Here is an 82,479-nt window from a genome sequence, read left to right on the forward strand (position 1 = left end):
GGGAAGCCATAGAGGCAGCACCCAGCTGCATTTCACGTCGGTTTACCTGCTCAAATGTATCGATCTCAGTATGATGGTAGTCAAAATAACGCTGAGAATCCGGACGGAAGCCGATAAGCGCAACACTGCCTTGTCCTTTCAATGGACCGATGTCAGCACCGCCACCACCACGGGTCAGGTCGTGCAGACCGTAAGGCGCCAGGAGAGGTTTCCAGGTAAGCACTTTAGCATACTGAGCATCAGTGCCATCAATACCAAAGCCGCGAGGCGTAAAGCCACCTGCATCCGATTCAATGGCAGCTATGTGGTTTTCATTGTTCTTCTTAGCTAATTCTGCATACTTGCGGCCACCGCGCAAACCATTCTCTTCGTTCATGAACATCACAGCACGAATGGTTCTTTCCGGTTTGATTCCAAGCTCATTGAAGAGACGCAGCACTTCAATCGACTGGACAATGCCTGTACCATCATCGTGTGCTCCTTCGCCAATATCCCATGAATCCAGGTGACCGCCCACTGCGATGATCTCATCCGGATACTTGCTTCCTTTTATTTCACCAATCACATTATAAGAAAGCACATCAGGCAGCGTTTCACTGGTCATGCGCATGTAAAACTTCAGATTCGGGTCGTTTGCCAGCAGTTTACTTAGAGTTTCAGCTCCTCTCGTACTGATTGCTGCAGCCGGTATTTTCTCAACTCCTTCTTCGTAGCGCGTACCTCCTGTATGCGGCACATCCTGAATATCGTTTGTCATGGACCGAACAACAACACCTACAGCGCCTAATTTTGCCGCAGCCGAAGGACCACCGCCACGCTGGTCTACTGCGCCTCCGTAAGCTGCTCCGGTAATAACATGGGTGTTATCAAAAGGCCGGTTAAAGAATACAATTTTACCCTTCACCTTCTTCTTGCCCAGTTTCTCAAGCTCCTCAAAGCTCTTCACCTCTACCACTTCTGCACTCAGGCCATTCTCACCTGTGCCCACTGAGCCTCCTAAAGCCGCAATGTTTACATCATGTGTGCCTACAAGTTTAGAATTGAGGATGCGGCCTACTTCTTTATCGCCACGGACCCAGTATGGCACCATTACTTCCTGCAGGTAAACTGTATCCAGGTCCATCGCCTCCATTACCTGCTTGCTCCACTCTACAGCGGCAGCGGCCTGGGGAGATCCGCTCAGGCGGGCACCAATCTTCTTAGTCAGATACCGCAGGTTCTCATAACTTTCGTAGCTGGTAAGGGCATTATCATAGAACTTTTTAATAGTAGCAGAGTCGGTAGCATAATTTTGCTGTGCTACTGCGGGCATGGCAATTACTGTTGCCGCCGCCAAGACAAAGCCTCTTAGTCTTTTTGTGGTTAGCATATAAGCAATTTGAATAGTAAAGTGTTTAGTAGTTTTTTAGGTGCATGAATATAATAAAAAATGTTCAGCACATAGAATTTTCAACACAGAAACCTCCTCTTCGGTGCCACACATGCTATTTACTTACTTCACCTTCATTAGCTTCTCCATGCTCTGCTTACTCACGTTCAGCAGCCCTACTTCTGGCAAGCGGCTTGTAAGTTCACGCCAGTTATCATCCTTGCGGTATACTTCGCGCAGGATCTTAGTCGCTTCCTCTATTTGTCCGCTGTTGGCAAGACCGATGGCATGCCAGTACTTCATCTCCAGGTTATTGGGGAACATAGCTTCTGCTTTACCATACTCCTCCATTGCTTTCTGCATCTGCCCTTTTTCGATTGCTATGTCACCCTGGTTCATGTGTTCGTAGGCACGATGTACTTTCAGAAGCCTGGCCAGTTCATCCAAAGGCTGCTCATGATCGTCTACTCGCAGATCAATTATTTTATCATCCCAGGGCTGGTCTGTTTTGTTACCTCTCACCACCACCAGTGCTGCTGATTGCTTACCGCGGATGTCACCACCAGCCTGCTCTCCTGCCTGCATAGCTAAAAGCACACGCTCTGCCAGAGGTTGCCCTTCACTTCTTTCAAAAGCCTTAGCCATAGCTGGCCACACTTTATCATTCAGCATCATGTTTGCCTGAACCGAAAAATTATTACCTGTAATGTGGCCTGCATAGCGAATACACTGCTTGCCCGTATGTGTCGCAACACGTCCCTGCGTATCAAGTATGGAAACCTGGCGCACCTCACGGGCTTCGTCATCTGCCAAGAGAATAGCCAACGCCTCTTCAGGAGTTTTACCTTCTTTAAGTAGGGCCAACCCTCTAGGACCGAAAGATTTATTTACAAAGGACTGCGTGGCTACTACGCCAACACCGGGCTCCACCCAAGGCACAGCAGTACCTACCGAAAACCAGTGGCTTTGTACCCCTACTGCCATCTCTCCTGTTTTAGCATCGCGGGCTACGATAGAATAAGTGTGAGCCAACGGCTCCTCAGCTTTAAATACCTGTGCTTTAGCGGCGCCCATCGAGGCCATCAGAGATATTCCCATAGCTATTAGTGTGCGTTTAAAGTTGCTCATATGAGTTAATCGTTATAAATAATTTACTACTGCCACACCTGCTTTACAGGTTTTTGAGGCATGATGAAGAGTTAAATACGTAGGTAAAACAAATATAGCTTTTTGTACTAAGGTATGATAGCAGGCACCTTCTATAACCTCTTCTAAGAATAGCAGTATAACTATGTAATAAACCTCTACCTAAATTGGCTACCAATGCTGTAGCCTTCATAACCCTTAATACATGAAAAACATATCGCGTGACAAAAAGCCATCGCGCATGGCTATGCTCATAGACGGAGATAATGCTCAACCAAGCCTCATCGTAAAATTGTTAGCCGAGGCTGGCAAATATGGCCCACCTACCATCAGGCGCATTTACGGCGACTGGACCACTCCTCAAATGAATGGCTGGAAAGAATGCCTGAACAACCATGCCATACAACCCATACAGCAGTTCCGTTACACTGTTGGTAAAAATGCTACTGACAGCGCCCTGATTATTGATGCCATGGATCTGCTGCACAGTGAGCTGGTGGATGGCTTTTGCATTGTGTCTTCAGACAGTGATTACACCCGTCTGGCTACAAGAATAAGAGAAGCGGGCATATTTGTAATGGGAATCGGACAGCGGAAAACGCCAAAGCCATTCGTGAATGCCTGCAATGTGTTTATTTTCACAGAGAACCTGACGGATGATATTGATGAGCGTAAGATTGAAGAAGCTGGAAAAGGTGCAGAGAATGGCAAAGGAGGTCAGAAGCCCAACCCACTTCCAATCCTGAAAGAAGCCTTTGTGATGGCGGCAGATGAAGATGGATGGGCGCACTTAGGTGCTATAGGAGCCAACCTGAGGCAACTGGATCCAAGCTTCGACTCCAGAACCTTTGGGTACGGACAGCTACTTCAGTTGATCAAAGCGTACAAAGACGTATTTACTATCCGGAAGGAAGATGAAAAAGGGCCTTCGGCCGTCTATGTCAAGCTCAAGGATAAACGCCGCAGCAGCAGGTCTCGGAAAAAAGCCCCGGAGCCGATGGTAAACAAAGTTTAAACCTGCAGGTTTAGTATAAGTTATGGAAACTAACTTCTGTTCATACTATGAAAACACTACTTTTTTCTCTGGCACTTTGCCTGCTGACTGTCATGAGTTCAAGTGCACAAAATAAAATGTCGTGTTGCTCAAAGCCAGCTAAAGATGCTGTTGAATCAACTGAAGCAACTGCCAAATTTGCCTCCCTTAGTAGTGATGCTGCCTTTCGTGAAAAGCATGAGAATCCGCTGCCTTTTAGTCTCCAGGACCAGACCGGCAGTATGATTAACTACAGCACCCCGGATGGCAAAACAGCTAACGCCTACTTTATAAAAGCAAAGGAAAAAACAGACGATTATGTATTTGTAATCCATGAATGGTGGGGACTTAACGACTATATCAAAAAAGAAGCGCAGCGCCTCTCTCAGGAGCTTGGCAATGTTAATGTGATTGCCCTTGATCTATACGATGGCAAGGTGGCCACTACACAGGAACAAGCGAGCCAGTACATGCAATCTGTTTCTGAAGACAGGGCGAAAGCTATCATCAATGGTGCCCTTGCGTATGCTGGAGATGATGCAGACATAGCCACTATCGGCTGGTGCTTTGGCGGTGGGTGGTCACTGCAAACCGCTATTATGGCCGGAGACAGAGCCGAAGCAGCAGTGATGTACTACGGCATGCCGGAGCAGAACGTGGAGCGTCTCAAGAAACTGGATGCACCGGTGCTGGGAATATTTGCCAGTCAGGATAAATGGATAACACCAAAAGTAGTAGAGGAATTTAAGCAAAACATGGACAAAGCAGACGAAAAGCTAACCGTAAAAATGTATGATGCTGACCATGCCTTTGCTAACCCAAGTAACCCAAAGTATAAGGCTGAATTTGCTGAGGAAGCGCATAAAATTGCTGTGGACTTTATTAGAGAGCACTTGGATTAGAAACAAAACAAAGCCAAGTAAGAAATCAGAACAAGACACAGAAAAGCCTGTCTTTCAAATTATGAAAGACAGGCTTTTCTGTGCAAGAGACCTTGACATAGCAGATTAGATGCGGAACCATTTCGCCTCTATCTTGTGTAATAACCACAATAAACAGGACAAAACACCATCAATGTTATTTCTGAACGTATGGAGTCTAGGCTTTCACCTGATCCTGTTTGCTTTTTTCACAAAACTTTTCTAACTAATTATCCTCAAACTAACCCCATATCACCTTATCATGAACAAAACCCTACGCAGAACCGGCTCTGTTGCCTGCTTGCTGTTGGCTATGGCTGTGGCCTCGCCGGAAAGTATGGCACAAAAGCAGAAGCCGCGCAGCAGCAGGCAAAAAGAAGCAGCTGCACCTTTCGATGCGAAACTATACAATGGCCTTACCTGGCGCTCTATTGGCCCGTACCGTGGAGGTCGCTCAGCTACGGCAACAGGCGTGCCTGGCAAACCTAATTTATATTATTTCGGCTCAGTGGGTGGCGGTGTCTGGCGAACCACTGACGGCGGTTCTACCTGGGAGAATATTTCTGATGGCTATTTCGGAGGTTCTATTGGTGCTGTGGCCGTAAGTGAGGCAGATCCAAATGTAATTTATGTAGGTGAAGGTGAGAAAACAGTACGTGGCAATGTTTCGTCTGGCCATGGCGTCTGGAAATCGGTAGATGCCGGAAAAACCTGGACCCACATGGGGCTGAAAGACTCTAAGCATATAGGCCGTATCCGCATCCACCCTCAGAACCCTGATATTGTGTATGTGGCTGCCATGGGTGACCTGTATAAGTCAAACGAAGAGCGAGGGGTTTTCAAAAGCATGGATGGCGGTAAAACATGGAAAAAGGTATTATTTGCTAACAAAGATGCCGGAGCCGTTGATCTTATCATTGATCCGTCTAACCCTAGAAACCTGTATGCCACCACCTGGAATATCCGTCGTACTCCTCATAGCCTGCTTTCTGGTGGTCCGGGTTCAGGAATCTGGAAGAGCACTGACAGCGGGGAAACATGGAAGGAGATCTCAAAAAATGAAGGGTTGCCTAAAGGTACTTTAGGTATAATTGGAGTGGCCGTTTCTCCGGTAAAGCCAGAGCGTGTGTATGCCATGGTTGAGGCTGAAGAAGGAGGGCTTTTCCGCTCCGACGATAGCGGCCTTACCTGGAAGCGGGTAAATGACGATCGTAACCTGCGCCAGCGTGCCTGGTACTACACCCGCGTATATGCCGATCCGAAAGATGAGGACGTGGTATATGTACTGAATGTAGCCTACCACAGAAGCAAGGATGGCGGCAAAACATTCGAAAGTGCTTACGCTCAGCACAGCGATAACCATGATTTGTGGATTGATCCTGCCAATCCGACACGCATGATCATCGCCAACGATGGTGGTGCACAGATAACCAATGACCAGGGCATGAACTGGAGCACGTATGAGAATCAGCCGACAGGTCAGTTCTACCGCGTTACGACAGACAATCATTTTCCTTACCGGATTTACGGGGCACAGCAGGACAACTCAACTGTACGTATCTCACACCGCTCCGGAGGCTATGCCATTACCGAGGATGACTGGGAGTCAACAGCAGGTTCAGAGAGTGCGCACCTGGCAGTAAACCCACTAAATCCTGAAATAGTGTATGGTGGTAACTATGGTGGCTTCTTATCAAGAGTAGATCATACCAATGGCCAGGAGCGTGTCATTAATGTTTGGCCGGACAACCCGATGGGACACGGTGCAGAAGGGATGAAGTACCGCTTCCAATGGAACTTCCCGATTCTGTTCTCACCAAACGATCCTAAAAAGCTTTATACCACCTCTAACCACGTTCATGTTACTTATAACGAAGGGCAGTCGTGGGAGACGATCAGCCCGGATTTAACCCGTAATGATTCTACCAAACTTGGCCCGTCGGGTGGACCGATCACAAAAGATAATACCAGCGTAGAATACTACGGCACTATCTTCGCCATTAATGAGTCTCCTCTGGAGCCAGGCGTGATCTGGACGGGTTCTGATGATGGCTTGCTGCACATTACACGTGACGGTGGGAAAAACTGGACAAACGTAACTCCGAAGAACATGCCGGAGTGGATCATGATCAACAGCATTGATCCGCACCCAACCATCAAAGGAGGAGCCTACGTAGCCGCTACGATGTATAAATCAGGAGATTTCAGACCATACCTGTACAAGACAACAGATTACGGTAAGACATGGACGAAGATCACCAGTGGCATTCCTGATCATCATTTTACCCGTGTGGTGCGTGCCGATCAGAAGCGCCCGGGATTGTTATATGCCGGTACAGAATATGGTATGTATATTTCGTTTAACGACGGGCAAAGCTGGCAACCATTCCAGTTAAACCTGCCGATCGTACCAATTACGGACCTGACCATTAAAAACGATAACCTGATCGCTGCCACACAAGGCCGTAGCTTCTGGTTGATAGATGATATTACGCCACTACACCAACTGAATGCTGACGTTGCAAAGAGCACGTTCCATCTTTATAAACCAATGGAAACTTATAAGATGGATGGAGGCAGCAGCCGGGAATTACCTAAAACAGCTGGCCAGAACCACCCGGGGGGTGTGATGGTGCATTATTACCTGCCACAAAAACCAGACTCTGCCACTGTGGTAAAACTGGAGATCATGGATCAGAATGGGAAGCTTATCCGCACCTATGCCAGCAATGCTAAAGAGCGCAACGAGAAGCTGGATGTAAAGGAAGGATTGAATCGTTTTGTATGGGACATGCGCTATCCGGAGGCAACACGCTTCGATGGAATGATACTTTGGGGTGGTGGCATGCAAGGTCCAAAAGCCATACCAGGCAACTACAAGGCTAAGCTGACGGTGAACAAGGAGAGCCAGGAAAAAGATTTCACCATCCTGCAGGATCCACGCACAAAAGCGAATCCGGAAGACCTAAAGGCGCAGTTTACATTCCTGATAGAAGTACGTGACAAGCTTACAGAAACGCACGATGCTATTAAGGATATTCGTACAATGCGAAATCAGTTAAAGACCCTAACAGGTAACCTGAAAGGCAACGAAGATTACAAGCCTTTAATAGAGCAAGCGAATGCTATCGAGAAGAAGATCACAAAAATAGAGGAAACGCTGTACCAGACGAAGAACCGTAGTGGACAGGACCCGCTCAACTTCCCGATCCGCCTGAACAACAAACTGGCTAACCTTGTGGGCCAGGTAAGTACCGGCGATTTCCGACCTACTGATCAGGCTTACGCTTTCAAGAAGGCAATTACAGCACAGATAGATGAGCAGCTTAACCTGTTAAAGCAGGTAAAAGAGCAGGAAATACCAGCGCTTAACAAGCAGATTCAACAGAAAGGTGTTGACTTTATCAGTATTAAGAAGAAAGAAGAGAAGAAGACAGATGCTTCTCCGACTTCATCTGTAGAATAACTCCTCCAAATCATAAACTAAAAAGCCCCTGCTAAATGTAGGGGCTTTTTAGTTTATGATTTATTTATTGTCGTGCTGTTAAATAACCCGTTAGGCTTGCACCAGCAAATGTTTCCCAAGCACCTAGACTTGCCTCCCGGGAGTAAACCCTTCCACCAAGTTTTCCGCCAAGCATTATTGCCAAGCGATCAGCTCCTTTGGCGGGTAGATACTCAATTCCAAAGAAGAAGTCCTCCGTCAGGTAGATGTCATATTTATTAAGGTCTATACTAACCCATCCGTTCTTTGCAGGCAGCTTTTGCATAATGCTTTTCTCTACTATCCTATCACCCGGCAAACCACTTTCATTCTTATAAAAATTAATCCGGAAGAGCGCTGAATCTAACTTAGTACTAGCTACAAAAAAGTGAACTGAAAGTACTTCCGTGGGTCTTTCCTTAACGTTTACGAAATTAGCAAACTCGTAAACGTCCTTCCCCTCCCGACCGTCAGGATTTCCCCACACAACAGGTAGACGACCAGTTACGCCAAGTTTCTTTACTTTCATCTTTCTACTTTTCACAACTACCTCCTGCAGTGCCGTTACCTTTTCTTTCAGTACTACTTTTAGTGGCTGCGACTCTACTAATTCGCGCACCGGCACAGATAGTTCTTCGTAGCCAATGGCTGAGAAGGTAAGGACATCTTGCAGATGCTCTTTTGAAAGTTTAAAAACGAATTTTCCTTTTTCGTCAGAAGCAGTTCCAACATTCTTATTTCGGATTCCGATATTCACAAACGACAAAGGCTCTCCATCACCTCCCTTGGTAACTGTTCCAGCTAAAGTTAGGTCCTGTGCTTCTGCAAAGGTGAAAGAGCAAAAGCTGATTAGAGCAATAAGTAATAATTTCATAGCCTGTAAGTTAGGTAAAAAAGGGTGATGGTATTGTCACTAAACTGCTACTCCTTGCGAAGTATTATCATGATCTGGTAAAAAAGCTGCATTACCCGCTGCATAGCTTTAAACATCACTGGGAATCCCTTTCTACAACCAGCTTTACCTGTTTAACCTGATTTGACTCTTTCAAAGCAGGATAAGGAGAGACTTCCTTCAATGTTATTTTATAATCTACACCACCTACTATGGCAGAAAGGATGTGTTTAGTACGTGCTGGTTCCGGGCGGCAATCGCCAATGCACATTTGCAGTTCTTTCTCTTTTTCCTGGGTGTTTGATGCTTTTAAAATAACTGTGGCATTACCTAACCAGACGCAAATCGCATCGGTAGGGCACCGGGAGTCATTAATGGAGTATAGTTGCAGCAGCAAATCTTCTCCCTCTCCGACTATTACTACCTCTTCACCTTGCTTAAAGGTGAAGGTTTCTCCAAAGTTTACCTGCTTATTATGTGGCTCGATGTCTTTATCATTGCACTGCCAGAGCAAAAGCACTAGCAGCATAGGGTACAAATAGTTAATCATAGTTTTAGGTTGTACTAATGGCTCTCTTTTCCTGTAAGAGACCTAAAATGGCAAAACGGTTGCATGGCCTTACTAAAAAACCTGTTGTTCTATGTTATACCTACTGATTGCCTACTTATTTTGCCTCGAATTGGAATTATGGCCTTATTGTAAGAAATTGTACAGCTAATCCAATCCAGATAAATAAACCGAATCCAGTTAGTAGCTTTGAACACCAGCAAAAGAATAAAGAATAAGGTCAGTGGCCTTGCCAGTACACTACGTAATTACCGTACGTACCACCGCTATACAGGCTTGGTGATTGGTTTGTTTGTGCTGATCAGTAGCATGACCGGCATCTTGCTTGGCTGGAAAAAGGATGTGGAGCTACTGCAACCGCCGGTAGTAAAAGGTAAAACAACCAATCTCAAAGAATGGGTTTCTGTGGCCGACCTGGCTGAGGCCGCTTATGCTGGCCTGGATTCTGCGGAGAACATAACAAACAACCCCATAGACCGGATTGAAGCCCGCCCCGACAAAGGAATGGTTAAAGTTCTGTTTACTGAAGGTTATTGGGAGGTACAGGTAGATGGCAGCACAGGCAAAGTACTTTCCGTTGCCCGCCGACATTCCGACTGGATTGAGCAGATACACGATGGCTCCATCATCAGCGATTTATTCAAGTTGGTGAGCATGAATGTCCTTGGTATTGGGCTCCTTATACTTTCCTTTACCGGTTTCACACTCTGGTTCTTCCCAAGGAGAATCAGAAAGCTTAAAAATCAATAGCAGAGGTAAATATGCTTAAGTTACTGGGGCTGCTCTTCCCGCTCCTACTCCTTTTCCAGCTCCTGCAGGCACAGAGTATAAAAGTAGTTGATAAAACTACGCTACAGCCTTTGCCAGGAGTACTTATTACCTCTTTACCGGGTAAAAATTCTGTGCAAACTAATGCCAAAGGAGAAGCAGACATAAGTCAGTTAATCATTAACGCACAGCAGTTTAAGTTTAATTATGTTGGCTACCAGTCCCGCACTATTTCAACAAAACAACTTCCGGACCTTAATTTTGAGGTTGCCCTTTCGCAGCAAAGTCACAACCTAAATGAAGTGGTTGTCTCGGTAGGGAGGTTCACCGAGCAGGAAAAGCTGGTGCCACAGCAAGTAGAGGTTCTTACCAGAAAAGAGCTGAGCTTTATGAGCCAACCTACTACTGCCGACGTGGTACAGCAAAGCGGAAAAGTACTTGTACAGAAAAGTCAGTTGGGTGGCGGTAGCCCTATCATACGTGGCTTCGAAGCCAACAAAGTGCTGTTAGTAGTGGATGGGGTACGCATGAATAACGCTATTTACAGAGGTGGGCATTTGCAGAATGTCATCACCCTAGACAATAGTATGCTGGAGCGTGCTGAGATAGTGTTTGGTCCGGGCTCTGTTATTTATGGTTCTGATGCCCTGGGGGGTGTGTTGCATTTCCATACCTTAAAGCCGGCATTAGCTACCACTGACAATGAGCAACTCGTTCAAGGCAGCGCCTTTACCCGTTATGCCTCTGCCCCTGACGAGAAAACTATACATGCTCAACTATGGCCGCCGGAAGTGGGGGAGTCTGACAGGGATTACGGTTTCTGATTTTGGCAATTTACGCCAGGGTGACAACCGGCACAGCACCTATGGAGATCTAGGGCTTCGTAATTATTATGCAGCCAGAATCGCAGGGAAAGACACAATGCTTCTCAACCCGAAACCTGTTATTCAACGCCCCACAGGCTATACCCAATATGATTTGCTACAGAAGGTGCTTTTTAAGCCCAACGAGTACACGAGCCATACACTAAACCTGCAGTTAAGCACCAGCTCTGATATTCCACGTTACGATCGCCTGACAGAATTCTCTGGAAATAAGCTCAAATTTGCTAAGTGGCACTATGGGCCGCAGGAGCGATTGATGGCCGCTTATACTTGGGAAAACTCCAGGAGAAGATCATTTTACGATGAAAGCCGTTTGACTTCCGCTTATCAGAGACTGAAAGAAAGCAGACATAACCGTCGCTTCGGCAAAAGTTTCTTGTCTCATCAGACAGAATTGGTGCAGGTGTACAGCGTAAATGCAGATCTTACGAAAAGCCTGAAGTTGCACCGCCTACAGTATGGTGTGGAGGCAAACTTTAATATAGTAGATTCAGAGGCTGAAGAAGTTAATATTCTTACTGGCTCCGTAAGACCCCGGAGCACCCGCTATCCCGATGCGGGTTCAAGTATGCACAGTGCTGCTGCTTACCTTACCCATACCTGGGAACTTAAAACCTGGTTAGTTCTGAATCAGGGGGTACGGTATACCTTTACAGGGCTCGATGCACAATTCAGTGATAAAACTTTTTTTCCTTTTCTACAGGATGAAGTGAAACAACGAAACCATGCTTTATCAGGCAATGTTGGCCTTGTTGCTTTACCCGGCAATGGCTGGCGATTTACCTTTCTCGGTTCCACCGGCTTCCGGGCTCCGAACATAGATGATTTGGGCAAAGTATTCGACTCATCACCGGGAAACGTTATAGTACCCAACCCGGAACTGCAACCTGAATATACTTACAACCTGGAGGTTAGCGCCTCTAAAAGCATAAAAGAGCGACTACACCTGGAACTGGTTGGGTACCGCACCTGGTACCGCGATGCCATCACAACGCAACCCTTCACACTTAATGGGAAGGATTCAATTGTGCATGAAGGGCAGCTAAGCCAGGTAACAGCCAATGTAAACGCAGGCAAAGCCTACCTTTACGGCTACAGCGCCAGCCTGAAAGCCGACATAACCAACAGCCTTAGCCTGAGTTCATCCCTTAATTACACCTATGGCAGGATAAAGGCTGGTGAGGGTGACATACCATTAGATCATGTGCCCCCACTGTTTGGTCGTACAAGTTTAAACCTGCAGCTAAAACGTATTCGGGCAGAGTTCTTTACCCTTTACAATGGAGCAAAGGCGCTGAAGGATTATAACCCGAATGGGGAAGATAACTTACAATATGCTACACCCCAGGGCATGCCATCCTGGTACACACTGAATTTCCGTGCTGCTTTTCAGTTTACTCCCCATCTGCAGCTCCAAGCAGGCCTGGAAAATTTTACAGACAGGTACTACCGCGTATTTGCATCCGGCATCAGTGCACCTGGTCGGAATCTGACCTTAACCCTGAGGGGCAGTTTTTAGGAAGTCAGTGTAATAAAAGAGACAGCTGTCGAGAACCTCTCATTTAGCAAACTTTATTTAATAGCACCTTTACCCCTTAAAAATAACAGTTTACACTTCAAACTGAACCTTAAAGGTACAACATTTCATACATAATGTAAAATTTGCTTTACAATTGTAAAAAATTCTTTACATTTGTATCGAACATACAACAAAATAAAACCATGAAAAACCGTTTCCTTTTTCCGCACCGTTTTAAGCTGATCGGGTGGATTCTTTTCGTACCGGCCGTTATACTTGGTCTGCTTGTAACACTCTTCGACTACACTCCCTTTGAATGGAATGCTACCGTTTTTGCTATTTATGATGGCGGAATATTTGAAGCTAGCAAAGTAATGACTCTGGTAGAAAATAATGTCTTTGATGAGATTATAGGAGTTGCTGCCATAGTTGGCGGAGTGCTGGCTGCTTTTTCCAAAGAGAAGGACGAAGATGAGTACATCGCGCAGATCAGGCTGGAGTCTTTGCTGTGGGCCACTTACATTAATTATGGATTCCTGCTCTTCTCCATCCTCTTCATCTATGGGCTTGGGTTCTACCAAATCATGGTCTTCAACATGTTCACGCTGCTCTTCATCTTCCTCGTGCGCTTCAATTTTATACTTTACAAAACCTCAAGAGCCGTAGCATGAAGAACAGTATAAAAGTAGAACGTGCTATCCACAGCCTCACCCAGGAGGATCTTGCCAAGAAGATTGGGGTAAGCAGGCAAACTATCAACGCCATGGAGGCCAACAAATATGTACCCTCTACAGTGCTGGCCCTAAAAATTGCACGGGTATTCGGTAAGCCTGTAGAGGATATATTTTCTCTGGATGGTGAAGATTAAAACAATGTAAAAAAGACTGCCTGTAAAGATGGCTTTAAGTTTCAGCTTTACAGGCAGTCTTACTTTTGCCTAACTCTGCATCAAAGGAAGGAAAAGCTATTACTGTATAGATTTTTTAGCTTGCGCAAGTGCGAGCTTTGCCCATTCAAGGTGCATCTTACCAGAATAGTGAAGTCCATCATTAGCCACATAGGAAGGATCATTTAAAGCTTCCCGAGACAGTGGTGTAATGTTAATGAAAGTAACTCCTGCTTTCTGTGCTTCGTCTTTTGCAACAGCATTGAAAGCTTCTATTTCTGTGGAGATACGCTCCTGATCACGGCTTTGCCCATAAGGTGTTGCTCCCCAATCAGGGATAGACAAAACAATAACGTTACCAGGGTCGTCCTTGGCTAAGCGAATAGATGTCTGTAACAGGTCACGGAATTCTGTTCGGAAGGTACTGATGCTTTGCCCTCTATATTGATTGTTTACTCCTACCAATAGCGAAACCAAATCAAAATCTGGCTTTGGGTTAGCATCTTTAATGGCTTTAGCTAATTCGGAGGTAGTCCAGCCGGTACGGGCAATTGTTGCCGGATCGCCTACATCGATGCCTTCCTCACGGAGTAGACCAGCAAGCTGCCCCCCCCAACGATCTGCTGCTGGTACACTTTCACCGATGGTATATGAATCCCCGAGCGCAAGGTAACTGTACTTATGATCCGAATCACCCATAAGGCTTGCATCCGGAGATGGGCCTTCATCTTTACAACTACTTAAAGCAACAGAAAAAAGTAAAAGTATAAGAAATAAGTATCGCTGCATATGGTCTGTTTTAGTTACTTACTCTTTGCAGAGTTAATGGAATCTTGTGCACTATCCTATGCAGGAATCGGACCAGAAAGCACTTCTTTTAACACAAACACTCACTTCTTTTAATATGGCTTTTAAGTCCAGCTACCTGGAAAAGTTGGCACCGGTTAAAAGCTACTGTTGATCTTCAATTGTCAACAAATTTGTGCCACTTCCGAAATCCCGCACAAATCATTAGCTTTATAGTGTTAAACAAAACTGATCTACAAACAAAACTGATCTACTTTTCTCATTCATACTATGCAAAAACGATTACTCTCAGTAGCCATGCTGGTTGCCCTGACAGGATGTGCCGTACAAGCTCAGAAATCAACTAAACAACCGCCCTTCACGCCTGCTAAAGAACGACTGCAGGCTTATGACAAAAGGCAGCAGTTGGAACAAAGCTCCATTGCCGGCAATGTTGCATTCCGCAACACAGGTCCTACGGTTATGAGCGGCCGTATCACAGACATTGAGGTGTCGCCCAAAGACCCTAACACTTTTTATGCAGCCTTTGCTTCAGGCGGGCTTTGGAAAACGACGAATAACGGGCTTTCATTTGAGCCGCTTTTCGACAACCAGGCCGTTATGACCATCGGTGACATTGCCGTTGACTGGGATAACAACGAAACTATCTGGATAGGAACGGGAGAAAGCAACTCCAGTCGTTCTTCTTATTCTGGCGTGGGTGTTTATAAAAGCACAGACGGAGGAAAGAACTGGCAGCACCTTGGGCTCGATGACACGCATCATATCGGTAAAGTTATTGTGCACCCAACAGATCCGAGTACAGCTTGGGTAGCAGCCGTTGGTCACCTGTATTCCCCTAACCAGGAGCGCGGGGTTTATAAAACTACAGATGGCGGAAAAACCTGGAAAAAAACGCTATACATCGATAACAACACAGGCGCCATAGACCTGCAGGTGGACCCTAAAAATCCAGACAACGTGTATGCAGCCATGTGGCACCGCGAGCGCCGCGCCTGGAACTTTGTAGAGGGTGGTAAAACTTCTGGTGTCTATAAATCAACCGACGGCGGTAACACCTGGTCTGACATCAGTACATCGGGCAGTGGCTTTCCGGACACAGATGGCGTAGGCCGTATTGGTCTGAGCCTGTACCCAGGCAACCCCAACGTAATCTATGCTTTGGTGGATAACCAGGAGCGGCGTGCGCTGGAGAAGAAAGAGCCCAAGCCAGGCCAGTTAGACAAGGACATCTTCAGGGGTATGACCACAGAAGACTTCCTGAAGCTGGACGATAAATTCCTGAATGAGTTTCTGGATGAGAATCGTTTCCCGAAAGCGTACACTGCCAAAAGTATCAAAGAGATGGTACGTAAAGGAGAAATAAAGCCTGCTGCCATTACAGAATACCTGGAAGATCCCTTTGCAGAAACAGAAGGAGCTGAAGCACCAGTAAGAGGAGCAGAAGTGTACCGTACAAATGATGGTGGTAAAACCTGGACCAAAACCCACGACAGCTACATTGATGACATGTACTCCAGCTACGGATACTATTTTGGCGTTATTCGTGTATCGCCCCTCAACCCTGACAAGATATACATTCTTGGCGTACCTATCCTGACATCAGACGATGGTGGCAAAACCTTCCGCAGCATTGAAGGAGACAATGTACACGCAGATCACCAGGCACTTTGGGTGAGCCCTGATAAACCGGGCTATTTGATCGATGGTAACGACGGTGGTATAAACATTACCTACGACGATGGCAAGAACTGGGCTAAAGTTAATCCTATACCTGTGGGGCAGTTTTATGCCGTAGCCGTGGACATGGCAAAGCCTTACAATGTGTATGGTGGTCTGCAGGACAACGGCACCTGGTACGGCCCTAATACTTACGAGCCCAGCAATGCCTGGACCGCGGAAGGCAAATACCCTTACCAGCGCTTAGGTGGTGGCGATGGCATGCAGGTACAGGTAGACTGGCGTGACAATAACATCGTTTACCTGGGCTCTCAGTATGGAGTATACTTCCGCCTGAACAAAGCAACGGGTGAGCGTACTTCTATCCGTCCGAATCATGAGTTAGGTGAGCGGCCATTGCGTTTCAACTGGGAAGCGCCTATTCACCTTAGCCGTCACAACCAGGATGTGGTATACTTTGGATCTAACAAATTCCACCGTTCCCTGAATCGTGGCGAAGACATGAAAACTTTATCTGGTGACCTGACACAGGGTGGCCGCAAAGGTGACGTTGGCTATGGCACCCTTACCAGCATTGATGAGTCGCCGGTGCGATTTGGCTACCTGTATGTTGGTTCTGATGATGGCGTTATCCAGACTTCAAATGACGGTGGCTATACCTGGACTAAGATCTCCGAGAAGTTGCCACAGAACATGTGGGTGTCTACTGTAGTAGCTTCTGCTCATAAACTTGACAGAGTTTATACTTCACTGAACGGTTACCGCTGGGATGATTTCACACCATACCTGTACGTGTCGGAGAACAATGGCAAGAAGTGGGAGCGCATTGGTATGAACCTGCCTCAGGAGGCAATTAATGTGGTAAAGGAAGACCCGAAGAACGAGAATCTGCTTTATGTAGGCACAGACCACGGACTTTACATTTCCCTAGACAGAGGCAAGACCTTTACAGCCATGAGCAAAGGAATGCCGGCAGTGGCGGTACATGACGTAGTGGTTCATCCACGCGAGAACGACCTGGTAGTAGGTACACATGGCCGCTCCATCTACATAGCAAACGTAGATCACCTGCAGCAACTAACACCAGAGCTAATGAACCAGCAGTTACATATTTTTGCGTTAGGCCAGGTAAACTATAATCCGCGCTGGGGTGAGAAATGGTATGCCTGGGGAGACACAATGCAGGCTGAGCTCTCGATCCCATACTATACTTCAACAGCAGGCGCTACTACTATTCGCATTAAAACAGAGAAAGGGCAGGTTGTAAAGGAGTTAAAAGACCAGAGTGAGCGCGGCTTAAATTATGTAACCTACAACCTTTCTGTGGATGAGGCCAATGCCAGGGCTTACGAGACTGCCTTGAACAGCACAAAGAAAGAAGGTGAAGAGCCTGTAAAAGTAACGCCTGCCGAGGACAAGATCATTTACCTGCAGCCAGGTAAATATACTGTAGAAATTGAAACTGCAGGCGGTACAAAGAAAGTGCAGGAGTTTACAATCAAAGCTCCTGAAAAAAGAACAAGAGGATAATTACTCCTCCTGATTCATCAAAGAGGCGACCTGTTAGGCCGCCTCTTTTTATTTATGGCTCACCCCATAAAACTCTTCATAACACAGCATTAATATATCTGTATATTTATTATTTTGCCTGTAGTTTAAACCTACCAATCTAATATGAAACACTTTTACAAAAACTTACGCGCGCAGGAACTGCACGTGCTTCTGATGCTTTGCCTCATACTTTTCACTCAGTGCACAAGCAACAGGCTTTCGATGCGGGAAGGGCAGAAGATTGAGGAGCTTGGTGTTTGCCTGACATTTGCTCCAAACGTTCCGGCAGAATTCCAGGAGCAGTTCGAAGAGTCGCTGGACCAGTATATCGTAAAGTATAACAGTGAAGCGCACGCCTTCAAACTTACTGAATGCCAGGACAACAGCTCGCTGCAGCTCAGAATTGAAGATGTAAAATACACCACTTCCACTGATCGGGCCACTGGAATTGTTGTGAGTGCGCTGGGGTTAGTAGCCTTGCCTGCCGTACTTGTTTCTTCGGGAGCCCAGTTTATAGCTGCTTTCTATTACTTCCCCAATAACTTCACCTTAGCTACCACTGCTTTCAGCAACGATATTGCCCATCCTTCACTTGGGGTAATGCAGAAAGTGTATAAAACAGGTGGTATGTTTGGCAACGATGAAAAGCAAAGAATAAGGCACGCAAAGAAATTTGAATTGCACTTGAATACGCTGTTTACTGAGATAGAATCAACGTACAGAAAAACATCTGGAAGAAGAGCAAAGGGGATGGCCAACTCAGGTCCAGTTGAGCTGGATAACTCGGCCTCTAACTAACTGCTCTGCCCTACAGGTGCTTCTTATAGTATTTATCCTGTAGCGTTCCCTCATATTTCCACAAAAAGCCTTGGCAGCCAAATCTTTGCAGAGCGGACACCAAGGCTTTTTCACTTTCCTTACCAGCTTATAACAACTGTATAATAATTATTCTAATGCCTCTGCAGGCATTTTAAAACTCTGCTTCAATTCCCGAAGTAACTCCTACAGGTTCAATAAGTAATTCTGTCGCATACAGCAGCAGGTAGCATAACTAAATCAGACAAAAGCGAAATCCTGTTTGATAAAAATGACATATTGACAGACAAAAACAGCGATTTCCCCCTTGGCACAAGGGTTGATATAATAGAGGAAAATAGAAATCAAGTATAGGAACGATATAATAAAACTATAGAATGGGAAAAATAATTGGTATTGACTTAGGTACAACCAACTCTTGCGTTGCCGTAATGGAAGGTAACGAGCCAGTTGTTATACCTAACAGCGAAGGCCGCAGAACTACTCCATCTATCGTTGCTTTTCTGGATAACGGAAACGGCGAGCGTAAAGTAGGTGATCCGGCTAAACGTCAGGCGATCACAAATCCTCAGAACACAATTGCTTCTATCAAGCGCTTCATGGGCCACAGCTATAATGAAGTTACTGAAGAAGCAAAGCAGGTATCTTATAAGGTACAGCAGGGTAGCAACAATACGGTACGTGTTCAGATCGGCGACAGAGAGTATACACCACAGGAAATCTCTGCTATGGTCCTTCAGAAAATGAAGGCTACCGCAGAAGATTACCTGGGCACAACAGTAACGGAGGCGGTAATTACCGTGCCGGCTTACTTTAACGATGCGCAGCGCCAGGCTACAAAAGAGGCTGGTCAGATTGCGGGTCTTGAAGTAAAGCGTATTATTAACGAGCCTACAGCAGCAGCGCTTGCTTACGGTTTGGACAAGAAGCACAAAGATCAGAAGATCGCGGTGTTCGACCTTGGTGGTGGTACGTTCGATATTTCGATACTGGAATTGGGTGATGGCGTGTTTGAAGTATTATCTACAAACGGTGACACGCACCTGGGTGGTGACGACTTTGATGCAGTGATCATCAATTGGCTTGCAGAGGAGTTTAAGAAAGACGAAGGCATAGACCTGCGTAAAGATCCAATGGCACTGCAGCGTCTGAAAGAAGCTGCTGAAAAAGCTAAGATTGAGCTTTCTTCTTCTAACGAAACAGAAATCAACTTGCCATACATCATGCCGGTTGACGGTGTGCCAAAGCACCTGGTGCGCAAGTTAACACGCGCTAAGTTTGAGCAGCTTTCTGATGACCTGATCCGTCGTTCAATGGAGCCTTGTAAGAAAGCCCTTCAGGATGCCGGTCTGTCAACTTCTGACATTGATGAGGTGATTCTTGTAGGTGGTTCTACACGTATCCCTAAGGTGCAGGAAGAAGTTGAGAAGTTCTTCGGCAAGAAGCCTTCGAAAGGTGTGAACCCGGATGAGGTAGTAGCGATTGGTGCTGCGATTCAGGGTGGTGTTTTAACAGGTGAAGTAAAAGATGTACTTCTACTGGACGTAACGCCTCTTTCACTGGGTATTGAAACAATGGGTGGTGTGATGACTAAACTGATTGAGTCGAACACTACGATTCCGACGAAGAAGGCTGAGACATTCTCTACTGCTTCGGATAACCAGCCGTCTGTTGAGATCCACGTGCTACAGGGTGAGCGCCCAATGGCGAAGGATAACCGCACCATCGGTAGATTCCACCTGGATGGTATTCCACCAGCTCCACGTGGTGTTCCTCAGATCGAAGTAATATTTGACATCGATGCTAACGGTATTCTGCACGTAACTGCGAAGGATAAAGCCACAGGCAAAGAGCAGAAGATCCGTATTGAAGCTTCTTCTGGTCTGAGTGAGCAGGAGATCGAGAAGATGCGTCAGGAGGCAGAGGCCAATGCTGAAGCCGATAAGAAAGCGAAGGAAGAGATCGAGAAGCTGAACGCAGCCGACTCTATGATTTTCCAGACGGAGAAGCAGCTGAAGGAGTATGGCGATAAGCTGTCTGCTGGCAATAAGTCTAACATCGAGAACGCTCTTGCTGAGTTGAAGAAAGCACACGAGTCTAAAGACGTGGCAGGCATCGACAAAGCAATTGAAAACCTGAACAATGCATGGAGTGCAGCCTCTCAGGAGATGTACAATGCAACGCAAGGTGGTGCTCCAGGGGGCGATGGCCAGCCGGGAGGTCAGCCGGGCGCTGAACAGGGCGCAGCCAATGATGGCGGCGTAACTGATGTAGATTACGAAGAAGTAGACGGGAACAAGTAATCCGTAGACATACAAAACAAAAAATCCCCTGCCGGTTTCGGCAGGGGATTTTTTGTTTTGTAGTATAAACCATCGTATATAGCGGCTTCAAAGAAATATCTATGAAGCGACTTATACTTTTAGCCTGCTGCATGTTTGCTTTACTGCAGGCCTCTGCACAGATTCAACCAAAATCCTACTTTATAACAACTGATGTTGGCTTGAATACACAGAAAGATGGCAGAGGCAATGATTTCCACTTTTATCAGGTAAGCACTTCTGTAAGTAGTATGGTTTCTGAAAAATGGGCCGCAGGAGTTTTTGCAGAATATGGCAGAGGTATTTCTGAAGTTGAAACCACAAACGATAACAACTCATTTAACATGAGCTTCTACGAATATTATAAGCAAAAAAGAAGCTCATGGCACTTTGGTTCGCAGGCACGTTTTTACTATCCTGTTAAACTCAGGCTCTATGTTTTTGGCGAAGGTCGGGTTGGCGTTAAGTACGAATCCGCTGACAGCGAGTATCTTTCCTCTAGTTTTGTAAAAAGCGATCCGGAGCGTACAACAGCTAAGTCTGGCGGTTCAGAACAAACCTCTGCTCTCTCTGTGCAAGGTGTTGTTTCACCTGGTATTGCTTACTTCCTGACACCCAAAATTGGTCTGGAGTTAAAGCTTAACCTACTGCACTACAATCATATTCTTGATGACAGTACCTCTCCTGATGGCGCAGAGCATCCTCATGACTTTAGTGCCGATTTTGGTTTATCCAGTACCAGAATCGGAGCAAGCTTTTACTTCTAGAGGTTAGTCATATAAAAGGCCACTAGTGAATAGTGGCCTTTTTATTTATACTTTAATGCTTAATCTAAATCCCTATCCCCTCTTTTCAGCTCCTCCACAGAGCGCATCACTTTATCCTTTAGTCCTGTTTTGTACTTCTCCAGCTTATCAGCTACAGCAGCGCTACTGGTACCAATAATTTGCGCTGCAAGTATTCCGGCATTCAAGGCACCATCTAAAGCAACAGTAGCCACGGGCACGCCACCCGGCATCTGAAGTATAGACAGCACAGAATCCCATCCATCGATAGAGTTACTTGATTTTACCGGCACGCCAATAACTGGTAGTGTTGTAATAGAAGCTACCATACCTGGCAAATGCGCTGCCCCTCCTGCTCCTGCGATGATTACTTTCAAGCCTCTCTTGCGGGCGTTCTCCGCATACTCAAACATGCGGTGCGGCGTACGATGAGCCGACACAATGGTCAGTTCATAAGGTACTCCAAGGGTTTCCAGTATTTCAGCGGCAGCATCCATCACTCTAAGGTCGGATTGGCTACCCATGATAATTCCTACTAAGGGTTGTTTTGTAGTTTCGTCGGCCATGGTTTATGCTTTTACTTTGATCACATTTTTAACAGAATCAGCACGATGCTGCGCTTCTTCTATGTTTTTACCCAGCACCGTGATGTGTCCCATTTTACGGGCAGGGCGGGTATACTTTTTGCCGTACAAATGAATGTAAACACCTGGCACAGCTAAAGCCTCCTGCAGACCTTCATATTTTGCCTCCCCATCAAAACCAGGCTCGCCCAGCAGGTTTAGCATAACGGCAGCACTCTGTATCTCTGTAGAACCCAGCGGAAGGTTAAGGATAGCACGCAGGTGCTGTTCGTACTGCGATGTGTAATTTGCTTTGATCGTATGGTGCCCACTGTTGTGCGGCCGAGGAGCGACCTCATTTACTAATATCTGGCCATCCTTTGTCAGGAACATTTCTACAGCAAGTATGCCTACCATATTAAAACTTTCTATTACGCGCGTAGCAATTTCAATGGCAAGGCGCTGCAGTTTGTAAGGCACATTGGCAGGCGCAAAAAGAGAATCCACCAGGTTGTGTTCCGGATGAAAACTAAGCTCTACCACCGGGAATGCCGTTATTTCGCCACTTTCATTTCGGGCGACGATCACAGAGATCTCCTTCTCGAAATCTACCAGTTTCTCCAGTACCGATGGTTCTTCAAATGCCTTTGCTGTATCAGCAGCAGCTCCCAGCCTTGTCACTCCACGCCCATCATACCCTTCACGGCGCAACTTCTGAAAAGCTGGCAAAAAATGCAGGTTGTCTTCCAGCTCTGCTTTATTCTTTAAGATCAGAAAATCTGAGGTAGGGATGTTATGCTTTCTATAGAACTCCTTTTGCAGTCCTTTATCCTGAATAGTGCGTACTGTTTTGGCATCCGGATAAACCTTTACACCCTCCTGTTCCAGTTTTTCAAGCGCATCAGCATTTACGTGCTCAATCTCAATGGTGAGGATATCACAGTTCCTGCCAAACTCATAAACGGTGTCGAAGTCCCGGAAGCTTCCCACGAAGAACTCATTACAAACATCTTTGCAGGGAGCGTTCTCGTCAGGGTCTAGTACTAAGGTATACAGGTTAAAATCTAACCCGGCCTGCATCAGCATGCGCCCCAACTGCCCGCCGCCAAGAATGCCTAGCTTTACTTCTCCTTTCATTTGTGATTTTGGTTTTAAAATGATCGTTTCTCAAAAATACAGAATATACTTTAATCACCCTCCTCTTATCGGGCATAACCGCCAAAGCTTTGTTTTACATGTATAAAGACCTATATTTAAGGCTATACTTTTTCGCACCTTTAGCTATTCATGGAAATCATACTTGCCACTTTCTCTGCTTTATTCTCTGTTGTTAACCCTTTTGGCGCCATGCCCGTCTTCCTTACCCTTACCCAGGATGACACCCCTGTTAGCCGGAATCAGCAGGCACTGAAGGCTTGTTTATACATGGTAGGAATATTGGCAGTGTTCTTTCTGGCCGGGCAATATGTGCTTAACTTTTTCGGCATCCGAATTCATGACTTACGCATCGCCGGAGGACTGATGATCATGAAGGCAGGATTTGACTTACTTACTCCAGGAGCAAACAAGAAGAAAATATCTCCGGAAGTTGTGGAAGAAGGGCAGCAGAAAGAAGATATTTCCTTCACTCCACTTGCCATGCCCATGCTTTCCGGACCAGGTGCAATTGCTATTAGTATAGGCTTGTTCACTACCTCCCTGTCTTACCTGGACATGATAATGATCCTGATTGGCATCATCTTATTGGCTGCAGTAAGCTATATTATCCTGCGTTTCTCTTACCAGCTGACGCGGTACATGGGCAAGTCCGGTCTGGCAGCCCTTTCCCGCATCATGGGCTTTATTGTGCTCTCTATCGGAGTAAACTTCATTGTATCTGCTCTTACAGCCCTTTTCTTTACAGAAAGGTAAAATACAGATAGTCAAATATCCGAGTCTTACCGAAAAAGAGTCGGAAAACTGTCTCTGCATAAATCCGGAAGGCCTGAAAAGCGTAGGTGTACGAACATACCCTCAGATTGATGATAACAATCACTTTCTGACAATCGGCATTTTTAACTTATCTTTGCGCCATGCAATTGAAAAACGATCTGCTTATCAGAGCCGCCAAAGGTGAGGCGGTAGAACGTACTCCGGTTTGGCTGATGCGCCAGGCTGGCCGAATCTTACCAGAATACAGAGCTGTGCGTAACAGCCTCAGTGGTTTTAAAGAACTGGTAGAAACACCTGAACTTGCCGCAGAGGTAACCATCCAGCCAGTGGACATATTGGATGTAGATGCTGCCATCATTTTCTCCGACATTTTAGTAGTACCCGAGGCCATGGGCTGTACTTATGAAATGATTGAGAAGCGTGGTCCCATTTTCCCGAGGACGATACGTACCGAAGAAGACATGAAGCGCTTAAGAGTAGCTGATCCACACGAGCACCTGCAATATGTACTGGATGCAATAAAGGTGACGAAAAGGGCTCTTAACGGGCGCGTGCCACTAATCGGATTTGCAGGGGCTCCCTGGACTATCCTTGCTTATATGGTGGAAGGAAGCGGCTCAAAGACTTTCTCGCATGCACGCGGAATGCTTTATACTAATCCTAAACTGGCGCACCAGTTACTGCGCATGATCACTGATACCACTACAGCTTACCTGAAGGCTCAGGTTGAGGCCGGCGCAAACCTGATCCAGATTTTTGATTCATGGGCTGGCATTCTTTCTCCGGCTCATTATCGTGAATTCGCTTTGCCATATATTTCAGAAATTTGCAATGCTATTCGTAATGTTCCGGTTACAGTCTTCGCCAAAGGTGCATTCTTCGCCCTGGAGGATTTCAGCAAACTAAACTGTGAAACCATAGGACTGGACTGGCATATGGAAATTGCCAGGGCACGCCAGGAAGTAGGACCTAATAAAACATTGCAAGGCAACATGGACCCCTGCCTTCTTTATAGCTCTTTTGATACAATACAGAAGGAGACAATAAAGATGCTGAAGGAATTTGGTCCGCAGCGCCACATTGCTAATTTAGGGCATGGCGTTTACCCTGATACGGATCCTGAGAAAGTAAAATGCTTCATTCAGACAGTAAAAGAATATGGTAGCGCAGTAAGTCAGAGCTAACTATACTACTCCGCAAAAAATAAGGCCTGCTGTTTTCATAGCAGGCCTTATTTTTTGAAAGTCACTTGGGTTAACCAACCGCCAGGTGAGTTTCCGGGTATTTGTGGTTTGTTGAAGTTGTACGTGTGCTTAATGCGAGGGCCAGTGTCAGCGTTCCTACCCTGCCAATATACATAGACATGATGATAACTACTTTACCAAAATCAGAAAGGCCAGCCGTTATTCCGGTACTTAAGCCTACCGTAGCAAAAGCTGATACCTGCTCAAAAGCCAGCTTCATAATATCATACTGCGCATCTGTGATAGAAAGAATAAAGATGAACAGGATGTTGAGCATGGCAGCGAAGGTGAAAATTGAAAAAGCTTTGTAAGAAACAGAATGCGGTATGGTACGATGTCCTATCTCCATGTTACGTTTATTTCTGATAGTTGCTAAAACAGAGATCAGAATTACAGTGAACGTTGTAGTCTTTATACCACCAGCCGTTGATCCTGGAGACCCTCCGATAAACATTAGAAAAATAAACATCATCAGAGTAGGTACGTTCAGCGCAGAAATATCTACAGTGTTAAACCCTGCAGTACGGGTGGTTACCGATTGGAAGAATGAAGCTATTAAAGCCTCCACAAAGTTCTTTTCTGCCAACGTATTGTAGTACTCCAGCAGAAAGAAACCGACTGTACCCATTAAAAGCAGCAAAGCGGAAGTATAAATTGTTACCCTCGACAGCATCTTCCAATTTTTCCAGGGAGCGCGTAACCTTGCACGCATTGCGCTTGGTGACAGCACGTCGAGAATTGTTGGAAAGCCTATTCCCCCAAAAATGATCAGCATAGCTACCACCAGATGCAGCACGTAAGCAAACCTGACAGGCTGGGTGTATAGTCCTTCAGGATACAAAGAAAAACCAGCGTTACAGAAGGCCGAAACGGAATGAAAAATAGAGAAGAATATTTTGGTGCCAAGGTTGGTAAATTCAGCAGCTGGCCCCCAGGACATAAAAATAATAAGAGCACCAATAGCCTCTATAGAAAACGTCAGGACAATCAGCTTTTGTAAAAGTCCCTTAGTAGAGTATAGCGTCTCGCTTTCCAGCAACTCGTGCATAGCAACGTGCTGCTTTATCCCTACCCCCTGCCGCATAAGGGAGGCAAAGAAAGTGGCAAATGTAAGAATACCTAAACCACCCATCTGAATCAGCGTGAGCAGCACTACCTGCCCTGCAAAGGTAAAATAGGTACCAGGGTCAACTACGGCCAGTCCTGTAACGCAGGAGGCACTTGTAGCCATAAACAAAGCATCCACGAAACGCATCCCTTCCGGTGCATTCGTCATTTTAGGAAGCATGAATAAGCCTGCTCCCACAAAAACAAGGAAGACAAAGCTCATGATGAAGGTAATGGAAGGCTTGAGCTGAACTGTTTTCAGGTGGACCCTCGTTTCCAGCAGTTCCACAACTAAGAGCACCAGCATGTAGAAAGATACCAACACCCGATACAGCTCCACAGAAAGCGGAATTCCTACTCCCTCGAATACGTTATAAACTACCGGAAAATCCAGCATGTATGTTCCTACCTGGTTCACAAGCACAATGGCCATCAAAATACCTTCAAACCAGGTCCGCTGGAGAAACTTTACACGCTCAAAAGCATATAGAATACGCAGGAAATAGATTATAACAAAGATGGCAAAGATTATGTCTATGGCATAATAGAGCATCCGAAGTCTTTCGGGACTCTCTACTACTCCATGCGCGTACACCAGAAGCCCGACTGCCAATATCGACAGCACATAAGTAGTGCGCCGCATGGTGGCATAGACTCTGAGCTTACTACCGTAAAGTACCCTGTTAAGCGTTTCTGTATTCATGTGTTTCGAATAACCTGATTTGCTTTGCCTCTTCCAGGAGGCGCTGTTTATTTACAGGCACTACGCCTACCTGCTCACACACCAATCCTCCTCCCAGGTTACTTAAACCAGCCAGGAACGGTGCTGATGCATTTAGGGCCATACAAAGTGCGGCAATGCTGATCACCGTATCTCCGGCTCCCGATACATCAGAGATAGAGCGGCGGTGAGCCTGAATATAGGTCTTCTCATGGCCATCAGCTACAAAAACCCCTCTTTCCGATAAGGTTACCAGCACTTGCTGTACCTGGAGCTGTGCCTGCAAGGCAGCAACAGCCTCCTCAAAAGCATGCAGGTTTTCATCTGCAAAATCAACTTTAAGGCCTTCACGCAGCTCCTTGAGGTTAGGTTTAAAAAGCGTACACCCTGTATAGCTCAGGAAATTCTTCTTTTTAGGATCTACTACAGTAGGTATGTTATGTTCTTTAGCCAGGTTGATAAAGCGCTGGATGTTATTCTCTGAAAAAACACCCTTGTCGTAATCTTCAAAGATAACTACATCAACCTTCTCTAGAAGCTGAAGGTATCGCTCTTCCAGGTGGCGCTCCTCATAAGCCGTCAGGTTATGCTCAATTTCTGAATCAACGCGCAGAAGTTGCTGTGCTCCTGCAATAATGCGATGCTTAATAGTGGTTACTCTTTCCGCGCTCTGCACAATCCCCTGCGTTGACAGGTCTTTTTCCTCCATCAACCGCAGGTAATCTGCTCCGTCCTGGTCATCGCCAATAACAGAGCATAATAACGGAGTTGCCCCTAATGCCTGCACGTTCAGTGCCACGTTGGCAGCCCCACCCAAACGCTTCTCACGCTTCACTACATTTACTATGGGCACAGGAGCTTCCGGGGAAATACGGTTTGATTTGCCCCACAGGTAAGAGTCAATCATCACATCGCCCACAATAAGCACATGCAGCTTATCGAAGGCTGAAAAAAGTTCTTCTATGCTGTTGATCTGATCCATTACTGAAGTTTAGCAAGGCTCTTCTTAATTCGGCTGAGCGCTTCTGTCAGCTTTTCATCAGATGTGGCATATGAAAAACGCATGCATTGCGGAGCACCAAAGGCCTCGCCACTTACCACTGCTACATGTGCATCTGTTAACAGGAACATGCTCAGGTCAAGGGCAGACTCAATGGTCTTGCCTTCATGGCTCTTGCCAAAGTAGGCGCTTACATCAGGAAAAATATAAAATGCACCAGCCGGCACATATGTTTTAAAGCCAGGGATGTCCTGCATCAGGTCCAACAACAGGTTCCGGCGGCGGCGATATGCCTCAGTCATCTCAAGGGAGGCAGCATTCCCACCTTGAAGAGCGGTAGTAGCTGCCTTTTGTGCTATGGAGCATGTACCAGAGGTGATCTGGCTCTGCATCTTGTCACATGCTGCGGCAATATCTTTGTGTGCCGCCAGGTATCCTACACGCCATCCGGTCATGGCATAGCCCTTCGAGAAGCCGTTAACTGTAATTACACGGTCACGGATAAAATCGATATTAGCCATGCTGGCATGTTTGCCTTCAAAATTTATGTACTCGTAAATTTCATCAGCTATTACAATGATCTGAGGATGCTTCTCCAGCACTTTAGCAATTGCCATCAACTCCTCCTCGGTAAACACAGCACCTGTCGGGTTACAAGGAGAGGAGTACATCACCACTTTGGTATCAGAGGTGATAGCTTTTTCAAGCTGCTCAGCAGTCACTTTATAGTCATTCTCCATTCTGCCCACTAGCGGAACAGGCACCCCCTCGGCTAATTTTACGATCTCCTCGTAGGATACCCAGTAGGGTGAAAAAATGATCACTTCATCCCCGGGGTTAGTGAGGCAAAGCACCGCATTGGCTATACTCTGCTTGGCACCCGTAGAGACTACAATATTTTCCGGCTTATAATCCAGGTTGTTATCGCGCTTGAACTTATTGGCAATTTCCTGGCGCAGCTCTGGATAACCTGCCACAGGCGTATAGAAGGTAAAACCATCATCTATCGCCTTCTTCGCTGCGTCTTTTATATACTGAGGAGTTTGAAAATCGGGCTCACCAAAACTCAGATTGATCACATCGTAGCCCTGAGCGGCTAATTCACGGGCCCTTTTGGCCATGGCAATGGTCTGTGACTCCGATAAGGCAGAGATTCTATCTGAAAGTATGGCTTTCACCTCTTCTAATTCGTGCATAGGGTATTTGTATTTAGCTGGCAATTTACTCATAATGCAACAGACTTTCCAGCCGAAGTCCTGCCAGCTTTATTATTGATGCCTATTTTGACAATAATTTTGGGTGAGCTGAGAATGAATTTAAGTAAAATAAAAAAGATACAGCTATTCAACTGTATCTTTCCCATGTTACTTTAAGATTATGTTAAACTTTACCGTAGGCAGTGCGTTCCACAATGCTTCGGCCAAGGGTTATCTCATCCGTATATTCTAGTTCTCCTCCTACAGGCACACCACGGGCAATGGTGGTAATCCGTACATCATGATCCCGCAATTTTCGGGTAAGGTAGAAAGCCGTTGTGTCACCTTCCATAGTGGGGCTAATTGCGAAAAGCAGTTCCTTAACTTCAGATTTAGGCAGGCGTTCCAGCAACGAATCAATATTTAAATCCGAAGGACCGATGCCTTCAATTGGAGAAATTACACCACCCAACACATGGTACAGGCCTTTGTATTGTGACGTATTCTCTATTGCAATCACATCTCGAATATCACTTACCACACACAACAAACTCTTGTCGCGCAGCGGATTGGAGCAGATGCTGCAAATTTCAGTATCAGAAATATTGTGGCAATTCTTACAATGCTTCACATCTGTACGCATTTTCACCAGGGCCTCTGCCAACGAAAAGGTACCTTCTGTTTCTTCCTTTAACAGGTGCAGTGCCAGTCGCAGCGCGGTTTTCCTGCCAACGCCGGGCAGCTTTGCCAGCTCCTCCACGGCATTTTCAATTAACTTCGACGGAAATTCCATTTAACCTCCCCTACTATTCAATATCCGCCGACAAGTCTTTGTCATGCAAGGCAGTGCACATTCCCTTCAGCTCATCAAACGAGCCAACTTTAACGGTGCATTTCCCTTTGTAATGTATAAGCAGTGTACACTGCTCTGCCTGCTCTGCAGTATGCCCACAAATCTTGATTAGTGTTTCAATCACATGATCAAACGTATTCACATCATCGTTGTACACCACCAGGTTGCGCAGGTCTGTGCTTTCTTCCAGCAGCTCTACCTCAAACTCTTCCTTATGAAAAATATCTGTATCCCAATTCATAGTACAAAAATACAAAAAAATAAGCATTAAACGAAGTAGTACCCTAAGTATAAACCAACTACAGATGCTGCATTCTATAAGTTAGGGTATAGTTTTCAACAAAGGCAGCGGGCGTATGATTCCGCCAAATTCCGCTATTCTTAAAGTAATACAGCACAGCAATTTGAAAGGAGTTACCAGGAAATAGGCGCTATTCTTGTTCTACTGGTAAATAAAGACTTTCTTGTATATCCATACTTCAAACTCAACAGGTAAATTACTGTATATTCTCATGATCATTTCTCACCATTACAGGAGGTTAACACTGTTCTTTGTGCTGATGGCGGCTACGCTGCAGCTACAGGCCCAGAACAAGATGTTGACCATGGAAGATGCCATCACGAACCCTGCGTTGCTGCCAGAAAATCTGCGACAGCTCACTTGGGTGGCAGAAACGGATGACTTCTCTTATGTTAAACAAACAAATGGAGAACAGGTTTTAATGCGCGGCAGCGCTAAATCTCCCAGGCAAACGGAGCTGCTGCCTCTTAGTAAACTTAGCAGTGCCCTTGAAGCAGCAGGAGCCGAAAAGCTGAACTCCTACCCTATTCTGCACTGGGCAGACGGTAACAGCTTTGTTATCAACACGCAAAACAAGATCTACCGGTATGATTTAAGATCAGGCAAAGCGGCTGTTGTAACAACCTACTCACCGGAAGCTGATTATTCTGAACTAGATCCGACCTTACAGCGTGTGGCCTACACCAAAGGTAACAACCTCTATGTTTCTTCTCCTGGCGCACCGGATGCAGCTGTTTCAGAGGAAGCAAATGTTGCTATTGTTTTCGGACAAGCGGCACACCGTTCTGAGTTTGGGATCACCAAGGGTACCTTCTGGTCGCCAAGTGGCAGTATGTTAGCATTTTACCGCATGGACCAAAGCATGGTTACTGATTATCCTTTGGTTGATGTTAACCCCCTCCCTGCCAGGCAGAACGCCATTAAATACCCTATGGCTGGTGGTAAAAGCCATCATGTAACAGTTGGTATCTTCAATACGGCTAAAAAGAAGGTAACCTACCTCAAAACAGGTGAGCCCGCAGAACAATACTTAACGAATGTAACCTGGAGTCCGGATGAGAAGCATATTTATGTGGCTGTACTGAACCGGGATCAGAACCACATGAAGTTAAACAGGTATGATGCTTTAACAGGTGAATTTGAGAAGACGCTCTTCGAAGAGAAAAATGAGAAGTACGTGGAACCTGAGCACAGCCTGTACTTTGTGCCTACCAAGCCAGACCGTTTTGTCTGGATAAGTGAGCGTACCGGCTTTGATCACTTGTACCTCTACGACAGAAATGGAAAGCAGATCCGGCAGTTAACAAACGGCGACTGGATGGTAACCGAAGTGCTTGGTTTTAGCCCGAAAGGCGATGAACTATACTATACATCTACAGCTGAAGGTCCACTGGAGCGTCATGTCTACTCTGTTAATCTTAACAATGGCAAAGTAAAGAAATTATCACAGGGTACAGGCACCCATCATGCACAGCTGAGTCCAGGCAGCAAATACATTATCGATAACTATAGCAGCCAGTTTATTCCGCGGAAGATATGGATCCTGAACAGCGAAGGGAAAGTAGCACAGACCTTGCTAACTGCAACAAACCCACTCACAGAGTATAAGTTAGGAGAAACAACCATTTTTCCGATAAAGGCTGATGATGGCACTGCCTTGTATGCCCGTATGATTACACCTCCCGATATGGATAAGAATAAAAAATATCCGGTGGTAGTTTACGTGTATGGTGGACCGCATGTGCAGTTAGTTACCAATAGCTGGCTGGGAGGAGCAAATCTTTGGATGCACCTGATGGCCCAGAAAGGCTATATCGTATTTACCCTGGATTCCCGTGGCTCAGGAAATCGTGGCTTGGCCTTCGAGCAGGCGACGTTTCGACAGTTAGGTACCGTAGAAATGGCTGACCAGCTAAAGGGGGTAGATTACCTGAAATCGTTGCCGTTTGTAGATCAGAACCGGTTAGGCGTACACGGCTGGAGCTTTGGAGGATTTATGACATCATCTTTAATGCTAAGAGCCCCGGAGGTATTTAAAGTAGGTGTAGCTGGTGGCCCGGTGATCGACTGGAAGTACTATGAAGTTATGTACACGGAGCGTTACATGGACACTCCGGAGCAAAACCCACAAGGATTCGAGGAGTCAAGCCTGTTAAACTATGTTTCTAACCTGAAGGGCAAGCTTCTGATGATTCATGGTACTGTGGATGATGTGGTGGTATGGCAGCACAGTCTGCAATTTGTGAAGAAGGCAGTAGATGAAGGTATACTTTTAGATTATTTTGTTTATCCTGGTCATCCTCACAATGTTAGAGGCAAAGATCGCGTTCATCTAATGCGAAAAGTTACGCAGTACTTTGACGAAAACTTATAAAATTCATAATTTTGTATCAGGCTACTGCTAAAACAGTGGCCTGATGCAAAAAGTTAGCTGCTTTTACACAGGCTATTTTTAGCCAAAAACCTTTAAGGATTTGAAACAGAAAGCAGGCTCCCCTCTGCCCCTACCGGCAAGCAGAGCGGTTAGTAAAAAAAAATTGTCGGACAGCAACAATGACCTTGTGTATTGGTTGTCCCTGGCACCAGAGGCCCGATTAGCGGCCCTGGAACAGTTACGCGACCAGTACCGATTTTTAGTAAAAATGGAGCTGACACACAATTTTCAGGATTTTTTAAAAGAAATAAGCGCCTGCGAAGTAGAGTATCTAATTGCAGGAGGCTTTGCGGTGGCCCTTTATGGCTATCCCCGCTATACCGGTGATATTGATATCTGGATTAACCCTACCGTAGAGAATGCAGGAAAAGTACTAAACGTTCTCAAAAAGCTTGGCTACTCGGAGGAGGATGTTAATTTGGAAGACTTAACCACTCCTGATGTTGTAGTACAATTAGGATACCCGCCAAACCGGATCGATCTATCAACAGGCTTAGCGGGCGTAGATTTTGACGAATGCTGGAAAAACAAATCTGTAATGCCTTTCGGGGAAGTAATGGCCAGTTTTATAAGCCTGGACGATCTCAAGAAAAACAAACAGGCATCAGCACGCCAGCAAGACCTGTTGGATCTGCAAAATCTCCCGTAGCCACTAGTTTATGCCAGCAGTTTCCCCGGCCTTTCGCAAAGCAGTAAAACAACTGAGCGATAAAGAGAAAGAAGCCATTATACTTAAGGCCGTCCGAAGGGATTCTGAACTTTATGACATGCTTTCTTATGAGTTGCAGGAGCTAACGCTGGAGGAGGTGTATGAGCAAAGCGCCGATAAGATTCATGAACTGCTGATTAATGCCAGTGGCCGCAGTCTTGCTAAAGCACTGACAAAGGCTCTGCGAAAATCACAGAAAGAGATTGCACGTTTTAAGCGGGTTACGAAGGAGCCAAAGTCTGAAATCGAATTGCACTTGTACACTTTGCGATTAATCTTCAATAACTTTACAGGCCAGTTTGACAGCTACTACAAAGGCTTTTATACTGCTTCTGCCAGATTGTTGCTACGCACTATGCAGCTCATCCGAAAAAATCTTCACGAGGACTACTACCTGGAGTACAAGTCTGAATTAGATGATTTTTTGCAGCAGGTACACAGCCGCAAAAAGCCTCTGACTGTTGCTCTCCCTCAGGAGTTCGAGGTGGATTAATTCTTTGGCAACTCCCCTACCTTTATCTCCTCCAGATTTATATCAGAGACTTTTTCCAGTTTACCAGCTTCAAAGGCTTTATCATACTGCTCAATCGGTAAGTCCTCATTTGATGTATAATTGATGTAATCCTGAAACCGTATCCCGCCAATTTCACGTGGATTTACAGCTTCCCTAAAACGGGTACCGATACCGTCTTCTTCTTTGTAGCTATAGGCAAGGTAGTCCATTGTATTCCGCTTCTGATGAATCCAATAGATATATTCATCCTCGTGGTCTTCACCACCTCCCTCCTGGGCAAACGTGATTTTAATTTTGTGATAAGGCTCTCCCTTTATGCTTGCCTCTCCTATATACTCTTTTTGTACAGCAGCATCATTCAGGAAGTATGGAAGCATTGCAAAGTAAATCACGGAGTTTACAGAAGAGGTAAAAGCATCCTTCCGCTCCTGTGGCAACTCAACTTCCACATCATTCATGGTACGCTTAAACTCACTGTTGCTCAATACATCGTATACCCGCTGCCCCGTAGAATCGTCAGTAAAAGTGCGACTGTAAATAAAAGCACCGTTATCTCTTAATGCCCGGTAATGCTTATCCCGCAACCTGAAGCTTACAACACTCTGATCAAGGTTAGCACCACCATGTGCAGCTATGGCTGCATCAACAACCTTCTGTGCATCAGGCTTCTCTTTTTGTTTGCATGCAAATATGAAAAGGGCAGACAAGACTATAAGGAATAGAGCGAGGAAGTTCTGTGTTAGTTTCATTTAAAATTGAGGTTTCCCCAAAGATAGGCATTAGAGCTAATAGAATTAAATTGAAAGAGCCGCTCCGCACTTTTTAGATAGTGTGGAGCGGCTCTTTCAACTAAAAATTTATTACTGCTTTGCAGTTACATCAAAAGAGATGGTAAATTCATCTGATATAGCCTTATCACCTAAATTATCAAAGAAGCTGTTAGAACCATATCGCACATCGAATTTAGAGCGATCTACAGTTACATCTGCTGAAGCTTTTACCATGTTCCCCTTCATCTGAACTGTAGCTGGGAAGCTCACCTTCTCAGTCTTCTCTTTAATAGTAAGGTTACCCTCCACGTTGTAGTTCGGCTGCCCGGCTCCTGCATTAGCTACCGGTGTGGCATTCGTGATCTCAAAAGTTGCAGTAGGATATTTTTCAACACCGAAAAAATCATCAGACTTCAAATGACCTTCTAATTTGGTTCTGTCCTCTTCTGCCTCAATGTCAGAATTTGTTATCGTCTTCATATCAACCACAACAGTACCGCCAGCTAATTGATTATTGTTAACAAGAAGCTGTCCATCTTGTAGCTCAATTTCACCCCTGTGCTCACCGGCCACTTTTGTACCGTGCCAGTTAACCTTACTTTCTTCCTCTACAATTTCATAAGCCTGACCTTCAGCAGCAACCGGCTCCTCTGCCACAATAGTGGTGTTCTCAGTGTTTTCATTTGTTGCATCACCACAGGCAGTCATTAAAAGGACTGCTGCAAAAGATGAATAAAATAATGTCTTTTTCATGTCTATAAATTTACTTGTAATTAGGAATGACAATTTTAAATGTACATACAATAAATGTCTATACAAAATAAGTCTGGTATTGTTTCTCCTGATTTATTCTTAACTCCCTATAATTAATTAGCGGAAGCACTACCAGCATAAAAGAAAAAGCCACCCCATCCTGATTAAAAGACAGAGTGGCTTGTGTTTCTAAACTAACTACTGCTTTGCAGTCACATTAAGTGATACTACAAAGTCATCATAGATAGCTTTATCGCCTAAGTTATCGAAGAAGCTTTTAGAGCCATAACGCACATCAAACTTAGAGCGGTCTATGGTTATATCTGCTTTAGCAGTAGCTACACCATTCTTTACAGCAACAGTTGCCGGAAAGCTGATAGACTTTGTAATACCTTTAATTGTAAGATCACCGGTTACTGTATGATTTGGCTCACCAGCGGCTGCATTAGCAATTGGTTTTACCTTAGTGATAGTGAAAGTTGCTGTTGGGTGTTTCTCAACACTGAAAAAGTCATCCGACTTCAGGTGCCCAACAAGTTTCTGATTATAGTTGGCATCCTTGATATCAGTACATATAATCGAATTCATATCAATTGTAAAAGTACCTCCGGTTACTTTATTTCCATTCACCAGTAATTGGCCATTGCTCACACCAATTGTTCCCATGTGCTCGCCAGTTACTTTTTTCGCATGCCATTTCACCTCGCTCTTAGCCAGATCCACATTATAAGCACGCGCTTTAGCCGGAGTAGCTACTTCTGTAGCAGTTGTATTGTTTTTAGTTGTGTTGCCGGCATTTGCTGTAAAAATCATAGCACCAGCAAGTGAAGCAAGAATTGCGAACTTTTTCATCGTCTTTTTATTTATTTCTGTTTTTTTGATATGATTTTAGTCTCTGATCTTATCCAGCAATATATTTAGCTGCTCAGCCTCCTCCTCCGATAGGTTTTTGATACCTGTACCAAAACCACCTTCTAAAGAGTCCATATCGCTTAATAGAGCAAGGCCTTTATCTGTGATAAGCACATCTACAGTACGCCTGTCAGCGGGGCACTGCTTCCTGGTTACAAGTCCTTTCACCTCTAGTTTGTCTACAATGCGGGAAGCATTAGAAGTTTTATCCAGCATTCGCTCAATTAATAAACTGATCGTAGCAGGTTTCGGGTGCTGCCCCCGCAGAATGCGCAATACGTTAAACTGAGGAAGCGTTACTCCAAAAGGCTTGAACAGGGCAGCCTGTTGCTGCTGTATCCACCCTGATGTATAAATCAGGTTTATATGTGCTTTTTGATGAGCACTTTTAAAGGAGCTTTGCTTGATCTCGTCTTCTAACTTCATTCACTATTCGTTTAAGATGACACTGCAAATATATGTACATACATTTAATGTACAAACATATCAACAGAAATTTTTTCAAAAGGTTTCACAAGAACGCAATTTTTTAGTTGCCACACACCTGTACCTACTACTGTATCAGGCAGTCAGACCATTAATTCCCACCTATAACCACCGGTTTTAAATTTAGTTTTGCAATTAGAGTGCAGGCTATTTGGCAATGTGAAACAAGCACCTATATTTGCTAAATTTTTATCGCTATGCCTTTTGCATTTTAAGTGAATTTTAAATGCTTTAGAAGCTTAGCTATAGAGAGAGTCTTATACCGGCAGCTACGCAAGATCCTGCTATTACATTTATTTATGAAAAAGTCATTTTTACCGCTGGCTACCCTGGTGTGCATCACATTGGCTGCCATTCTTACTGTACTGCAGCAGTATGGTTTTCTTTCTTTGCCGGCAGATGTGCTGATGGCTGTGCGCTGGGCCGGCCTTGGTGTTTTGCTGATGTATGGCGTGCAAAAACGCTCTCTTACTACCTGGATTCTTATCAGTATGCTGGTAGGAGCAGAGATCGGGTACGATTTTCCTGCCTTTGCCACAGATCTCAATGTACTCAGCAAGGTCTTCCTGAAGCTCATTAAGACCATCATTGCACCATTGATTTTTGCGACGCTGGTAGTGGGTATTGCTGGCCACTCAAACCTGAAACAGGTGGGAAGCATGGGATGGAAAGCCATTGTATACTTTGAAATTGTAACTACTCTTGCCTTGTTCATTGGCCTGGCTGCTATTAACCTGAGCGGAGCCGGAAAAGGCATCGACATGTCCGGCATTGCGCAAACAGACGAAATACAGGCACCCGCCAAACAGTCAGCATCTGATATTATCCTGCACGTTTTCCCGGAGAACATTGCTAAGTCCGTGGCAGAAGGGCAGGTGCTTCAGATTGTTATCTTTAGTGTGCTCTTTGCTATTGGCCTGGCTATGGTGTCGGAGAAGAAGCGTAAGCCTATGCTTGATTTCTGTGAGAGCCTTTCCGAAACCATGTTTAAGTTCACGAATATCATCATGTATTTTGCTCCGATAGGTGTTGGTGCAGCCATTGCCTATACTGTTGGACACATGGGTCTCGGTATCCTGGTTAACCTCTTCCAGTTACTGGCCACACTGTATGTAGCACTTATTGTTTTTGTACTGGTTGTTTTATTGCCGGTGGCACTTATTGCCCGCGTTCCGATCAAGCGGTTCCTACAGGCCATTTCGGGTCCAGTTTCAATCGCTTTTGCCACCACCAGTTCGGAGGCTGCCCTGCCTCGAGCTATGGAAGAAATGGAAAAGCTGGGTGTGCCGCGTAAAATCGTTGCTTTCGTTATGCCTACCGGCTATAGCTTCAACCTCGACGGCACCACCCTTTACCTGGCCCTGGCCTCTGTGTTTGTGGCCCAGGCCGCCGGCATCGATTTATCTTGGGAGCAGCAATTGGTGATGGTGTTTACCCTGATGCTGACAAGTAAGGGGGTGGCAGGTGTACCACGTGCATCACTAGTTATTCTTCTGGGAACAGTTGCCTCTTTCAACTTACCTGTTTGGCCTGTGTTTGCCATACTTGGTATTGATGAGTTGATGGACATGGCCCGAACTTCTGTGAACGTAACCGGCAACTGCCTTGCAACAGCGGTAGTAGCCCGATGGGAAGGTGAATTCAACCCTGAACCAGAAGTTGGACTGGTGGAAACGACGAATCCTGAACTCGAGTCACAAATCCCTGCGGAAGAAGACAGAACCCCGGAGCTTGTTTAGGTGTCCTTTTTAAGCAAAAGCAACAGGCCCGACTATAGTAGTCGGGCCTGTTGCTTTTACACTGTAAGGTTCAGCGAGCAAAAAAGGAGGTTTGCAGATGTAGTGCCCCCTTTCAGCGTGTATTTTGACTTGCTTAAAGGGTTTCTTTATCTTTATGTATATAAAGTTGCCTATTGGCAGTATACACATCAAAAAAAAGAACGTCCTATGAAAAACAGAATCTTAGCATTGCTGCTGCTCCTTCTTTTTGCCATTTCATCGGCAATAGCACAGCAGAGCAGTCAGAAAGACAAAATCTTACCCTACCCTATTCATCAGGAAAAGCTGCCAAACGGGCTGAACGTAGTAACCGTTCCATACAACAGTCCAGGCTTAGCAGCATTTTATATTGTTGTTCGTGCTGGTTCCCGTGAGGAGGTAGAAAAAGGCAAAACCGGGTTTGCACACTTCTTTGAACATATGATGTTCCGGGGTACTGAAAAGTATTCCAAAGAAGATTATGGAGACATCATGAAAGCCATGGGTGCCGCTGCCAATGCCAATACTTCCATCGACAGGACGGTATACCACATGACCGGAAATGCGGAAATGCTTGATAAAATGTTCGAGATCGAGGCTGACCGGTTCCAGAACCTGAAGTACAGCGTGCACGACTTCAAGACAGAGGCCGGCGCCGTGAAAGGCGAGTACACAAAAAATTCTGCCAGCCCTTATCAGCAGCTCTACGAGAAACTTGTAAGCACTGCTTTCCAAGAGCATACCTATTCCCATACTACCATGGGTTTCTTCGAGGATGTGGTAGACATGCCAAACCAGTACGATTACTCTCTGGTTTTCTTTGATCGCTTTTATCGTCCTGAATACACCACCATTGTTGTTGTAGGAGATGTGACTCCGGAGCGTGTAAATACGCTTGCACAACAGTACTTCGGAGACTGGAAACGCGGCACCTATAAGCCTGAAATTCCGAAGGAGCCCGTACAAAAAGAAACTCGCTATGCTCACGTAAAGCAGCAGGGGTTTCCGCCGTACCTGAGCCTGAACTTTAAAGGCCCGGCTTTCTCTGACAAGGACAAAGATCTGCCTGCTTTAAGTATTCTTTCTACCATTCTTTTTTCAGAGAACTCCGACTTGTACCGCAAACTGGTAGTAGACGAGCAGAAAGCACGCTTTATTGCGGGTGGTCCTCAGTTCTCCCGCGATCCAAACCTTATTTCTGTGTCTGCATCGCTTCTTAAAGCTGAAGACATGAAGTATGTAAAAGATGAGATGATGAAGGCACTGAATGAGGCAAAGACAAAACCTATTGATGCGAAGAAGATAGAAGACACCAAGTCCCGCATAAAGTACAGCTTTGCCATGAGCCAGGACAGCCCTGATGCCATTGCCAACTCGCTGGCTCGCTTCATCTGGCTAACCGGCGATCCGGAGTCTATTAACAACATTTACAGCGTGTTTGATACCATCACAGCGCAAGACCTGATGAATGTTGCCAAGAAGTACTTCACACCACAGACCATGACAGTTGGAACCATTGCTCCGACAGATAATACGCCTGTAAAGTAAGCTGTCAACTGATTATATGTTCAAAGACATGAAGATAACAAGCATGAAAAAAATAGCTGCCTATATTTTACCTGTTGCCCTACTGGCAGTCTCCTGCTCCAAGCAGCCACAGGTATCACAGCAAACCACAGAGACTGCAACAACCGCACCTGCTACTACAACAACTGCTGCCTATGATGCCAACGAGGCTTTTGGGCCAGGCAAAGTGGTAGAACTTAAGCAGCCGGAGTCAAATAAAGTAATTATAAAACTGATGTTTAAGAATGGCTCCATGTCTGATCCAGAGGGGAAAGAGGGCTTAAACTATGCCACTGCCCGAATGATCATGGAAAGTGGTACCAAAGACATGACCATATCACAGATCAAGGACAAGATCTACCCGTGGGCTGCAGATTACTATACTAACGTTGACAAAGAGGTAACCGTATTTACGTTTGCCGTTCACAAAGACTTCCTAGACGAATTCTACTCCATCATCCGTGGCCTTATGCTGAACCCGGCCTTTGCCGAAGAGGACTTTAAGCGGGTAAAGTCGAACCAGCAGAATTTTGTTGACCAGGTGATAAGAGCTTCTTCTGACGAAGAGTATAGTAAGAAAGCCCTGGAAGACCTCTTGTTCCGTGGCACCAATTACCAGCATGTGGTGGAAGGAACTTCAGCCAGTGTGCCGAACATTACCCTGGAGGACGTAAAGAACCACTGGCGCAACTACTTTACCCAAAACAATGTGCTGATAGGCGTAGCCGGAAACTACAGCGATGAGTTTCTGAATAAGTTAAAGGCAGATGTAGCCCAAATGTCTGATGTAAAGCCAAACATCCCAAAAGCTGGTCAACCAAACAAACCAAACGGAATTCAGGTAGAGATCATCAAAAAAGACGATGCACTTGGGTCAGCCGTTTTCACAGGAACTCCGATGCCTGTTACCCGGTCTGCTGATGAATTTGCAGCACTCATGGTTGCTAACTCCTTCTTAGGGGAGCACCGTAAGAGCTACGGCAAGCTATATGACAAAATCCGCACGACCCGTTCCATGAACTATGGGGATTACTCTTATATCGAATGGTACGACCAGGGTGGCAGCTTTCAGTTACCAAATCCGGGGGTACCTCGTTCATCCAACTACTTTGCCCTATGGATCCGCCCGGTACAGATTGCGGAAGGCCTGAAGAAGCAGTATTCTGAGTTAAAAGATATAGACGTAGGCCACGCACACTTTGCACTGCGTCTTGCTATCCGTGAAGTAGACAACCTGATTCAGAATGGAATGACACAGGAAGAGTTTGAACTGACGCGCAAATTCCTTCGCTCCTATATCAAACTTTATATCCAGACACAGGAAAAGCAACTTGGCTACCTGATGGACTCCCGCTTCTATGGCAGGAAAGACTATATTCAGGAGCTGGACCGTTTACTGGCAAACCTGACCGTGGAAGATGTAAATAATGCAGTGAAGAAGTACTGGCAGACGGACAACATGTTCATTACTATTGTAACAGATGACAGTGAGGCTGAGCCTTTAAAACAGGCTCTCCTGAACAATACGCCTTCTCCAATGAGCTATTCTAACCTTGTAAGAGAAGGATTGCCACAGGAGGTAATAGCGGAGGATAATCAAATTGCCAACTATGAGTTGAATGTGAAAGACGTGAAGATCATAGACAGCAAGGAAACTTTTAAATAAGAATCGACAGTCTTAAAAAAGCCGCAGATGATCCGTCTGCGGCTTTTTTTTGTGACCACACCCGGATAAAAGTATCATCTGCTAAAAACCTTACTTTTCTGTTGATATAATTTTGTTTATTTAATATTTTTTATAAATATTTAAATTAAAATTTTATTTCTGTACAGGATAAACCTATGAAAAAAGCACTCAAAATAGTTGGCTATATAGCTGTAGCGATTGTCGCTATCGCTGCAGCAGGTATACTTTACATGCAGTATGCTTTTCCTAATGTAGATGCTGCCCCTGCTATCACCATAACGAAAGCACCTGCCTTGGTTGAACGGGGTGAATATCTGGCCAATCATGTGGCTATTTGTATAGATTGTCACTCTGAAAGAGACTGGAGCAAATATGCCGGGCCTCCCATACCTGGCACTGAAGGCAAGGGTGGTGACAGGTTTGACCATTCCATGGGATTTCCGGGCGTATTCTATGCACGAAACATTTCATCTGATAAAGAAACCGGTTTAGGTAACTGGACTGACGGAGAAATATACCGCGCAATAACCAGAGGTGTAAGCAAAGACGGCGAACCTCTCTTCCCGGTTATGCCTTACAAAGCCTACAACCAGATGTCTAAACAAGATGCATACGCCATTATTGCCTACATACGCACTCTGGCACCTATAAGTAACAAAGTTCCTGCTCCAGATCCTGACTTCCCAATGAATCTGATCATGCGTACCATGCCATTAAAAGAAGATGCAAGTGGCGTTGAGGAAACGGCTTTAGGTGATGAGGTGGCACGCGGAAAGTATCTGTTTACCATTGCAGCTTGCGCAGATTGCCATACCCCACAGGAAAAAGGTGCACCGATTGAGGGTAAGCATTTGGCCGGTGGCTTTGAGTTTCCTTTTCCGAACGGAAACATCGTTCGCTCAGCTAACATCACTCCTGATAAAGAAACAGGTATAGGCACTTGGTCAGAAGATATGTTTGTACAACGCTTTAAAATGTACGCTGATCCGGCCATGGCCTCACAAAAAGTTGATCCAAACGGGATGAATACCATCATGCCCTGGATCATGTATGCGGGCATGAAAGAAGAAGATTTGCGTGCGATCTATAAATACCTGAGAACAGTGGAGCCAAACCAGAACAAGGTGGTGCGTTTTACAGCTGCTCCATAAATTAAGTAGCAAGACAACTCCTGATTTATGGCCAGCCAAGATGATTTGGCTGGCCATAAATAATATAACCTACGTTTAATCAAATACTTATGTATACCTGAAACTAACTTGCCTTCTCTAAGTATAAGAAGGTGCAAGAGTATCTTAAACTAATATATGCAAGCACTTTATACGCAGACAGATAAGAAGGTTGAGCTTGCTGATTTAAGTAAACGTGTAGTAGCGTTTACGGTAGATGTATTACTGTTACTTACTTTGGTAGGTATAACAGACTACCTCACATTTAGCAGCGATGATCAGGCTTACTTTTTTAAAGCAGAACGTTTTCTCCATTTCCTCCTGGGCTGGCTGTATTTCGCTGGCACAGAAACGTGCGCCTGTCAGGCAACGCTTGGCAAATATCTGGTAGGTTTACGGGTTGTAAACACCACCGGAAAAAGAATTTCTTTCAAGTCCGCTACTATCCGATATTTTGCAAAACCTGTATCTGTTATTCTGGTAATTGTGCGTTTCATATTTGGTATTCCTGGCACAACTAAAATCACTTTCCACGACAGACTGTCAAACTCACAGGTCATAGCCTACTAACTTTTTCTCTTTACAAGACCCTGAGGTGCTGTAGTAGTACTAAAGCCACTCTCCTGCCAGGAGTGGGTAACCATACCCTCCTAGAAATGGTACAAGCAGAATAAAAGTAAATTTCCTCTACTGCCCCTTTCATATAAAAACAGGAACACCGGTTAGAGGTTAGTTGCTTGCAAGTGGCTATAAAAAAGAAGCCACCTGCCTTACAGCAATAACTGCAGAATATGAATTACTTGTACTTAATTGGTGGTATTATTATTACAGGCTGGGCCTTCATTGAAGGACTTTGGACTACTATATGGATAGACGGACACTCTGCTCCATTAACCGGTCGCCTCACTACTCTCATTTGGAAGCTGATGCGTACTATCACGGGCTTGAAAAGGCACAAACTCCTGAGCCTATCTGGTCCAATCATTTTAGTAACCACCATATCAGTTTGGATCATCCTGATACTTCTGGGCTGGAGCCTGATTTTCTATGCTGATCCAGACTCTATACAAAACCCAACAACCAAGGCATACCCGAATTTTATTGGCCACATTTGGTACATTGCCTACACCATGTTTACAGTGGGTAACGGTGATTATGTACCAACATCGAGCGCATGGGAGTTAAGTAGCTCCTTAGTCGCTTTCGGAGGCATGGGGATGGTTACACTTTCTGTCACTTACATACTACAGATAATTTCTGCCGTGGTGGCCAAACGTGCATTTGCCAGCCAGGTTACAAGCATAGGAACAAGCCCCGAGGACTTTGTTACCTCCCAGTGGACAGGAGACAGCTTTGGAGACATAGAACTACAGCTTTCTTCTATATCCGGGTCACTTGCCACGCTAACTGAACAACACATGGCCTACCCTATACTGCATTACTACCATGCTGCTAACGCACAAAAGGCCAATCCCATTGCGTTAGTCACACTTGATGAGGCATTGACAATAATTACATATGGTGTGCCTGAAAAACACCATCCGGCTGGCACTATATTAAAGAGCTCACGCAATTCAATAAAATCGTTTCTAGATACCCTGCGTGGAGCTTACATAAAACCTTCTGACGATGTGCCTCCGCTTCCGGACCTATCGAAGTTAAGAGAAAAAGGCGTTCCTACTGTTGATGATGAAACATTCAAAGCTAAACTTGATGAAATGAAGGAACGCAGGAAAGTCCTGTATGGAGTAATTCAGAACGGTGCCTGGTATTGGCCTCCTATTAAAGAAAGTCAAAATGGATAAAACGATATTTTTCTGGAATGGGTTTGAACCCTTGCTACGCATTCTGGTAGTAGGCACCCTGACTTATATAGGTATTATTTTCCTGCTACGGATCTCAGGTAAGCGTACACTACTGAGCATGAATGCCTTTGACTTTATTATCACTGTGGCAATGGGATCGGTGTTTGCACGAGTCCTTACTGCAAAACAAGTGCCCTTGTCAGAGGCACTGGTAACATTTGCTCTGCTCGTGTGCCTGCAGTACATCGTCAGTTGGCTCGAGGTAAGGTCAGAGAAGTTTGCCAGCTTTGTAACAGGTAATCCTACACTTCTTTACTACCAGGGGCAATACCTGGAGCGGGAGATGAAAAAACAACGGGTACGGAAGGCTGAAATGCTGGCAGCGGCGAGAGAAAAAAAGCTGGAGAATATGGATCAGGTAGAGGCAATTATTCTGGAAACGAGTGGTAGCCTGTCTGTAATAAAGAAGTCTAAGAAAGAAGGAGAAAGTACGCTTCAGCATCAGTACCTGGAGCAGGCTAACCAGAAATAAATTTTAATTCTCTGGTTGTTGTTCTAAGAGCGGATATTTTAAAAGTAAAAGCCTCTGCAGTACTTCTGCAGAGGCTTTTTGTATCTTCCTGATCCTTTAAAATTTATCGGCAGCTACAGTGGCCGTACCATCCGCAGCTACAACCACTTTAAAAATATAGTCATACTGGCTATCTGGTATATCAGGCACAGGACGTTTTGCACCCAAGGCCTCTACTATTGGGAGTATGGTATTAGAATGGCCAGCCACTACCACCGTTCCTCCAGGGTACTGCTGAAGTATTTTATTTTCCAGCCCGTTAAAATCATGGGCCTCATATTCTATCACATCTAGGTTGCGGGCCTGCGCCAAAGGTACTAATGTATTTTTAGTTCTCTTGTATTTGGTGGCATACAAGGCATCTATTTTCTGCCCTTCCAGAAGCGTTCGCAACGCCTGTGCTCTTGCTTCCCCTTCAGCCGTTAAGCCAGGATCCTGATCCGATGGATTTGAGATATCTTTCTCAGCATGACGCACCAGGTATACTGTAGTAGGCTGATTCTTGATCTCATCAGGGTCAGCGTTGGCAATTTCAATAGCTCCTTCGTTTCCGGAAGGCACGTTTCGGCAGGCTACAGTTGCAAAAAGCAACAACAGCACCCACATGTAAGATAGTAGTCGTAGACTCATGCTTTAGTTGTTAGGTTAGTTAATTATTGTTAGTGTGTGTATGCAATGTTACAGGTTTTTCTTAAAGTTTTTTACCTCTAATGCCTCTTTCTTTTTACCCTTTACCTCCAGCAGGCTGCCTAAACGTTTTCTCATCTCCAGTTGATATGGGTTTAGGCGCAGTCCTTCTTTATAAGCTTTAATCGCTTTCTTAGCTTTCCCTTCCGCTTCCAATAAACGAGCCCTAACAAACTGCCTTTTCGCCGCTTCATTTCTTGTCTGAGGAACTGGTAACTCCTTTAGAAGTTTTTCTGCCTCTTCTTCTTTGCCCAGGTCTGCCAACAAACCTATCAGATCATAATGCTCTCCACGCATTTTAACTTTATCATCCAATATAGGCTGTAGAACTGCCAAAGCCCCTTCCTTATCTCCCATATTGGCTTTATAAGCGGCCATCTGCACCATAAAATCTGACCTTGGTGTGCCGGCGGCGAAAAGAATTCGCTGTGCCTCCTCCAGTGTATTGTATGCTTCCTGGTATTTCCCCTGGGCTGCCAGCACATCAGCATATTGTTTGCGCAGCTGGTAATTCTGCGGCTTTAACGCTACTAGTTTTTCCAGGGTCTGTACTGCTTTATCAGACTTCACAGCTGTACCGCGGAGCCAGGCGGCAAAAGAAAAGGCCTCATCCCTGCGGTCACGCAGATAAGTTGACACAGTTGGGGCATCCGCTACATAAGCCTCCGCTACAGCAATTGCTTCAGGCACCATACCATAATCCAGGTAAAACTGCCTGAACTGCTCATTTGTGTAAGCACGCATTAACAGGTCGTTTTCCAGCTCCAGCGCTTTTTTGTATAACTCTATTTGTGCCTGTAAAGCCGCTTGCTCGTCCAGTTTACCCGCTCTTTTTTGCGCTTCCAGTAAAGTTGCTTCTGCCACATAAATAGGGGCATAACTTGCATCTACTTTTTTTGCTTTCTCCAGCCAATCCTTTGCCTCTTTAAACGTTCCCTGCTCCTGCTTTACACCTGCGTAGGCTATCAAAGCAGGCTGGTACTTGCTGTCCCAAACCAAAGCAGTGTCCAGAAAAGCAGTGGCTTTACTATGATTTTTCTTGCTTTGTGCTTCCTGCGCCAGGTTCAGGTATACTTGTGCCCAATTGCTGGCCATCGCCTGTTTGTTACCTGCCAGGTAAGCCCGCTGCCTTGCCACCAGCTTATCCAGAAAATCATACAGCTCCGGATCTTTCGCCTTAAGATCAGCGGTGGTATTGATGGACTTGTGGTTTAAGGGATGCACCTTCACCGGCTCGAAGTAAGCAGGGTAGGTCTGGGCAAGGTACTCGTGCTCATTATTAGCTGAATAGTAGTCCAGGGTGCGGCCTTCTTTCATAGCATTGTAGTACAAACGACGCACAGCACGATTTTCAGCATCCGTGAATACGCTTCCATGAAACAGATGCACATATTCATGCAGTACAACATTACGCTCCAGGTAAGAACCACGCACCACATACTCTATGGCGGCAGCTCCGCTTCCTACACCTCTGATATCCATCCATTGGCGGTTATCAAAGGTTGTGGCCTGCCGGAAAAATGGTGAGCCCATGGCAACTGCCAAATCGGTGTGCAAGGGCGGAATAACAAATTTTTCGCCCTGCTTGGAGAGGAAAGGAAAGTATACGATGCTCTCATACAACTGCGACCACACCATTTTCTGTACTTCGTTACCAGGGTAATAGCTTACATCCGGAAACACCTTTTCAAAATTTGCAGGATCTTTAATTATCGTTTGCTGCACTACCTGTTGCAGTGAGTCGTAATTGTGCAGATAGGTTAACTGCTTTTGTTTAATAACCGCCGCGATGGCATTGTGCGCAGGTCCATAATGCTTTTTCTTCTCTAGAACACGCCTGAAAATCGCCTGTGCCGAATCCAGCCGCGTGTCCCGGTTCATGTCAAATGCCATATAGTAGGCAGATCCACGAAGCATTGCTGGCAAAACAGAAGAGGGAAACTTTTTCTGTACTTTCCTGATCTCCTCTAAGGCCTGTTCTATCTTATTTTCTGAGAGAAGATTATCAGCAGGTTTAAGGGCCTCCCGCACTTGTTCATCTTCAGGCTGTGCATAGTCGGCATAGGTAAGGTTTGTATGCCCGTTACCCCAGTGCCAGTGCGTTACATAATGCAGCAGGTTCAGTTCCAGCGCCAACTCCCACTGTGCGGCCATGTCATTTAATTGTGTAGCATCCACCCTTCGCCAGATGGCATAACCATAATTAAATCGTGCATCAGCGTTGAAGGGATTTAGAGTTAAGCTGGTAATAAGCGGCTTCTCTGCAAGCTCAGGTTTCTGATTCCAGAAGTACACATCCGACTCCAGCAGGTAAGCGTTAGCGTTTTGGGGATTCCATCCCTGCACCTTCTTTGCCCACTCCAGCGCTTCTTCATACTTTTTCTGCAGCATTAGCACACGCCCGATAGCCAGCGCCGCCTCTTCATCTTTAGGGTTAACTTTTAGCAGCTGCTCAGCTAACCTTTTAGCCTGTGCCAACTCCCAGCCCTGTATGTGTAGCTTGCTCTTCAGCAGTAGCGCCTCGCGCTGGTTTGGCTGCTGCTTCAGCACTTCCGCTACAAGCTGTTCGGCCTCTTTAAACTCATTCTGCAACAAAGTCAGTTTAGCTTTTGCTAATTTCACCTGATTCGTTGGCTTCGCAGACAATATTACCTTTTCAGCCTCCTGCCACTGCCCTAGTTCAAGCAGCCTTTCTGCCTTCGCTGCAGGACTTACATTTTGTGACTGCCTTGCCTGTTGTCTTTCCTGTGCTAATTTCTCCCGGACATCAGCCACATTATCAGGATGCTGCGCAAAGGCGGTAACGCAGCTAAATATTAGAGAGAAGTGAAGTAGCGGCTTCATTAGCAAAGAATACATAGGCAGGATGTTCATTTTTAAGGGCTTCAAACAACTGGCTTACATGCTGAAGTACTAGCAACAGTTCTCCCTCCCATCAGAGGTTGGATGTTCTACTGCTTTCTTAAAATTAAGCACTAAATGCTAAGGATAAAAACAGCTCGTATAAAATTATTACCACACATGAAGGGGGAGACTGATTAGGTAAAGGCCCTTGATATTCTGAATTAGGAATCAGGCAAGAAGGGCGGGCAGAAATGTAAGGGGTATAACAAAAGAGGCTGCCTCTGGTAAGAAGCAGCCTCTTTTTAATTCAAAATAGTGTGCGCACGGGGAGAGTCGAACTCCCACGCCCGAAGGCACAGGCTTCTGAGACCTGCACGTCTACCAGTTCCGCCACGTGCGCGCTGGTCACTAAGTTAAATAAAGTCCCAAAACCCTTTAACCCTTTGTTCATTGGGATTGCAAAGGTAACACCGAATTTCTAATCTACAATATTACTCTATAAAAATATTTAATTAGGCGGGAGTCTCCTCCTCTACCACAGGAGCAACTTCTTTTTTAGTCACCCTTTCTATTCGGCGAAGCGTACCAATGCCGATCACTACCCACAGAAAGCCGGCAGCAAACCCTGCTACTACATCTGTAGCGTAATGCACCCGCAGGTATATGCGGCTAAAACCGATCAGAAATACAAAGATTACTAACAGGGCAATAAGCATGTTCCGAAGCGTTTTGTCCTTTACATTGTGCCACACCAGGTAAATCAGCAACCCATAAAAGGAAGCAGCTACCATGGAATGCCCACTTGGGAAACTCAGCCCTGACGACTCTACCAATTGGTTTCCTGGTCGTTCCCTATCAAAAAAGAACTTGAGCACAAGGTTTAGACTTATACTTCCCAGTGCCACCACCGGCACCTTCAAAGAGTACCAACGGTGCTTCCTGATAAACAGAAAGTATGCTACAAGAAGTAACGCGGCTGGTGTCAGAAACTGTCGTGAGGCAAAAAAGGTGACTATTTTAATAAATTGACTCAGGGCCGGGTTTGAAATATCCTTTGCAAACCCGAAAGCAGCCTCATCAAACTTAATGTTACCACCCTCCATTACTTCACTACTGATATAAAGGAAGGCTACAATACATACAAGGAAAAGCCCCCACACAATGAGCAACTCCACTGTAAACAGAGCAGAGGCTGCAACTAATCTCCTATAAAAACGTCTGACCATACTTTTTTCACACTCTGGTTAAGCTCTTTTAATTCTGAGCAAATACTTCGTCCTATTCGTATGAGTTTATATAAAAGAAACGAAGATTACATACCTTAAAACTATGAAAAGCAGTATCAGGTTGTTTGTGGCAGCAACTTTACCAGAGAACTTAAAGGAAAAACTACAGGAACAACTGCAGCGTTTCCACCATCCAAACCTCCGGATGATTCCTGCACAGAACCTACACCTCACACTCTACTTCATCGGGAACGTGCCGCACGAAAAGTTAGCTGAAATAAAGCAGGTGCTGCAGGAAACAGCCAAGCGCCACCAGTCTTTCACACTCTACCACGAGCAGACTGAAGCTGGACCGAACAAGAAGAAGCCACGCCTCATCTGGGCACGATTCTCCGCCCATACTGCCTTTGAAGAACTTACCCAGGACCTAACACAACAGCTTTCCACTGACTCTTCATCTCCCAAAAAACCTATACCTCACATTACACTGGCCCGCTTCCGGAAAGATAAACCAGCGCCCAAAGATCTTCCGGCAGTTCAGTTTGACCATCCTGTTATACTTACTGTGGACACTATTTCGCTCTGGCACTCTGAACTTGCCTCACCGCATCCGGTTTACTCCGTACTGGAAACTTATCCTTTAGGTTAAAAACCCACCTTATCCAAAACAAGTAAGATAAACACTCTATTTATGTACTTGAAAGTTGTATAATGAATCAAACGGAACTAACAAAGCTGGTAATGGCCATGAAAGATAAGGAGCTTACCCTTGCTTTTGCTGAAAGCATTACGGGTGGCATGCTTGCATCAGAACTTGTTAAAGCAAAAGGAACCAGCGATGTATTGAAAGGAAGTGTTGTTGTGTACCAGCCAGAAGTAAAGCAAAAGCTACTGAATGTGAAGCCAGAAACTCTTGAACTATATACTGCTGAATCGCAGCAGGTGACAAACGAGATGGTGATGGGCCTAAAGAAGTTGATTGGTGCTGATATAAGTATTGCTACTACAGGACTGGCCGGGGAAGGCGGCTCTGAGACACCTGAGAAGCCGGTAGGCTCCGTTTTTGTTTCTTTTTTATATGATGGCAAAGCTGAAGAATTTCGGGAAGTATTTAAAGGCAACTCTGAGAGCATTCGAAAACAGTTGGTAGAGTATGTCTTTCAAAAGCTTCAAGGAGTTTTAGAAGAACATTATGACCGCTAATTTTATACCTTAGCCCTTCACAAACACATGCTACGTGTCAAAAAGATTACAAGACAGCGGCTTTGACCAGGCAGCACCTTTTTATGACCAGCTGTCCAGGCTTGTTTATGGCAGCTCCTTACAACGGGCGCAAAAAGCGCTTCTTCCTTTTTTGCCTCAACAAGGGCGTGTACTGGTAATCGGTGGCGGCAGTGGATGGTTGTTAGAGCAAATTCTCAGAACAGGGAAACAGTTAGACATCCTATATTTAGATGCCTCCCAGGCTATGCTTAAGCGGGCCAAGAAGAAATTCAGAAAGTATAGTTACGGTCATTACTGGCATGTTGAATTCCGGCTCGGCACTGAGCAGCAGCTAGAACCACAGGAGCAGTTTGATATAATATTCACACCCTTTTTGCTGGATCTCTTCCCTCCAAAGCGCCTGCAAAACCTTATGGACAAACTAGATGCAGCCCTGGCACCGGAAGGGCTCTGGCTCTTTGCTGACTTCTGGCCTGTGCAATCCCCTCCGCCAATCTGGCAACGAATCCTGATCCGGGGAATGTATGTTTTCTTTGGTATTATCAGTGGCGTAGAAGCAAAGGATTTACCTGCTTATGCGACTCATTTTGAAAGCCTCGGATTAAGAGAAATATACAGCAGCAGCTTTTTCAGCGATATGGTACAGGCAAAGGTATTTGCTCACCAACTCCAGAATCGATATATTTAAATTCATCAGTATAGAATCACCTAATGAAAAATAACTTTTTAAAGTTGTTGTGCCTGACTATAATGTTATGTGCTTTCCCTGCCCTGGCACAGCAGCAAGTCCGGTACGATCTCTCATTTCCAAATGCAGCACATCATGAGGCTGAGGTTAAAGTAACTTTCCATGATATCAAGTCCGACACCTTAAAGGTACTCATGCCCCGTACTTCTCCGGGACGTTATGCCATACATGAGTTTGCAAAGAACGTGTATAATGTCAGAGCCACTGATGCAAAAGGTAAACCCCTTCAGATTTTTCGCCCGAATACAAGCGAGTGGGATATATTGGGGCACCAAGGTACTGTAAACCTTAGTTATACCTTATTTGCCGACCATCCGGATGGCACTTATGCAGGTGTTGACGAAACACACGCGCACCTGAACATGCCTGCAACGTTGATGTATGCCAAAGGCTTTGAGCAGTCGCCGGCTTACGTTACGTTCAATGTTCCGGAAGGCAAGAACTGGAAAATAGCAACACAGCTTAAGCAGGAACAGGGAAACACCTATTATGCCCCAAATTTCCAGTACCTGATGGATAGCCCTACTGAGCTGAGTGACTTTGATATGGCCGAGTGGACAGTAAATGAAAACGGAAAGAAGAAAACAATACAGGTGACACTCCACCACGTAGGTACTGATGCTCAATTTCAGGAGTACGTAGACAAAACAAAGAAAATTGTAGCGGAGCAAAAGGCTGTTTTTAGTGAGTTGCCTGACTATGACTTTGGACGTTACACGTTTATCGGGTGCTATATGCCACAGGCCGTGGGCGATGGAATGGAGCACCGAAACTCTACCATCCTTACAAGCTCCCGCCCTTTAGCCTCCGCCATGAATGCGCTGCTAAATACAGTATCCCATGAATTTTTCCATGCCTGGAATGTCGAGCGTATACGTCCTGAAAGCTTAGAACCCTTCAACTTTCAGGAAGCTAACATGTCCGACGCGCTTTGGTTGGCAGAAGGCTTCACAAGTTATTACGGCGACTTGACTATGGCCAGAACAGGTATCTTTGACTTGAAGAAATATGCCTCAGATCTGGCAGGAGACCTCAACTATGTCCTGCTTTCTCCGGGCAGAGAATATCATAGCCTTCGGGAGATGAGCATGCAGGCACCTTTTGTTGATGCTGCCCGCTCTGTAGACCCTGTTAACCGCCATAATACCTTCATTTCTTACTATACCTATGGCAGCATGACGGGTCTTGCACTAGACATGATCCTGCGCCAGCAGTACAATAAAACGCTGGACGACTATATGCAGGCCCTGTGGCGCAAGTACGGGAAGCCTGAAAGGCCGTATGCTTTACCTGATCTGGAAGAAACACTGGCGGAAGTATCCGGCGATAAAGCATTCGCCAGGCAGTTTTTTCAGAACAGCATTTACGGAAGCCAGTTACCAGACTTCACTCCGCTCTTAGCTAAGGCGGGGTTGGCGTTGCGGAAGACCAAACCCGGCGAGGCAACAATGGGTATGGTGGCCTTGAACTATGGCAAGGACGGCGCAACTATCACGAATGGCACTTATATCAATTCCCCAGCCTACAAAGCAGGCTTAGACCGCACTGACATAATCCTGACAATGGATGGCCGCAAAATCAAAAAAGAGAAAGACCTGCAGAAAGTACTGAGTAAACATAAACCCGGAGACAGCATTCCGGTTACCTTTAACCGGCTCGGCCAGACGCGTAGCACCACGCTGGTTCTGGAAGAGGTGCCTACGCTGGAGGTAGTACCTTATGAAACCATAGATAAAGAAGTAACACCAGAGATACAGGCATATCGCCAGGCATGGCTGGGCTCTAAGGCTAAATAAAGGGAGTATAACAAAGTATAGCCACAAGCGTTGTGTTGTTAATGAAATTATCCTTTTTGCTTTTGAACCACAGGTGCCTTATCTTAGTATAAAGATTTATACTTCAGCATTTTCACGTGAAAAATATACTCAGAACCGTACTAGTTGTCAGCCTGCTTTGGGCGGGGCAAGCCGTAGCGCAGGAAAGTAAAGCCAGTTTAGACGCAAAACCTGTTCCTGCCAATACTGTTGCGCCAACAGCTGAATCAACAGAAGCAGATGTAAAGCCTGCCTGGTCTGGCCCACGACTCAGCTATGGCTTATCTATGGGTGCCAGCTTTAGCAACGGTTTTGGTAACGCCACCTATGTTGAACCTTCAGTGCGGTACCAGGTAAGCAGTCGTTTTAGAGTAAATGCCAGCATGACTTATATTAATGCAATGCCATACAACACAAGCATGCTTAACCCGGAAGGCGTTACCATGATGTATCGCAACAATGGCGGCAGTCAATATATCGGAAGTGTAGGTGTGGATTACCTTGCAAGTGACAGACTGATATTAAGCGGCAACATCTGGAGAGATTTTTCGAACCTGCCAGCTAACAGTATGAACTATGGTCTTTACAGTCCGGGCCGAATGGGTGCCGATTTCAGAGCGACATATAAGATCACTGAAAACTTATCTGTTACAGGTGGCATCCGCTATACGGACGGAGCCTCTCCATTTTACAGCCCCTTTTATTCCCCGGGCTTTGGAAACACCAACCGGATAGGCATTGGTTATTAAGGCTTTATAAAATTTCAGCAGGGAGCGCTTTTCCATAATAGGGGAAGCGCTCTTTTTGCTTTTTAACCTTAACCAGTAAAAAACTGTTAAACTATCAGAACCAGCTTACAAAAAACATTGCAGAAGAATAACAAACATATCCGTCATATAAAAAACGAGCGCCTCAAAACTATAAAAAGGGACTACCGGGGCAACAAAGTCGTGAACGGACGTTTCGCCAATGGGGATGAAGTATATGCTCCGGGCTTTGGCAAAGTGCTTAAGTGGCAGTTATCTGCAAACCCACAGCGAGAAGAGAAGAAAAAAGACACCTATGCTCCGAAAGTGATGCATGGCTGTGATTTTATTAAATCCGATAAGGATATGGTCGTGTGGCTCGGGCATGCCAGCTTTTTTATCAGGCTGAAAGGCATCGCTTTTCTGTTAGACCCTGTGCTGTACAACCTGCCAATGCTGAAGCGCAGGACAGAATTGCCTTGTAAGCCGGACCAGTTGCGCCAAATAGACTTCATGCTGCTGTCTCATGCCCACCGTGATCACATGGATAAACAGTCGATTAAAACTGTGTGTAGAAATAACCCGCAGCTTAAGGCGCTTATTCCTTTACGCGCTGGGGAGATATTGCGCAGTATTAATCCCAGCCTCCCCTACCAGGAAGCAGGCTGGTACCAAAAATTTGACTTAGTACCAGATGCAGTGGAGGTGTATTACCTGCCGGCATCACACTGGCACAGGCGTGGCGTGATGGACATGAACAAAGTGCTCTGGGGTAGCTTTCTACTTAAAACTCCTGAGATCAGCATCTACTTTGCAGGAGACTCAGCGATTGATTCTCATTTTGAGGAAATAGAAAATCTATTTGGTCCGGTTGATTTGTGTATTATGCCTGTGGGAGCTTACAAACCTTCTTTCCTGATGAGCAAGAGCCACATGAATCCGCATGAGGCAGTAAAAGCTTTTAACCAGCTGCGCGGCGGCACTTTTATACCCATGCACTATGGCACTTTCGACCTCTCTGATGAGCCACCCGGAGAACCTGTGCGCCTGCTACAACAGATCGCAGCTGCCGGTTTGCTACAAGGTCTAAAAATGCCAGCTATCGGAGAACCAATACTCCTCCAGGACCTGATATAGCTTTGAGAGGTATAGAAGGGGATTTTGTTGCTATCTTTGCATATCAATTTACAACCTAGCGTTCAAGATCACCACCGATAATGTCCCCAGCCCTTGTTTTAGGCTTGATTGCAGCCTATTTTCTTATTCTTATTTTCATATCATACCTAACCAGTAAGAACACCGATTCTGATACCTTTTTTCTGGCTAACCGCCAGTCGCCGTGGTATGTGGTGGCATTTGGAATGATCGGCACAACCTTATCGGGAGTCACCTTTGTTTCGATACCGGGCATGGTGCAGAAAGCGCAGTTTTCTTACCTCCAGATGGTGCTAGGATATGTATTGGGTTACTTTGTAGTCGCTACAGTACTGATGCCGCTCTATTACCGCCTCAACCTTGTATCAATTTATACTTACCTGGAGCAGCGCTTTGGTTACTGGTCCTATAAAACCGGTGCCGCCTTTTTCCTGCTTTCCCGCACACTTGGAGCTGCTATACGGCTTTTCCTGGTGGCTGGGGTACTACAGCTGGCTGTTTTTGATGAACTGGGCATTCCCTTCTCTGTGTCTGTCTTCATTACCATTGCTCTGATCTGGGTCTATACCTTCAGGGGTGGCATGAAAACCATCATCTGGACAGATACTTTTCAGACCACAGCAATGTTGTTGGCAGTGGGCACCAGTATATGGCTGATTTCAGAAGAGCTGAATTTCAGTTTTCAGGAGATGGTACAAACTATTCAGGTAAGTGAGTATTCACAGGTTTTTGAATGGGATGTAAAGGAAAACGACTATTTTTTAAAGCAGTTTTTATCCGGCGCGTTCATTACCATAGTGATGACAGGCTTGGACCAGGACATGATGCAAAAGAACCTGAGTTGCCGGAACATTGGAGAAGCGCAGAAGAATATGTTCTGGTTTAGCGTAATTCTGGTAATCGTAAACATCCTTTTCCTGTCTCTTGGGGCTCTTCTTTATATTTATGCAAGTTCAAAAGGTATTTCTTTACCTACAGAAGGTGGAAAAATTGTGGGTGATGATGTATTTCCCTTCCTGGCGCTAAACCATTTCTCCTATTTCTCGGGAATTGTGTTCCTGCTGGGCATCATTGCCATTACCTACGCCTCTGCTGATTCCGCACTTACAGCACTAACTACTTCCTTTTGTGTGGACTTTCTAAACTTCAGGGATAAAACTGAGCATGCCCGGGTACGCACCCGTTATGTAGTGCATCTCGGCTTTTCGTTGTTAATGGTACTGGTTATACTTATTTTTAATATACTGAACAGCGATAATGTAATTACTGCTGTTTTTATAGTGGCAGGTTATACCTATGGGCCACTCCTGGGGCTCTACAGCTTTGGCCTTTATACCAAACGAGCCGTACGTGACCGATTCGTGCCTGCAGTGTGCATAATTGCGCCTCTGCTCACTTATGTGATAAGTTATAACTCCAAAGAGTGGTTCTGGGGCTATGAGTTTGGCTTCGAAGTTCTCCTGTTGAATGGATTCCTTACTTTCACCGGTTTAATGGGACTCTCCACAGGAAAAATGGATGATCTGGAGCTGGCACAGGAGAAGGCATAAGTATAGCGTAAACACTGCTTATATTGTTAGGCATTATCCTTACCTTTGTAAGATTTTAAAGGGCTGTGGCATCTTTACAGTACTTCTGCTGTTATACACGCAACACCCTCTGACTGTAAAAAGCACAACAAGCAGTCGTTCAAGTATAAAAGCATAGTTTTTCATTAATGGCAAAACGCGGATTCGGGCTAAACGGAGAGCAGGATAAAGAAGGGAGAAAGAAGATAACGAAAGAAAGCTTTCGCCGGGGCCTCCGGATATTTGGCTACGTTCTACCCTACAAATTAAAATTTATTGTTGGTTTAGTCTTCCTGGTACTGTCAAGTCTTACATTTATGGCTTTCCCGTACTTAGTGGGTAAGCTCTTCGACTCCTCTACCGGCAATGCCAGCGGCCTTATGGAAGATATAAACATGATCGCCATCGGGTTGTTTGTTGTCATTCTCTTACAAGGAATTTTCTCTTTTTTCAGGGTGTTTTTCTTTGCCCAAGTCAGTGAGAACGCCGTAGCCGACATTCGCCGGGATCTTTACAGTAAGTTCGTACAGTTGCCAATTTCTTTTTATGAGAAAAGGCGGGTGGGTGAGATTACAAGCCGAATTACTACTGATGTAGCACAGGTACAGGATGCCATGTCCATTACCCTGGCAGAGCTTTTCCGCCAGACCACTACGCTGATTGTGGGTGTTGCCATCATCATGTGGACCTCCATTAAGCTTTCCCTTTTTATGCTGGCTACCTTTCCGGTACTGGTGGCACTAGCGCTGGTTTTCGGACGCAGAATAAAAGCCTTATCTAAAAAGACCCAGGACGAACTGGCAAATACCAACATCATAGTAGAGGAAACGCTTCAGGCAATAAACACAGTAAAGGCATTTACTAACGAAATGTTCGAGGTGGCTCGCTATAGAACTACTTTGGGTAAGGCCGTTAAAACCGCTCTTTCAGCCGCTTACTACAGGGGCGCTTTCATCACCTTTATTATCATCGGCTTGTTTGGAGGTATTATACTGGTGATCTGGTATGGCGCTACATTAGTAGCGAACGGAGACATTGAACCAGGAAGTCTTATCTCTTTTGTACTTTATACTGTATTCATTGGTGCCTCTGTTGGTGGCCTGGGTGAACTGTATGGTAAGGTACAGTCAGCGTTGGGAGCTACAGAGCGAATTTTAGAAATCCTACAGGAGCAGGAAGAGCCTACAGACAAGGGAATAAGACCCCTTGATCAAACACCAAAAGTAAACGGAGACATTGTTTACAACCAGGTTGCCTTCTCCTACCCTACCCGACCTGATATACAGGTGCTCCGCGATATTAACTTCAGCGTAAAAGCAGGTGAGAAAATAGCTTTGGTAGGCCCGAGCGGTGCCGGTAAATCTACTATTATCCAACTGCTGATGCGCTTTTACGATGTATCTGGAGGAAGTATTGCCGTGGATGGTAAAGATATCCGAGAAATGGACATGACTACCCTGCGCGCCAATGTTGGTGTAGTACCGCAGGAAGTACTGTTGTTTGGAGGCACCATACGGGAGAACATTGCTTATGGACGTCCGGGCGCTACAGACTCTGAAATTATAGAGGCTGCCCGTAAAGCTAATGCCTATGACTTCATCATGACTTTTCCGGAAGGACTGGATACATTGGTGGGTGAGCGCGGCATAAAGCTGTCTGGAGGCCAGCGGCAACGCGTTGCTATTGCCCGCGCTATACTTAAAAATCCTGTAATCCTGATCTTAGATGAAGCTACCAGCGCCCTCGACTCTGAATCGGAACAACTGGTGCAGCAGGCAATGGATGAGCTGATGAAAGGCCGTACGACTGTCGTTATTGCACACAGACTTGCCACCATCCGTAAGGTAGATAAGATTTTAGTGATAGACGGAGGCGAGATTGTTGAAGAAGGGTCTCATGATATGCTGTCTCTGAACCCAGAGGGTATCTATGCAAACCTTTTAAAGCTACAGTTTGAACTAAGTTAACTCAAAGGAGCTACTTAAATTAATAAAATGAGAGGCCTGCTGAAACTGGATCAGCAGGCCTCTCATTTTATATTGGGTTTACTACCCAGTCCTTTTCTCAAAGCCTTTGTGGATACTTTCCTATCTCAGGCTTTTGGGTGAACGTCTGTACTTATTGTCCTGCTGCTATCTTACCTATAAAATAATAGGACCTGCCATGATACAAACACAGCTTAGACATGAGACAACCTCAGAAGCAAAACTCCGTTTCATCTGGAGTTAAGCGAAAGCAGAAACACCTGTTTGGTGCACTTTAAGCAAACTAAATATCTCTGGGGTGGCATTCATGCCTTAATTCGTGTTACATGTAAGGCAAGATCTCAAGTCTGTCGAAATTAAACCTTTTGATCAACTTTGTGTTAGCTAGTTCTCATGATAATTAGTAATATTACCTTCTATAAAACCAACCAAACATTAAAATTATGAAGAAATCAATACTTGGCTTCGCTCTATCTGCGGCCTTATTATTTGGAGCAGGAGCAGTACAGGCTCAAGGAATTAAAATGCCAGCTCCAAGTCCGCAACAAAAAGTTGAGCAGGCAGTAGGTCTTTCTACCGTTACAGTAGATTACTATCGTCCATCTATGAAGGGGCGTACAGTTTTTGGTGATCTTGTGCCTTATGGCAAGATCTGGAGAACTGGTGCGAATGCATCAACAAAGATTAAATTTTCTGAGGATGTAACTATTGAAGGAAATAAAATTCCTGCAGGAGAATATGCAATGTATACTATTCCTGGAAAAGACGAGTGGACAGTAATTATCCACAAGAACACAAAGCACTGGGGTGATGGTGGCAAAGAGTACAAACAAGAGGAAGACCAGGCCAGGTTTACTGTTAAGTCACAGAAGAACCCTCGTAAGGTAGAGTCATTCACCATCAATTTTACAAACCTCAAGGCTGATGCTACTGACGTGGAAATCCTTTGGGATGACGTGATCGTGCCGTTTACAGTTAAAACAGACGTAGACAGCAAGGTAATGAGCCAGATTGATCAGCAGGTTATAAAGAATCAAAACGCTACTCCAGGTCTTTATGCTGCAGCGGCTAACTACTATTATGAAACAAACCGCGACCTGAAGCAGGCGCACGAGTGGATGAAAAAGGCCAATGAAATTGACCCTAAATTCTGGAATGTGCACGCACAAGCTAAGATTGAGGCAAAAATGAAAGATTATAAGCAGGCCATCAAGACAGCAGAAAAATCAATGGAATTGGCAAAAGCTGCCAATAACGATGATTATGTAGCCTTGAACGAGAAGGTAATTGCAGAATGGAAAAAGATGAAATAAAGCTACCTTTGCTTTTACCGTATAAAGGAGCCTCCGGAGTTATACTTCGGAGGCTTTTTTGCAATCATTAAATTCAAAAACCTATTGGAAGAGAAAATGCATTCGGAAGAGCACCTGGGCCCTGCCCGGGAATACTGGTGGAATGAAGATTACCTGGAGTTACTTGCCAAGCGCCTCTATATCGATTATTGCCAGACCCTGGTTGATATTGGCTGCGGGAAAGGAATGATGGGATTCAAGTTCTCGAGGTATATGCCGGATGGCGCAAAAGTATATGGAGTAGATTACGAGCCAGGTTATATAGCCGAAGCCCGCCAGCGTGCTCAGAGTGAGTTCGGGCGCAATAACATCAATTATGAGTTTAAAGTGGGAAATGCCGACAACATTCCCTTGCCCGATAACATTTCCGACATCACACTTTGCCAGACCCTACTTATCCATGTGAAAAATCCGCAGCAGGTAATTGAAGAGATGATCAGGGTAACAAAGCCCGGTGGTTGGGTTCTGGCCTTGGAACCCAATAACCTGGTACCAAACCTAATGTTTGACCGTTACGGCGAAACCGACTTTAATGTAGAGGGCATGCTGGACGTTCTGGAAATAAAACTACGGATTGAAAAAGGAAAGAAGGTGCTGGGGGAGGGCTTCAATTCATTGGGCGATGTTATCCCTGACCTGTTCCTAAAAGCTGGCTTAAAAGACATCAAAGTGTGGATTTCTGATAAAGCCTTATCCATTATCCCACCTTACGATACTCAGGAAAAAATGCTAAGAGTTGAACAGATGATGCAGTGGATTGAGACTGAGGCCATGGGTTACGATTACCAGGATAACCTGAATTACTACATGGCCGGTGGTGGCACCAAAGATAAATTTGATGCCTACTGGCAGAAGCTGCTTTATAATAAAATCACCATGAAACAAAAGCTGCAGAACGAAGAATATGTATCGGCTGGTGGCAGCCTAGTATATATCGTAGCAGCACAAAAGCCGAGGTAGGAATTCCTACCTCGTTACCAGCTCTTTCTTCTTTTTCCCTATCAGCCCTTCTAGGATAAATCCGAAGAGAATTACACAAACACAGCCAATCACATTAAACCAAAGGAAGGCTATTTCAGTGTAAAAATGGCAATATAGCACCACCAGTTCTGCCAGTATAGCCGCAAAGAACACGGCATTCCCTTTGATGCGCTTAAAGTAAAAAGCTACCAGGAAGATACCTAATATGGTTCCGTAAAAAATGGACCCGATGATGTTAACTGCCTGTATAAGGTTATCAAGCAGGGAGGCATAGGTCGCAAAAATGATGGCAATCACGCCCCAGGCTACAGTAAAAAGCTTTGATGCGTTGAGGTAGTGCGTAGGGTCTCCCTTCTGGTTTACGGACCGTTTGTAAATATCCACCACCGTAGTGGAGGCAAGTGCATTTAATTCTGATGCCGTAGATGACATAGCCGCTGAAAAAATTACAGCCAAAAGTAAGCCTACCAAACCTACAGGCAAGTACTTCATCACGAATGAAATGAAGACATAGTCCGTATCCCTTGTCTCCGCCTCTGGTACAGCTTGCTTGATTAGCCCCTTTACCTCTTCTCTTACTCCTTTTTCGGCGGCAGTTAATGCTGTTACACTACCTTCTGCTATTGAGATAGCTGCTTCATTTTCAGTCTTCAGTGCTGCAACCAAGCCCTGCACTGCTTCCTGTTTCTGCTCAAATAATGAGCTGTACTCCGTTTCCAGCTCACGAAGTTCAGGTTCATAGGCAGTACCGTATACCTTATTTTTGGCAGCTTCATTAAAGAACACCGGCGGTTGGTTAAACTGGTAAAAAACAAATACCATCACTCCTATAAACAGAATGAGAAACTGCATCGGAATCTTTAACAGACCATTGAAAATCAGACCTAATCTACTCTCCCCTATTGACTTTCCTCCAAGGTAACGAGCCACCTGACTCTGATCGGTTCCAAAATAGGAAAGAGCCAGGAACAGACCTCCTGTTAAGCCAGACCAGAAATTATAGCGATCGTCCCAGTCAAAAGAAAAGTCCACCACATTCATCTTGCCCATCTTTCCGGCTACAGCCACGGCATCGCCCAGGCCTACGTTAGCCGGCAGGTAACTTACCACCATTATTCCGGCGATGATCATACCTCCCATCATTACAGCCATCTGCTGTTTCTGCGTCACGCTTACAGCTCTGGTACCACCTGACATAGTATAAACAATCACCAGTATTCCGATGATCAGGTTAGTAACAGTAAGACTCCAGCCTAACATAGTGGACAGGATGATGGCAGGCGCATAAATAGTTATTCCGGCCGCCAGACCACGCTGCACCAGGAAAAGTAGTGCTGCCAGAGACCGGGTTTTCAGATCGAAACGGTTCTCCAGAAATTCATAGGCAGTGAACACATTAAGCCTGTAAAAGATGGGTATAACCGTAATGGAGATAATTACCATTGCGATTGGGAGACCGAAGTAGAACTGCACAAAGCGCATACCATCTTCGTAGGCCTGACCAGGGGTAGAAAGAAAAGTAATGGCACTGGCCTGGGTCGCCATGATAGACAGACCAATGGTCCACCACTTCATACTGTTGTCTCCCTTCAGGTAGCCTTCAATGTCTTTGCTACCGCGTGTTTTCCAGACTCCGTAAATCACGATAAAGCCCAGCGTGCCCAGTAGCACGATCCAATCTAATGGCCTCATTCGTAAATCTTTGTTAGGATATAAAACAGGGTGATAAGAAAAGCTAAGTTGCCCAGCACAAGCCAGTACATACCTGACCAGCTCTTAAAGAAAGGAGGCTTGGTGATTGGTGGCTCTGTATCTACAGGGTGAGTATCTTTCATAGTAGTTTATCGGAAAAAGGGATTACCTGCCCTTTGCGGGAGAAGGGTTCTTGTTTATCTTATTTAATTGAATTTTGTGCTTCACTGGCCGAGCCCGTATCATTCTTTCCCAGGGATATCATGTTCGCGAATAAGCGGTAAGCTCCGGGAACACCCGCTGGCAACTCTCTGAACCAAGAATAACCAGTGTAGATGTAATTTCCTTTACCATACTTTGCAACCAGCAAACCACCGTCACGGGCGGGCTCTCCAGGATCGTTTGAAGAGAGTATAGCCTCATACTCCCTACTCCACTCATTCGGGAAATATAAACCTCGCTCCTGCACCCATCCCTCAAAATCCTTCTTTGTAATCTTGTTTGGTGTGTTCAGTATAGGATGGTCTGGTTTAAGCAGGCGTACTTCAGCACCCTCTACAGTTACCCTGTCGCGGGAAAGCTTGAGCGGGTAAGGCCCAACGTTTTGCAAAACCAAGCTGTGATTGGTGTTGTACTGCACAATCAGATTGCCGCCGCTCTTCACATATTCCATAAGCGTTGGCTGGTAGTGCTTCAGCCTGTCTACAGTATTGTACGCACGAACCCCAAGGATTATGGCATCAAACTGTTGCAGGTACTTAAGACGCATGTCCTCATCTTTCAGCATCGTAACGTCATACCCTATCTGCTGTAAGCTTGTTGGCACATCATCACCCGCTCCCATTACATACCCAATCTTCTGACCACTCTTTTTCAGATCCAGCTTTACAACTTTCGCTTTGGCATCAGGAAAAGTAACCTGGGAAGGTATGTGACTATAGTTGATCTCATTCAGCCCATGCGTATAAGTCTTCCCTTCTACTGTAGCTATGGCCTGTACTTCAGTCTCCTGCTGGCCTTTTGGGGGATAAACGGTAAAAATTATATTCTGCTCCGCACCTTTGTTTTTAAGGTTGAAAGGTACCGAAGCCGGCTCGGCACGCCAACCTTTCGGAAGCTGTAGCTGCACCTTGCCGGTTATATCTGCTTTTCCGGCCTTTACCAAAACCTGTACCTGCTTTGGCTCCTGATCCGCGAACATGTACACATTTTCTTTGATGTTAACAAACACAGGCGGTGTTACCACAAAAGGACGGTAGACCTCCCCTTCCACAGGGTCTGTTCGCTTGTATACTACCGGTACTGTTACCTGTAGTGGCTCTCCTGCCACATCTAAATTGAAAGTAACCCGGGCGGCAGGTGCATTCTCCGGCATGCCTACCTCCTGTTGATCTTCAACTGCAAACATTCCCAGTGTTCCTGCCTTCTTTAGCCAGTAAGGTTGAGAGGCAGTTAGGCCCGCAGGGAGTGTTATCATCTGACCATACTTAAATGGCTCATTATTTTGCAGCTGCTTGTTAATAGTTGTATCCTTTGATGCGAAACCATAGCTTATACTTATCACTGAAACAGGCACTGAAGAACGATTGATTGCCTCCACCTGCAGGTTCACCGGCTCTCCTGGAGCCGCAGCATAGTCAGAAGCTACCACCTCCAGGTACAGTCCCATAACGTTTTGCATCACGTCCTGCAGCTCTTCCATCTTCACGCGCTTCCAATAGCTGTCAGGCAGCTTATGCAGTTCTTTTTTTGCTGCAATCAAAGTTGGTACAACAGCAGCGGGCTTAGTTGGATCATAAGAATCGATGGCCTGTTGAAACAGCTTCTCTACTTTCTCTCCACCTTTTACACGACTCCAGGAAGTATTTATACCCTCAAACAAATCCTTAGCCGCCTTATCACCTTTTGTATGCTGCAGATACTCCAGCGATGTGCCCCTGGAGCCAGAGGCACCAAAACCCTGGCTCTTATGCATGCTGCGGCTCTCTGCGGCAATTTCGCCATAGGACTTTCCTAACAGGGGGTTATACACCCCTACATCCACCTTCAAGAGCTGGTCTACATATTTATCAAACTCTGTCTGGCTCCCAAACGACCATACACCCGTATTCCACAACAGTCGCTTTGGCTGCCATACCTCCACATACTTAAGTTGCTCCGGAAAGCGTTTTGGATCTGCTGCTGCACTGAATGCTTCTTCAGCCAGAATAGCCGAGGCAGCATGCTGTCCGTGTCCGGCACGCTCATCGGGTGGAAAGCGGGTGATCATTACATCTGGCCTGAACTTACGGATGGTCCAGACCATATCTGCTAAAACCTGCTCTTTATCCCAAATATTAAAGGTTTCTTCTGAGTCTTTTGAGTAGCCGAAATCGTTGGCTCTTGTAAAAAACTGCCTGCCTCCATCTGTCCTTCGTGCTTGGAGCAGCTCCTGCGTACGAATTATACCAAGCCCTTCACGAATTTCCGGACCAACCAGGTTTTGTCCTCCATCTCCGCGGGTAACTGAAAGATAGCCGGTATTATACAGCTTTTCATTTGCCATATATGCAATCAGCCTTGTGTTTTCATCATCAGGGTGCGCAGCAACATACAACACCGACCCCAGCACATTTAGCCTCTTCAGATCCTGTAATTTTTTTGCTGCGGATGGTTTAGCAGGTGCCTGAGCCTTTATGGTAGGTAAAGACGCGAACAGCAAGCATGCTATCAGGGAAAGCGTAAAGGTTAATCTTTTTTTCATAGTGTAAGTCTCTCTAAAGCTTTTATTGGCAGTTTCTCTGGCAGCCTTATGTAAAGCTAGAAAATTTAAAGAATCATTTAAACACCTACTCCTAATACCTATGACAGAAAGCTATATTTCGGTGACGAACGACAATTTATACTTCTGAGATAACAGAATAAGCACTAACTATTGTTCAGCAAAAAGGTGTAGCACAACTGGCTGCTGGCAAAACAAAGGTAATAGCAGCTGTTACTTTCACTTAATAATTATTATAATAATAGGATATATATTTAAGCATTCATATACTTGTGGCTACCAAAACTTATTGCACCATTATTTTCACTATTTGTTGGCTTTCGCTGTACAAAACAGTTTAAAACAGGAGCTCTTATATAGTTTACATTGATGCAATAGCTCATTACAACCAGACGTAATTTTTTCTTCTTCAGAAATGTCATCAATAGCTGTGTATGCCTACCTCAAGAGAAAGTAAAATAGAAGACTTTGCATATGACTACCTGCAGCAATATTATACCCTGCAGCAAGGCGCTAAAAATGTTTTAGTGAGCAAATCAGAAAAATCAAAAAACGAAGCAGAGGTAGATGGATTATTTGCTTTTAAAGACAGAGACAACTCTTTGTTTTTAGCTACTCTCTATTTTAGAAATACACAAAGTATAGCCAAACTGCTCACCAACTACAAGAAGAAAGGTTTGAGCAGAACACGTTATATCACTCCCTTCATACTTTTAGCAGTAAGTATGCTTTTTACCCGTCAGAGTGAAAATTTGGTGTACGCTTGGGTATTGCCTTTTGTAGTGGCCATAGCGGGTTACTTTTTGCACTCCATTCTGGAAAAGAACTTTTTAAAAAGAAAGTTAAAGACACTTGTTAACAGCCTTGATAAACAACACGCCAATGAAAAATGGCTGGGAATTTCTATTAGCAGCCTTTATTTCAGGAATAACAGCTTAGCTAGCTACTTTTTAAAATATTGCCAGCGCAAAGGTATCGGGCTTGTTACTGTTGGTAAGCGTTCTAAAGTAGTACGCATGTTAGAACCTCGTACGTCTGTTTGCCGACGTGGCGATTACCTGTCTTACTACATTAATGAGGAAAGCATCCGTAAGGCTCTGGCGAATGAAACAATTTTGCGTGTAGCATAGGCCTTTCATTTTTAACTATTAAAGAGCCCTTGTTGCCATGTTTGTGCAACAAGGGCTCTTTGACTTTAGTACACTACTATAGCACCCACAACAAAACACGAAACAAAATGACTCTCATTCTTATCATCATCTTAGTAATAGTTATAATAATTGGTGTGATCTGGTTTAATTCGAAAACCCCAAAACATTAAGGATGAACAACTATTTTGAAAAGCATTCTTTGATAAGGCTGCTTTATACAAACTGCTTTGCGTTTGTGGCGCTGATTCTGATTTCAGGCTGTAGGGGTGATGAACCAAAGCGGATACCTGATACCATGCCCGACGTGTACGGAGCTATCACAGAAGTAGTAGCCGATACGGACGATAGAGCAAAGGCAGTGGTAATGGTACGTGCTATAGAGGGAGTTGAGGCAAAGTTTCCTGAGGCCAGCATAACTATAGACGATGAGACTTTAATTGAAGATTCCCGCGGTGAAGAACTTACGCTAGCGCAATTGCGTGAAGGGCAGGAAATTCAAGCCTGGTTTGAAGGAGACATAATGGAATCCATGCCTGTACAAGGCTATGTAAAGGCTGTACGCATAAAAGCCCCATAAAATGGCTGAGCAGGAACAGGAGTACATTTGGCATAAGATATTCGATTCCGAAGAAGAGGCCATAGCGCAGGTACCAGTCAGGAAGTTACACAGGTTTGAACTTGGTGGTCGTGCCGTTTGCTTTGCACATACATCACTTGGCTTCTTTGCTATCGATGATGCCTGTCCGCATCTCGGCTATTCACTCAGCCGTGGCACTACCAATTACCTGAACGAGGTAGTCTGCCCCTGGCACAGCTACAGATATAATTTATCAAATGCCCGCGAGTGCGATTACCGCACTCATAACGCTAACCTTCATCCTGTTGAAATACGTAATGACGGGATATTTATTGGCTTAAAAAGCCTCACTCCCTCCTCTTAAATTTCAGCACCTTTCAGTTCCCATAATTATCTCAGTGACGTATAAGACCTGAAGCTGCTTATACAATAGTTTTTCCAATGGAGGTATACTACAATGAATATGAAGATCTGGTAGCAGTATGGCCAAATCCCGTACTACTGTCACACCCAGACGGTGTTGTTTATCTGATGTTTACAAACAGAACCGAATTCACCGAAGCAAAGTGGTTTGGCCACATTACGGCTGATAATGTGATAACTGGAGCAAAGGTATTCCTGGAGCTGTTAAAGAAGCGCCACAATTCAAAATTTCTGAACGACAAAACAGAAGCAAGTGGAGACTGGGAGGAAGCAAATGACTGGCTGGAGTATGAATGGCTACCTCAAATAAAAGAAGCAGGACTTCGCTGCTTTGCCCATGTTTACTCGAACAACATGTTCAGCAGACTTTCATCCAGAGACCTCTATCTCCGGATGGTACCCAACGTTGAAATGGAGAACTTTTTAAATCGTAAGGAAGCAGAAAAATGGCTCCATTCCTGTTCCATTAATCAGACAGAAAAAAACAAATAAATCTACTTCTTTGGTACTGGCCTAAGTTAAAGCATATTTTCATTCTTAATCACCTCATTTTTGGTCAATACTTTTGTACAGGATTTGTATAGAATACACCATAAAAAGGTCATACACCCACTCCTGCAAACAAAAAAAAATTGGCTGCGTTATCCTCACTTATTAAAGCCTTCGGTTATCTGCGCCCATTCGTAAGTAATTTCTTAAGGTATAATTAACCTTCAGGGCTTAAGCAGAATTCCTCTGGAAGATGGTTGCTTCCAGAGAATTACCATTACTTTAACCCAAACTTCAATGACTATGAGCCTTTCCTTTCGAAACCTTTTTTTTGTTAAAAAAAACATGTTTCCTGAAGAGAAGCAAACTGCTCATGAAGAACATCATAAAAAAATAAGCTGGGTATTTTACTGCACGTTGGTATTCGGATTCTGGCTTATTGCTAATCCACCTACCTTTGGCTACAAGGTACCGGCAATGATCTGGAGTGATATCCTGACAGGTGTTGCCCTGATCGTACTTAGTTATTTTGCACTAAAGCCTTACCGTTTGTGGGCTCAATGGGGTATAGTTTTACTTGGTGTGTGGCTTTTTATAGCACCCATGATTTTCTGGGCCAAGGAAGGCGCAGGATTTCTGAATGACTACTTAATTGGCACCTTAGTAATCTCCTTTGGTATCATCATCCCAAAACAGCCTGGGATTAAGCTCTTTGCGCAACCAGGACCTAACGTACCGCCTGGGTGGAGCTATAATCCTTCAGCCTGGAGCCAACGTATACCTGTAATTTTTTTAGCTTGGCTGGGTTTCTTTGTAGCGCGTTATATGGGCGCATTTCAGATGGACTACATTCATACTATCTGGGATCCCTTCTTCGGAGAGGGCACCAGGAAAGTGTTAGAATCAAAAGTGTCAAAATCTTTTCCTGTATCAGATGCCACCCTAGGTGCTTTCTCCTACATACTTGATGTGTTGTTCGGATATGCAGGAGGTACACACCGCTGGCGTACCATGCCCTGGGTAGTTATAATCTTTGGTATCTTGATTATTCCACTAGGAGTTGTAAGCATCACTCTTGTAATTTTACAACCTGTATCAGTAGGAGCCTGGTGTACATTGTGCCTTACCAGCGCCATGATTTCCCTGATAATGATTCCTTTCACTATTGACGAAGTGGTCGCAACCTTACAAATGATGAAGTATGAAAAGAAAGTGAGAAAAAGGTCTTACTGGAACTCTTTCCTATTCGGAGGCACAATGGAAGGTGGTAGAACTGAAGAGGCTAAAAACCCTGAAACATTACTTGGCTACACTTTCAAAGAAGTTTCCAAAGATATTTTACTCAGGCCTTGGAACCTTGCTTTAATAATGGCTGTGGGTATCTGGGTAATGTTAGCCCCTGCTATCCTAGGATATACAGGATCAATTGCTGACAGTAATCATGTAGCAGGTGCACTCATAATAACATTTGCTGTTATTGCTATGTCTGAGGTAGCGCGCCCTGTACGCTTCATACACATTCTGTTTGGCTTATGGTTGATTGCCGCACCCTGGGTAATGGGCAATAACAACAATGATGCTGCCATGTGGAACGGGATAGCCTCTGGAATCGCCTTAATAGCCTTGTCTTTCCCTAAAGGGAAAATAGAAGATGAACGAGGGAGCTTTGACAAACTGATCTTCTAGTATAGAAGATCTGGATTACATAGTTCAGAAGGCATAAACGTGCTTCTGACGGTAATACGTAGGAGTTCGCAAAGTGCGGTTGCTGTTATTTCACAGCAACCGCTACAGGTGCGTACACTGTAATCTCTACTGTATCAAGCATCACGTCCATTACTGGCTCTTCTACATATACAGTCTTTGAAATACCCTTTTCTGGTGCATTTACACTTAGGGCTTGCTGGCTTACAACTCCGAAACCAAACAGGGAGGCGAATAATAACACAACTATTTTCATGGTTTTATTTTTTATGAGATTTAACAGCTAGTAAGCTTAGTTTTTTTCAGCTACAATTTCTACTTCAGGCAGCAGGTTAGGGTAAGTCTTGTATTCGTTAAGCTCTGCTCTAGCTTTGATCTCTTTCAGGTCGTCACTTGATTTTTTTACAGTGGCTCCGAATCCGAATACTAAGGCGAATAATAAGATGATGATTTTCATAGTAGTAAATTTTAAGTGTTTTATGTATTATTTATATCACAAAGATATTATACAGTACTTTGTTATGCAAGGTACTGTTACATGGATTACTACTGTTTTATACCAACAGCCATAATTATTATGTAAACGTTGGCTAAAACCAGATAAACAGCCAAAGATTTTTTTAGCAAAAATGAGCTCCAAAAACAGGTCAACAAGTCACTAAAGAAGCTGTTAAACAGCATTTTACATCTACGCAAGGATATCATAAGGCTCTCCTGTTTCACCAAATAGCCACAAACCGGAGAGAATTTACCAACCAGAGTGGTAAGAGATAAAATTTCTGAACACTGCTGATACAACTTGAAGCACTAATTCATATTTTAGTATGGTATTTTACAACCACCATACATTATAGAACTATGAAATCACATAAGAAACGAATGGCTGTCGCAACTTTACTAGTAGTTTTGGCTGCTACCGCTCTGCAAATAAGGCCAGACATTCCTGCAGAAGAGTTACAGGCAAAGTACACCACCCCTTCCTCACGCTTTGTTAGCATTGATGGAGCAAACCTCCATTACCGCGACGAAGGCAAGGGAACACCGATCATTTTGCTCCATGGTACAGCTGCCTCACTTAATACTTGGGATGGATGGACTTCTGAACTTAGTAAAGACCACCGCGTCTTACGGCTCGACCTGCCAGGATTCGGTTTAACTGGCCGGAATGAGACCGACACCTATACTATAGCCTACTATTCCGATTTGGTGTTGCACTTTATGGATAAGATGGGTATTGAGCAGGCACACCTTGCCGGAAGCTCTCTTGGAGGCCAGATTGCCTACGACTTTGCGGCATCGCACCCTGAGCGGGTACAGAAACTAATTTTAGTTTCGCCGACTGGTGTTACGAATGCTAATGACAAAACTATTTCTATGCCTTTCCTGATGGCACAGACTCCTGTTCTAAAGGAATCCCTAAAGTACATAACACCACGTTTTATAGTAGAAAAAAGCCTGAAGGAAGTATATGGCGATGACTCCAGACTTACTGATGAGGCCATTACACTGAGTCATGATTTGTTGCTTCGTGAAGGTAACCGGGAAGCATTTATCCTGCGCATGAATACCGTAGACGCAGACAACCTGTCAAAGCTTACGCAAGTAAAGGCCCCTACCCTTATACTTTGGGGTGAAGCCGACGCTTGGGTTCCTGCAACCAACGCAGCCCGCTTTAAGCAGGATATAAAAGGTGCTCAATTGATAACGTATGCAGGTGCCGGCCACATACCCATGGAAGAACTTCCGGAAGAGACAGTGAGAGATGCTGTTCGGTTTTTGCAAAACAAAATAGCACTAGAAGAATAAAACCGAATTAACTAAACCCCATCCCTAAACTATGAAATTAATCTTGGCTGCTATTGCCTTTGCTGCCTTTACAGGTACTGCACTGGCCCAATCTGTAAATAAGCCTGCTCCTACACCGGACCTGCCTACCCTGAACGATGAGTTTAACAGCAACGCTTTAACAGATGGTTGGAAGAGCTTCCATGAGCTAGAGGGGTGGCCGAACAAAATGATAAAGCAAGATGTAAGTAGCACCAGCAAAGGCAATTTATACTTTGAGCCCGGCACATCTGGTTGGTTTGCGGATCAGCAGGCGCCTTTTTTATTTAAAGAGATTGCCGGTGATTTCGATGTAAGAGTACGCATGAAGGTATCCGGTAAAAAAGGCGAATTACCTCAAACACAGTGGTCATTAGCTGGTCTGATGGCACGCGCTCCAAAAAAGGGGGGCAAAAACACTTGGAAACGCGGTGAAGAAAACTGGCTGTTCATGACTACAGGTATAGCCGAGGAATTAGGAAAGCCCGTTATTGAAACGAAGAAAACCATAAACAGCCGCTCATCCCTGAAGCTTCGTCCGGCAAAACCAGAGTGGGTTCAGATGCGGCTGGTGCGAGTTGGTCCCTCCTTCATTTTCCTGTACAAATATGATCAGGATAGTGCCTGGACAGTACGCGAGCGCTTTTACAATGTAGATATGCCCCAGACACTACAGGTTGGTTTAATTGGCTATACAAATAGCTATGCTGTAGACAACAGCATCAAGTTGGGAGATACCTTTACCTATAACAACACCATTTATGACCATTTAGGTAACCCTGACCTGGCTGTTCTTGTGGATTACATCCGGTTTCAAAAGCCAAAGATAAGTTTTGGTGGAAGCTGGCTGGCCGCTGTAGGTGAGAATAACTTAACTGATTACAGTGTGACCAATGAGGAACTGCTCAAAATACTGGGAGAATAAGCTTGGTGACTTTAAAATTACCTAACTACCGCCTGGTTCTGCGTATAGTCAGACCATGAATACAATATACTTTATCAGTGGCCTCGGGGCAGATTGGCGCATGTTTCAGTTTTTGAAATTGCCGGACCACCTGCCCCAGCAACAGATAAAATGGGTACCTCCTTTACACCTCGATGAGCCGCTGGAAACATACGTACAGCGGCTCATCCCACAGATAGAAGACACAGTAGATCCCATTTTAGTAGGATTCTCCTTTGGAGGCCTGGTAGCTATTGAACTGGCCAGACTCCTGCAACCACGTAAAATAATTCTCATCTCTAGCCTTGCCACCCGACACGCAATACCATGGTACTACCGGCTTGCCGGCAAAACTCTCCTGCATAAGCACGTACCTTTTAAAGTAATGCAAAACACATACCCCTTGGCACCTTTCTTTTTTGGGGCACACACCCCTTATGAAAGAAGAATGTTAAAGTCTGTGTTTTTCAGAATTGATGAGACGTTTTTGCGCTGGGCCTTGGGCAGGTTACTGGACTGGAAACAGGAAATAATTCCACCTAACCTGGTACAAATTCATGGAACATCAGACCTGATCCTGCCCCTCCATGACAGGCCGGATATGATAAAGATCCATAAAGGAGAACACCTGATGATACTACACCGGCCAGAAGAGGTAAGCAATATTTTAAGCCGAATTTTACTAGATTGCATTCATGACGAGCAAAAATAAGTTTATAGTTACCACCACCAATGGGCAGCAGGCAGACCTGACGAATGCTGTTACGCTTAAAAGTAATAACCTCTACCCTTTCGGGAAGCACAACTACTCTGTGTATGAAACACCTGATGGTAAATTTGTACGGGGTCTGAACAGAGGTGAACGTGAAATCATGCTTACCCATTTTGAAATGATTGACGAACAATCAGCCCGTAATTATAAACACGAGTGCACCCGCGAAGACTAACCTATACCATACAATGCAGCTGAGCTTTTGGGAAAAACAGACTTATTTTAGCAACATAGACGTGCTGATTGTTGGCAGTGGAATTGTGGGGTTAAATGCTGCGTTGCACCTGAAGACTCTACAGCCTAAGCTTAAGATACTTGTTGCGGAACGTGGTCTGTTGCCAACAGGCGCAAGCTCTAAGAATGCTGGCTTCGCATGCTTTGGGAGTCCGTCAGAGCTTCTTGATGACCTGACGCATCATACCGAAGAACAGGTATTCAGCCTGGTAGAGCGCCGCTGGAAGGGCTTACATCGCCTGCGCCAGAACCTCGGCGATGATACTATCGACTACCACCGCTGGGGAGGCTACGAATTGTTTGTTGATGCCCAGGAGGAGCTTTATACTTCCTGCCTAGATAAACTGCCGTACTTTAACAAGCACCTCCAAAGTATAACCGGCGAGCCAGATATATTTCAGCAGGCAGATGATAATATAAGCAACTTTGGTTTTAAAAACGTATCGCACCTGCTTCTGAGCACAGCCGAAGGCCAAATAGACACTGGCAAAATGATTCTGGCGCTTACGCAAAAAGTACAGGCTTTAGGTGTATTGGTGTTAAATGGACTAGAGGTACAGGACCTACACGACGATGGCACAAGTATAACTGCTATTACCACCCAAAGTATAAATATAAAAGCAAAGGCAGCTTTGGTAGCCACCAATGGCTTTGCTAAAAAGCTTTTACCACACGTGCAGGTAGTACCAGCAAGGGCACAGGTACTTATCACCAAACCAATTGATAAGCTAAGGATTAAAGGCACCTTCCACTACGACTGCGGCTACTATTATTTCCGGAATATTGGGAAGCGAGTGCTGTTTGGCGGTGGCCGCAATTTAGATTTTAAGGCAGAAGAAACTACCGAACCTGGCCTCACCGAGCTTGTGCAGCATAAGCTCGAAGAACTACTGTCAACAGTTATACTTCCTGATACTCCCTTTGAAATAGAGCATCGCTGGAGTGGTATCATGGGCCTGGGCAATCAAAAAACAATTATTGTAGAACAAGTGTCGGAGCGGGTGAGTTGCGCTGTGCGTATGGGTGGAATGGGTGTGGCCGTTGGCTCTTTGGTGGGAGAAGAGGGTGCCGAACTTATCCTCCAGCAGCTATAACTACTTATATTTTCCTAAATAATCTACTTTATACCTATACACAATAACTTTTTATTGATAATCAATAAATAATTATTGATTATAATTTAACCTTCCCTATATTTGAAAAAAAGAAAATATATGGAAAGAAACAGACTTCTCACAATTGCGCTTGCAGTTAGTAACATCTTTCAGGCTTTAATAGTCGTTTCCATCGCATTATTCACCTTTGGAATCATTCATTACCAGTTTGCCCCGGATGTATATAATAAAGTTGAGCTGTCTGGCTTTAATTTTAAGAGCGCTAACAACCTGTCTACATCCATTTATACTTCCTCCTTCGAAATTACTTCAGTTATTGGCACTAAGCCAGCAGCCCCTGGCCCTATATACGTTAAGGATGCCAACACCTTATCTCTTCTTATATTTTACCTGCAAATTGTAGTTACACTTGCATTCTGGGTACTGATTCTGCAGCAGATTGCCAAGCTAATCAAATCAGTAAAAGCGCTTCAGACCTTCCGGCAGAACAACAGTAATGTATTCCAAAAAATAGGCCGCTACTGCCTGCTTATTTTTATAGTTACAGGCTTTAGGTGGATGGAAACAGAAAATGCTTCGTATTTAGGAATATACATTAATTACCTTCCACTGCTGTTTATGCTGGGCGCTTTCATACTTGCCGAAATTTTTGAAGAAGGAAATAAACTTTACGAGGCAGAGCAACTAACTATATAATGGCAATAATCGTGAACTTGGATGTGATGTTGGCGCGTAGAAAGATGTCACTATCCGAACTGGCTGAAAAAGTCGGTCTTACATTATCTAACCTCTCTATTTTAAAAACAGGTAAAGCAAAAGCAATAAGGTTTTCCACTTTAGAGGCCATATGCAAAGCCTTGGATTGCCAGCCAGGGGATATACTAGAGTTTCAGATAAGCAGATAAGTAAACTACCCATTCTCTAAATTAAAAGGGCAAACAATCTTAGTTGTTTGCCCTTTTAATTTAGGTGCTTGCTGTTTTTTAGTAAGCTGGTATCCATTTGCGGTTGTTTTGGTACACGATAGGTCTGCTCTGTTTTAAAGATTCCTTTTCGGAATTATAGTAGGCTTGGTACTCCTCTTCGTCCATCTCCTCGCGCAAAGCGATATGAAACTTTGCTAATTCGGGATAAAGTTCATTCCTCACTCTACGTTCTTCGGGGCTGTTTCTGTTAAAGTCAAAAAAGCTTTTCATAATAATTTTTAAGGTTTAAAAAACTGATTTTTAGCTGGTTCAGCAAGAGTATCTTACTCCCGACACTAACATTTTGTTCTGCTATTCTGTCTCTGCAGCTGATGAAGATCCCCTTCTTTATACCTTTTACTAAAAATAAACAGACCGCACCAAAATGATGCGGTCTGTTTACTAACTAACAAGGCTATTTTAATTAAATCTGTCCTTTTTCGGCAGCTTTCTTGAGCTTCTCATTCGCAAAAATGGCTACCTCCACTCTACGGTTTTGCTGCATACCTGCAGCAGTGGCGTTACTGGCAACCGGTGTTGACTCTCCATAACCCTGTGCTGTAACACGACTGGCAGTTATACCATTAGCTGTTATCTGACGGTAAACAGAAGATGCTCTACGCTCAGATAAGCTCTGGTTGTATGCCTCTGTACCTCTGGCATCTGTGTGGCCTTCTACCATCACATTGGTATCCTTGTACTTGTTCAGCGTCTTACTCAATTCAGCAATATTATCCTGAGCGGTATAGCTCAGATGATCTGAGTTGGTCTCGAACAAAATACCAGAGTCAAAGGTGATTTTGATGCCTTCTCCTACGCGCTCTACTTTGGCGTTTGCCAATTCTCGCTGAAGTTCCTCTGCCTGCTTATCCATGTAGCGGCCAATAGTAGCTCCTGCAGCACCTCCAACAGCAGCACCAATGATTGCCCCGGCAGCAGTATTTTTCTTTTTCTTACCTATAAAGCCACCGGCCACGCCGCCTACCACGGCCCCGATCACACCGCCTTTAACAGTTTTACTTATAGGCTTTCTTGTTGATGTTTGTGCGCTAGCAGCTATTGAACCGAAAAGAAAAATGGCAGCTAACAAAATCGCAGTAAAAGTTCTTACATTCTTCATAACTTTAAAATTTAATTTATAAAGCCAGTTCCTCTCTCCCCTCCTTCTTTTTTGAGTTCTTCAGAATCACTGACGATATGCCATTTTCAACTGCCGTGCCAATTCTTTCAGATTAAATATTGCCTATAAATGATGTTATTGATAATCAGCCTCAAAATTTAACTTTATGGGTAAAATTTTTTGGCCGTAGTAAATTTTCCTAAACGAAAGAAGCCCGGCTATGTGCCGGGCTTCTTTCGTTTAGGTATCTATGATGTTACCTCATTATCTGCATAAAAACTGGAATGAATATGGCAACCATAAGGGCTACCTGGCTATCTGTTACAGCTTTAAAGTATAGCCCGGTACTTAAGAGCAACAGCCTGGTTAACTCAGGCACATTATCAGCTACCAGAACCTTTCCTTTGCCAAAACCAAAAGCAGATTGCTCAAAGCTCATGATGCTTTTACCGGCTTCGTCTGACAATACCTGCTTTTGCGAAAATGATTTGCTCTCCAGAAGGTACCTCTCTCCTGATACCATTTCAATTCGCGTTTTGCCAAAGACAGATGTTACCGCACTTCCTATCACTTCTCCATTATAGCGGATGGTTACCTCTTGTTCAAGCCAACCTTTACTGCTAAAGGAGATGCTGGTGTCACCTGAGCCAAATATCGCACTATAACTCGACCAGCCTTTAAACACAAGCTTCCCGAGTTGCCCTTCAGGAGAAACAACGCTATACTTCCTCCCTGAGAAATCCTGCTGTTTCCATTGCAATACCTTCATCCAGAAAACTTATTTTAAGCCCAGCACGTCCACGCCCTGCTCAAAAACGATGTCAACAGGTATATTAGCCTTAGAAAGCCTATCCAAATCAGCCTGCAACTGAGGACTTACCTGTCCCTGGTTGTCCAGCAGGTTTCCTACTCCGGCATAATCGCCTTCGCCTTGTAACGTCAGTATCTTTTCTGAAAGCTTATTCATGGCCTCCCGCATCTTTTCGTAATTCACGCGGTACCTGCCTGTTTGCTCGTCACGTTCAAAAGCACCATTCTCCTTGAAGAAGTTAAAGCGCACCATGTTAGCCTTGCCATGTGCACTGGCTGCACCAAAACGCACCGAACGGAAAATACCAGCCAGGAAAGTAGTATAAAAATCCTTTAGGTCGCCTTCCAGCTCACCCTTCTCCTGCAGCTGTGTAATCATGTATAAGCCCAGAATATCAGCTTTGCCCTCTTCCAAAGCGGAAGCATGTTCTTTTAGAGCCTCACGCACGGTGCCTTTGTTGTTGATGGTGTTCTTGATACCCAAGCCATGCGCCACCTCATGGAACATGGTATTGGCAAAAAACGCATCGAAGGTTACATGCTTCTGCTGGTCCTCTACGATCAGTTCGTCAGCAATAGGCTCCATAATTTTGTCAAACTTAGCACGCATGGCATTCTTCAGCTGTAATCGGCGCGTACCTTTCTTTAGCTGCACCTCCTCATCGTTCGGCAGGTTTATGGCTATGGTTTTGCTACCTGCGTTGCTATCACCGGCATAGAAAACTACATCATAGGCATTCAGGTCAGAATCAGTACCAGGTGTTTCCTTTTTAAATTTCGCTGGCACCGGTAGCCCGCGTTGTAACTCTGGCAGGAAAGCCGCATACTTTGCCAAACGCTCACTCCACTCCATGTCCTTCACCAACACATAAGCTTCATGCGCTGCCTTGTAACCAAAGAGTTTGTCCTCATAGGTTTCGATAGGGCCGATTACCACATCAATCTTATTGTTCTTCATGTCCATCCAGGCCAGATCACTTGGCTGGTAGTTATCTGTCAGCATTGCTTCGGCCCGCAGGTTTAAATACTTTTTCAACCCCGGATCCTCTGCCAGCTGTGCAGCCTGCTTCAGGAGATCAGCTACCTTTGTTACCTCTTCCTTAAATTGCACATGGTAAGGTACCGTAATCAGTTTACCATTGGCATCACGACGAAGAAAAGTATACTGGCTGGCTTTATCCTTCAGGTTTGCCTGCTCAAACTCCTCCTTTGTCATGTTTTCAGGGTAAAAGTTAGCTCCATCTGGTTTTGGACCAACACCTGCAATAAATGGCTCGTTATTATTCAGGCGGTCCCAGGGGCCATAGTTGATCTGCACAAATCTTTTGGCCGACTCATTGTCTAGAGCAGACATCAGAGAATCGCGCTTTCCATAGGCTTCGTACCAGAATAATTTATTCATGATGTCTCCTGCCTCGATCAGAAGCGGGATCATTTTCTTCTCATTCTCACTCAGGTGGCTAAGATCAGCTGTCAGGCGCACGTTTGTATACATATCCAGCTTCTGCTGCATGTTATCATCTGCCTGAACAGCCGTAGAAGTTGTCTCTCCTTCGGTTGTGCTACTGGTACAGCCAAAGGAGGCTGCCGCTATTGCCGAAGCAAAAAGGATGTGGCGTGGTTTCATTATGTTATTTAGGTTAGTTCCAGAGATGAAGATAGTAAAATTAAGGGTGCTGTGAAAGGGAGGAAATTAATTCTCGATGGCTACAAAAGAGAAGAGATGGCATTGAACGCCATCTCTTCCACTTCCAAACAATTACTTATTGGTACTTACTCTCCGTCTTACTCACAGTCGATGTTGTCTCCTATGTATCCCGCAGCAGTTTTTGCAGCAGTTGCTTCTGGACTTCCATCATACTTTTCAGCGGCAGTTGAGGCAGTTAATTTATCAAAGCCTCCTAAGTAGGCATTGATAGCAGTCATTTCAGAATCATAAGCTCTGGCAGATATCATTTTAAGCTTCTTATTTAGCTCAACAGTTGCACCCTGAGAGAAAGCAAATCCAATGTACTTGTTACCACCACCTGCATTAGGGTTCATCAAAGCTAGACCTTCAGCTTCCGTATAAGTGTGTCCACCTAAGGTAACTTCATGTCCTTCCCAACTCCCTACTTCATGAAAGTAGCCATGCCCTTCGCCACAAAAATCTTGCTCTTCGCAGCCTGGTCCTACAATATCTGTTGTGGAGCAAGAGTTGCTAATCCTAGCCCATACTTTACCAGACTTAACTCTGACTGCATCATACAGCGTGATATTTACAGTATAAGCACTACCATCGGTTAGCTTCTCTACAAAATCAGTTAATCTGATATAGCCTGTTACTGTACCCATGTCACATACCGAGCCATTACCCTCTTTGTAAGAAGGAGCTAATGGTTGATTATAAGTACCATTTTTCCCTGTAATTGAAGCAGATGCTACGTTTGCTGCAGACAGCATTATTGGCATGTCCTCACAATCCATCATTGTAAGCATCAGTGAACCAACATTAGCTAATTTTTCTGTTACAGCTGCATTCTTCTGAACAGTGAAAGACCAGGTCTTTCCGTCAGTAGTGCTGAGCGAGGAAATAGATAAAGGGGCAACAGTGTTAGCTGTGCTTGCAGCTTTAGCCGCATCAGTAGAAACACCACTTAAGGTGGACGAAGGGTTCACGTCCTCCATGTCTTTGGAGCAGGAGAACATAAGCATCGTGGCACACAGGCCAATGCTTAGCGATTTGGTTAGTTTTAACATCTTAAATGTTTTTAGAATTTGAGTGTATTACGGCAAATCTTAAAACAAGTGTATTAAAATTATATATTTTTATATAAAAATTATTAAATAAATTCAAGAAATTGTGCCACTCCTTAAATAGTGGCTCAGAAACATTAAAAAGGGCGATTTATGTTTAACGAGAGGGTAATAGATGTTAACAGAGTTTCTCTTAAGACAGGTTTGAGGCTTAATATGAATGGCTAAAAAAAAGCTGCTGCCTTCCCACATCTGGTAAAGCAGCAGCCATAGTGGATTTTAAGTCTTATAGATTAAAACAGGCCGAACAATTCTACCTGAACTTTTTCAATTATAGAACCTAAATCTTCCGGATTAGCCACAAAATCAAGTTTGTTAACATCTATCACCAGCAGCTTTCCCTGATCATAGTTACTCATCCAGGAGTTGTAGTGTTCATTCAGGTTACGCAGGTAATCAATACGTATATTATTTTCGTAATCGCGGTTACGCTTCTCAATCTGACCAATAAGCTTTGGAAGATCGGCTTTAAGGTAGATCATCAAGTCAGGTGCTTTTACCATACTTATCATCGACTCAAACAGCGAAAGGTAATTCTCATAATCGCGTGTAGTCATTAAACCTGATTGGTGCAGGTTCTTCGCAAATATATGGGCATCCTCGTATATAGTCCGGTCCTGAATAACGCTGCGCCCATTGGATTTGATCTGTTTCACCTGGTTAAATCGGCTGTTCAGAAAGAACACCTGCAAGTGGAAAGACCAGCGCTCCATGTCTTCGTAAAAGTCCTTCAGGTATGGGTTGTTCTCAACCGCTTCAAGGTATAGATCCCATTTAAAATGTTGCGACAATTTGGTGGCCAGGGTGGTTTTGCCAGCGCCAATATTGCCTACAATTGCAATATGCATGGTAATAAGGTTTTTAAGTAAAAGCCGGTTACAAAAATAACTTTTTTTAACTGAAGCCGATACTGGTTCCTAAAGAACTTCCCCACCAGTTATCCACATTACTTCTCACGTCAACGGTACTCCAACTTCCTTTTATATTAACTTCCAGGTTAGCTCCCCGTACAACTAAAGACAACTAATAAGAAAACAAGCTATGACAAAAGGACATAATCAAGACCGAAGCAAGCAAAGTAAGCCAGAGGCGAGAGACAAAAATGATGTAAAGGAGAACCGTCACCTCACGGATCAGAAACAAAACAAAGACCCTGACCAGGGACGCAACGCCAATGAAAAGCAGTCTGGCGGCACAAAAGGCCAGAACGCTATATAAACAAAAAGCCCCGGCAGTTTAAACTGCCGGGGCTTTTTGTTTATATAGATTAACGTTTCTCTTCCCGCATCTCCTG

At 44.8% G+C, this 82,479-nt stretch carries 77 protein-coding genes and 1 tRNA gene; 47 read left to right on the forward strand and 31 right to left on the reverse strand.

The window, feature by feature from the left end:
* The coding region (locus tag ACFSRY_RS10760; RefSeq protein ID WP_377507969.1) for a M20/M25/M40 family metallo-hydrolase at nucleotides 1-1,312 on the reverse strand (1,312 nt) is incomplete at its 3' end.
* 180 nt (nucleotides 1,313-1,492) lie between these two features.
* Nucleotides 1,493-2,467 carry a DUF1028 domain-containing protein gene (locus tag ACFSRY_RS10765; protein ID WP_377507972.1) on the reverse strand — a complete coding sequence of 325 codons (975 nt, stop codon included), beginning with the start codon at nucleotides 2,465-2,467 and terminating at the stop codon, nucleotides 1,493-1,495.
* A 253-nt stretch (nucleotides 2,468-2,720) separates the two neighbouring features.
* Here ACFSRY_RS10765 and ACFSRY_RS10770 point away from each other — a divergent pair, with 253 nt between their 5' ends.
* From ACFSRY_RS10770 to ACFSRY_RS10780, 3 genes are all read left to right on the forward strand, one after another.
* The gene (locus ACFSRY_RS10770; RefSeq protein WP_377506768.1) at nucleotides 2,721-3,530 is read left to right on the forward strand and encodes an NYN domain-containing protein; all 810 of its coding nucleotides are present in this window, start codon (nucleotides 2,721-2,723) and stop codon (nucleotides 3,528-3,530) included.
* 47 nt (nucleotides 3,531-3,577) lie between these two features.
* Nucleotides 3,578-4,450, forward strand: coding sequence for a dienelactone hydrolase family protein (locus ACFSRY_RS10775; RefSeq protein WP_377506771.1), 873 nt, complete (start codon nucleotides 3,578-3,580; stop codon nucleotides 4,448-4,450).
* A 280-nt stretch (nucleotides 4,451-4,730) separates the two neighbouring features.
* The gene (locus ACFSRY_RS10780; protein ID WP_377506774.1) at nucleotides 4,731-7,934 is read left to right on the forward strand and encodes a VPS10 domain-containing protein; all 3,204 of its coding nucleotides are present in this window, start codon (nucleotides 4,731-4,733) and stop codon (nucleotides 7,932-7,934) included.
* 64 nt (nucleotides 7,935-7,998) lie between these two features.
* Here the strand turns inward: ACFSRY_RS10780 and ACFSRY_RS10785 are convergent, their stop codons facing one another.
* Together ACFSRY_RS10785 and ACFSRY_RS10790 are read right to left on the reverse strand one after the other, a co-directional pair.
* The gene (locus ACFSRY_RS10785) at nucleotides 7,999-8,826 is read right to left on the reverse strand and encodes a carboxypeptidase-like regulatory domain-containing protein (protein WP_377506777.1); all 828 of its coding nucleotides are present in this window, start codon (nucleotides 8,824-8,826) and stop codon (nucleotides 7,999-8,001) included.
* A 115-nt stretch (nucleotides 8,827-8,941) separates the two neighbouring features.
* Nucleotides 8,942-9,394 (reverse strand): hypothetical protein, encoded by a 453-nt coding sequence (locus ACFSRY_RS10790; RefSeq protein WP_377506780.1) that lies wholly within the window; start codon nucleotides 9,392-9,394, stop codon nucleotides 8,942-8,944.
* 207 nt (nucleotides 9,395-9,601) lie between these two features.
* On the opposite strand from ACFSRY_RS10790, the gene ACFSRY_RS10795 reads away from it, so the two are divergent.
* The 5 genes from ACFSRY_RS10795 to ACFSRY_RS10815 all read left to right on the forward strand — a co-directional run bounded on the left by ACFSRY_RS10795 (nucleotide 9,602) and on the right by ACFSRY_RS10815 (nucleotide 13,451).
* Nucleotides 9,602-10,162, forward strand: coding sequence for a PepSY domain-containing protein (locus ACFSRY_RS10795; RefSeq protein ID WP_377506783.1), 561 nt, complete (start codon nucleotides 9,602-9,604; stop codon nucleotides 10,160-10,162).
* A gap of 11 nt (nucleotides 10,163-10,173) precedes the next feature.
* Entirely contained in the window at nucleotides 10,174-11,004 is an 831-nt protein-coding gene (locus tag ACFSRY_RS10800) for a TonB-dependent receptor (protein WP_377506786.1), read from the forward strand.
* Nucleotides 10,949-12,583 (forward strand): TonB-dependent receptor plug domain-containing protein, encoded by a 1,635-nt coding sequence (locus ACFSRY_RS10805; RefSeq protein WP_377506790.1) that lies wholly within the window; start codon nucleotides 10,949-10,951, stop codon nucleotides 12,581-12,583. Before ACFSRY_RS10800 ends, ACFSRY_RS10805 begins: the two co-directional genes overlap by 56 nt.
* A 203-nt stretch (nucleotides 12,584-12,786) precedes the next feature.
* Nucleotides 12,787-13,254: a hypothetical protein gene (locus ACFSRY_RS10810; RefSeq protein ID WP_377506793.1), complete on the forward strand. Its 468-nt coding sequence runs from the start codon at nucleotides 12,787-12,789 to the stop codon at nucleotides 13,252-13,254.
* Nucleotides 13,251-13,451 carry a helix-turn-helix transcriptional regulator gene (locus ACFSRY_RS10815; RefSeq protein WP_377506796.1) on the forward strand — a complete coding sequence of 67 codons (201 nt, stop codon included), beginning with the start codon at nucleotides 13,251-13,253 and terminating at the stop codon, nucleotides 13,449-13,451. Before ACFSRY_RS10810 ends, ACFSRY_RS10815 begins: the two co-directional genes overlap by 4 nt.
* Nucleotides 13,452-13,550: 99 nt before the next feature.
* Here ACFSRY_RS10815 and ACFSRY_RS10820 read toward each other — a convergent pair whose 3' ends face one another.
* On the reverse strand, nucleotides 13,551-14,258 hold the full coding sequence (locus ACFSRY_RS10820; RefSeq protein WP_377506799.1) for an SGNH/GDSL hydrolase family protein: 708 nt from the start codon (nucleotides 14,256-14,258) through the stop codon (nucleotides 13,551-13,553).
* A 288-nt stretch (nucleotides 14,259-14,546) separates the two neighbouring features.
* Here ACFSRY_RS10820 and ACFSRY_RS10825 point away from each other — a divergent pair, with 288 nt between their 5' ends.
* From ACFSRY_RS10825 to ACFSRY_RS10840, 4 genes are all read left to right on the forward strand, one after another.
* Nucleotides 14,547-17,486 (forward strand): WD40/YVTN/BNR-like repeat-containing protein, encoded by a 2,940-nt coding sequence (locus ACFSRY_RS10825; protein ID WP_377506803.1) that lies wholly within the window; start codon nucleotides 14,547-14,549, stop codon nucleotides 17,484-17,486.
* 144 nt (nucleotides 17,487-17,630) lie between these two features.
* On the forward strand, nucleotides 17,631-18,305 hold the full coding sequence (locus tag ACFSRY_RS10830) for a hypothetical protein (protein WP_377506808.1): 675 nt from the start codon (nucleotides 17,631-17,633) through the stop codon (nucleotides 18,303-18,305).
* Nucleotides 18,306-18,700: 395 nt separating this feature from the next.
* Nucleotides 18,701-20,626, forward strand: a complete 1,926-nt coding sequence (gene dnaK, locus ACFSRY_RS10835; RefSeq protein ID WP_377506811.1) for a molecular chaperone DnaK — start codon at nucleotides 18,701-18,703, stop codon at nucleotides 20,624-20,626.
* Between the two features lie 101 nt (nucleotides 20,627-20,727).
* Nucleotides 20,728-21,411, forward strand: coding sequence for a hypothetical protein (locus ACFSRY_RS10840; protein WP_377506814.1), 684 nt, complete (start codon nucleotides 20,728-20,730; stop codon nucleotides 21,409-21,411).
* 59 nt (nucleotides 21,412-21,470) lie between these two features.
* On the opposite strand, the gene purE is transcribed toward ACFSRY_RS10840, so the two are convergent.
* Together purE and ACFSRY_RS10850 are read right to left on the reverse strand one after the other, a co-directional pair.
* Nucleotides 21,471-21,995 carry a 5-(carboxyamino)imidazole ribonucleotide mutase gene (purE, locus tag ACFSRY_RS10845; protein WP_377506817.1) on the reverse strand — a complete coding sequence of 175 codons (525 nt, stop codon included), beginning with the start codon at nucleotides 21,993-21,995 and terminating at the stop codon, nucleotides 21,471-21,473.
* A 3-nt stretch (nucleotides 21,996-21,998) separates the two neighbouring features.
* Nucleotides 21,999-23,129, reverse strand: a complete 1,131-nt coding sequence (locus ACFSRY_RS10850) for a 5-(carboxyamino)imidazole ribonucleotide synthase (protein ID WP_377506820.1) — start codon at nucleotides 23,127-23,129, stop codon at nucleotides 21,999-22,001.
* Nucleotides 23,130-23,279: 150 nt separating this feature from the next.
* Between ACFSRY_RS10850 and ACFSRY_RS10855 the strand changes: the two genes are divergently transcribed.
* A complete protein-coding gene (locus ACFSRY_RS10855) occupies nucleotides 23,280-23,903 on the forward strand; it encodes a MarC family protein (protein WP_377506824.1) in 624 nt (207 codons plus the stop codon).
* A gap of 161 nt (nucleotides 23,904-24,064) precedes the next feature.
* A complete protein-coding gene (hemE, locus tag ACFSRY_RS10860) occupies nucleotides 24,065-25,108 on the forward strand; it encodes a uroporphyrinogen decarboxylase (protein ID WP_377506827.1) in 1,044 nt (347 codons plus the stop codon).
* 70 nt (nucleotides 25,109-25,178) lie between these two features.
* Here the strand turns inward: hemE and ACFSRY_RS10865 are convergent, their stop codons facing one another.
* The 5 genes from ACFSRY_RS10865 to ACFSRY_RS10885 form a co-directional block, all read right to left on the reverse strand.
* Nucleotides 25,179-26,978, reverse strand: coding sequence for a TrkH family potassium uptake protein (locus ACFSRY_RS10865; RefSeq protein WP_377506830.1), 1,800 nt, complete (start codon nucleotides 26,976-26,978; stop codon nucleotides 25,179-25,181).
* Nucleotides 26,959-27,978, reverse strand: a complete 1,020-nt coding sequence (locus ACFSRY_RS10870; RefSeq protein WP_377506834.1) for a bifunctional heptose 7-phosphate kinase/heptose 1-phosphate adenyltransferase — start codon at nucleotides 27,976-27,978, stop codon at nucleotides 26,959-26,961. The genes ACFSRY_RS10865 and ACFSRY_RS10870 overlap by 20 nt, the downstream gene beginning before the upstream one ends.
* On the reverse strand, nucleotides 27,978-29,192 hold the full coding sequence (locus ACFSRY_RS10875) for a pyridoxal phosphate-dependent aminotransferase (protein WP_377506837.1): 1,215 nt from the start codon (nucleotides 29,190-29,192) through the stop codon (nucleotides 27,978-27,980). The genes ACFSRY_RS10870 and ACFSRY_RS10875 overlap by 1 nt, the downstream gene beginning before the upstream one ends.
* A gap of 184 nt (nucleotides 29,193-29,376) precedes the next feature.
* Nucleotides 29,377-29,985, reverse strand: a complete 609-nt coding sequence (gene recR / locus ACFSRY_RS10880) for a recombination mediator RecR (protein WP_377506840.1) — start codon at nucleotides 29,983-29,985, stop codon at nucleotides 29,377-29,379.
* A 13-nt stretch (nucleotides 29,986-29,998) separates the two neighbouring features.
* Nucleotides 29,999-30,286 (reverse strand): ATP-dependent Clp protease adaptor ClpS, encoded by a 288-nt coding sequence (locus tag ACFSRY_RS10885; RefSeq protein WP_377506843.1) that lies wholly within the window; start codon nucleotides 30,284-30,286, stop codon nucleotides 29,999-30,001.
* Between the two features lie 271 nt (nucleotides 30,287-30,557).
* Here ACFSRY_RS10885 and ACFSRY_RS10890 point away from each other — a divergent pair, with 271 nt between their 5' ends.
* The 3 genes from ACFSRY_RS10890 to ACFSRY_RS10900 all read left to right on the forward strand — a co-directional run bounded on the left by ACFSRY_RS10890 (nucleotide 30,558) and on the right by ACFSRY_RS10900 (nucleotide 33,982).
* The gene (locus tag ACFSRY_RS10890; RefSeq protein ID WP_377506846.1) at nucleotides 30,558-32,720 is read left to right on the forward strand and encodes a S9 family peptidase; all 2,163 of its coding nucleotides are present in this window, start codon (nucleotides 30,558-30,560) and stop codon (nucleotides 32,718-32,720) included.
* Nucleotides 32,721-32,820: 100 nt separating this feature from the next.
* Complete coding sequence (locus ACFSRY_RS10895) at nucleotides 32,821-33,429, forward strand: hypothetical protein (protein ID WP_377506849.1); 609 nt, start codon at nucleotides 32,821-32,823, stop codon at nucleotides 33,427-33,429.
* A gap of 10 nt (nucleotides 33,430-33,439) precedes the next feature.
* Nucleotides 33,440-33,982, forward strand: coding sequence for a hypothetical protein (locus ACFSRY_RS10900; RefSeq protein WP_377506852.1), 543 nt, complete (start codon nucleotides 33,440-33,442; stop codon nucleotides 33,980-33,982).
* Here the strand turns inward: ACFSRY_RS10900 and ACFSRY_RS10905 are convergent.
* The 4 genes from ACFSRY_RS10905 to ACFSRY_RS10920 all read right to left on the reverse strand — a co-directional run bounded on the left by ACFSRY_RS10905 (nucleotide 33,979) and on the right by ACFSRY_RS10920 (nucleotide 36,864).
* Nucleotides 33,979-34,752, reverse strand: coding sequence for a DUF6503 family protein (locus ACFSRY_RS10905; protein ID WP_377506855.1), 774 nt, complete (start codon nucleotides 34,750-34,752; stop codon nucleotides 33,979-33,981). The genes ACFSRY_RS10900 and ACFSRY_RS10905 overlap by 4 nt on opposite strands.
* A gap of 111 nt (nucleotides 34,753-34,863) precedes the next feature.
* Nucleotides 34,864-35,526: a YceI family protein gene (locus tag ACFSRY_RS10910; protein ID WP_377506859.1), complete on the reverse strand. Its 663-nt coding sequence runs from the start codon at nucleotides 35,524-35,526 to the stop codon at nucleotides 34,864-34,866.
* A gap of 198 nt (nucleotides 35,527-35,724) precedes the next feature.
* Nucleotides 35,725-36,378, reverse strand: a complete 654-nt coding sequence (locus tag ACFSRY_RS10915) for a YceI family protein (protein ID WP_377506862.1) — start codon at nucleotides 36,376-36,378, stop codon at nucleotides 35,725-35,727.
* Nucleotides 36,379-36,414: 36 nt separating this feature from the next.
* Nucleotides 36,415-36,864, reverse strand: coding sequence for a MarR family winged helix-turn-helix transcriptional regulator (locus ACFSRY_RS10920; protein ID WP_377506866.1), 450 nt, complete (start codon nucleotides 36,862-36,864; stop codon nucleotides 36,415-36,417).
* A 359-nt stretch (nucleotides 36,865-37,223) separates the two neighbouring features.
* Here ACFSRY_RS10920 and ACFSRY_RS10925 point away from each other — a divergent pair, with 359 nt between their 5' ends.
* The 7 genes from ACFSRY_RS10925 to ACFSRY_RS10955 all read left to right on the forward strand — a co-directional run bounded on the left by ACFSRY_RS10925 (nucleotide 37,224) and on the right by ACFSRY_RS10955 (nucleotide 45,440).
* Entirely contained in the window at nucleotides 37,224-38,663 is a 1,440-nt protein-coding gene (locus ACFSRY_RS10925; RefSeq protein ID WP_377506869.1) for a dicarboxylate/amino acid:cation symporter, read from the forward strand.
* A gap of 207 nt (nucleotides 38,664-38,870) precedes the next feature.
* Entirely contained in the window at nucleotides 38,871-40,229 is a 1,359-nt protein-coding gene (locus tag ACFSRY_RS10930) for a M16 family metallopeptidase (protein ID WP_377506872.1), read from the forward strand.
* A 43-nt stretch (nucleotides 40,230-40,272) separates the two neighbouring features.
* Nucleotides 40,273-41,913, forward strand: a complete 1,641-nt coding sequence (locus tag ACFSRY_RS10935; protein WP_377506875.1) for a M16 family metallopeptidase — start codon at nucleotides 40,273-40,275, stop codon at nucleotides 41,911-41,913.
* Between the two features lie 176 nt (nucleotides 41,914-42,089).
* Nucleotides 42,090-43,085 carry a cytochrome c gene (locus tag ACFSRY_RS10940; protein WP_377506879.1) on the forward strand — a complete coding sequence of 332 codons (996 nt, stop codon included), beginning with the start codon at nucleotides 42,090-42,092 and terminating at the stop codon, nucleotides 43,083-43,085.
* 156 nt (nucleotides 43,086-43,241) lie between these two features.
* Entirely contained in the window at nucleotides 43,242-43,673 is a 432-nt protein-coding gene (locus tag ACFSRY_RS10945) for an RDD family protein (protein WP_377506883.1), read from the forward strand.
* 221 nt (nucleotides 43,674-43,894) lie between these two features.
* Complete coding sequence (locus ACFSRY_RS10950) at nucleotides 43,895-44,908, forward strand: potassium channel family protein (RefSeq protein WP_377506886.1); 1,014 nt, start codon at nucleotides 43,895-43,897, stop codon at nucleotides 44,906-44,908.
* Nucleotides 44,901-45,440, forward strand: coding sequence for a DUF421 domain-containing protein (locus ACFSRY_RS10955; RefSeq protein ID WP_377506889.1), 540 nt, complete (start codon nucleotides 44,901-44,903; stop codon nucleotides 45,438-45,440). Before ACFSRY_RS10950 ends, ACFSRY_RS10955 begins: the two co-directional genes overlap by 8 nt.
* 96 nt (nucleotides 45,441-45,536) lie before the next feature.
* Here ACFSRY_RS10955 and ACFSRY_RS10960 read toward each other — a convergent pair whose 3' ends face one another.
* The 4 genes from ACFSRY_RS10960 to ACFSRY_RS10975 all read right to left on the reverse strand — a co-directional run bounded on the left by ACFSRY_RS10960 (nucleotide 45,537) and on the right by ACFSRY_RS10975 (nucleotide 50,236).
* Complete coding sequence (locus tag ACFSRY_RS10960; protein ID WP_377506892.1) at nucleotides 45,537-46,109, reverse strand: SixA phosphatase family protein; 573 nt, start codon at nucleotides 46,107-46,109, stop codon at nucleotides 45,537-45,539.
* A 48-nt stretch (nucleotides 46,110-46,157) separates the two neighbouring features.
* A complete protein-coding gene (locus tag ACFSRY_RS10965) occupies nucleotides 46,158-49,055 on the reverse strand; it encodes a tetratricopeptide repeat protein (protein ID WP_377506895.1) in 2,898 nt (965 codons plus the stop codon).
* A 273-nt stretch (nucleotides 49,056-49,328) separates the two neighbouring features.
* Nucleotides 49,329-49,410: transfer RNA gene (locus tag ACFSRY_RS10970), tRNA-Leu, on the reverse strand.
* Between the two features lie 112 nt (nucleotides 49,411-49,522).
* On the reverse strand, nucleotides 49,523-50,236 hold the full coding sequence (locus ACFSRY_RS10975) for a phosphatase PAP2 family protein (protein WP_377506898.1): 714 nt from the start codon (nucleotides 50,234-50,236) through the stop codon (nucleotides 49,523-49,525).
* Between the two features lie 103 nt (nucleotides 50,237-50,339).
* Here ACFSRY_RS10975 and thpR point away from each other — a divergent pair, with 103 nt between their 5' ends.
* The 10 genes from thpR to ACFSRY_RS11025 all read left to right on the forward strand — a co-directional run bounded on the left by thpR (nucleotide 50,340) and on the right by ACFSRY_RS11025 (nucleotide 61,788).
* Complete coding sequence (gene thpR / locus ACFSRY_RS10980; RefSeq protein ID WP_377506901.1) at nucleotides 50,340-50,885, forward strand: RNA 2',3'-cyclic phosphodiesterase; 546 nt, start codon at nucleotides 50,340-50,342, stop codon at nucleotides 50,883-50,885.
* A 62-nt stretch (nucleotides 50,886-50,947) separates the two neighbouring features.
* Nucleotides 50,948-51,439, forward strand: coding sequence for a CinA family protein (locus ACFSRY_RS10985; RefSeq protein WP_377506904.1), 492 nt, complete (start codon nucleotides 50,948-50,950; stop codon nucleotides 51,437-51,439).
* A 34-nt stretch (nucleotides 51,440-51,473) separates the two neighbouring features.
* Complete coding sequence (locus ACFSRY_RS10990; RefSeq protein ID WP_377506907.1) at nucleotides 51,474-52,148, forward strand: class I SAM-dependent methyltransferase; 675 nt, start codon at nucleotides 51,474-51,476, stop codon at nucleotides 52,146-52,148.
* A 23-nt stretch (nucleotides 52,149-52,171) separates the two neighbouring features.
* A complete protein-coding gene (locus ACFSRY_RS10995; protein ID WP_377506910.1) occupies nucleotides 52,172-54,004 on the forward strand; it encodes a M61 family metallopeptidase in 1,833 nt (610 codons plus the stop codon).
* A gap of 116 nt (nucleotides 54,005-54,120) precedes the next feature.
* On the forward strand, nucleotides 54,121-54,771 hold the full coding sequence (locus ACFSRY_RS11000) for a hypothetical protein (RefSeq protein WP_377506913.1): 651 nt from the start codon (nucleotides 54,121-54,123) through the stop codon (nucleotides 54,769-54,771).
* 117 nt (nucleotides 54,772-54,888) lie between these two features.
* A complete protein-coding gene (locus ACFSRY_RS11005; RefSeq protein ID WP_377506916.1) occupies nucleotides 54,889-55,905 on the forward strand; it encodes an MBL fold metallo-hydrolase in 1,017 nt (338 codons plus the stop codon).
* 80 nt (nucleotides 55,906-55,985) lie between these two features.
* Complete coding sequence (locus ACFSRY_RS11010; protein ID WP_377506919.1) at nucleotides 55,986-57,473, forward strand: sodium:solute symporter; 1,488 nt, start codon at nucleotides 55,986-55,988, stop codon at nucleotides 57,471-57,473.
* 167 nt (nucleotides 57,474-57,640) lie between these two features.
* On the forward strand, nucleotides 57,641-59,458 hold the full coding sequence (locus ACFSRY_RS11015) for an ABC transporter ATP-binding protein (RefSeq protein WP_377506922.1): 1,818 nt from the start codon (nucleotides 57,641-57,643) through the stop codon (nucleotides 59,456-59,458).
* A gap of 461 nt (nucleotides 59,459-59,919) precedes the next feature.
* Nucleotides 59,920-60,789, forward strand: coding sequence for a DUF2911 domain-containing protein (locus ACFSRY_RS11020; protein WP_377506925.1), 870 nt, complete (start codon nucleotides 59,920-59,922; stop codon nucleotides 60,787-60,789).
* An 84-nt stretch (nucleotides 60,790-60,873) separates the two neighbouring features.
* Nucleotides 60,874-61,788 carry a class I SAM-dependent methyltransferase gene (locus tag ACFSRY_RS11025; RefSeq protein ID WP_377506928.1) on the forward strand — a complete coding sequence of 305 codons (915 nt, stop codon included), beginning with the start codon at nucleotides 60,874-60,876 and terminating at the stop codon, nucleotides 61,786-61,788.
* Between the two features lie 6 nt (nucleotides 61,789-61,794).
* Here ACFSRY_RS11025 and ACFSRY_RS11030 read toward each other — a convergent pair whose 3' ends face one another.
* From ACFSRY_RS11030 to ACFSRY_RS11040, 3 genes are read right to left on the reverse strand one after another with little or no spacing between them, the layout of a single operon-like run.
* Complete coding sequence (locus ACFSRY_RS11030) at nucleotides 61,795-63,501, reverse strand: sodium:solute symporter (protein ID WP_377506931.1); 1,707 nt, start codon at nucleotides 63,499-63,501, stop codon at nucleotides 61,795-61,797.
* The gene (locus ACFSRY_RS11035) at nucleotides 63,498-63,644 is read right to left on the reverse strand and encodes a hypothetical protein (protein WP_377506934.1); all 147 of its coding nucleotides are present in this window, start codon (nucleotides 63,642-63,644) and stop codon (nucleotides 63,498-63,500) included. Before ACFSRY_RS11035 ends, ACFSRY_RS11030 begins: the two co-directional genes overlap by 4 nt.
* 59 nt (nucleotides 63,645-63,703) lie before the next feature.
* Nucleotides 63,704-66,244, reverse strand: coding sequence for a PIG-L deacetylase family protein (locus ACFSRY_RS11040; protein ID WP_377506937.1), 2,541 nt, complete (start codon nucleotides 66,242-66,244; stop codon nucleotides 63,704-63,706).
* Between the two features lie 452 nt (nucleotides 66,245-66,696).
* Between ACFSRY_RS11040 and ACFSRY_RS11045 the strand changes: the two genes are divergently transcribed.
* The 5 genes from ACFSRY_RS11045 (at nucleotide 66,697) to ACFSRY_RS11065 (ending at nucleotide 70,588) form a co-directional block, all read left to right on the forward strand.
* Nucleotides 66,697-67,392 (forward strand): hypothetical protein, encoded by a 696-nt coding sequence (locus tag ACFSRY_RS11045; RefSeq protein WP_377506940.1) that lies wholly within the window; start codon nucleotides 66,697-66,699, stop codon nucleotides 67,390-67,392.
* A gap of 193 nt (nucleotides 67,393-67,585) precedes the next feature.
* Entirely contained in the window at nucleotides 67,586-67,990 is a 405-nt protein-coding gene (locus tag ACFSRY_RS11050) for a DUF3221 domain-containing protein (protein ID WP_377506943.1), read from the forward strand.
* Nucleotide 67,991: 1 nt separating this feature from the next.
* Nucleotides 67,992-68,354 carry a Rieske (2Fe-2S) protein gene (locus ACFSRY_RS11055; RefSeq protein ID WP_377506946.1) on the forward strand — a complete coding sequence of 121 codons (363 nt, stop codon included), beginning with the start codon at nucleotides 67,992-67,994 and terminating at the stop codon, nucleotides 68,352-68,354.
* 77 nt (nucleotides 68,355-68,431) lie between these two features.
* On the forward strand, nucleotides 68,432-68,905 hold the full coding sequence (locus ACFSRY_RS11060) for a hypothetical protein (RefSeq protein WP_377506950.1): 474 nt from the start codon (nucleotides 68,432-68,434) through the stop codon (nucleotides 68,903-68,905).
* A gap of 342 nt (nucleotides 68,906-69,247) precedes the next feature.
* Nucleotides 69,248-70,588 carry an SPW repeat domain-containing protein gene (locus ACFSRY_RS11065; RefSeq protein ID WP_377506953.1) on the forward strand — a complete coding sequence of 447 codons (1,341 nt, stop codon included), beginning with the start codon at nucleotides 69,248-69,250 and terminating at the stop codon, nucleotides 70,586-70,588.
* Between the two features lie 85 nt (nucleotides 70,589-70,673).
* On the opposite strand, the gene ACFSRY_RS11070 is transcribed toward ACFSRY_RS11065, so the two are convergent.
* Together ACFSRY_RS11070 and ACFSRY_RS11075 are read right to left on the reverse strand one after the other, a co-directional pair.
* Nucleotides 70,674-70,862, reverse strand: coding sequence for a hypothetical protein (locus tag ACFSRY_RS11070; protein ID WP_377506956.1), 189 nt, complete (start codon nucleotides 70,860-70,862; stop codon nucleotides 70,674-70,676).
* Between the two features lie 36 nt (nucleotides 70,863-70,898).
* The gene (locus ACFSRY_RS11075; RefSeq protein WP_377506959.1) at nucleotides 70,899-71,063 is read right to left on the reverse strand and encodes a hypothetical protein; all 165 of its coding nucleotides are present in this window, start codon (nucleotides 71,061-71,063) and stop codon (nucleotides 70,899-70,901) included.
* 401 nt (nucleotides 71,064-71,464) lie between these two features.
* Between ACFSRY_RS11075 and ACFSRY_RS11080 the strand changes: the two genes are divergently transcribed.
* From ACFSRY_RS11080 to ACFSRY_RS11110, 7 genes are all read left to right on the forward strand, one after another.
* Nucleotides 71,465-72,412 (forward strand): alpha/beta fold hydrolase, encoded by a 948-nt coding sequence (locus ACFSRY_RS11080; protein WP_377506962.1) that lies wholly within the window; start codon nucleotides 71,465-71,467, stop codon nucleotides 72,410-72,412.
* Between the two features lie 31 nt (nucleotides 72,413-72,443).
* Complete coding sequence (locus ACFSRY_RS11085) at nucleotides 72,444-73,355, forward strand: hypothetical protein (protein ID WP_377506965.1); 912 nt, start codon at nucleotides 72,444-72,446, stop codon at nucleotides 73,353-73,355.
* A 55-nt stretch (nucleotides 73,356-73,410) separates the two neighbouring features.
* Entirely contained in the window at nucleotides 73,411-74,085 is a 675-nt protein-coding gene (locus ACFSRY_RS11090) for an alpha/beta hydrolase (RefSeq protein WP_377506968.1), read from the forward strand.
* Entirely contained in the window at nucleotides 74,069-74,320 is a 252-nt protein-coding gene (locus tag ACFSRY_RS11095; protein WP_377506971.1) for a hypothetical protein, read from the forward strand. Before ACFSRY_RS11090 ends, ACFSRY_RS11095 begins: the two co-directional genes overlap by 17 nt.
* 13 nt (nucleotides 74,321-74,333) lie before the next feature.
* Entirely contained in the window at nucleotides 74,334-75,473 is a 1,140-nt protein-coding gene (locus ACFSRY_RS11100) for an NAD(P)/FAD-dependent oxidoreductase (protein ID WP_377506974.1), read from the forward strand.
* A gap of 120 nt (nucleotides 75,474-75,593) precedes the next feature.
* Nucleotides 75,594-76,190 (forward strand): hypothetical protein, encoded by a 597-nt coding sequence (locus tag ACFSRY_RS11105; RefSeq protein WP_377506977.1) that lies wholly within the window; start codon nucleotides 75,594-75,596, stop codon nucleotides 76,188-76,190.
* Nucleotides 76,190-76,399, forward strand: coding sequence for a helix-turn-helix domain-containing protein (locus tag ACFSRY_RS11110; RefSeq protein WP_377506980.1), 210 nt, complete (start codon nucleotides 76,190-76,192; stop codon nucleotides 76,397-76,399). Before ACFSRY_RS11105 ends, ACFSRY_RS11110 begins: the two co-directional genes overlap by 1 nt.
* 78 nt (nucleotides 76,400-76,477) lie before the next feature.
* Here the strand turns inward: ACFSRY_RS11110 and ACFSRY_RS11115 are convergent, their stop codons facing one another.
* The 6 genes from ACFSRY_RS11115 to ACFSRY_RS11140 form a co-directional block, all read right to left on the reverse strand.
* Nucleotides 76,478-76,690 (reverse strand): hypothetical protein, encoded by a 213-nt coding sequence (locus ACFSRY_RS11115; RefSeq protein ID WP_377506983.1) that lies wholly within the window; start codon nucleotides 76,688-76,690, stop codon nucleotides 76,478-76,480.
* 193 nt (nucleotides 76,691-76,883) lie between these two features.
* The gene (locus ACFSRY_RS11120) at nucleotides 76,884-77,579 is read right to left on the reverse strand and encodes an OmpA family protein (protein ID WP_377506986.1); all 696 of its coding nucleotides are present in this window, start codon (nucleotides 77,577-77,579) and stop codon (nucleotides 76,884-76,886) included.
* Nucleotides 77,580-77,835: 256 nt separating this feature from the next.
* The gene (locus ACFSRY_RS11125) at nucleotides 77,836-78,348 is read right to left on the reverse strand and encodes a hypothetical protein (protein WP_377506989.1); all 513 of its coding nucleotides are present in this window, start codon (nucleotides 78,346-78,348) and stop codon (nucleotides 77,836-77,838) included.
* A gap of 9 nt (nucleotides 78,349-78,357) precedes the next feature.
* Nucleotides 78,358-80,016 (reverse strand): dipeptidyl-peptidase 3 family protein, encoded by a 1,659-nt coding sequence (locus tag ACFSRY_RS11130; protein ID WP_377506992.1) that lies wholly within the window; start codon nucleotides 80,014-80,016, stop codon nucleotides 78,358-78,360.
* A gap of 158 nt (nucleotides 80,017-80,174) precedes the next feature.
* Nucleotides 80,175-81,128, reverse strand: coding sequence for a hypothetical protein (locus ACFSRY_RS11135; RefSeq protein ID WP_377506995.1), 954 nt, complete (start codon nucleotides 81,126-81,128; stop codon nucleotides 80,175-80,177).
* 290 nt (nucleotides 81,129-81,418) lie between these two features.
* Entirely contained in the window at nucleotides 81,419-82,033 is a 615-nt protein-coding gene (locus ACFSRY_RS11140) for a deoxynucleoside kinase (RefSeq protein ID WP_377506998.1), read from the reverse strand.
* Between the two features lie 193 nt (nucleotides 82,034-82,226).
* Between ACFSRY_RS11140 and ACFSRY_RS11145 the strand changes: the two genes are divergently transcribed.
* On the forward strand, nucleotides 82,227-82,403 hold the full coding sequence (locus ACFSRY_RS11145) for a hypothetical protein (protein WP_377507001.1): 177 nt from the start codon (nucleotides 82,227-82,229) through the stop codon (nucleotides 82,401-82,403).
* The last annotated feature ends 76 nt before the right edge of the window (nucleotides 82,404-82,479 follow it).

It is taken from the genome of Pontibacter locisalis (genome assembly GCF_042684605.1).
GTDB classification, from domain to species: domain Bacteria; phylum Bacteroidota; class Bacteroidia; order Cytophagales; family Hymenobacteraceae; genus Pontibacter; species Pontibacter locisalis.

Coding starts and splice junctions, on each gene's coding strand:
- ACFSRY_RS10765 (WP_377507972.1), bottom strand. CDS start 2,467: ATGGGAATATCTCTGATGGCCTCGATGGGCGCCGCTAAAGCACAGGTA.
- ACFSRY_RS10770 (WP_377506768.1), top strand. CDS start 2,721: ATGAAAAACATATCGCGTGACAAAAAGCCATCGCGCATGGCTATGCTC.
- ACFSRY_RS10775 (WP_377506771.1), top strand. CDS start 3,578: ATGAAAACACTACTTTTTTCTCTGGCACTTTGCCTGCTGACTGTCATG.
- ACFSRY_RS10780 (WP_377506774.1), top strand. CDS start 4,731: ATGAACAAAACCCTACGCAGAACCGGCTCTGTTGCCTGCTTGCTGTTG.
- ACFSRY_RS10785 (WP_377506777.1), bottom strand. CDS start 8,826: ATGAAATTATTACTTATTGCTCTAATCAGCTTTTGCTCTTTCACCTTT.
- ACFSRY_RS10790 (WP_377506780.1), bottom strand. CDS start 9,394: ATGATTAACTATTTGTACCCTATGCTGCTAGTGCTTTTGCTCTGGCAG.
- ACFSRY_RS10800 (WP_377506786.1), top strand. CDS start 10,174: ATGCTTAAGTTACTGGGGCTGCTCTTCCCGCTCCTACTCCTTTTCCAG.
- ACFSRY_RS10805 (WP_377506790.1), top strand. CDS start 10,949: ATGCTCAACTATGGCCGCCGGAAGTGGGGGAGTCTGACAGGGATTACG.
- ACFSRY_RS10810 (WP_377506793.1), top strand. CDS start 12,787: ATGAAAAACCGTTTCCTTTTTCCGCACCGTTTTAAGCTGATCGGGTGG.
- ACFSRY_RS10815 (WP_377506796.1), top strand. CDS start 13,251: ATGAAGAACAGTATAAAAGTAGAACGTGCTATCCACAGCCTCACCCAG.
- ACFSRY_RS10820 (WP_377506799.1), bottom strand. CDS start 14,258: ATGCAGCGATACTTATTTCTTATACTTTTACTTTTTTCTGTTGCTTTA.
- ACFSRY_RS10825 (WP_377506803.1), top strand. CDS start 14,547: ATGCAAAAACGATTACTCTCAGTAGCCATGCTGGTTGCCCTGACAGGA.
- ACFSRY_RS10830 (WP_377506808.1), top strand. CDS start 17,631: ATGAAACACTTTTACAAAAACTTACGCGCGCAGGAACTGCACGTGCTT.
- dnaK (WP_377506811.1), top strand. CDS start 18,701: ATGGGAAAAATAATTGGTATTGACTTAGGTACAACCAACTCTTGCGTT.
- ACFSRY_RS10840 (WP_377506814.1), top strand. CDS start 20,728: ATGAAGCGACTTATACTTTTAGCCTGCTGCATGTTTGCTTTACTGCAG.
- purE (WP_377506817.1), bottom strand. CDS start 21,995: ATGGCCGACGAAACTACAAAACAACCCTTAGTAGGAATTATCATGGGT.
- ACFSRY_RS10850 (WP_377506820.1), bottom strand. CDS start 23,129: ATGAAAGGAGAAGTAAAGCTAGGCATTCTTGGCGGCGGGCAGTTGGGG.
- ACFSRY_RS10855 (WP_377506824.1), top strand. CDS start 23,280: ATGGAAATCATACTTGCCACTTTCTCTGCTTTATTCTCTGTTGTTAAC.
- hemE (WP_377506827.1), top strand. CDS start 24,065: ATGCAATTGAAAAACGATCTGCTTATCAGAGCCGCCAAAGGTGAGGCG.
- ACFSRY_RS10865 (WP_377506830.1), bottom strand. CDS start 26,978: ATGAATACAGAAACGCTTAACAGGGTACTTTACGGTAGTAAGCTCAGA.
- ACFSRY_RS10870 (WP_377506834.1), bottom strand. CDS start 27,978: ATGGATCAGATCAACAGCATAGAAGAACTTTTTTCAGCCTTCGATAAG.
- ACFSRY_RS10875 (WP_377506837.1), bottom strand. CDS start 29,192: ATGCACGAATTAGAAGAGGTGAAAGCCATACTTTCAGATAGAATCTCT.
- recR (WP_377506840.1), bottom strand. CDS start 29,985: ATGGAATTTCCGTCGAAGTTAATTGAAAATGCCGTGGAGGAGCTGGCA.
- ACFSRY_RS10885 (WP_377506843.1), bottom strand. CDS start 30,286: ATGAATTGGGATACAGATATTTTTCATAAGGAAGAGTTTGAGGTAGAG.
- ACFSRY_RS10890 (WP_377506846.1), top strand. CDS start 30,558: ATGATCATTTCTCACCATTACAGGAGGTTAACACTGTTCTTTGTGCTG.
- ACFSRY_RS10900 (WP_377506852.1), top strand. CDS start 33,440: ATGCCAGCAGTTTCCCCGGCCTTTCGCAAAGCAGTAAAACAACTGAGC.
- ACFSRY_RS10905 (WP_377506855.1), bottom strand. CDS start 34,752: ATGAAACTAACACAGAACTTCCTCGCTCTATTCCTTATAGTCTTGTCT.
- ACFSRY_RS10910 (WP_377506859.1), bottom strand. CDS start 35,526: ATGAAAAAGACATTATTTTATTCATCTTTTGCAGCAGTCCTTTTAATG.
- ACFSRY_RS10915 (WP_377506862.1), bottom strand. CDS start 36,378: ATGAAAAAGTTCGCAATTCTTGCTTCACTTGCTGGTGCTATGATTTTT.
- ACFSRY_RS10920 (WP_377506866.1), bottom strand. CDS start 36,864: ATGAAGTTAGAAGACGAGATCAAGCAAAGCTCCTTTAAAAGTGCTCAT.
- ACFSRY_RS10925 (WP_377506869.1), top strand. CDS start 37,224: ATGAAAAAGTCATTTTTACCGCTGGCTACCCTGGTGTGCATCACATTG.
- ACFSRY_RS10930 (WP_377506872.1), top strand. CDS start 38,871: ATGAAAAACAGAATCTTAGCATTGCTGCTGCTCCTTCTTTTTGCCATT.
- ACFSRY_RS10935 (WP_377506875.1), top strand. CDS start 40,273: ATGAAAAAAATAGCTGCCTATATTTTACCTGTTGCCCTACTGGCAGTC.
- ACFSRY_RS10940 (WP_377506879.1), top strand. CDS start 42,090: ATGAAAAAAGCACTCAAAATAGTTGGCTATATAGCTGTAGCGATTGTC.
- ACFSRY_RS10945 (WP_377506883.1), top strand. CDS start 43,242: ATGCAAGCACTTTATACGCAGACAGATAAGAAGGTTGAGCTTGCTGAT.
- ACFSRY_RS10950 (WP_377506886.1), top strand. CDS start 43,895: ATGAATTACTTGTACTTAATTGGTGGTATTATTATTACAGGCTGGGCC.
- ACFSRY_RS10955 (WP_377506889.1), top strand. CDS start 44,901: ATGGATAAAACGATATTTTTCTGGAATGGGTTTGAACCCTTGCTACGC.
- ACFSRY_RS10960 (WP_377506892.1), bottom strand. CDS start 46,109: ATGAGTCTACGACTACTATCTTACATGTGGGTGCTGTTGTTGCTTTTT.
- ACFSRY_RS10975 (WP_377506898.1), bottom strand. CDS start 50,236: ATGGTCAGACGTTTTTATAGGAGATTAGTTGCAGCCTCTGCTCTGTTT.
- thpR (WP_377506901.1), top strand. CDS start 50,340: ATGAAAAGCAGTATCAGGTTGTTTGTGGCAGCAACTTTACCAGAGAAC.
- ACFSRY_RS10985 (WP_377506904.1), top strand. CDS start 50,948: ATGAATCAAACGGAACTAACAAAGCTGGTAATGGCCATGAAAGATAAG.
- ACFSRY_RS10995 (WP_377506910.1), top strand. CDS start 52,172: ATGAAAAATAACTTTTTAAAGTTGTTGTGCCTGACTATAATGTTATGT.
- ACFSRY_RS11010 (WP_377506919.1), top strand. CDS start 55,986: ATGTCCCCAGCCCTTGTTTTAGGCTTGATTGCAGCCTATTTTCTTATT.
- ACFSRY_RS11015 (WP_377506922.1), top strand. CDS start 57,641: ATGGCAAAACGCGGATTCGGGCTAAACGGAGAGCAGGATAAAGAAGGG.
- ACFSRY_RS11020 (WP_377506925.1), top strand. CDS start 59,920: ATGAAGAAATCAATACTTGGCTTCGCTCTATCTGCGGCCTTATTATTT.
- ACFSRY_RS11030 (WP_377506931.1), bottom strand. CDS start 63,501: ATGAGGCCATTAGATTGGATCGTGCTACTGGGCACGCTGGGCTTTATC.
- ACFSRY_RS11035 (WP_377506934.1), bottom strand. CDS start 63,644: ATGAAAGATACTCACCCTGTAGATACAGAGCCACCAATCACCAAGCCT.
- ACFSRY_RS11040 (WP_377506937.1), bottom strand. CDS start 66,244: ATGAAAAAAAGATTAACCTTTACGCTTTCCCTGATAGCATGCTTGCTG.
- ACFSRY_RS11045 (WP_377506940.1), top strand. CDS start 66,697: ATGCCTACCTCAAGAGAAAGTAAAATAGAAGACTTTGCATATGACTAC.
- ACFSRY_RS11050 (WP_377506943.1), top strand. CDS start 67,586: ATGAACAACTATTTTGAAAAGCATTCTTTGATAAGGCTGCTTTATACA.
- ACFSRY_RS11055 (WP_377506946.1), top strand. CDS start 67,992: ATGGCTGAGCAGGAACAGGAGTACATTTGGCATAAGATATTCGATTCC.
- ACFSRY_RS11060 (WP_377506950.1), top strand. CDS start 68,432: ATGGAGGTATACTACAATGAATATGAAGATCTGGTAGCAGTATGGCCA.
- ACFSRY_RS11065 (WP_377506953.1), top strand. CDS start 69,248: ATGTTTCCTGAAGAGAAGCAAACTGCTCATGAAGAACATCATAAAAAA.
- ACFSRY_RS11070 (WP_377506956.1), bottom strand. CDS start 70,862: ATGAAAATAGTTGTGTTATTATTCGCCTCCCTGTTTGGTTTCGGAGTT.
- ACFSRY_RS11075 (WP_377506959.1), bottom strand. CDS start 71,063: ATGAAAATCATCATCTTATTATTCGCCTTAGTATTCGGATTCGGAGCC.
- ACFSRY_RS11080 (WP_377506962.1), top strand. CDS start 71,465: ATGAAATCACATAAGAAACGAATGGCTGTCGCAACTTTACTAGTAGTT.
- ACFSRY_RS11085 (WP_377506965.1), top strand. CDS start 72,444: ATGAAATTAATCTTGGCTGCTATTGCCTTTGCTGCCTTTACAGGTACT.
- ACFSRY_RS11090 (WP_377506968.1), top strand. CDS start 73,411: ATGAATACAATATACTTTATCAGTGGCCTCGGGGCAGATTGGCGCATG.
- ACFSRY_RS11095 (WP_377506971.1), top strand. CDS start 74,069: ATGACGAGCAAAAATAAGTTTATAGTTACCACCACCAATGGGCAGCAG.
- ACFSRY_RS11100 (WP_377506974.1), top strand. CDS start 74,334: ATGCAGCTGAGCTTTTGGGAAAAACAGACTTATTTTAGCAACATAGAC.
- ACFSRY_RS11105 (WP_377506977.1), top strand. CDS start 75,594: ATGGAAAGAAACAGACTTCTCACAATTGCGCTTGCAGTTAGTAACATC.
- ACFSRY_RS11110 (WP_377506980.1), top strand. CDS start 76,190: ATGGCAATAATCGTGAACTTGGATGTGATGTTGGCGCGTAGAAAGATG.
- ACFSRY_RS11115 (WP_377506983.1), bottom strand. CDS start 76,690: ATGAAAAGCTTTTTTGACTTTAACAGAAACAGCCCCGAAGAACGTAGA.
- ACFSRY_RS11120 (WP_377506986.1), bottom strand. CDS start 77,579: ATGAAGAATGTAAGAACTTTTACTGCGATTTTGTTAGCTGCCATTTTT.
- ACFSRY_RS11125 (WP_377506989.1), bottom strand. CDS start 78,348: ATGAAGGTATTGCAATGGAAACAGCAGGATTTCTCAGGGAGGAAGTAT.
- ACFSRY_RS11130 (WP_377506992.1), bottom strand. CDS start 80,016: ATGAAACCACGCCACATCCTTTTTGCTTCGGCAATAGCGGCAGCCTCC.
- ACFSRY_RS11135 (WP_377506995.1), bottom strand. CDS start 81,128: ATGTTAAAACTAACCAAATCGCTAAGCATTGGCCTGTGTGCCACGATG.
- ACFSRY_RS11140 (WP_377506998.1), bottom strand. CDS start 82,033: ATGCATATTGCAATTGTAGGCAATATTGGCGCTGGCAAAACCACCCTG.
- ACFSRY_RS11145 (WP_377507001.1), top strand. CDS start 82,227: ATGACAAAAGGACATAATCAAGACCGAAGCAAGCAAAGTAAGCCAGAG.